We start from the raw sequence: 113,466 nt of genomic DNA, 5'->3' as shown, positions 1-113,466 counted from the left end.
TAGACCCCGTCCTCCTGCTGGTCGAGTAGCCCCGAAGGGGCGTATCGAGACCGACGTCCCCCAGAAGACCGGCACGAGGCGTTCGGCTCTGGGGTGGTGCTCCGCCGTCGCTGCTCCGGCCCGGCGCGGCGGCGCGCGCGGAGGCGGCGGCTACCCTCGGTCGAATGGACGACAGGTACGGGCAGGACGTGCTCGCCGGGGACTGGCGGGCGAAGCACAAGGTCGAAGTGGCGGTCGTCGAGGCCGTGCGCGACCTCGTGGTCGAGGAGGTCGCCTCCGGGTTCGTGGGCGCCGTGCTCGGCGTCGAGATGCGGATGGTGCGGCTCGAGGACCGGTTCGGGAAGGTGCGCGTGTTCCCGATCGGACCCGGGTTCCTGATCGACGGCAAGCCGGTGTCGCTGAAGGCGCCCGGTCTCAAGCGCGACGCGAACCTCGGCCGGGCGCGCTCCGCCTCCGGATCGTTCCACGTCGCCGACGCGAAGGCGCGCGTCGCGCTGCCCAGCCGCATCTACGTCGAGGGGCGGCACGACGCCGAGCTCGTCGAGAAGGTGTGGGGGCACGACCTGCGGATCGAGGGCGTCGTCGTGGAGTACATCGAGGGCGTGGACCACCTCGACGAGCTGGTCCGCGCGTTCCGTCCGGGCCCGGGCCGGCGCATCGGGGTGCTCGTCGACCACCTCGTCCGAGGGTCGAAGGAGTCGCGGATCGCCGACACCGTCGCCGCCGGCCCGCACGGCGAGCACGTCCTGGTCGTCGGCCACCCCTACATCGACATCTGGCAGGCGGTGAAGCCGGACCGCGTCGGGCTCGAGCGCTGGCCCGAGATCCCCCGCTCGATCGAGTGGAAGCACGGCATCTGCGAGGCGCTCGGCTGGCCGCACGAGGAGCAGGCCGACATCGCCCGCGCGTGGCAGCGGATCCTGGCGAAGGTGACGACGTTCCGCGACCTGGAGCCGGCGCTGCTGGGACGGGTGGAGCAGCTGATCGACTTCGTGACGGAACCTGCGTGAGAGCCGCGGTCGCCCTCGCGCTCGACGTCGTCCTCGTCGCGGTGTTCGTCCTGATCGGCCGTCGCAGCCACGAGGAGGGAGCCGAGCTGCTGGGCTTCCTGACCACGTTCTGGCCGTTCCTCGCGGGACTGCTCGCGGGCTGGGCGCTCGCGCGCTCGTGGCGCGCTCCCGACCGGATCGTGCCCACCGGGCTGATCGTCTGGGCGGGCACGGTCGTCGTCGGGCTGCTGCTGCGCATCGTCTCGCAGCAGGGCGTGCAGTGGAGCTTCGTGATCGTCACCGCGCTGGTGCTGGGCGCGTTCCTCCTCGGCCGGCGGGCCCTCACCCGGCTCGTCGCACGGCGGCGGAGCCGCTGACCCTCAGCCCAGCACCTGCACCCCGAAGTGCTGCGCGAACAGCGGCAGTATCAGGCTCAGCTGCAGCTCCGTCAGCGCCGCTCCGCGCAGGCCGTCGAGGCCGCCGAGCACGTGCAGCTCGGCGCCGCGCAGATCGAGGTGCTCGAGGCGGGCGCCGCCGAGCTCGAGGGAGCGGACGTCGCAGTCGACGAGGCGGACCCGGGCTCCGGTGGCGCCGCCCAGGTCGAGTTCGTCGATCGTGCAGCGCTCGAGCAGGACGTCGCGGAGCGCGGCCCCGCGCAGGTTGACGTAGCCGAGCTTGCAGTCGGCGATCCGCACCTGCTCGAGGGTGCTCTCGTAGAGCTCCGCCGAACCCAGCCGGGAGCCGAGGAGCTCGACCGACCGCCAGCGGCTGCGGGCAGCGGAGAAGCCGGGCACGTCGATCCGCTCGACGCGCGACTCGACGACGGAGGCGGCGCGCAGCTGAGCCCCGGAGAGGACGGCGGCGGAGAGCAGGCACTCGCTGATCGAGACGGCGGTGAGGTCGGCCCCGGTGAGGTCGACCCCGTCGAAGTGCAGGCCCTCGGCGTGCTCGCGGGCGCCGAGATCACCGGCGAACCCCTCGGCGAGGGAGTCGAGGCGGAGGGGATCGAGTCGGGGAGCGGGGATCGCGGCGCGCATCCGGGGAGCCTAGCCCGCACCGCCGACGCGGATCCCGCTCCGGCGCCCCTCTCACCCCCGGCGTCGGTGCGGCCTGGGAGGATGGACGGATGAACCCGACGCTGCTCGAACGGATGCCGACGCCCGACGCCGACGGGCGCGTGGACGACGACGCCGTCTACCTGGCGTTCACGGAGTGGGCCGAGGCGCGCGGACTGCCGCTCTACCCGGCGCAGGACGAGTCGATGCTCGAGATCGCGTCCGGAGCGAACCTGATCCTCTCGACGCCGACCGGCACCGGCAAGTCGCTCGTCGCGATCGGCGCGCATGCCGCTGCCCTCGCCGCCGGGAAGCGCAGCTACTACACGGCGCCGATCAAGGCGCTCGTGTCCGAGAAGTTCTTCGCCCTCGTCGACGTGTTCGGGGCGGCGAACGTCGGCATGGTGACGGGCGACTCCTCCGTCAACGCCGACGCCCCGATCATCTGCTGCACGGCCGAGATCCTGGCGAACCTGGCGCTGCGCCACGGGGCCGGGACCGCCGTCGACCAGGTGGTGATGGACGAGTTCCACTTCTACGCGGACCCCTCGCGCGGCTGGGCCTGGCAGGTGCCGCTGCTGACGCTGCCCCACGTGCAGTTCGTCCTGATGTCGGCGACGCTGGGCGACGTGACGGCGCTCGCCGCCGACCTCACCCGCCGCACGGGACGCGAGACGGCCCGCGTGACGGGCGTGGAGCGTCCGGTGCCGCTGCACTACTTCTACGAGATCGCGCCGATCCACGACTCGATCGAGGAGCTGCTCGCGACGAACCAGTCGCCCGTCTACGTCGTGCACTTCTCGCAGGCTGCGGCTCTCGAGCGCGCGCAGGCGCTCACGAGCGCGAACATCGCCAGCCGCGAGCACCGCGACCGCATCGCCGAGGTGATCGGCGGTTTCCGCTTCACCACGGCCTTCGGCAAGACCCTCTCGCGGCTGCTGCGGCTGGGCATCGGCGTGCACCACGCCGGCATGCTGCCGAAGTACCGACGGCTCGTCGAGCAGCTCGCCCAGCAGGGCATGCTGCGGGTCATCTGCGGCACCGACACCCTCGGCGTGGGGATCAACGTGCCCATCCGCACGGTGCTGCTCACGGCGCTGACGAAGTACGACGGCACGAGGATGCGCCAGCTCTCGGCGCGCGAGTTCCACCAGATCGCCGGCCGCGCCGGTCGCGCCGGCTACGACACCGCGGGCACCGTGGTCGTGCAGGCGCCCGAGCACGAGTCCGAGAACCGCAAAGCGCTCGACAAGATGGGCGACGATCCGAAGAAGCGGAGGAAGTGGGTCGCCAAGCGGGCGCCGCAGGGCTTCGTCAGCTGGGGCGAGCCGAGCTTCCGCAAACTCGTCGACGCGGAGCCCGAGACGCTCACCTCGCACATGACCATCACCTCGGCGATGCTCCTCAACGTGATCGCGCGCGGCGGCGACGCCTTCGCGAACGTGCACGCGCTGATCTTCGACAACCACGAGCCGTGGAAGCGGCAGCTGCAGCTCGCCCGGCGGGCGCTGGGCATCTACCGGACGCTGCGCGAGGCGGGCGTGGTCGAGCAGAGCGTCGGCGCCGACGGCGTGGTGCGCATCCGCCTGACCGTCGACCTGCAGCCGAACTTCGCGCTCAACCAGCCGCTCTCGCCGTTCGCGCTCGCGGTGTTCGACGTGCTCGACCCCGAGTCGCCGACCTTCGCGCTCGACGTGATCTCGGTGCTCGAGTCGACGCTCGACGACCCGCGGCAGATCCTCGGCGCCCAGCAGTTCCAGGCGCGCGGCGACGCGGTGGCGGCGATGAAGGCCGACGGGATCGAGTACGAGGAGCGGATGGAGCTGCTCGAGTCGGTCACCCACCCGAAGCCGCTCGAGGAGCTGCTCGAGGCGACGTTCGCGACCTACACGGCCGCGCAGCCCTGGGTCCGCGACTTCGAGCTGTCGCCGAAGTCGGTCGTGCGCGACATGTACGAGCGGGCGATGTCGTTCGGCGAGTACACCGCGTTCTACAAGCTGTCGCGGTCGGAGGGACTCGTCCTGCGCTACCTGTCCGACGCGTTCCGCGCGGCCCGGCAGACGATCCCGGACGAGATCAAGAACGAGGAGCTGCACGACCTGATCGAGTGGCTCGGCGAGCTCGTGCGCCAAGTCGACTCGTCGCTCGTCGACGAGTGGGAGGAGCTGGTCAACCCGGCCCTGCACGACGCCGACCAGGCGATCGTGCCGCCCGCTCCGCGCCGGCTCACGGCGAACCAGCGGGCGTTCCGCGTACTCGTGCGCAACGAGATGTTCCGCCGGGTGTCGCTCGCGGCGCTCGACGACCACGAGGCGCTGGGCGAGCTCGACGCGGCGGCCGGCTTCGACGCGGACGCGTGGGGGGAGGCGCTGGACGACTACTACGACGAGCACGACACGATCGGCACGGGCCCCGACGCCCGCGGGCCGGCGATGCTGCTCGTCGAGCAGACGCCGACGCAGTGGCGGGTGCGGCAGATCCTCGACGACCCGGCCGGCGACCACGACTGGGGCATCTCGGCGACCGTCGATCTCGCCGAGTCGGACGAGGCGGGAGCCGCCGTGGTGCGGGTCACGGGCGTGGGGCGGCTCGACGGCGGGAGCTGAGGCGGAGGGTCGTTCCCGCCGCGCCGTCCGTCAGCGTCGGCGCTGCTCGCGCTTGCGCATCTCGGCGGCGATGTCGTCCTCGGTGATCTCCTTCTTCACCGGGCCCCAGATCGAGGCGGCCTGGCCGATGACGCCGATCCCGATGCCGAGCATCGGCCAGATCGGCCAGAAGTAGCCGTCGCCGCCCGAGGCGAACCAGACGGTCGTGGTGATCGCGGAGACGCTCGCCCAGCCGCCGACGGAGCCGAAGAAGTCGCGCTTGCGCTTGAGCTCGCGGACGGCGATCGCCCGGTCGGCGTCCTCGACCCGCTCGAGCGCCGACGGCTCGGCTCCCGTCGCGGGCTCGACGGCCTTCGCGTCCCGTCGTGCTGCGGGATCCGGGGACCCCCACTGGTCGCTCATCCGGCCCCCTCCGTGTCGCTCGCTCCAGACTACGCACGGGCCGCGGCGCCCGCACCGCCGTCAGGACCGGGCGTGCACGTGGGTGCGCTCCATGATCGCGCTGGTCAGCGCCTCGACCGGCTCACGGGCGGCGGTGCTGCTCTCGAGCAGGCGGAAGTCGATGTCCTCGAGCTCGGGCAGGCCGGCGCGGTCGCCGACGGTGACGAGATCCTCCGGGATCAGGGAGCGCGGGAAGACGGCGACGCCGATGCCGGCGCGGACCGCCGCGAGCACGCCGTTCACCTCGCGGGTGTTGCAGGTGATCCGCCAGGTGCGTCCGGCCGCCTCGAGGGCGTCGATCGCGATCTGCCGCGAGACGCTGGGGCCGCGGTAGGCGATCAGCGGCACCGTCTCATCGCGCTCGACGACCGTCTTCTCGTGCGCGACCCAGACCATCGTGTCGCGGCGCACGAGCCGGCCGTCCGTGGATCCGGGAGCGGTCTTGACGAAGATGAGGTCGAGCTGGCCGGCCTCGAGTCGTCGCCGCAGCGGCGCGCTCTGGTCGACGGTCAGCTCGAGCTTGATCTGCGGATGCAGCTGCCGGAAGTGCCGGAGGATGCGGGGGAGCTGCGTGATCGCGAGGTCGTCGGCCGATCCGAAGCGGAGCCGGCCCTTCATCGCGGTGCCGCTGAAGTAGTCCTCGGCGGCGGCGTGCGCGGCGAGGATCGTCCGGGCGAAGCCGGCCATGGCGACTCCGTTGTCGGTGATCTCGACCTCGCGGGTGTCGCGGACGACGAGGATGCGGTCGGCCGCCTGCTCGAGTCTGCGGACGTGCTGGCTGACGGTCGGCTGGCTGATGCCGAGCTGCGCCGCCGCCCGGGTGAAGCCGCGCGTCTCGGCGACCGCGAGGAAGGTCCGGAGGAGGACGGGGTCGTACACGGAGGCCTCCCGGGGGTCGCGGTCATTGCGAGGGGTGATGCGGGCTCCCTCCCGAATTTACGGGCTCGATGCGCGGAGGGGGAGTCCCTGGGCCTCAGGACGGCTCGGGCTGGCAGTGCGGGCACCACCACGTGCGGCGCCGCTCGGGGTCGTCGGGGACCTCGGCCCGCACGAGCACGACGGTGCCGCAGCGGCGGCACGGACGACCGGCCCGGCCGACCACCCAGTGGCGCTCGCCGGCGCGGGTGTCGCCGGTGGTGGTCTGGAACATGCCGGGGATCGTGACCGAGGCGCGCAGGGCCCTCGCCGAGGTGGCGACGAGTGCGCGGACGTCGAGGGAGCCGACGGGGCGCCAGGGGAACGCCCCGCGGAGGAAGCAGACCTCGTTCGCCCAGAGGTTGCCGAGCCCGGCGAGCATCCGCTGGTCGAGCAGTGCCGCGATCACCGGCCGCTCCGGCGCGCGGAGGAGGCGGGCGACGGCCTCGTCGGCGCTCCAGTCGTCGCGGAGCGGGTCGGGACCGAGGTGCCCGATCGCGGTGGGGAGGTCCCGTTCGTGCAGCAGCTCGACGACCGGGAGCTCGAGGCCCCACAGCGTCGTGCCGTCGTCGAGGCGGAGTCGGACGCGCACGTCGGGGAGGACCCGGCGCGGGACCGCGCGGCCCGGTGCGGTGACGGTCCACGAGCCCTGCATCCGCAGGTGCGTGTGCAGGACCAGCTGCTGGTCGAAGTGCGTCAGCAGGTGCTTGCCGTGCGTCTCGTGGCGGAGGACCTGCAGTCCGGTGAGCGCGGTGCCCGCGGCGTTCCCGGAGCGGAGCTCGCCCTCCACGACGAACCGCCCGTCGGCCGCGGAGCGGAGACGGGCGGCGAGTCGGTGGACGCTGTCTCCCTCGGGCACGGGCCGCACTCTAGAGTGCGCGGCCCGTGCCTTCCTGGGGAGTCGGCCCGCCTCAGCGGGCGGGGTACGCCTCCTCGACGGTGCGCTCGGACCCGTCGGGCGCGGTGACCACGATGGTCGCGACGCCCGCGGCGAGGGCGCGCTCGTGGGTGTTGAAGGTCACGCTGAACTCGCGGCCCGGCTTGAGCTTCTTGGTCGACTTGGTTCCGAAATCGGTCGAGACGACGACCGAGACGGGCTCCGGTCCGTTGTTCACGGCGGTGACCGTGATCGTCGCGAACGGGCCGCGGGCTCCGGTCTCGGCGCTCGTGGCGACGTCGATGGAGGTGACGGGCGCCTCGGGCAGGTCGAGGCCGACGACCACGGGGTCGTGGTCGCTGGAGCGGAACGCGGAGGTGTCGTAGAAGATCGTCGCGTTGTAGTCGTAACGGCTGTACTCCAGCGCCACGGACTCGCCGCTGTTGATGTTCCAGGTGTCGACTCCGGTGACGATCGCATCGGCGGCGGGGGAGGCGAAGACGTGGTCGAGCGAGCCGACCGCGCCGTCGAACGAGTAGGAGTACTCGCCGCCGTCCTTCGCGCCCTGGTCGAGGTAGCCCGCGTCGGTGATGACCTTCACCGGGTCCTCCTGCGAGTAGGCGTTGAAGTCGCCGAGCAGGTAGACGAGCTCGGTCGCCTTCTCGGTCTTCAGCCGGTCGGCGAAGGCGACGAGCGCGGTGGCCTGAGCGACGCGCGAGGCGTTGGAGGCGCCCTGACCGTCTCCCTGGTCGGCGTCGGCGCCGGATCCGGAGCCCTTCGACTTGAAGTGGTTGACGATCGCGACGAACTCGCTCTCGGCGACGCCGATCAGGCGGAACTCCTGGGCGAGCGGCTTGCGTGCGTTCGAGAACGCGGTGGTGTCGTTCAGGATGACCGACTCGCCGACGGGCTCGATCACGGCCTTCTTGTAGATGAAGGCGGTGCGGATGACGTCCTCGTCGGCCAGCGCGGGGAGCGCGGCGGGCGAGGCGACGTACGCCCACACCTCCGAACCGGCGGCGGCGTTGAGGGCGGCGGTCAGCGTGGCGAGGGCCTCGTCGCGCGGCTTGCCGAACTTGGCGGAGTTCTCGATCTCCTCCAGCGACACGACGCCGGCGCCGAGGGCGTTGATCGCGGTGACGATCTTGGCCTGCTGGCGCTCGAGGTCGTCGGCGTTCGCGGCGCCGCGCGCGTCGCAGCCGCTGTTCACCGTGACGGGGTCGCCGTCGCGGTCGGTGTAGAACGTGCAGCCGGCCACCGAGTCGCCGGTGGTCGAGAAGTAGTTGAGCACGTTGAACGACGCGATCGCCACGTCGCCGCCGACGGCCTCGGGAGCCGCGGTGCGGGTGTCGGCGAACTCGGCCGGCTGCACCGTCTCGGCGTTCTCGACGGTCAGCTGCGTGACGGGCTGGAAGGCCCAGCCGTTGTTGCGGTAGTCGAGCACGACCGGCCCGGTGAAGGTCGTCGGGGCTCCGACGCGGATCGGCTCGGTCGGCGTGAGGTAGGGCAGCGGGATCGCCTTGTTGGCGGCCGACCCGAGGAAGTTGATCGAGGCTCCGTCGTCGAGCACGACGGCGCGGGCCGCGTTGTCGGCGACGACCGCGGCGAGCTCGGGCGATCCCGGGCGGGCGACCTCGGTCGGGGTGAGCAGCGGAGAGGTGCCCGCGGCGAGCCCGATCGAGCCGAAGCTGTTGAGGTCGAAGGTGTCGGTCACGGTGAAGGCGCCCTGCGGGGCGATCAGCATGCTCTCGAGCAGTTCGCGCTCCTCGGCCGTGCGGGGCAGCTCGACGGCGGCCGGGACGACCGGGGCGGCGGGGGCCTCGAGGCGGACGACGGTCGCGGCCGAGGTCGGGGTGAGCTCGGTGAGCCCGTTGAACTCGCTCACGGTGCCGGTGATCTCGAGGTGGTCGCCGATCGCGACGGAGCCGACCGAGGCGGAGGAGTAGACGAAGACCGCGTCGGAGGCGGTGCGGCCGGTGATGCTGCCGCCCGTGCCGGGCGTCTGGATCACGTAGCCGTTGTAGCCGCCGGAGGGGTAGCGGGCAGTGACGACTCCCGTCGTGGTGACGGTGCGGCCGACGAGCGGCGACGCGGCTCCGCTGCCCTGGATCTCGGCGATGGTCGCCTTCTCGGCGGGCGCGGGAGGAGTGACGGGCGGCGTCGTGGGGCCGGGGGTGGGCTCCGGCTCGGCGTCGGTGCCGCTCGAGCGGGGCGTCGGCGCTCCGACGGAGAAGTCGGCGCTGTTGACGTCGGTGTCGCCGGCGGTGCCGTCGGCGCGCGAGATCGACTCGGTGTTCGTCGGGACGGCGGCGGCGGTCGTCTCGAAGGTGTTCGAGGTGCCGTAGCCGAGGAGGTCGAGGACCGTGCCGGGCTGCGGGGCGGTGCCGGTCGGCGGGGCGACGAGCGGAGCGGTGCCGTCGACGAGGAAGAGGGTGCCGCCACCCGCCGCGATGTTCAGGCCGTTCGCGACCTGGTCGGGATCGGGCAGCGCCGCGCCGTTCGTGCCGTTGCTCGCGCCCTGCACGAGGAAGTGGCCGCCGGCCGGGACGACGCCCTGGAGTGCGACGCTCGTCGAGGGGTTCGCCGTGCCGGTCGCGGAGCGGTACTGCAGGCTCGTGCCGGCCAGGGCGATGTCGGAGCCGGTGGGGTTGTGGAGCTCGACGTAGCGGTTGCTGTAGACCGCTCCGGTCGAGCCGCCGCGGGTGAAGATCTCGCTGATGACGAGCTCGTCGCCGGCCGGGGCGGCCGAGGCGGACTGGGCGACGAGCGGGGCGGCGACCAGCGCGAGGCCCGCGAGCCCGGCGCCGGCGAGTGCGCGCCTGCGTCGGCGGAAGGGGATGGCGGTGTCGTGCACCGGGGTGTCGGGCATGGGTGTCCTCTCGATCGCCGTCCCGGTGGGGACGGTCTGTCGCGCGTGCGTCGGCGCTGATGGAGCGCGGCCGGTGGTGCTCATGCCCCTGAAAGGGGCACGAGTAGCCACGCTATGCAGTCCAGATGCCCGCTCCGTGAACCGGGTGTTTCATGAGTGTGAACTCAGCCACCGACATCGCGACGCGACGGACACGACGGCGCGCGCCACTACGGTCGAGCCATGAGCGATCCCCACGATCTGCGCCGCCGTCTGGTCCGCGCGCACGGCGACTCCCGGGATCGGACGGACGGGTACGCCTCCGCCGACGTGACCGGCTGGTGGCGCGATCCGGGCCTGCTCGCGGCCCTCGGCCCCGGCCTCTCCGCCCTGTTCGCCGACGAGGAGGTGACGGTCGTCCTCGGTCCGCAGACGCGGGGCACTCCGCTGGCCGCCCTGGTCGCCCTGCACCGCGGCGCCGGGCTCGTCGAGGCGCGGAAGGCGTCGGCGCCCGTCGAGGACGGCGTCGACTGGTGGGAGACGGCGCTCCCGCGCGACTACCGCGACGACCCGATCCACTTCCGGGTGCGCCGCGCCGTCCTGGCTCCGGGGGACCGCGTGCTGCTCGTCGACGACTGGATCGAGACCGGGACGCAGGCCGCCGCCTGCCGGCGCCTGGTCGCCCTCGCCGGGGCGGAGTGGGTGGGCGCGGCCGTCGTGGTCGACGGCCTGGAGGACGACGCGCGGCGCTCCGATCTGCGCGTGCGCTCGCTCCTGCGCGACGCCGAGCTCTGAGCGCTCGCGGCGGACGTCCGGGAACGGCGGCCATGATCGGGGGATGATCTCCTTCGAGCTGGCCCGAGCGCTGCGCACCGCGGGCGTGCGCTGGTCACCGGTCACCGGCGACCGCTTCCGCATCGAGCGGGAGGGGTTCGACGGCGACGTCTTCACCGTCAGCGACATGACGATCGAGGCGCACGAGTACCCCGGCGGCACCGTGCTGGGCTTCAACGGCACCACCGAGTGGGCGCTGGACTCGGTCTCGCTCGAGGACTCGCTCTGGATGCCGCGCGAGGACCAGCTGCGCGAGCTGCTGCGCGGCACGTTCCGCTCGCTGCGCCGCGAGGAGGGCGAGCCCGCGCGCCACGTCGTCGAGATCGTCCTCGGCGGGGTCGCGCGCACCTTCGAGGACGCGGCGCCCGAGAACGCCTACGGCGAGGCGCTCCTGGCGCTGGTGAGCTCGGCCTCGGTCGATCTCGACGACGTCGACGAGCTCGTCTGAGCCGCTGAGGCGCCGGAGGCCCCCGCCGTCCGCGTCAGGACGCGGCCTTCTCCTCGTCGCTCTTCGCGGCCGTCCGCTTCGCCGCGGGCTTCTTCGCGGCGGGCTTCTTCGCCGGAGCCTTCTTCGCCGCCGGCTTCGATCCGGCCGCGCCGGACGCGTCGTCCTCGGCCGCCGTCGACGAGCCCTTCGCGGTGCTCTTCTTCGCGGTGCTCTTCTTCGCGGGCGCCTTCTCCGGAGCGTCGCCCGTCGCCCCGCCCTTCGCCCCGCGGCTGCGCTCGACCGAGCGCTTGAGCGCCTCCATCAGGTCGAGCACCTCGCCGCCGCCCTCCTCCTCCGGCTTCTCGCCGAAGGTCGCGGCGGTGTCGAGCGCGTCGCCCTGCTCGATCTTCGCGTCGATCAGGGTGCGCAGCTCCTCCTGGTACGCGTCGGTGAACTTCGACGCGTCGAAGTCCTCGGAGTAGGAGTCGACGAGGTGCGAGGACATCTCGAGCTCGCGCGCCGCGATCCGGGTCGTGCCCTCGAGGGAGGGGAACTCGACCTCGCGGACCTCGTCGGCCCAGAGCAGCGTCTGCAGCATCAGCAGCTTGCCGCGCACGCGCAGCGCCGCCAGACGGGTCTTCTGCCGCAGGGCGAACTCGACGATCGCCGTGCGGTCGGTCTGCTCGAGCGTGCGCCGCAGCAGCACGTACGCCTTGGGGGAGGAGGAGTCGGGCTCGAGGATGTACGCGCGGTCGAACATGATCGGGTCGACCTGGTCGCTGGGCACGAACTGCACCACGTCGATCTCGCGGTCGCGCTCCTCGGGCAGCGCCTTCAGCTCGTCCTTGGTGAGCACGACCGTGTGCTCGCCGTCGTCGTAGGCCTTGTCGATGTGGTCGAACGAGACGACCTCGCCGCAGACCTCGCACTTGCGCTGGTACCGGATCCGCCCGCCGTCGCGGTCGTGCACCTGGTGCAGCGCGATGTCGTGGTCCTCGGTCGCGCTGTAGATCTTGACCGGCACGTTGACCAGGCCGAAGGTGATCGCGCCCTTCCAGATGGCTCGCATGGGTTCAGTGAACACCGTGCGCACCGGCGGCGGGAAGCCCTCCCGGCACTCGACGTCCTCCCGGCCCGCGGGTGTGGAATGGACGGATGACGAGCGAGGACACGACCGCGAGCGACGAGGACCGGCCGTCGGACCGGCTCCGAGCGGCGCTCCACGCGCCGAACGCGTCGTCGAGGCTGCAGGCGGCGATGAGCGCGGGGACGAGGCCGGCCGACGAGTACGTCCCGGTGCTGGTCGCGCGCTGCGCCGTCGAGCCCGACTTCGGCGTGCGCGAGATGCTCACCTGGGCGCTGGTGCGGCACGACGCCGCGGTCACCGTCGATCCGCTGATCGCCGAGCTGGTCTCGGAGTCGCCGCAGGCCCGCGCGCAGGCCCTGCACACCCTGTCCAAGGTGGGCGATCCCCGGGCGTGGGCCGCGATCACGCCCGCGCTGCTGCACGACGAGCACCTCGAGGTCGCGAAGGCCGCCTGGCGCACCGCCGCCCGCCTCGCACCCCGGGAGGAGCGTCCCGCGCTCGCCCGGCAGCTCGCCGAGCACCTCGGCGACGGCGACCGTCCCGAGCAGCGGAGTCTCACCCGCGCGCTCCTGATGCTCGAGGAGGCCGCGGCGCCCGCCCTCGAGGCCGCCGCGCAGTCGGAGGAGCAGCCGAGGCGGATCCACGCGCTCGCAACCCTCCGCCTCCTCGCCGACCCGGACGAGGACGTCGAGGACGCCTTCGATCGCGCCCGCCGCGCCTGACGGGCCCGCACGCGGAGGAGCCCCGGGCGTCGAGGGAGCCTGCAGCAGCAGGCGGCCTCGACGGCCCGGGGCTCCCCGGTCGCGTCGCGCGTGGACTACACGCCGACGCCCGTCGGCAGTTCGCGGTCGGCGAGGTACTCGCGCACCAGGCGCTCGACCGTCGCGCGGTCGAGGCCGAGACTGCCCAGACCTGCGTCGAGGTACTGCTCGGCGTTCTCGGCGGTGATGCCGATCTCGGCGATGATCTCGCGGTAGGTCATGCCCGAGGCGAGCAGTCGCAGGATCTCGGCCCTCGTCGGCAGAGTGACCGGCGTGGGCTCCGGCGTCGGCGGGGTCGGGTTCTTCTCCCCGTCGATCGCCGAGGTGTCGTCGGCGAACGAGGCGGTCACGAACGCGATCGCCTTCGAGGTGATGCCGAGCGCCTCCTGGTTGATGTTCGCCAGGTCGTCACCGGCCGAGTGGTAGTTCGGGTCGTGCGGGATGCCGGCGGTGCCGCCGAAGAGCGCGACCTCCTCCTCCGTCTTGATGTCGTCGGCTCCGGTGAAGACGCCCGACGAGGGGATCCCGACCGAGATGAAGCCGTCGTAGTCGCTGCGTCCGTCGAACGCGGTGTCGATCCACGGCTGGCCGATGGAGTCGAAGTAGTCCGTGAACGCCTTCTCGGTGGCGATGGAGCCCGCGGGCACCTCGACCGGGGCCTCGTAGGTGGACTCGTTCGCGTCGTAGACCGACACGACGTAGTTGGGCGAGGCGACCATGTCGAAGTTCATGTACGTCGCGATCTTCGCAGCGTCCTCCTCCGTCAGCGAGTCGACGTAGGTGTAGGAGCCGACCAGGCCGACCTCCTCGGCGCCCCACCAGGCGAAGCGGACCGCGTTCGTGGTCTCGCCGGCCTCGGCCAGCTCGACCGCCGTCTCGAGCAGCGTCGCCGATCCGGAGCCGTTGTCGTTGATGCCGGGGCCCTCGGGCACGCCGTCGAGGTGCGCGCCGAGCATGACCACGTTGTCGTGGTCGCCGCCCGCGGTCTCGGCGAGGATGTTGAAGGTGTCGGTGTCGGTGGTCGTCTGCTCGAGGACGAGCGTCGCGCTCGTGGGCAGCGCCGCGAGCAGCGCCTGACCCTCCTCGAGGGTGATGCCGACCGACGGGACGTAGGCCTCGTCGGGGGCGCCGAGCGTGCCGTTCAGCGGCTCGGCGGGGGCGTTGTTGTAGATGATGACCGCGGAGGCGCCCGCCGCTCCCGCGGCCGCGCTCTTCTCCGCGAAGGAGCAGGTGCCGCGGCTGACCAGGGCGACCTTGCCCGTGGCGTCGAGGCCGGCCCAGGCGTCGGCCGTGCAGCCGAGCGGGTCGACGGGAGCGATGAGCTCGCCGGTGACGCCCCCCTCGGGCGTGGACGGCGTGAACGACATCGGGATGCCCTCGACGGCCGGGGTCGTAGCGAGCGAGAACGCGTCGATCGTCTGCGTCGTGGTCGTGAAGTCCTGACGCTCGGTCTCGTAGCCGGCGGCCGCGAGGACGGATTCGACGTACTGTCCGCTGAGCTCGTAGCCGGGCGTGCCGATGGCCCGGTTGCCGCCGTTCGCGTCGGCGATGGCCTGGAACGCCTCCAGGTGCTCCATGATGCCGTCGACCGTGACGGCGTCGGCGAGGTCGGCGGCCTCGACCGCGCTCGCGCTCGGGGCGAAGACGAAGCCGGCGACGAGGGCGCCCGCTCCGATCATCGCGCTGGTGCCGAGGAGTGAGCGCCGGCGTCGTGCGCCTGGTGCTCGGGGTGTGCTGTTCGCCACAGGGGTGTCCCTTCGTCGATGACAGGGGCCGCCGGGTGGGCGGCCGACGCACCCGAATCCTGCGAACGGGGTGCGCTGTGGGCGAGGCTATTCTCAGGTCGACCGAAAAGACACCCTTCCGGGGCTGATTTCACGTCGGCGAAACACGGCGGGCTCGTCCCCGCGGGTGCCGTCTGCAGAGCTCAGACGGTCGCCGGGCTCTCCGCCCACTCCCTCAGCATCGCGACGGTCTCGGCCGGCCGGTCGCGGTGCGGGCTGTGCCCCGCTCCCGCCACGACCGCGTACCGCACCCGCGGATTCGCCCGCAGGACCTCGGCCGCGAGCCGCGGGCCGAAGAACGTGAACACCTGCGGGTCGCCCGCGAGCACCAGCACCGGCGCCGTCAGCGCGGGCACGTCGGCCAGCAGGTCGCACGGGTCGTTGTCGTCGACGACCGCGGCGACGGAGGAGGGGTCGGCCTCGTGCGCCGCCCGCAGCTTCTCGGCGCGGTCGCGCGCGTCCCAGCCGGGCACCGCCTCGGCGAGCTGCTCCTCCGTCGCGGTGAGGGCGTCGAGCTCGTCGGCCCGCACCTCGGCCCGCATCTCCTCGGGCAGGCGCAGGACCGGATCGATCAGCGCGAGCCGCGCAGCCCACTCCGGATCCCGCGCCGCGGCCCGCACGGCCACCGCTCCGCCGAGCGAGTGGCCGACCACCAGCCCCCACGGTCCCGCGCCGTCCGGCCGCAGCGCGAGGACGTCGTCGGCGAAGTCGTCGTGCCGCGAGGAGCCGCCGCGCGGCCCGTCGCCGTGGCCGCGCAGGTCGGGCGCGCTCACCGTCCAGCCCGCGGCTCGGAGCGCCTCGGCCACCCGCCACCAGGTCCCCCCGGCGCCGCCGAGCCCGTGCAGGAGGAGTGCCGTCCGTGTCGTCATGGGGGAAGGCTAAGGGGACGTCAGTCGAAGCGCGGGTCCCTTCCGGTGCGCTCGCCGGTCGCGAGGGAGGCGATTCCTGCCAGATCCTCGGCGTCCAGTTCGAAGCCGAAGACATCGATGTTCGCGCGGATGCGCTCGGGAGTGACGGACTTGGGGATCACGACGACCCCGTTCTGCACGTGCCAGCGCAGCACGATCTGCGCGGGCGAGACTCCGTGGCGCGCGGCGAGCCGGGCCAGCAGGGGCTCCTCCAGCAGGCGACCCCGGGCCAGCGGCGACCACGCCTCGGTCACGATGCCGCGGGCGGAGTCGAACGCGCGCAGCTCCTCCTGCGGCAGGCGCGGGTGCAGCTCGACCTGGTTGACCGCGGGGACGACTCCGGTCTCGGCGCCCAGGCGCTCGAGGTGCTCGATCGCGAAGTTCGACACACCGATCGAGCGCGCCCGGCCCTCCTGCTGCAGCCGCTCGAGGGCGCGGTAGGTGTCGACGTAGCGGTCGCGGGAGGGGATCGGCCAGTGCACGAGGTAGAGGTCGATGTAGTCGGTGCCGAGGAGCTCGAGGCTCCGGTCGAACGCTTCGAGGGTCTCGTCGTAGCCGTGGTCGTCGTTCCACACCTTCGTGGTCACGAAGACCTGCTCGCGCGGGATCCCGCTCGCGCGGATGCCCTCGCCCACGCCGCGCTCGTTGGCGTAGAGGGTCGCGGTGTCGATGTGCCGGTAGCCCGCCTCGAGTGCGGTGCCGACGGCGTGGGCGGCCTCGGCGTCGCCGATCTTGTACACGCCGAGTCCGATCTGCGGGATCGCGCGGCCGTCGTTCAGAGGGATCAGGGGGACGCTCATGCCCTCCATGCTGGCACGCGGTCCGGCGCCGTCCCTGGGCGCGGGAGGAGCTCAGAGCTCCCAGTCGAGCTCCCCGTGCGGCCCGACCCGCACCGCGTCCTCGATCAGCGCGGCGAGCCCGGCGACTCCGAACAGCAGTCGTCGCTCGGCCGCTGCGGCCTCGTCGCCTGCGCCGAAGCGGCGGACCGCGAAGTAGTGGTCGTGCCCGGGCTGCAGCCCCTCGACGCTCTCGGTGTCGGCGAGGGCGAGCAGCCCCCGGTGCGGTCGGCGACCGGGGCCGAGACCCAGCCAGAGCGAGCCCGTCTCGAGCACGACGGCCGTGCTCGGCACCAGCGCGCCCTCGCGCATCGACCGCGCCGTGATCATCCAGCCGAAGCCGAGGTGGTGCAGCTGCACCGTGTGCGGCCCCCGCCACGCGTGCGACGGGTCCTCGGCCCGGTAGTAGACGGGGGAGGGGCGGAACGCGCCCTGCCAGAGCGCCGCGGCCAGCTCGCCGCACCACTCCGGCGCCTCGGGATCGGCCCAGGGCTCGACCGCCTGCGCCTGCTCCACCGCACGTCGATGCGCGCGGACGAGCTCCTCGGCGTCCTCCCGCAGTCCCATCGTCGCCTCACCTCCGGCCGCCGCGTGGGGACCACTTTAGGGGGCGGGCTCCGGAAGGCTCCGAGCGGGCCGACGATCAGGTCGGCAGCTCGACCGGCTCCGTGTCGGGGAGCGGGCTCGAGTCGCGGCCGCGCAGATCCGGGTGGTAGCGGCGGCCGACCGCCGGCACCACGAACCCGACGAACGCGAAGACGGCGGCGACGACGATCGCCGCGGTCGGGCCGTTGCCGTCGATCTGCACGCCGGCGATCGCCGAGCCCAGCGCGGCTCCGATCAGCTGACCGGTGCCGACCCAGCCGTACGCCTCCGCGGTGTCCGAGAACTTCACGCTCGCGGCGGTGATCGTGAAGAGGGCGGCGAGGGCCGGAGCGATGCCGACGCCGGCGAGGAACAGCGTGATCGAGAGCCACCAGAAGTCGGTCGAGAAGGCGGCGAGCCCCATGCCGACGGTGACGATCAGCATGCGGCGGGCGGTGGCCCAGCGGCTGATCGGGATGTGCCCCAGCGTCAGACCGCCCACGAGCGAGCCGGCCGCGAAGACCGCGAGCACCACTCCCGACTCCACCCCGCCCTCGCCGAACACGGCGACGACGCCCGCCTCGACCGCCGCGCACGCGCCGACCAGGAGGAACCCGACCACGGTCGCCAGCAGCACCGGCGGCTTGGTCAGCACCACGCCGATCCGGCGCTTGGAGCGCGGGATGCGCACCCGCCCGACCTCGGGCGACGCGATGAACCAGATGCCGCCGCCGATCAGGAACACCGCCGCGGTGAGGATGCCCGCGACCGTCGAGATCTGGATCGACACGAAGGTCGTCAGCACCGGCCCGAGCACCCAGATGATCTCCTGCGCCGAGGCGTCCAGCGAGAAGAGAGGCGTGAGCATCGAGCTCGGCACCATCTTGGGGTAGATCGTGCGGACGGCGGGCTGCACCGGGGGCATGCTGAGCCCCGCGAGGAATCCGATCGCGACGAACTGCCAGACCTCCAGCGGCAGCACCGCCATGGCGATGATCGCGGCGGCGCAGACGATCAGGGTCAGCGTGAGCACCCGGCGCATGCCGAGGCGGCCCATCAGACGGCTGGTCAGCGGGCCGGCGATCGCCTGCCCGATCGACATCGAGCCGAGCACGAGGCCCGCCGCCGCGTACGAGTCGTGCACGTGCTCGACGTGCAGGAGGAAGGCGAGCGAGAGCATCCCGAAGGGGAAGCGCGCCGTGAGCTGCGCGGCGATGATGCGCCCCACCCCGGGGGTTCTGAGGAGTTCGGTGTAGCTGCCCACCGGACGACACTAGCCGCCCACGGGGGCCATCGGGGACACGGCCCCGAGGCTGCCGATCAGCCCGCGAGGACCTTCCGGATCCGCTGCAGCGACACGCTCTCGGCGGTCCCCAGCGACTGCGCGAAGAAGCTCACGCGCAGCTCCTCGATCATCCAGCGCGCGCGCTGCAGGTTCTCGGGGGAGTGCGGAGGGAGCGGCAGGACGCCGCCCGCCGAGCGGTACAGCTCCAGCGCCGCCTGCACCTCGTTCAGCCAGACGCGGTCGCGGCCGACGTTCTCCGAGATCTTGCCGAACCGCTCGGTGATGGCCGCGAGGTAGCGCGGCAGGTGCCGCAGCCGCTCGAGGCCGGTGGCCGACACGAAACCCGGATGCACGAGGGCCGACAGCTGCTCGCGCGCGTCGGTCAGGGCCGGCAGCAGGGCCATGCTGGTCGAGTTCTTGAGCGCCTTCTCGGCGGCCCGCGCGGTCGTGAGCACCGTGGTGACCGTCTTCACGGTCTCGAACATCGAGTCCATGACGCTCGCCGAGACCCGGTCGCGCACCGCGTCGAACTCGGCACGGAGGAACAGCATGCCGTCGGGCTTCATCCGCCAGAGCACGGAGTCGACGCAGGCGAGCAGGCAGTCCGTGAAGAGGGCCGTCGTGTTCTGGTACGGGCTCTGCGCGAGCACGAGCTTCTCGTTCGAGCTCAGGTGCTGCTGCACGTAGGCCACCGGGCTCGGCGTCGCGAGCAGGAGCAGGCGCCGCACGCCCCGGGGGTGCTCGCGGGCCTGGTCCTCGGGCGTCGCCATCAGGCGGATCGAGACGGAGTCGCCGTCGTCGATGAGCGCCGGGTACGCGCGGATCGTGTTGCCGCCCTGACGGGTGTCGGTGGTGCGCGGCAGCTCGGGCATGTCCCAGGTCTTCAGCCCCCGGCGCTCGAGCGCATCGGGCACGCGCGCCTCGACCACGCGGGCGACCTCGTCGCGCACGCGTCCGCGCAGGCGCTCGGCCAGCGGGGCCAGCTCCTTGCCCGCCGCGATCGTCCGGCCGCGCTCGTCGGCGATCGCGAACGTGACCCGGAGGTGCGCCGGGATCCGCTCGAGATCGAAGTCGGAGGCGTCGATCACCACGCCCGCCTCGCGGCGGATCGCTCCGGCGAGCGTCGCGGCGAACGACTCCGTCGGCGGGTTCGGCACGTCCTGCGGCAGCGAGGCGGTGAGCCGCTTCGCCCAGTCGTTCGCGGGGACCACGTTCCGGCGCAGGTGCTTGGGCAGCGCCTTGATCATCGCGGTGACCAGCTCGGCGCGCAGCCCCGGCACGAGCCAGTCGAAGCCCAGCGGAGTGACGCGCGGCAGGAGCGCGAGCGGCACGTGCACGGTCACGCCGTCCTCCTCCGTGCCCGGCTCGAACCGGTAGGAGAGGCGGAAGCGCTGGTCGCCCTGACGCCACTGGGTGGGGAACGCGGTCTCGTCGATCTCCTCCGCGTCCTCGGGCAGCAGGGTCTGCTGCGTCATGGTCAGCAGGTCGGGCTCGTCGTGCTGCTTCGTCTTCCACCAGGAGTCGAAGGAGCGGACGGAGGTGACGTCGCGCGGGATCCGGCGGTCGTAGAAGTCGAAGACGGCCTCGTCGTCGACGAGCAGGTCGCGGCGGCGGGTGCGCTCCTCGAGGCGCTCGAGCTCGGCGCGCAGGGCGCGGTTCTTGCGGTCGAACGCGTGCCGCGACTCCCACTCGCCCTCGACGAGAGCGTGGCGGAGGAACAGCTCGCGGGCGTAGGAGGGGTCGATCCGCGAGAACTGCACGCGGCGGCGCGCGACGAGCGGCACTCCGTAGAGTGTGACGCGCTCGTAGGCGACGGCCGCGCCCTGCGACTTCTCCCAGTGCGGCTCGCTGAACTGCCGCTTCACGAGGTCGCCGGCGATCGCCTCGGCCCAGGCCGGGTCGATGGCGGCGTTCGAGCGGGCGAACAGGCGGCTCGTCTCGACGAGCTCGGCGCTCATCACCGCGTCCGGCAGCTTCTTGGCCAGCGCGCTGCCGGGGAAGATCGAGAACTTGGCGTTGCGGGCGCCGACGTACTGCACGTTCTGGCGCTCGCGGCTCTTGGCCGCTCGCTGAGCCTGCTGCGAGGTCGTGTCCTTGACGCCGATGTGCGAGAGCAGTCCGGCCAGGACCGAGCGGTGGATGCCGTCCGGATCCACGCGCGGCTCGCCGAGCTCGAGGCGCAGCGGCTTCGCGAGCTGGCGGAGCTGGCGGAACACGTCCTGCCACTCCCGCACCCGCAGGTAGTTGAGGTACTCGGCCTTGCAGAGCCGGCGGAAGGCGCTGGAGGAGAGCTCCTGCTGCTTCTCCTCGACGTAGTTCCAGAGGTTGAGCAGCGTGAGGAAGTCGCTCGTCGGGTCGACGAAGCGGGCGTGCTGCTGGTCGGCCTGCGCGCGGCGCTCGAGCGGGCGCTCGCGGACGTCCTGGATCGTGAGCCCGGCGACGATCGCCATGACCTCGCGGCTGGTGTGGTGCGTCCGCGACTCGATCACCATGCGGGCGAACCGCGGATCGATGGGCAGGCGCGCGAGGTCGCGGCCGATACGGGTGAGCTGCGGGCCCTGCTCCTTCCGCGGGATGCCACTCCGGCTCGCCTTCTGCGGCGTGTCGCGTACTGGCGCATCTCGCGAGGGAGAGCCGGAGGAGGACGCGCCGGGCGTGCGGATCGCGCCGAGCTCGGTGAGGAGGTCGAGGCCGTCCTTGATGCCGCGCGAGTCGGGCGGCGTGAGGAACGGGAACTCGGCGATGTCGCCGAGGCCGAGCGAGATCATCTGCAGGATGACCGCCGCGAGACCCGTGCGCAGGATCTCGGGATCGGTGAACTCCGGGCGGCGGAGGTAGTCCTCCTCGGAGTAGAGGCGGATCGCGATGCCGTCGCTGGTGCGGCCCGAGCGGCCGGAGCGCTGGTTCGCCGACGCCTGCGACACGGCCTCGATCGGGAGGCGCTGCACCTTCGACCGCGCGCTGTAGCGCGAGATGCGGGCCGTTCCTCCGTCGATCACGTAGCGGATGCCCGGCACGGTGAGGCTCGTCTCGGCGACGTTCGTCGCGAGGACGACACGGCGGCGCACGCCCGGAGTGCGCGAGCGCTCGAAGACGCGGTGCTGGTCGGCGGCCGACAGCCGCCCGTAGAGCGGCAGCACCTCGGTACCCGGCAGGGCGAGTCCGCGGATCGCGTCCTCGGCGTCGCGGATCTCGTTCTCGCCCGAGAGGAACACCAGCACATCGCCCGGATCCTCGCGCGCGAGCTCGGCGAGCGCGTCGGCGATGCCGGTCATCAGGTCGCGGCTGCCGGCGGTGGCGTCCGGGGTGTCGGAGTCGTCCTCCTCCTCGGGCTCCTCGGCGACGAGCGGGCGGTAGCGGACCTCGACCGGGAACGTGCGCCCCGAGACCTCGATGATCGGGGCGGGCGTGCCCTCGGCGTCGGCGAAGTGCGCGGCGAAGCTGAGCGGATCGATGGTCGCCGACGTGATGATGAGCTTGAGATCCGGCCGCTGCGGCAGGAGCCGGTGCAGGTAGCCGAGCAGGAAATCGATGTTGAGGCTGCGCTCGTGCGCCTCGTCGATGATGATCGTGTCGTAGCGGCTGAGCAGCCGGTCGTGGTTCATCTCGTTCAGCAGGATGCCGTCGGTCATCAGCTTGATCCGCGTCGACGCGCTCGCCTTGTCGGTGAAGCGCACCTGGTAGCCGACGACGCCGCCGACCTCGTCGTCGAGCTCCTCCGCGATGCGCTCGGCGATCGTGCGCGCCGCGATGCGCCGCGGCTGGGTGTGGGCGATGCTCTCGCGCCCCAGCTCGAGGCAGATCTTGGGGAGCTGCGTCGTCTTGCCGGATCCGGTCGCTCCGGCGACGATGACGACCTGGTGATCGCGGATCGCGGCGGCGATGTCGTCGCGCCGCGCCGAGACGGGGAGCTCGGGCGGATAGCGGATGCTGAGGACGTCTGACATGAGCCCTCCATCCTACGGCGCCGTGGCAGAATGCCCACGTCCCTCCGCGAGATCCGCCGAGGGCTGCAGACCCTCGAGCGGAGAGCACGGCGTGAATCCGCAGTCCCTGCTCGTCGTCGTGAACATCGTCCTGCTGCTCTTCGCGATCCAGGGCGTGCTGGCGAATCCGCGCCTGGGCCGGGTGGGCAAGGTCGGCTGGGTCGCGTTCATCGTGATCGCCCCGTTCCTCGGCAGCATCGCGTACCTGGTGCTCGGCCGCCGGGGCGGACGGACCGGAGGCGGTGCCTCGCCGAGCGGACCGCAGCGGCCCAGCGGCTGGTTCTTCGAGCGCTGACACGGAGCGCTGACACGGAGCGACGCCCGTCCCCGTCCCGCCTCCCGGCACCGGTAGCCTCCTGGGCACCGTCCCGCTCGCGACCCTGGAGCACCGTGCCCCGCACTCCCCGCCCCTGGCTGATGCTCGCGATCGGAGTGGCCGCGCAGGCCGAGACGACCGTGTTCGTGTCCGTCCCGCCGTTCCTGATCCCCCTCCTGCACACGCAGTACGGCTACTCCCTCGCCGAGGCGGGCCTGCTCGCCGCCGCGCCGAACGTCGGGCTCGTGCTCACCCTCGTCGCGTGGGGAGCCCTCGCCGACCGGTACGGCGAGCGGATCGTGCTCGCCACCGGAGTCGCCGCGACGGCCCTCGCAGGGGTCGCTGCGATGCTCACCGGCGATCTCGTGCTCCTCGGCGTCTTCCTCCTGCTGGGCGGCATGGCGTCCGGCAGCGTCAACGCCGCGAGCGGCCGCGTCGTGATCGGGTGGTTCCCGCGCAACCGCCGCGGGCTCGCCATGGGCATCCGGCAGATGAGCCAGCCGCTCGGAGTCGCGGTCGCGTCGCTCACGGTGCCGCCGCTCGCGAGCGCCGCCGGGGTGCCCGCCGCGCTCGCCCTGCCCGTCGTGCTGCTCGTCGTGCTCGCCGTCGCGTGCGCGATCGGCATCGTCGATCCGCCCCGCCCGCCGCGGACCGAGGCCTCGGCTCCGGTGCGGAACCCCTACCGCTCCGGGGCCGCGCTGTGGCGCATCCACGGCGTCTCGGCCCTGCTGGTCGTGCCGCAGTTCACCCTCTCGACCTTCGGACTGGTCTGGCTGATCGCCGACCAGGGCTGGGAGCCGTGGGCGGCCGGCGTGCTGGTCGCCGTCGCGCAGTTCGCCGGCGCGTTCGGGCGCATCGGAGTCGGGGTGCTGAGCGACCGCGTCGGGTCGCGGCTGCGTCCGCTGCGCTGGGTCGCGGTGGCCGGAGTCGTCGCGCTGCTCCTCCTCGCCGCCACGAGCGCGATCGACGGGGCGGTGGCCGTCGCCGCGGTCCTGTTCGTCGCGGCGACGACGATCTCGGTCGCCGACAACGGACTCGCGTTCACCTCGGTCGCCGAGCTCGCCGGGCCGTTCTGGTCGGGCCGCGCGCTCGGGGCGCAGAACACCGGTCAGTTCGCCGCGGCGGCGATCGCGGCGCCGGCGGTGGGAGCGCTGATCGGCCTGGTCGGCTATCCGTTCGCCTTCGCGGTCGTGGCGCTGACGCCCGCGCTGGCGCTGCCGCTCGTGCCGTCGCCGCAGGTGGAGGAGCAGGACCGGAGCTGAGAGGCCCGGACACCGCCCCTTCTGCAACCCCGTGACCGTCCGCGGCGCCGTGTCTAGCCTGGAGTCATGGCCGAACGACTGCGCTCGAGTGTCAGCCCCTATCTCCGCTCGCACGCGGACAACCCCGTCGACTGGTTCCCCTGGGGCGAGGAGGCGTTCGCCGAGGCCGAGCGGCGCGACGTGCCCGTGCTCGTGTCGATCGGCTACGCGACCTGCCACTGGTGCCACGTCATGGCGCGCGAGTCGTTCTCGGATCCGGTGCTCGCCGAGCGGCTGAACGGCGGCTTCGTCGCGGTGAAGGTCGACCGCGAGGAGCACCCGGACGTCGACACCGCCTACCTCACCGCCGCCAGCGCCTTCACGCGCAACCTCGGCTGGCCGCTCACGGTCTTCACCACCCCCGGCGGCGAGCCCTTCTACGCCGGCACCTACTTCCCGCCGCGGGCCGTGGGCGGCGTGCCCGCCTTCTCGGACGTCCTCGACGCGGTCGGCGAGGCGTGGCGGCTGCGGCGCGACGAGGTGCACGCCACCGCCGGCTCGCTCGCGAACGCTCTCCGCGAGGCGACCGCCGCCCTCCCCGCGTCGACGGCGCTTCCCGGTGCGACCGACCTCGATGCGGCCGCCGAGCGCCTCGCCGCCGAGGAGGACCGCGTGCACGGCGGCTTCGGCACGGCGCCGAAGTTCCCGGTGGCGCCCGTGCTCGGCTTCCTCGCCTCCCGGGCGGGCGGCGCCGAGCTCGCCGAGCGCACCCTCCTGACCCTCGCCGCCTCGCCCCTGCGCGACCGCGACGGCGGCTTCTTCCGCTACGCGACCCGGGAGGACTGGAGCGAGCCGCACTACGAGCGGATGCTCTACGACAACGCCCAGCTGCTCGACGTCGCCGCCCTGCTCCTGGGCCGCACCGGCACCTCCAACCGCGCCGCCGTCACCGGGATCGCGGAGGGGATCGCGTCGTTCCTGATCAGCACTCTGCAGCGGCCGGGCGGCGGCTTCGCCAGCGCCCAGGACTCCGAGAGCATCGTCGACGGCCGGCGCTCCGAGGGCGGCTACTACCTCGCCGCGGACCGCTCCGGCCTGGAGCCGCCCGCCCTCGACGAGAAGGTCGTCACGGGCTGGAACGGTCTCGCGATCCAGGCGCTCGCCCGCGCCGGGCGTCTTCTCGGGCGGTCGGAGTGGCTCGACGCCGCCCGACGCGCCGCCGACTTCCTGCTCTCCCGCCACGTCGTCGACGGCGTGCTCGTCGTGCGCGCCTCGCTCGACGAGCGCGTCTCGGCGGCCCGGCCCGCGCTCGAGGACCTCGGGATGCTCGCCGGCGGGCTCGTGCAGCTGGCGCTCGCCGACGGAGCACCGCGCTACGCCCTCGCCGCCCGCTCGCTGATCGACGGCGCGCTCGACGCCGCCGAGGCGTGGCCGCCGTTCGCCCTGCCCGGCGGCGGCGACCCGGCGCTCGTCGCGCGCGGGCTGCTGCTGGCGGCCGATCCGTCCGAGGGTGCGTACCCCTCCGGACTCTCGGCGACGGCGCGCGCCGCACTCGAGCTCTTCCTGCTCACGGGGGAGCGGCGCTACCGCGACGCGGCCGAGGCGGTCGTCGCCGCGGTGGCTCCCGGAGCCCTGCAGCAGCCGATGGGCTTCGGTGCGGTGCTCGCGCTCGCGTCGTCGCTCGCCGAACCCGTGACGCAGCTGGTCGTGGTCGCTCCGGAGGCGGCACCGCTGGCCGATCTCGCGCGGGGCGCCCTGGCGACAGAGGTGGGCGTGCTCGCCCTGGTCACCGACCGCGCCGCCGCCGAGTGGTCGGAGGCGGGCTTCGAGCTCTTCGAGGGCCGGACCTCCCGCAAGGGTCTGCCGACCGCCTACTCCTGCGAGGCGTTCGTCTGCGCACTGCCGACGACCGACCTGCCGGAGCTCGTCAGGCGGCCGTGACCACCAGGGGCGCGTCCGGGTCGGCGGCCCACTCGTTCAGCGACCCGTCGTAGATGGCCACCTCGCTGACGCCGAGCAGCGTGAGGGCGAGCGCGTCGGCGGCCGCCGCGACGCCTCCTCCGCAGTACAGGACCACCCGCTCGGCGTCGAGCACGTCGCCGAAGAGCGTGCGCAACCGGTCGTGCGGCAGGAGGGTGTTCGTCTCGCGATCCACCAGACGGGCGGCCGGCACGCTCCGGGAGCCGGGGATGTGGCCGCGGCGCGGACGCTGCCCGGCCTCGCCCGTGAACTCCTTGGGCGGCACCGCGCAGACGAGAGCGCCCGGAGCCTCTCCGCGGACCACCCGCTCGACCTCGGCCTTGTCGACCCAGAGCGGGCGCTCCTCGCGCACGGTGAGTCCGTCGCGCGGCGTCGGAGCGACGTGCCCCGTCTCGAGCGGGCGCGCCTCCTGCCGCCAGGCCGTCAGGCCGCCGTCGAGCACCGCGACGGAGTCGAGGCCGGCGGTGCGCAGCAGCCACCAGAGCCGCGAGGCCCACTGGCCGACCGCGGAGTCGTAGACCACGACCACGGAGTCGTCGTCGATCCCCAGCGCGCCGACCGCCGCGGCGAACCGCTCGGGGTCGAGCCTCGTGAACGGATGCCGCGCCTCGGCGTCCGAGAGGTGCTCGAGCAGATCCGCGAAGACGGCTCCGGGCACGTGCCCCTCGACGAGGTACTGGTCCTCGCCGGTGAGGTAGCGGTAGCGGCCGTCGAACGCGGGCACGAAGAGCACGCTCGCGTCGATGACGACGAGTCCGTCGCGGCCGAGCTGGTCGGCCAGCCACTGCGTCGAGACGATCGGCCGGGCGAGGTAGGGGGAGCTGCTCACCCGGCCCACGGTAGGCGCCGGCCGTCGCGGCCGCACTCCCGCGCGTAACCCGGGTTCACCTCAGCACTCGATGACGTTGACCGCGAGGCCGCCCTCGCTCGTCTCCTTGTACTTCGAAGACATGTCGATGCCCGTCTGCCGCATCGTCTCGATCACCGTGTCGAGCGAGACCCGGTGCGTCCCGTCCCCGTGCAGGGCGAGTCGCGCGGCGCTGACCGCGGTCGACGCCGCGATGGCGTTGCGCTCGATGCAGGGGATCTGCACCAGACCGCCGACCGGGTCGCAGGTGAGCCCGAGGTGGTGCTCCATCGCGATCTCGGCGGCGTTCTCGACCTGGCGGGGGCTGCCGCCCAGCACGGCGCAGAGGGCGCCGGCCGCCATCGCGCAGGCCGAGCCGACCTCGCCCTGGCAGCCCGCCTCCGCCCCCGAGATCGAGGCGTTGGTCTTGCAGAGCGAGCCGATCGCCGCGGCGGTGAGGAGGAACTCCCGCAGCCCCGCGCGCCCGGCCCCGGGCACGAAGCGCAGGTAGTAGTGGCCGACGGCGGGGATGATGCCCGCCGCTCCGTTGGTCGGTGCCGTGACCACGCGCCCACCCGCCGCGTTCTCCTCGTTGACGGCCAGCGCGAAGGCGTGCAGCCACTCCACGGACGTCGCCCGGGCGCGGTCGAGCGGGTCCTCCTCCAGCGCCTCGAGGCGCTCGCGCATCAGCGACGCGCGGCGCTGCACGGCGAGGCCGCCGGGGAGGACGCCCTCGGTGGCCAGCCCGTGCTCGACGCAGGCGGCCATGGCGTCCCAGATCGCGTCGAGCCGGGCGTCGACGTCGAGGTCCGGATGAAGCGCCGCCTCGTTCGCCGCGGCGATCCCGGCGATGCCCGATCCGGTCCGCTCGCAGATCGCCAGCAGGTCCGAGCCCGAGACGAAGGGGTGCGGATGCGCCGCCAGCGCCGCCAGGTCGGCCCGCTCTCCCGCGCGCCGGATGAAGCCGCCGCCGATCGAGTAGTACGTCTCCTCCCACTCCGGCAGCGCCTCCTCGCCGAGCCAGACGCTGAACGTGAGCGCATTGGGGTGCTCGGGCAGGCGAGTCCGCGGCTCGAACGCGATGTCGTCGCTCGACATCGGCAGCGGCTGCTCGCCCGCCAGGAGGATCGACCCGTCGACGTCGAGGCGGCGCCAGGCCCCGCGCACCTCCTCGGGATCGCAGGTCTCGGGGTCGAGCCCCGCCAGTCCCGCGACCACCGCGTCGGGGGTGCCGTGGCCGATCCCGGTGGAGCCGAGGGACCCGTACAGGGTGCAGCCGATCCGACTCACCCGGGGGAGGAGTCCCGCCGACCGCAGGCGCTCGGCGAGGGCGAGGGCGGCGCGCATCGGGCCGACGGTGTGCGAGCTCGACGGACCGATCCCCACGCTGAACAGGTCGAGAACGGAGACGTAGGCGCTCATGACGGGAGACTACGCCCGGAGCACGCGGACGGGGCGGGCGCCGATCGGCACCCGCCCCGTCACTCGCCGATGGTCGGAACCATCGGGCCCGGCGTCACTCCCAGCCGCAGTGCACGTGGTCGTCGTGGTCCGGGTCCCCAGGGGCGAGGATCTCCGTCGCGCCCATCGCGGCGCACGCGTCCTTGACGGACTGGTAGTCGGCACCGTTCGCCACGAAGACGCCGTCGATGATCGGGATGTCCACCGCCGTCCCGCCGTAGTGCAGCGAGGTCGGGCTGTGGTCCTCTCCGGCGATCGAAGAGACCGAGAAGGAGTGCCCGTACTCGGTGTTCAGGCGGAGGATCCCGTCGAGCATCGCCGGCGAGAGCGTCGTGGAGGCTCCGCCGCCCTCGGCGGACGGGCTGGTCAGTGCCGGGCGGCCGGCCGCCGTGTCGCGGATGTTCGCGAGAGCGGTCGAGGCGGGGTCGTCCGAGGAGTCGTAGAGCTCGATCGCGGGGTTGTCGAGGATCGCCTGCGCGGTCGCCGCCGCGTCAGTGCCCGGCGGGGGAGTAGTGCCTCCGCCGGCGATCAGCGCCTTCCAGGTGGCCGGTCCGACGATGCCGTCGGCGGTCAGTCCGGCGCCGCTCTGGAAGCTCTTCACGGCCGCATCGGTGCCGGAGCCGAACGCCCCGTCGACCGCGATCGAGGCGCCGTTCGCGTTGAGCTGGGTCTGCGCCGCGCTCACGGCGTCACCGGAGTCGCCGCTCCGGACGGTCGTGGCCAGTGCGCCCCACGTCTCCGCGCCGATGACGCCGTCGGCCGCCAGGCCCTTCGCCGACTGGAACGCGGTGGTGGCGCTCGCCGTGCCCGCTCCGAACTCCCCGTCGACGGCGAGCGACTGACCCGAGCCGCGCAGCAGGTACTGCGCGGTGGTCACGTCCTCGCCGCTGGAGCCGGAGGAGAGGACCGGCCAGTCGGCCGCCTGCGCGCTCGTGGCGCCGCCGACGACGACGCCGACGGCGAGGAGCAGGGCGGTGAGGACGGCCACGGCGCGGGCGCGGAGGCTCCGCGGCCGCTCCTGCACGATCGGGGTGGTGGTGGTCTCGGTCGTGATGCTCATGATCCTCATCCCTCGCTCTCGACGGCCTCGCGGGCCAGGGTCTCCCACTGCGCGTAGGCGTCCGGGTAGGCCGAGACCTGCACCGTCTGCGCCGCCTCGGTCACGCTCATCGACTCCCAGCCCGGCACGTCGGTGAGCCCCTTGTTCTCGGTCGGGCTGTTCGCGGCTCCGTAGAAGGCCCGCGAGGCGAACACCGGGTCGACGAGGTCGGCCGCGTCGCCCCAGCCGGTCGACGGCCGCTGCTGGAAGAGGCCGACCGAGTCGCGGTCGCCGCCCTCGAGGTTCCGCAGCCGCGACTCCTGCATGGCCGTCGCGATCGCGATGACCCAGCCGTACTCGGGCACGCCGGCGGTCCTCCCCTCGGCGATGATCGTGCGCACGTTCGCGAGCTGCTCCTCGCTGAGGGACGCGAACGTCTCGCCGGGCTGACCCGGATCGGGGGTCGTGCCCGAGCCCGAGCCGACGAGCGACTGCCAGGTCTGCGGACCGGCGACGCCGTCGACCGAGAGCCCGGCCTCCGACTGGAAGGCCTCCACCGCCGAGGCGGTCGCCGGCCCGAACGAGCCGTCGACGGTGAGCCCGGCACCGGTCTTGTTCAGCTGCACCTGCAGTGCGGTGACGGCCTCGCCGCTGTCACCGGAGGAGAGCGTCGTGATCAGCGCGGACCAGGTCTGCTCGCCCACGATCCCGTCGGACGAGAGGCCGCGCTCGCTCTGGAACACCCGCACCGCCTCGGCCGTCGCGGGGCCGAAGACGCCGTCGGCGTCGACCGGGTGCCCGGCCGCGGTGAGCAGGTGCTGCACCGTCCGCGCGTTGGCGCTGTTCTCGCCCTCGGCCACGACGCTCCACGCGGCGGCCGCGACCTGCGCCGCACTGGTGGCCGCCGCCGGGGCGGCGACGGCGATCGGCCCGAGTGCCAGAGCGCCGCAGGCGACGCCGGCGATCAGGAGGCGCCTGCCGCGGTGCGGAGGCCTCGGCCGCGACGCTGCGCTCGCCGCCGATCCGGTGGTGCTGGGTGTGAAGGTCGTGTTCCTCATCGTCCGTCCAGTTCCTCGAGGCCGCGAGCGGCTCGATCGTTGTCCGATCCCGGAGAGTCCGTTCTCCCGTGCACCTCCTGCCTACTCGCCTCCTCGCCGCCGCGCGGGGGATCGGAGGGGCCGTCCAGAGACCGTCCACGCGATGCGGAGGCGAATCCGTCGCGCGGGGGAGGCGGCGCGCCGACGCGGAGGAGGACCCTCCTCCTGCCCGCGGACAGCGCGACACGCCCGGGTTGCACAGGTCTCGCCCGCGCTGCTACGGTCGCCGAGCGCGCCACCGGAGCGCGCACCCCCGACGCCTGGAAGGAGCAGTCGCATGACCACGAGACTGCTCGTCGCCGACCGGACGGTCGCGTCCCGCGAACATGCGCTGCCCCTCTCGGGCGAGCGCCTCTGCGCGAAGAACCTCCAGCCCGGCGTCCTCCGGCTCTCCTAGGCAGCTGCCCAGGCCCCGGACGACACCGGTTCGGGGCCCCACCGCTCCCGTACTCCTCTGCAGAGGAGGCGGCGCGTGCACGGCTCGCGGCATCCCGCCGTCCCGAACGCGTCTCCCCCTATTCCCGGCGACCGCCGGGCCTTCACGAGAGGAAGGACCATGCAGAAGACCAGCACCATGCAGAAGATCACCGACCGCCTCGTCTCCTGGGCGAGCATCCTCGACGACAACGCACGGGAGCAGGCGCTCACCGCCTCGCGGATGCCGTTCGTGTTCCCGCACCTGGCGCTCATGCCCGACGCGCACCTCGGGCGCGGCGCGACCGTGGGGTCGGTCATCCCGACCCTCGGCGCGATCATCCCCGCGGCCGTCGGAGTCGACATCGGCTGCGGCATGATCGCCGTGCGCACCGGGTTCACGCGCGACGACCTGACCGGCCGCGACCTCGCGGCACTCCGCGAGCAGATCGAGCGCGCCGTGCCGCTCTCGGCGGGCGCCGCGAACCGCAAGGTGGTGGCGACCGCCGAGCCGCGCGTCGCGGAGCTCGCCGCGCTCGCCGAGGCGGCGGGCTTCGACCCGGCGCGCTACTCGAAGCACTGGAGGCTGCAGCTGGGCACGCTCGGCAGCGGCAACCACTTCATCGAGGTCAGCAGCGACGAGACCGGAGCCGTCTGGCTGTTCCTGCACTCCGGCTCCCGCGGTGTAGGCAACCGGATCGCCGGCGAGCACATCCGGATCGCCCGCGACTACTGCGCGCGCCACTGGATCACGCTGCCCGACCCCGACCTCGCCTACCTCGTGGAGGGCACGGCGGAGTTCGACCGATACATCGCCGAGCTCCGCTGGGCGCAGACGTACGCGCTGCTGAACCGCGAGGAGATGATGGACCGGGTCGTCCGGCAGCTCTCCGAGTGGATCGGCGCGCCGGTCGAGGAGGTGGAGCGGATCAACTGCCACCACAACTTCACCGAGCAGGAGCGCCACTTCGGCCGCGACGTCTGGGTGAGCCGGAAGGGCGCGATCCAGGCCGACGCCGGGCGTCCGGGGCTCATCCCCGGCTCGATGGGCACCGCGTCGTACGTGGTGGTCGGTCGGGGGAACGCGATGTCGCTCGACTCGTCCCCGCACGGAGCCGGCCGCGAGTACTCGCGGGCGGCGGCGCGCCGGACCTTCACGCACGACCAGCTGCGCGAGGCCATGACGGGGATCGAGTACCGCGACACGGACGCGTTCCTCGACGAGATCCCGGCGGCCTACAAGCCGATCGACCGGGTGATGGCCGACGCAGCCGACCTCGTCGAGGTGCGGCACACGCTGCGCCAGCTGGTGAACGTCAAGGGCGACTGAGACGCAGAGCGCGACTGAGACGCAGAGCGCAACTGACGCTCGACGGGCCGGCCGGGGACTCCCCAGCCGGCCCGTCGAGTGTCAGCGGATCGTCTTGCGCGCGGTGATCTGGCCGGTGTCGAAGCCGAGCAGGTGCAGTCCGCCGTGGAAGCGGGCGTGCTCGACCTTGATGCAGCGGTCCATGACCACCGTCAGGCCCTTCGACTCGCCGTACTCGGCCGCCTCCTGGTTCCAGATGCCGAGCTGCACCCAGACGGTCGGCGCGCCGATCGCGACCACGTCGTCGATCACGGAGGGGATGTCGCTCGCCTTGCGGAAGACGTCGACGATGTCGGGCACGACGGGCAGGTCGGCGAGGCTCTTGTAGACCGGCTGCCCGAGGATCTCGGTGGCGTTGGGGTTCACGAAGAACAGCTCGTAGTCGCTCGACTGCTGCAGGTAGGTCGAGACGAAGTACGACGAGCGCGCCGGGTTCGGCGAGGCGCCCACGATCGCGACCGTCTTCGCGCGACGGAGGATGTCGAGGCGCTGCTTCGCATCCGGGCCGACCCAGGTGCGCTGCGAGCGCAGCATCTTCGCCAGCGGCGAGTTGGTCGGGACGGAGCAGCTGAGCCCGTTGGACAGCTGGACGACGGTGTCGTCGGTCGTGGTCATGGGATCAGACCTCCACGGTGGGGGAGAGGAGGGTCGCCGAGGCGTCCTCCGGGAGCTCGGTCGGCGCGTCCGGTGTGCCGTGCTTCTCGACGGCCGCGGTGAGCGCCTGGTCGAGGTCGTAGATGATGTCGTCGGCGTCCTCGATGCCCACCGAGAGGCGGACGAGGCCCGGCAGCACGCCCGCGTCGAGCAGCTGCTGCTCGGTGAGCTGCGCGTGCGTCGTCGAGGCGGGGTGGATCACCAGCGTCTTCGCGTCGCCGATGTTGGCGAGGTGGCTGGCGAGGTCGACCGATTCGATGAAGGTCTGTCCGACCGCGCGGCCGCCCTTCACGACGAAGCTGAACACCGAGCCCGGCCCCTTCGGCAGGTACTTCTGCGCGCGCTCGTGGTGCGGGTGCGCGGGCAGGCCGGCCCAGTAGACGGCCTCGATCCGCGGATCGGCGTCGAGCCACTCCGCCACGCGGCGGGCGTTGTCGACGTGCGCCTGGATCCGGTACGGCAGCGTCTCGACGCCCTGGGCGAGCAGGAACGCGGAGTGGGGAGCGAGGACCGGGCCGATGTCGCGCAGCTGCTCGGCGCGCAGGCGGGTGAGGAACCCGTACTCGCCGAAGTTGCCGTCCCACGAGAGGTCGCCGTACGAGGCGACGGAGTCGTGCAGCAGCGGGAACTTCTCGTGCGAGTAGTGGAAGCGGCCCGACTCGACGACGACGCCGCCGAGCGTGGTGCCGTGGCCGCCGAGGAACTTGGTCGCCGAGTGGATGACGATGTCGGCGCCCCACTCGATCGGGCGCACCAGATAAGGAGTCGCCACGGTCGAGTCGATGACGAGCGGGATGCCCGCGGCGTGCGCGACGGCCGCGAGGCCCTCGATGTCGGCGATCTCGCCGGAGGGGTTCGCGATGGTCTCGGCGTAGAGGACCTTGGTCTTCTCGGTGATCGCCGCCGCGTAGTCGGCCGGATCGCTCGACTGCACGAAGGTCGTCTCGACCCCGAAGCGGCGCAGGGTCACGTCGAGCTGCGTGATGGACCCGCCGTAGAGGTTGGCGGAGGAGACGACGTGATCGCCCGAGCCGACGAGGGCCGCGAAGACGATGAACTGCGCCGAGAGGCCCGACGCGGTCGCCACGGCGCCGAGGCCGCCCTCGAGGCTCGCGACGCGCTCCTCGAAGGAGGCGACGGTGGGGTTGGAGAGGCGCGAGTAGACGTTGCCGTACTTCTGCAGGGCGAAGCGCGCCGCGGCGTCGGCGGTGTCGTCGAAGACGAACGCGCTGGTCTGGTAGATCGGCAGCGCGCGCGCACCGGTCACCGGGTCGGGGATGTTGCCCGCGTGGATTGCACGCGTCTTGAAGCCGTACTCGCGATCTGCCATGCGATCGACGTTACCGTCGCCCTCCGACAGCGGGGCGCGAGAGCTGTCGCAGTCCGTAACAGTCCCAGGATCAGACCGTCGCGTGCACCGCCGCCAGCGCCATCGCGGCGATCGCGAACCACGAGCCGAGCGCCACGACGAGCGCCCGCCAGCCGGTCGTCACGAGAGCGCGCAGCCGCACGCCGGTGCCGAGGGCGAACAGCGCTGCCGCGAGCAGCCAGGTCTGGGCGGTGTCGGCACCCGCGAGCAGCCCCTCCGGCAGCGGCACCCAGGTGCGCACGAGAACGGCCGCGAGGAAGCCGACCACGAACAGCGGCACGATCGCGGGACGCGGTCCGACCGCCTCTCCGCCGCGCCGCGTCGCCGCCGCGGCGATCGCGACCATCGGCGCGAGCATGACCACGCGCGTGAGCTTGACGACCACCGCCACCGCGAGGGCCGACGCCCCCGCGACCTGCGCCGTCGCGACGACCTGGCCGACGTCGTGCACCGACGCTCCCACCCAGTGCCCGAACTGGTCCGCCGAGAGGCCCAGCGGATGCTGCAGCGCCGGCAGCACCGCGATCGCGAGCGTTCCGCAGAGCGTCACCAGCGCGACCGGCACGGCCTGCTCCGACTCCTTCGCCCGTGTCGCCCCGGCCATCGCGCCGATGGCGGAGGCGCCGCAGATCGAGAAGCCGGCGGCCAGCAGCAGGGGCTCGCGGCCGGGCAGTCCGAGCGCCCGCCCGAGCGCCCAGGTGAGCGCGAACGTCGCCAGCACGATGCCCACCACCACGAGGATCGCCGCCCAGCCCAGCGCCGCGATGTCCACGAGCGAGAGCTTCAGCCCCAGCAGCACGATCCCGGTGCGCATGAGGGTCCGCGACGAGAACTTCAGACCCGGCGACAGCGCACCGCCCAGCGCCGGACGGGCCGCCGGCACCTGCGCCACCACGATCCCGAGCGCGACCGCGGCCGTCAGCATCGGCACCGCCGGCACGAGAGCGTGCACGACGGCCGCGAGCACCGCGGCGGCCGCGCAGACCGCGACTCCGGGTCCGAGACGCGGGATCAGACCCACGACGGGAGCCACATGTGCGCCTGCCAGAAGGCGAACGAGGTCTGCTGCCCGGTCCAGACGGGGTAGAAGAAGGCGGTGAGCGCGGCGGCGAGCACGACGAACCCGAGCACGAGGACGATCCCGCGGGTCCGCTTGCGGACGGGGTCCTGCGGCGAGCCCATCACGATCCCCGCCGTCATCGCGAGCGCGAGCATCATGTACGGCTGGAACACGACGCAGTAGAACTGGAAGACCGTGCGGTCCAGGTACAGCATCCACGGCAGGTAGCCCGCGACGATGCCCATCAGCACGAAGCCCGCGCGCCACTCCCGGTATCGCGCGAGGCGGTAGAGCAGGTAGAGCAGCGCCGCGACTCCGGCGTACCAGATCAGCGGATTCGCGACCGAGGTGATCGCCTCGGCGCAGCGCGCCGCGGTGCAGCCGTCGACGCCCTCGGCGCCGTCGACGAAGTACATGCTCGTCGGCCGCGTCATCAGCAGCCAGGTCAGCGGGTTCGCCTCGTAGGGGTGCGTCGCGCGCAGGTTGATCGAGTAGTCGTACATCTGCACGTGGTAGTGCCAGAGGCTCTGCGCCCAGTCGGGCACCCACGCCAGCGCACCGGTCCAGGCGTTGCCCGGGGCCTCCGTCGCCCACTGCCGGGCCCAGCCGCCGGAAGTCCGGAGCCAGCCGGTCCAGGTGAGGAGGTACGCGACGAGCGCGATCGGCACGACCAGGAGGAAGGTCACCGGGCCCTGCTTGAGCACGGCTCCGCTGCCCCAGAAGGGGACACCCGCCCGGCGGCGCATCAGCGCGTCGACCACGACGAGGTAGACCCCGTAGGCCGCCAGGAAGTAGATCCCGGTCCACTTCACGCCGGCCGCGAGACCGAAGACGAAGCCCGCGACCAGGAGCCAGGGCCGCCACCAGAGCACCGGTCCCCAGCTGGGCAGGGCCCCGGCGGCGACCTTCTCGGCGAGCCGCAGCTCCGCCCAGCGGCGGTCGAGCAGCACGGCCGTCACGCCGCACAGCGCGACGAACATGAGGATCCCGTCGAGCAGCGAGACGCGCGACATCACGATCGCGTGGCCGTCGAGGGCGAGGAAGAGGCCCGCGAGCGAGGCGATCAGCGTCGAGCGGAAGAGCAGCCGGCCGACGACGATGACGAGCGCGACCGCGAGGATCCCGACGACCGCCGTCGAGATCCGCCAGCCGACGCTGTCGTCGGCGCCGAACGCGCCCATCCCGAGCCCGATGATCCACTTGCCCAGCGGAGGGTGCACGACGAACGACGGCGCTCCCGTGAACGTGTCCACGTCGCCCGCCGCGAAGCCCGGGTCGGGATCCTCCGGCCACGCGCCCTCGAAGCCGAGGTTCCAGAGCGTCCAGGCGTCCTTCACGTAGAAGGTCTCGTCGAACACGAGCGAGCGGGGGTGCCCGAGGTTCCACAGGCGCAGCACGGCGGCGAGCACGACCACGGCGATCGGCAGACCGAGGTCCCACAGCCGTCGCCGGAGCGGGGTGAGCGTCAGGCGTGCGAAGACGTCGTCGAACCAGGAGCCCCGCGGCACGTCGGGCTGCGGCTCGCGCACCCGGGGTGCCGCGGCGACGTCCTCCGCGGGCTCGACGGGAACCGACCGGGTCGCTCCGGCGGAGTCGAGGAGCAGGTCGTCGAAGTCGCGCTGCGGTCGGTCCGTCACCCGGCCATGCTAACGGGGCGTCACGGCACCACGACCGCCCGCCCGCACGCCTCCTCCGAGGGTCGCCCACCGATCGGGGCTGGGAGACTGGCTGCATGATCATCCTCGCGGGCACGCCCATCGGAAACCTCGGCGATGCCTCCCGGCGGCTCGTGGAGGCGCTCTCGACCGCGCAGCACGTCGCCGCCGAGGACACCCGCGTCACCATCCAGCTGCTGCGGGCGCTCGGCATCGAGAACCGGCCGACCCTCTACGCGCTGCACGACCACAACGAGCGCCAGCGGGCGGCCGAGCTGGTCGAGCTCGCCCGCGACCAGGACCTGCTCGTGCTCAGCGACGCCGGCATGCCTACCGTGTCCGATCCGGGCTACCACCTCGTCGAGACGGCGGTGGCCGCCGGAGTCGCGGTCACGGCGCTCCCCGGTCCCTCGGCCGTGCTGATGGCGCTCGCCGTCTCGGGGCTGCCGACCGACCGGTTCAGCTTCGAGGGCTTCCTGCCGCGCAAGCACGGCGAGCGGGTCTCGACCTTCCGCTCCCTCGTCGACGAGCGCCGCACCATGGTGTTCTTCGAGTCGCCGCACCGCATCGGCGACGCCCTCGCCGACCTGGTCGAGGCGATGGGGCCCGAGCGCCGGGTCGTGGTGTGCCGCGAGCTGACGAAGATGTTCGAGGAGGTGCGCCGCGGTACGGCGGCCGAGCTCGCCGAGTGGGCGGCCGGCGGGCTCCGCGGAGAGATCTGCCTGGTGGTGCAGGGCGCTCCGGAGCGGGAGGCGTCGCAGGAGGACGCGCTCGCCGACGTCCTCGCGCGGGTCGCCGCCGGGGCGCGGCTCAAGGAGGCGTCGGCCGAGGTCGCCGAGCGCACCGGACTCTCGCGACGCGAGCTCTACGAGGCGGCGCTGGCGTCGCGCCGCGGTTGAGCTGCAGGCGGCGGCCTATCCGCAGGTGCCTCTGCTGAAGATGAAGTTGTCGGACTCGTCGCTCTCGTGGACGTCCGTGGCCAGGCTGGCCGAGGCCATCGTGACGGGGTCGGTCAGCGCGGCCGACGGATCCGTCGTCGTAGCCAGTTCGAGGCGCAGTGCCGAGCCCGGAGCGACCGGCTCAGTGGTGTACCAGGTGATTCGGCCGCTCGTCGAATCCGTGTCGACCCGTCCCGCACGCATCGTCGTCGGAGCGCCGTCGATCGTCGCCGAGGCGAGCGAGACCTGGGGAAGGGCGCGCGTGTCGAAGTCGTAGTAGATCTGCGCGTCGGGCGGCACCGCGTTAGCTCCGGTGCTCGAGACCACCACCGCCGCCACGTACGGGTAGGTGCAGCTACCCGTGGCCAGGACGGCCCATTCTCCCGTGACGGTACCGTTCCACGGCACGAGCGTGCCCGTCTCCGCCGTCCACGAGAGCGAATCGTTCGAGGGGTCGGAGTCGGCGCCGGCCGGCGAATGCACGGAGAAGGAGTGCGGTGTCAGATCCGAGAACACCGTCGTGAAGTCGTGGATCTCGGCGGCCTCCTCGTGGGTCAGGCCATCGCCGAATCGCGGCGTGAAGACTACGTCCACGCCGGCGGGGATCGGCACCGAGATCACCGCGGTGAAGGTGGAGCGGTCACCATCGACGACCGGACCGGTGATGGAGATCGCGCCGGCCGGGATCCCGGACGAGTCAGCCACGGCGAGGGACGGCGAGCCGAGGATCCTGTCGTCGGACCGCATGACGACCACCGTGCCGGCGGGCGCCGCCTCCGGACCAGCGTTGTGCACGGTCGGTGACAGAAAAGTGTTGTAACCGAGGTACTGCGTGCGGTCGTCGTTGTACCAGGTGCCGTTGTCACCCGAGAAGTTCTGCATCTGCAGATCGAATGCGGCCGTCGCGCTCGCGGCAGCGGCCGGAGTCGCGGTGGCGGTGGCGACGACCGGCAGTGTCCAGGCTGCGACGGCGAGAGTCGTCCGTCGGCGGAGGGTGTGGTTCGACGTCATGGTGCATCCTTCTCACGGGCTCGGGGAATCCGACGAGGCTAGTCACGAGCTGAGGGTATGTCATGTCGTGCGACAAGGAGCCGCCCCTCGTCAAGGCTGGTTCCGGGTCCGCCGTCACACGGGAAGGCTGGCACCGCGCGGTGAATAGGATGGTCGCCATGTCCGACGGCGCCTCCTTCTATCTCACGACCCCGATCTTCTACGTCAACGACGTCCCCCACATCGGGCACGCGTACACGGAGGTCGCGGCGGACGTGCTGACCCGCTGGCACCGTCAGGCCGGCGACGACACCTGGCTGCTCACCGGCACCGACGAGCACGGCCAGAAGATCCTGCGCACCGCGACGGCGAACGGCACGACTCCGCAGGAGTGGGCGGACCGCCTCGTCGAGACCGCGTGGCAGCCGCTCCTGAGCACCATCGACATCGCCAACGACGACTTCATCCGCACCACGGACGAGCGGCACGAGGTCAACGTGCAGAAGTTCCTCCAGAAGCTCTACGACGGCGGCGCGATCTACACCGGCGAGTACGAGGGCTACTACTGCGTCGGCTGCGAGGAGTACAAGCAGCTCTCGGACCTCGACGAGGGCACCGGCGACTACGAGGGCCAGTACGTCTGCAAGATCCACTCCAAGCCGGTCGAGCTGCTCAGCGAGAAGAACTACTTCTTCAGGATGAGCGAGTACACCGAGCGCCTGCTCGCGCTCTACGAGGAGCGCCCCGACTTCGTGCAGCCGGAGTCGGCCCGCAACGAGGTCGTCAGCTTCGTGCGCCAGGGCCTCGCCGACCTCTCGATCTCGCGCTCGAGCTTCGACTGGGGCGTGAAGGTCCCGTGGGACGACTCGCACGTCGTCTACGTCTGGTTCGACGCCCTGCTCAACTACGTCACCGCCGTCGGCTACGGCCAGGATGACGAGGAGTTCGCCCGCCGCTGGCCGGCGACCCACATCGTCGGCAAGGACATCCTCCGCTTCCACGCGGTGATCTGGCCCGCGATGCTGATGGCCGCAGGGCTCGACGTGCCCAAGCAGGTCTTCGGCCACGGCTGGCTGCTGGTCGGCGGCGAGAAGATGTCGAAGTCGAAGCTCACCGGCATCGCGCCCGAGCAGATCACCGACACGTTCGGGTCCGACGCGTTCCGCTACTACTTCATGCGCGCGATCACGTTCGGCCAGGACGGCTCGTTCTCGTGGGAGGACCTCTCGGCGCGCTACCAGGCCGAGCTGGCGAACGGATTCGGCAACCTCGCCTCGCGCGTGATCGCCATGCTCAACCGCTACTACGACGGCGTCGTGCCCGGGCCCGGAGTCGCCACCGAGGCGGAGGAGCGCGTGCAGCGCACCGTCGCCGCCGCGGCCGCCTCGGCCGACGCGGCGATCGACGCCCTCGCCATCCACGACGCGATCACCGCGGTGTGGACCATCGTCGACGAGCTGAACGGCTACATCACCGAGCAGGAGCCGTGGGCGCTCGCCAAGAACGACGCCGACCGCGAACGGCTCGGCACGGTCCTCTACACGGCGACGGAGGGGCTGCGCGCCCTCGCCGTGCTGCTCTCGCCGGTCGTGCCCCGCGCGACCGCGAAGCTGTGGACTGCGCTCGGCGTCGAGGAGTCGCTCGGCTCCCTCGCGGCGCAGCCGATCCGCGAGGCCGGCGACTGGGGCCGCGTGCCCGTCGGCACGACGGTCGACACCCTCGAGGCCCTCTTCCCCCGCATCGAGACCCCGGCGAGCTGACCGCTCGGGCCCTCCCTCTGCTGATCGAGTAGCCCGCGGAGCGGGCGTATCGAGATCCCCGATGTCTGAAGTCGGTGGATCTCGACACGCCCCTGCGGGGCTGCTCGACCAGCAGCGGGCTCGGGATCCCCGCCGCCCCGGACGCGGGCCGTCCGGACCCTCCCGGTAGCCTGGAGCGCATGACCGACAGCCAGCACGTCCGCGCCCGCGAGAACACCTCCGGCCGCGACCTGACGTACCCTCCGCTGCCCGAGGCCCTCGTGGTCCCCGTCTACGACAACCACACGCACCTCGAGATCGCCGACGGCCTCGAGCCGCTCGACTACCGGGAGCAGCTCGACCGCGCCTCCACGGTCGGCGTCCGCGGCGTCGTCCAGGTCGGCACCGATGTGGCGACCAGCCGCTGGTCGGCCGAGATGGCCGCCTCCGAGCCGCGCATGCTCGCCGCCGTCGCGATCCACCCGAACGAGGCCCCCGAGCTCGACGCGCGGGGCGAGCTCGACGACGCCCTCGCGGTGATCGCCGAGCTCGCGACCCAGCCCCGGGTGCGCGCCGTCGGCGAGACGGGTCTCGACTACTTCCGCACCGGCGAGAGCGGCCGCGGGGCTCAGCAGCGCTCGTTCGAGGAGCACATCCGCATCGCGAAGGAGGCGGGCATCGCGCTGCAGATCCACGACCGCGATGCCCATCGCGAGGTGATGGACACGCTCCGCCGGGTCGGCGCCCCCGAGCGCACCGTCTTCCACTGCTTCTCCGGCGACGCCGAGATGGCGCGGATGTGCGCGGAGGAGGGCTGGTACCTCTCGTTCGCCGGCAACGTGACCTTCAAGAACGCGGAGCCGCTCCGCGAGGCGCTCGCCGTCACTCCGCGGCACCTGATCCTCGTCGAGACGGACGCGCCGTTCCTCACTCCGATGCCGCTGCGCGGGCGCCCCAACGCCCCCTACCTCCTCCCGCACACCCTGCGCGCCATGGCCGCGCACCTCGAGACCGACGTGGGGCACCTCGCCGCGACGATCGCGTCGAACACCGAGCAGGTGTACGGCGAGTGGGGCGGCGAGGTCGGGTCGGAGCCGACGGAGCCGGTGGGGCAGCTCGCATGAGCGGCCGTCACGCGGCCGAGGTGGAGGCGGCGTCCGTCCCGCGCCTGCTCGGCCCCGCCGAGATCCGCGATCTCGCGCAGCTGCTCGACGTCACTCCGACCAAGAAGCTCGGCCAGAACTTCGTGCACGACGCCAACACCGTGCGCCGCATCGTCAAGCTCGCCGGAGTGCGGGCGGGCGAGACGGTCGTCGAGATCGGCCCGGGCCTGGGCTCGTTGACGCTGGGCCTGCTCGAGGCGGGCGCGCAGGTCGTCGCCGTCGAGATCGACGGGCGCCTCGCCGAGCAGCTGCCGCGCACGGTGGAGCTGATGGCTCCCGGTGCCGAGCTGCACGTCGTGCACGCCGACGCGATGCGGGTGCTCGAGCTGCCGGGCGAGCCCGTGCGGCTCGTCGCGAACCTCCCGTACAACATCTCCGTGCCGGTGCTGCTGCACTTCCTCGAGCACTTCCCGAGCATCCGCTCGGGCGTCGTGATGGTGCAGTCCGAGGTCGGCCTCCGCCTCGCCGCGGGTCCCGGCTCGAAGGTCTACGGCGGGCCGAGCGTCAAGGCGGCGTGGTTCGGCTCGTTCTCGACCGGCGGCACCGTCTCGCGGCAGATCTTCTGGCCCGTCCCCAACGTCGACAGCGTGCTCGTGTCGTTCCAGCGCGGCGAGGAGCCGGGCGACGAGGCCCTGCGCCGGGCCGTCTTCGCCGTCGTCGACGCGGCGTTCGCCCAGCGGAGGAAGATGCTGCGGCAGTCGCTCGCCACGCTCTTCGGCGACAGTGCCGCGGCGATCACCGCCCTCGAGTCCGCGGGCGTCCCGCAGACCGCCCGGGGCGAGGAGCTGACCGTGGAGTCGTTCGTCGCGCTGGGCCGGACCCTGGATCCGGCACTCGTGCCGACGCGGGGCGGGGTGCTGCCCGACTCGGGCTCGGACGACCCCGACGACGACGGCTCGGACCGGGACGAGGGCCCCTCCGCCACCCTGTAGCTTGGAGGCATGGCTGCTCGCGCGACGTCGACCGTGGTCCACGCGCGGGCTCCCGGCAAGATCAACGTCTTCCTCAAAGTGGGGGCGGTCCGCGACGACGGCTACCACGAGCTCGCCACGGCGTTCCAGTCGCTGTCGCTCTACGAGGACGTGCGCGCCAGCGCGGCTCCGGACTTCTCGGTCGCCTTCTCCGGCTCGATCGACACGTCCGGCCTCGCGGTCGACGGCAGCAACCTCGCCATCAAGGCCGCGAGAGCGCTCGCTCGGGCCACGGGGTACCGCCGGGGCGTGCATCTCGAGATCGAGAAGAACGTCCCGATCGCGGGCGGCATGGGCGGCGGATCGGCCGACGCCGCCGCCACGCTCCTCGCCTGCGACGCGCTCTGGGGCACGGCGTGCACCCGCGAGCAGCTGCTGGGCATCGCCGCGAGCCTGGGCGCGGACGTGCCCTTCGCCTTCACCGGCGGCACGGCGATCGGAGTGGGCCGCGGCGACGAGCTGAGCCCGGCCCTGGCCAAGGGCCGGTTCGAGTGGGTCCTCGTGCTCTCGGAGCAGGGGTTGTCGACCCCCGAGGTCTACAGCGAGCTCGACCGGCACCGCGAGCGCCACCTGCACGACTTCCGCCCGATCTCGGCGTCGCCGTCCGTCGACCCGAACGTGCTGCAGGCGCTGCGGGCGGGCGACGCGGCGATGCTCGCCGACGCGATGCACAACGACCTGCAGGCGCCGGCGCTGCACCTGCAGCCGGGCCTCGCGCGGATCCTCGAGCGCGGCGAGCAGAGCGGCGCGCTCGGCGGCCTCGTGTCCGGCTCCGGCCCCACCGTCGCGTTCCTCGCCGCCGACGCGGATGCGGCGCTCGAGCTCCAGCTGGAGCTGACGACGGCGCGCTACAAGGCGGTCCGCGTGACCGGACCCGTCCACGGGGCGCGACTGCTCTCGATCTGAGGATCGACGCCCCAGCCCGCACTCCGGGCGGTGGCTTAGAGTGCGGCCATGCCCCCCAGAAGAGCCGCACTGCTCGCGATCCTCACGGGGATCGTCGCCGCCGCCGTCGCCCTCGCGAGCGCCGAGCTCGTGGCCGTGTTCACCGGCGCGGGAGGCGGTCCGCTCGTCGCGGTCGGCGGCTTCGTGATCGACATCGTGCCCGCCGGGGTGAAGGATGCGACCATCGCGCTGTTCGGCACCGGCGACAAGCTCGTCCTCCTCCTCTCGCTGGCCTTCGCCGTCGCGCTGCTCGCGATCGCCGCGGGACTGCTGGAGTTCCGCCGTCCGCCGTTCGGGGCGCTGCTGCTGGTCGTCGTCGCGGGCCTGGGGGCTCTGGCATCGGTGACGCGGGAGGGGGCGACCGGCCTGGCCGCAGCTCCGAGCATCGTCGGGATGGTGGCGGGCGTCCTCGTCCTCCGCACCGCCGCGGCACGGCTGCGCGGCTGGGAGCAGGAGCCCGCGCGGGGCGGGACCGACCGCCGCTCGTTCCTCCGCCTCGTGGGCGTCGCGGGTGCCGCGGCGGTCGTCGTGGGCGTCGGGGCGCGGATGGCGACCGCCGCGTCGGCCGCCGTCACCGCGGTGCGCGAGGCCGTGGCGCTGCCGCGCGCCGCCTCGCCCGCTCCGGCCGTCCCTCCGACGGCCGTGCTCGACGACGTCGAGGGGATCAGCTCCTTCGTCACGCCCAACGCCGAGTTCTACCGCATCGACACCGCGCTCTCGGTGCCGTCCGTCGACCCGGCCGAGTGGTCACTCCGGATCCACGGCATGGTCGAGGAGGAGGTCGAGCTGACGTGGGACGAGCTGCTCGCACTGCCGCTCGAGGAGCACCTGGTCACGCTGTCGTGCGTGTCGAACGAGGTCGGCGGCGACCTGATCGGCACGGCCCTCTGGCTCGGCTACCCGATCCGCGAGCTGCTGGCCCGGGCCCGCCCGACGGCGGGCGCCGACATGGTGCTCTCGCGCAGCATCGACGGCTTCACCGCCTCCAGCCCGCTGGACGTGCTGCAGGACGAGGGCCGCGCGAGCATCCTCGCCGTGGGCATGAACGGCGAGCCGCTGCCGCTCGAGCACGGCTTCCCGGTGCGGATGGTCGTGCCCGGCCTCTACGGCTACGTCTCGGCGACGAAGTGGGTCACCGAGCTGGAGGTCACGACCTTCGCCGACGACCTCGCCTACTGGTCGACGCGCGGCTGGAGCGAGCGCGGGCCGATCAAGGTCGAGTCGCGGATCGACGTGCCCAGGCAGGGCCAGGCGGTTTCGGCGGGCACCGTCGCCGTCGCCGGAGTCGCCTGGGCGCCGCACACGGGCATCTCGAAGGTCGAGGTCCAGGTCGACGGAGGGGAGTGGCGCGAGGCCCGCCTCGCCGAGGCGGTCACCGCCGACACCTGGATCCAGTGGGTGCTCGAGTGGGACGCCACGCCCGGCGACCACGTGCTGACCGTCCGCGGCACCGACTCCGAGGGGCTGGTGCAGACCGCCGACGAGGCGCGGCCGGCGCCCGACGGCGCGACAGGCCACCACCGCCGCACGATCGCGGTCGCCTGACCGCGGAGCCCCGCGGAAAAGGGGACGGTCGAACCCGGCAGTGCGGAGCCCCGTAAAATCGATCCCTATGGCACATCTCCTGGGCGCTGAGGCGCTGCGACTCGAGTACCCCACGCGGGTCATCTTCGACGACGTCTCGCTCGGCATCGAGGAGGGCGACCGCATCGGGATCGTCGGCCGCAACGGCGACGGCAAGTCGACCCTCCTGCGCCTGCTCGCGCAGCGCATCGAGCCGGACTCCGGCCGCGTCACCCACCGCCGCGGCGTCACCCTCGGCATGCTCGACCAGGCCGACACGGTGGACGAGGACCTGACGGTCGCGCAGGCGGTCGTCGGCGGTCTCGAGGAGCACGAGTGGGCGGGCGACGCGCGCACTCGCGACGTGATCGCCGGGCTGCTGCGCGACGTGCCGTGGGACGGCGTCGTCGGCTCCCTCTCGGGCGGACAGCGCCGCCGCGTCGCGCTCGCGAAGCTCCTGGTCGGCGACTGGGACGTCGTGTTCCTCGACGAGCCCACCAACCACCTCGACGTCGAGGGTATCGCCTGGCTGGCCGAGCACCTCAAGCGCCGCTGGGCCACCGCCTCCGGCGGACTCGCCGTCGTGACCCACGACCGCTGGTTCCTCGACGAGATCTGCACCGCCACCTGGGAGGTGCACGACCGCCTCGTCGAGCCCTTCGAAGGCGGCTACGCGGCGTACATCCTGCAGCGCGTCGAGCGCGACCGGATGGCGACCACGATGGAGGCCAAGCGGCAGAACCTGATGAAGAAGGAGCTCGCGTGGCTGCGCCGCGGAGCCCCCGCCCGCACCGCGAAGCCCAAGTTCCGCATCGACGCCGCCAACCAGCTGATCGAGGACGAGCCTCCCGTGCGCGACTCCGTCTCGCTGTCGCAGCTCGCCGTCTCGCGGCTGGGCAAGGACGTCGTCGACCTGCTCGACGTCACGGTGCGCTACGGCGAGCGGACGGTGCTGAACCGCATCGAGTGGCGCATCGCCCCGGGGGAGCGCACCGGGATCCTCGGCGTGAACGGCGCCGGCAAGTCGACCCTCCTGGGCCTGGTCGCCGGCAGCGTGCAGCCCACGAGCGGGAAGGTGAAGCGCGGCACGACGGTGCGCGTCGCGATCCTCGACCAGCAGCTGCGGGAGCTGACCGAGGTGCAGGACCAGCCGGTCCGCGAGATCATCGCGCAGCAGCGCACCAGCTACTCCATCGGCGGCAAGGACATGACGCCCGGGCAGCTGCTCGAGCGGCTCGGCTTCTCGAGCGCTCAGCTGTCGACGCCGGTGAAGGACCTCTCGGGAGGCCAGCGCCGGCGCCTGCAGCTCCTGCTGATCCTGCTGAGCGAGCCGAACGTGCTGATCCTCGATGAGCCCACCAACGACCTCGACACCGACATGCTCGCCGCGATCGAGGACCTGCTCGACTCCTGGCCCGGCACGCTGCTGGTCGTCTCGCACGATCGGTACCTGCTCGAGCGGGTCACCGACCAGCAGTACGCGGTGCTGGAGGGCGCGTTCCGGCACCTGCCCGGAGGCGTGGAGCAGTACCTCGAGCTGCGCAAGGCGCTCGAGAAGGCGGGCCCGGCCGCGCTGTCGGCGACCGCCTCCGCTGCGCCCTCCGGACTCGGCGGCGCCGAACGGCGCACCGCCGAGAAGGAGGTGTCGGCGATCGACCGGCGCCTGCACAAGCTGACCCAGCTGACGAAGACCTTGCACGAGAAGATGGCGACGCACGACCAGGACGACTACGACGGCATCCTGGCGCTGAACGCGACGCTCCGCGGCTACGAGGGCGAGACCGCCGAGCTCGAGCTGCGCTGGCTGGAGCTCTCGGAGCAGCTGGAGGGCTAGGGCCCTACCCGAAGTCGAGCGAGAGCTTGCGGAGCAGCTGCGCGAGCCGCTCCTGCTGCGCGTGCGTCAGGGCGCCCAGCAGCTCCTGCTCGGCGTCGACGAGCCGCGTGATGGCGGCGTCGACGCGCGCGAGACCGGACGGCGTCATCTGCACGAGCACTCCGCGTCCGTCGTTGGGGTCGTCGAGGCGCTCGACCAGGTCGCGCTCGACGAGGCGGTCGATGCGGTTGGTCATGGTGCCGCTGGTGACCATGGTCGCCTGCAGCAGCTGCTTGGGGGAGAGGCGGTAGGGGGCGCCCGCGCGGCGCAGCGCCGACAGCACGTCGAACTCCCACGTCTCGAGCTCCGACCGGCCGAACGCCGTGCCGCGGGCGCGCTCGAGCTGCTTGGCCAGCCGCCGCATGCGGGAGAAGACCTGCAGCGGCGTGAAGTCCAGGTCGGGTCGTTCCCTCACCCAGGCGTCGACGATGCCGTCGACCTCGTCGTTCGCGCTCACCCCTCCATTGTGGCGGGTGCGGGCCGGTGAGGTTCCCCGGAGGAGACGCGAAGGGGCGGACTCCGGGTTCTCTGCGGGTCCCGGCCGGATGGCAGGATGGACGACGCGCGCGAGCGCGGTCCGCCATGGTGTAACGGCAGCACGGCAGCCTTTGGAGCTGTCCGGTCCAGGTTCGAATCCTGGTGGCGGAGCGGGGATGACGAGCGCGCACCGACCCGGGTGCGCCCGCCGAAGAGGAGACGCGATCATAGACAGCACTCTCGCGGTCGTGATCCTGGCCGCAGGCCAGGGCACCCGCATGAAGTCCAGGACGCCCAAGGTGCTGCACCGGCTGGCGGGACGGCCGCTGCTCGGCCACGTCCTCGACACCGCCGCCTCGCTCCAGGCGCAGCACGTCGTCACCGTCGTGCGGCACGAGCGCGAGCGGGTCGCGCAGGCGGTGCTCGAGCACACGCCCGCAGCGCTCGTGGTCGATCAGGATGAGGTGCCGGGCACCGGCCGCGCGGTCGAGCTCGGGCTCGGGGCCCTGCCCGCCGACTTCGACGGGACCGTCGTGGTCCTCAGCGCCGACGTGCCCCTCCTGGATGCCCCGACGCTCCGGCGCCTCGTCGACGCTCACCTCGCCGAGGCGAACGCGCTGACCATGCTCTCCTGCGTCCTCGAGGACCCGACGGGCTTCGGGCGCATCGTGCGCGGCTCCGACGGCGGCTTCGCCTCGATCGTCGAGCAGAAGGACGCCGACGACGACCAGCTCGCCATCGCCGAGATCAACGCGGGCGTCTACGCCTTCGACGCCACCGCCCTGCGCGCCGTCATCGGCGGCATCGGCACCGACAACGCGCAGAAGGAGATGTACCTCACCGACGCCGCCGCGGCACTCAAGGCCGCCGGCCGCGCGATCGAGGCCGTCCCGGTGCAGGACCGCTGGCTCGTGGCCGGCATCAACGACCGTGTGCAGCTGGCCGACGCGGCGCTCGAGCTCAACGCGCGCATCGTCCGCCGCTGGCAGCTCGAGGGCGTCACGATCCAGGACCCGGCGACGACCTGGATCGACGTCGACGCGGTCCTCGCGCCCGACGTCGAGATCCTCCCCGGCACGCAGATCAAGGGACCGACCGTCATCGCGACGGGCGCGGTCATCGGCCCGGACACGACGCTCGACTCGTGCGAGATCGGCGAGGACGCGGTCGTCAAGCGCTCCGACGCGACGCTCGCCGTGATCGGCGCGGGCGCGCAGGTCGGCCCCTTCTCGTTCCTCCGCCCGGGCACGGTGCTCGGCGCGAAGGGCAAGATCGGCACCTACGTCGAGACCAAGAACGCGACCATCGGCGCGGGATCGAAGGTCCCGCACCTGTCCTATGTGGGCGACGCGACCATCGGCGAGGAGTCGAACATCGGCGCCGGCTCGATCTTCGCCAACTACGACGGAGTGACCAAGGCGTCCTCCGTGGTCGGCTCCCACGTGCGGGCCGGGTCGCACAACGTCTTCGTCGCCCCCGTTAGAATCGGGGACGGAGCGTACACGGGCGCCGGCACGGTCATCCGCAAGGACATCCCCGCCGGAGCCCTCGGCATCACCGTCGCTCCGCAGCGCAACATGGCCGGTTGGGTGCAGACCCACCGTCCCGGGACCGCGGCGGCGACCGCCGCCGAGGCGGCCGGGGTGCCCGAGCCCGAGGGGTCGGACCGGCCGACCGGAGGAAGCGGAGAACAGTGACGGGCATCACCGCCAGCAACAAGAAGAGCCTGGTCCTGGTCTCGGGGAGGGCGCATCCGGCACTGGCGGAGGCCGTCGCCTCCGAGCTCGGGACCGAGCTGGTCACCACCGAGGGGCGCACCTTCGCGAACGGCGAGCTCTACGTGCGCTACGGCGAGTCCGTGCGCGGCGGTGACGTGTTCGTGCTGCAGTCGCACACCTCGCCGATCAACGAGTGGCTCATGGAGCAGTTGATCATGGTCGACGCGCTCAAGCGCGCCTCGGCCAAGCGGATCACCGTCGTCGCTCCCTTCTACCCCTACGCCCGCCAGGACAAGAAGGGCCGCGGCCGCGAGCCGATCTCGGCCCGCCTGGTCGCCGACCTCTTCAAGGCCGCCGGCGCCGACCGCATCATGTCGGTCGACCTGCACGCCGCGCAGATCCAGGGCTTCTTCGACGGACCCGTCGACCACCTCTTCGCGATGCCGGTGCTGCTCGAGCACTTCCGCGAGAAGCTCGACCCCTCGACCCTCACGGTCGTCTCGCCCGACATGGGCCGCGTGCGCGTCGCCGACATCTGGAGCGACAAGCTCGGGGTGCCGCTGGCGATCATCCACAAGCGCCGCGACCCCAAGGTCGCCAACCAGGTCTCGGTCCACGAGATCGTCGGAGAGGTGAAGGGGCGCGTCTGCCTGCTCGTCGACGACCTCATCGACACCGGGCGCACGATCGCGAAGGCCGCCGAGGCGCTGAAGAACGCCGGAGCGATCGGCGTCGTCGTCGCCGCGACCCACGCGGTCTTCTCGGATCCGGCGCGCGAGCTCCTCAGCTCCGAGTTCATCGACTCGGTCGTGGTCACCGACACCCTGCCGCTCCCGGAGGAGAAGAAGTGGGACCGTCTGACGATCCTGCCGATCGCGCCGCTGCTGGCGCGCGCGATCCACGAGGTGTTCGACGACGGCTCCGTCACCTCGATGTTCGACGGCGACGCGTGATCGACCGGGCCTGAGTTCCGCGCGTGCCCGGGCGAGTGAGCGCTGATCGCGCTCGGGCGCGCCCCGCGGAGCCGACCGGGGCGATCGCGCTCGCCGGGCTCTTCCTCGTCTACTCGCCCGCCGCGCTCGAGGCCGGCTGGTGGCTGCTGCTCGGGATCGGCGTCGCCGCGGTGCTGACCGCGATCAGTGCGCTCGCCGACTCCGGCCGCGAGCAGCACGACGGTCCGACGGCCCAGTGGCTGGCGCTCGCCGGCCGGGCGCTCGGCGCCTCCGCGCTCGCGCTCACCGCCGCGGACTCGGTGCTCGGCGCGTCCGCGCGGCCCGTCGCGGTGCTGATGCTCGTCGCGGTGACGGTCTTCGTCCTGCGGGGCGGAGTCGTGCGCGCCGGTCTCGCGCGCGGACTCGGCGCCCTGGTGCTCCTCCTGCTGGTGGCCGCCGCCGTGATCGTCGCCGTGGCGCCGCCGGTGCTCCCCGAGTCGGACGTGCGTCCGGGCGGAGTGGAGGGCACCGCGTCCGCCGCGGCGCTCGCGCTGCTCCTGTTCGCTCCGCCGACGTCGGGTGCCCTCGTGCGGCTCCGGCCCGCGCTCGTCTCGACGGGCGTCGTCGCCCTCGTGGCCGGCGCGCTCGGGGCGGGACTGCTGCTGCTGGTCGGACCGGCCGTGCTCGCCGGCACCGCCACTCCGCTCCGAGCCGCCGCACTCGGCACCGCTGCCGAGGTGCCCGTCGCGGTCGCCGCCGTGCTCGCGGGGCTGCTCGCCCTCGTCGTGCTGCAGCACCGCGACGCGGGCGCCCTCGTCCGCCTGGCCGACGCCGACGAGATCCCGGCCGTGCTCGCGCAGCCTTCGCGGCGGACCGGGGTCCCGGTCGTCGCTCAGCTCGTCGTCTGCCTCGTCTCGGTGGTCGCGGTCGTCGTGCTCGACGCAGACGCGCTGCTCGCCTTCGCGGTCGCCGCCCAGCTGGTCGCGCTGATCGTCCGCCGCGTGGAGTGGGGAGCGGCGGCGTTGCGCCTGCCGGCGCTCGTCTCGGCGGTCGGCGCGCTGGTCCTGCTGCTCGCCCTGCCCGCGGCGACCGCGGCCGCGGTGGCGGTGCTGCTCGGGCTCCTGCTGATCGTGCGGGCGTTCCGGCGCTGAGCCGGGGCCCTCAGCCTCCGGTCGCCGCCGTCGCGGAGGCGCCGCCGCTCAGGCGCAGGGCGAGCGGATCCGCGCGGACGCGGTCCAGACCCGCTCGGACCGCTCCGAGCGCGACGGCGCGGTCGCCGAGGGTCGAGGGCACGATCCGCGGTGCCGGCGCGTGCACGAGGGCGGCGACCCGCTCCGACACGTCGGCGAGCAGCGGTCCGGCCGAGGCGGCGAGCGCGCCGCCGACGACGAGGAGCGAGACGTCGAGGAGGTTCGCGAGGGTGGCCGCGACGGCCGTCAGCCGGGCGGCCAGGCGGTCGACGACCTCCCGGGCGAGCGGATCGCCCGCCGCGGCGGCGGCCAGCACCTGCTCGGCGCCCGGGTGATCGACGGCGTCCAGGAGCGACGGGGCGCGACCCGGAGCGGCGAGGGACTCCTGCGCCCACGATCGGGCGAGTGCGGCGACGCCCTCGGCGGATCCGACTCCCTCGACGAGGTCCAGGTAGCGCATCTCGCCGGTGAGTCCGCGCGCGCCCCGGAGCAGCGTGCCGCCCAGGACCACACCGCCGCCCAGGCGCTCGCCCGAGAGCAGCGCGACGTAGTCCGAGCAGCCGACGGCGGCGCCGCGCCAGCCCTCGGCGAGGGCGGCGAGATTGGCGTCGTTGTCGACGACGGCCGACCAGCCGCGCGCGGCGAAGCGGTCGCCGAGGCCGGGGTTCATCGCGCTCCAGAAGCCGTTGTCGCCGACGGGGGAGCGGCCGTCGGCGTCGACGGGCGCCGGGACCCCGAAGGTGGCGGCGAGGACCTCGTCGTCCGGGACTCCGGCCCGGCGCAGTGTGCGGTCCAGGATCCGCTCGATGTCCGCGAGGCGGCGCTCGCGCGGCAGCTCCTCGACCGGCTCGTGGTCGACGGGCTCGACGTGGTGCGCGATCGTGTCGCCCAGGAGGTCGGCGACGTCGACTCCGACGCTGTGCTGCCCGGCGTCGACTCCGACGATCACACCGGCCGTCCGCCGCAGCGCGTAGCGGCGCGCAGGGCGGCCCTTCACGTAGTCGCCCGCCGCGCGCTGATTCGCGAGCTCCTCGATCCAGCCGAGCTCGATGAGGTCGTCGCAGACGGCGATGACGGTCGAGCGGGTGAGGCCGGTGCGCTCAATCAGATCGGAGGCGGTCAGCGGCTCCCCGCTCCACGCGCCCTGCAGGATCTCGAGGGCGTTGCGGCGTCGCTGGAACGAGAACGTGTTCTCGGACATCGGTTCCGCCTCCCCTCTTGACCCGGAGCGGATCGGCTGCAACAGTACATCGCGTACTAGATTTTTTACCTAGATTTAGTCGATGAAGCAACTTTTCCACACATACGGGAGACGACGACGTGCCCCTCACCACCCCACCCCTCGGCGGCCTGAGCCGCCGGTCCCTCCTCGCCGCGGCAGGAGCGGGCGCCGCCGCGCTCGGCCTCGCCGCCTGCGCCTCGCCCTCCGGCTCCGGCCGCCCCGTCGAGATCGTGTTCCACCAGTCCAAGCCCGAGGTCATCGGCTACTTCGACGAGGTGATCGAGAAGTTCCACGCGGCGCAGTCCCGCGTCCGCGTCGTGCACGACTTCTCCTCCAACCTCTCGGCCGGCTTCGTGCGGTCCAACCCGCCGGACCTCGGCTGCCTCAACTACAACTTCGAGGTCGCGCGCTTCGTCGAGCGGGGCGCGTTCAGCGACCTGTCCGACCTGCCGGAGGCGCAGCGCATCAATCCCGCGCTGCAGCCGCTGATCGAGCAGACCGCGTCCTACCCCGACCGCACCAGCGTGCTGCCCTACTCGCTGATGATGTCGGCGGTGCTCTACAACCGCGAGATCTTCGCCCAGCAGGGGCTCGAGGTGCCGACCACCTGGACCGAGTTCGTCGCGGTCTGCGAGGCGCTGAAGGCCGCGGGCATCACTCCGCTCTACAGCACCTACAAGGACCCGTGGACGGTCTCGCAGGGGCTGTTCGACTACTCCGTCGGCGGCACCGTCGACCTCGAGTCGTTCTTCTCGCAGCTGAAGGAGCAGGGCCCGGATGTGGGCCCCGGGTCGCCGGTCTCCTTCGAGAAGGACTTCGCCGCTCCGGTCGACCAGATGCTGCAGATCGCCGCGTACTCGAACCCGGATGCGGCCAGCCGGGCGTACGGCGACGGCAACCTCGCGTTCTCGAACGGCGAGGCCGCGATGTACTTCCAGGGGCCGTGGGCGCTGAGCGAGATCGCGAAGACCGCCCCCGACCTCTCGATCGGCGCGTTCCCGCTCCCGATGACGGACGACCCCGCGGAGCGCCGGGTACGGGTCAACGTCGACCTCGCGCTGTGGATCCCCGAGGCGTCCACCAAGAAGGAGGCCGCGCGCGAGTTCCTCGCGTTCCTGATGCAGCCCGAGATCATCGACGCCTACAACGCCGACAACAACGCGTTCGGAGTGACGACCGACGCGCCCGCGGTCACCCAGCCCACGCTCGTCGAGCTCCAGGAGTTCTACGACCGGGCCGCCTTCAGCCTCGGCGCCTCGCAGCTCGTGCCGCAGAACATCCCGCTGCAGAACTACCTGCAGGGCATGGTCCTCGGCTCCGATCCGGCCCGCACGCTGCGCACGATCGACGCCGACTGGGCGCGCATCGCGTTCCGCTCCTGACCCCTCCTCCCCGCCGACCCCTCTCAGAGACGAGACACCATGGCCACCACCCTCCCCGCGCGGACGGAGGAGCGGCGCCCCGCCGCCGCCCGCCCCGTCGCGCGCACCACGCCGAAGCGGCGCCGTGACCTCACGTTCCCGCTGTTCCTCCTCCCGGCGCTGATCCTCTTCACACTCGCGATCACCCTGCCGGCGGTGATGGGCATCTTCTTCAGCTTCACCGACTCCATCGGCTTCGGCGAGTGGAGCTTCATCGGGCTCACCAACTACGTCGCCCTGTTCTCGGACCCGGCGATCCTCGCGTCCTACGGCTTCACCGTCGGGCTCGCGCTGGTCACGGTGCTGCTGGTGAACGTGATCGCGTTCCTGCTGGCCATCGCCCTCACGACGCAGATCCGGGGCAAGGTCGCCCTGCGGGCCGTCTTCGTGCTGCCGATGGTCGTCTCGGGCATCATCATCGCGTTCGTCTTCAACTTCCTCTTCTCGAACTCGCTGCCCGGCTTCGCCGCGTCGATCGGAGCGACTCCGCTGGCGAGCAGCATGCTCGCGAACCCGGATCTGGCGTGGCTCGCGATCGTGATCGTCACCGCCTGGCAGGCGGTCCCCTCCGCCCTGCTGATCTACATCGCCGGGGTGCTCTCGATCCCGGGCGACGTCTACGAGGCGGCCTCGCTGGACGGCGCGTCCAGCTGGGGGCAGCTGCGCTCGATCACGCTGCCGCTGGTCGCGGGCTACGTGGTGATCAACCTCGTCATCGGCTTCAAGAACTTCCTGAATTCCTACGACATCATCGTCGGCCTCACCAACGGCGGACCGGGCACCTCGACCCGCAGCGTCGCGATGACGATCTTCTCGGGCTTCACCAGCGGCGACTACGCCTACCAGATGGCCAACGCCACGATCTTCTTCCTCATCGCGCTCGTGATCGCGCTCGTGCAACTGCGCGTCTCGCGCGGAAAGGCGGCCTTCTGATGACCAGCCAGGTCCCCCTCTCGCCGGCGCTGCCCGGCACCCGCCCCGCGGCGAACGCCGACGCCCGCCGCGGCGGACGCCGGAACCGCTCGAACCTGCTCCTGACCCTCGTGCTCGCGGTCTGCGCACTGACCGTCATCGCTCCGCTCTGGGTCACGGTGACCATGGCGTTCAAGACGACCGCGCAGGCGGTGGACGGCAACGCCTTCTCGATCCCGGCTCCGATCTCGATCGACGGCTTCGTGCAGGCCTGGAACCTCACCGACTTCCCCCGCGGCTTCGCGATCTCGCTGCTCGTCACCGCGATCACCGTCGCCGGGACCATCGTGCTCAGCGCCCTCGCGGCCTACGCCATCTCGCGCAACTGGGAGAAGAAGTTCTACCGCTACTCGTTCTTCTACCTGCTCGCCGCGATGTTCCTGCCGTTCCCCGTGCTCGCCCTCTCGCAGGTCTCGCTCACCGGACTCGTCGGCCTCGACAACCCGATCGGCGTCGCGATCCTGCACGTGATGTTCCAGCTCTCCTTCAGCGTGATGCTGTTCACCGCGTTCCTCCGCTCACTCCCCGAGGAGCTCGAGGAGAGCGCGCGGCTCGACGGAGCGACCACCAACCAGGTCTTCTGGCGACTGGTGTTCCCTCTGCTCGCCCCCATGAGCGCGACCGTCGGCATCTTCGCCTTCCTCGCCTCCTGGAACGACTTCATGATGCCCTCGCTCATCACCTCCGACCCGACGCTGCAGACCCTGCCGGTGCTCCAGAGCATCTTCCAGACCCAGTTCAGCAACGACTACAACGTCGCCTTCGCCTCCTACCTGATGGCCATGGCACCGGCGATCCTCGTCTACCTCTTCACCCAACGCTGGGTCATGTCCGGCGTGACTCAGGGGGCGATCAAGTAAGTCTCGCGGGCCTCGGCGCGGCGATCTGCGGCGTTGTCCGTTCCGCGGGCCTCGGGGCGGCCGTCTGCGGCGTTGTCGATCGGTCGTCGTAGCTCCGCTACGCCTTCCCTCCTCCGCCTTGCAGCCGACCACCCCGAGACCCGCGGCCACCCTCCGAGAGACGCATCGGGCCGAGCTGTGCATGAGCGGCTGCTCAGAGGAGGGGCCGTGCTGCGCACGAGCTGCTTCGGCAGGCGGGCCCACCTCTGCTGATCGAGTAGCGCGCGGAGCGGGCGTATCGAGATCCAAGTCCGCCGGAGGGCGGGCACCACGAACACGACACAAGACCACGAACGGAAGGAACGGCATGACCGAGACCCTGCTCACGAGGAGCGGCACCGCGGAGGACGCGCTGTGGTGGCGCCAGGCGGCGGTGTACCAGATCTACCCGCGGAGCTTCGCGGACGCGGACGGGGACGGGATCGGTGACCTGCGAGGGATCATCGCGCGCATCCCCTACCTCCGCGAGCTCGGGATCGACGCCGTGTGGCTGAGCCCGTTCTACCCGTCGGCGCTGGCCGACGGCGGGTACGACGTGGCCGACTACCGCGACGTGGACCCGCGGATCGGGACGCTCGCCGAGTTCGACGAGACGACGCGGCTGCTGCACGACGCCGGCATCCGCGTGATCGTCGACATCGTGCCGAACCACTCCTCCGATCTGCACCCCTGGTTCCAGGAGGCGCTCGCGGCGCCGAAGGGCTCGCCCGAGCGCGAGCGCTACGTGTTCCGCGACGGCCGCGGCACCGACGGCTCCCTCCCGCCCAGCGACTGGGAGTCGGTGTTCGGCGGCCCCGCGTGGGAGCCGGTCGGCGACGGCCAGTGGTACCTGCACCTCTTCGCGAAGGAGCAGCCCGACTGGAACTGGGCCAACCGCGAGATCCGCGACGACTTCCTCGACACCCTCCGCTTCTGGTCCGACCGCGGAGTCGACGGCTTCCGGATCGACGTGGCCCACTCGCTCGTGAAGGACCTCAGCGAGCCGCTGCCCGCGGCCGCCGAGATCGAGGCCCAACGGATCGACGGATCGCACCCGTTCTGGGACCGCGACGAGGTGCACGAGGTCTACGCCGAGTGGCGCGCCCTGTTCGACTCCTACGACCCGCCGCGCACCGCCGTGGCCGAGGCCTGGGTCGACGCCTCCCGCCGCGCCCGGTACGCGAGCCCCGAGGGCCTGGGCCAGGCGTTCAACTTCGACCTGCTCGAGGCCGACTTCGACGCGGAGGAGTTCCGCCGCCTGATCTCGTTCAACCTCGAGCTCGCCGCCGAGTCGGGCTCCTCGACGACATGGGTGCTGTCGAACCACGACGTCGTCCGCCACCCGACGCGCTACGGACTGCCGGCCCGCGGCGACGCGGCGACCGCACCCGCGAAGCAGTGGCTGCTCAACGGGGGAGTGGAGCCCGAGCTGGACGCCGAGCGGGGCCTGCGCCGAGCGCGCGCCGCGACGCTCCTCCTGCTCGCTCTGCCCGGCTCCGCCTACCTCTACCAGGGTGAGGAGCTGGGCCTGCACGAGGTGCCCGCGATCCCGGATGCGCAGCGCCAGGACCCGACCTTCTTCCGCAGCGGCGGCACCGACGTGGGCCGCGACGGCTGCCGGGTGCCCCTGCCCTGGACGGTCGCCGGCGACTCCTTCGGCTTCGGACCGGGACCCGCGCACCTGCCGCAGCCGGACTGGTTCGCGGATTCCTCCGTCGAGGCCGAGGAGCGCGACGAGGAGTCGACGCTCGCCCTCTACCGCCGCGCGCTGGCCCTGCGGCACGAGCTGCAGTCCGGAGAGCAGCTCGAGTGGCTCGACTCCGAGCCCGACGTGCTGCACTTCGCGCGCCCGAACGGCTGGCGCTCGGCGACGAACCTGTGCGCGACCCCGGTCGCGCTGCCCGCCGGCGAGGTGCTGCTCGCGAGCGGTCCGCTGGGCGACGGAGTGCTGCCTCGCGAGACCACGGTCTGGCTGCGCTGAGCCGCTGGACGCGAGAGCGCCCCCGCACCCGATCCGAGGATCGAGGTGCGGGGGCGCTCCGGCGTGTCAGGCGGTCAGTGCGTCGACGGGTCCTGCTCGACCTCGGAGCGGTCGCCCGACCACAGCGTGTGGAAGGTGCCCTCCTTGTCGCCGCGCTGGTAGGTGTGCGCGCCGAAGAAGTCGCGCTGCCCCTGCACGAGGGCGGCGGGGAGGCGCTTCGAGGCGAGCGAGTCGTAGTAGGACAGCGCGGCTCCGAAGCCGGGGATCGGGACGCCCGAGAGAGCGGCGGTCGAGACGATGCGGCGCCAGGCGGCCTCGCCGTTCGCGACGGCCTCGGCGAAGTACGGGTCCTCGAGGAGGGTCGAGATGCCCGCGTTCTCGGCGTACGCGTCGACGATGCGGTTGAGGAACTGCGCGCGGATGATGCAGCCCGCGCGCCAGATCTTGGCGACGGCGCCCTTGTCGATCTCCCAGCCGTACTTCTCGGCTCCGGCGATGATCGCGTCGAAGCCCTGCGAGTAGGCGACGACCTTCGAGGCGTAGAGGGCGGCGCGGACGTCGTCCTCGAAGCCGTCGTAGAGGGCGACGGGGGTCGGACGCGAGGTGACGCGGTTCTGCACCGCGGCGCGCTGCTCCGGCTTCGACGAGACGGCGCGCGCGAAGACGGCCTCGGCGATGCCGCCGACGGGCACGCCCAGGTCGAGCGCGTTCTGCACGGTCCAGACGCCGGTGCCCTTGGAGCCGGCCTGGTCGAGGACGACGTCGATGAACGGCGAGCCGGTCTCGGCGTCGACCTGGCGCAGCACCTCGGCGGTGATCTCGATCAGGTACGACTCGAGGTCGCCCTTGTTCCACGCGTCGAAGACCTCGGCGATGGCGGCGGGCTCGTGGCCGCCGACGGTGCGGAGGAGGTCGTAGGCCTCGGCGATGAGCTGCATGTCGGCGTACTCGATGCCGTTGTGGATCATCTTGACGAAGTGGCCGGCGCCGTCGGTGCCGATGTGGGTGACGCAGGGCTCGCCCTCGGCGACCGCCGCGATCGAGGAGAGGATCGGGCCGAGGGTCTTGTACGACTCGACCGAGCCGCCGGGCATGATCGAGGGGCCCTTGAGCGCGCCCTCCTCGCCGCCCGAGATGCCGGTGCCGACGAAGTGGATGCCGGTCTCGCGGACCGCCTTCTCGCGGCGGATCGTGTCGGTGAAGAGCGCGTTGCCTCCGTCGACGATGATGTCGCCGGGCTCGAAGACCTTCGTCAGCTGGTCGATGACGGCATCGGTGCCGCGGCCGGCCTGGACCATGATGATCGCCGTGCGGGGAGTGGCGAGCGAGGCGGCGAAGTCCTCGATGGTCTCCGAGGCGACGAAGCCGGCCTCGGGGTGCTCGGTGATCAGCGTCTCGGTGCGCCCGTAGGAGCGGTTGAAGACGGCGACGGTGTTGCCCTCGCGGCTGGCGAGGTTGCGGGCCAGGTTCGAGCCCATCACCGCCAGACCGACGACTCCGATGTTGGCTGTGGCGGTGGGCTTGTCAGACACGGTTCTCCTCGACGTACGCGTTCAGGGACGCGCCCAGGCTACCGAAGCGGCCCGGCGGCGGCCCGGTCCCGAGCGTGCACATCGGTCGCGGCGGCGATTCACGGCCGTGCGGAGGAGCTCACACGGTGTGGTCGGCCGGCACCCGCTCCGAGGGGATCGGGGGCGGCGGAGGAGTGCCGTCGCCGAAGGGACGCCCGCCCAGCTCCTCGCGGTGCGACGGGACCCGCCAGCCCGACAGGTCCGGGCCCTTGGGGACCACTCCGGTCGGATTGATGTCGCGCTGCACCTCGTAGTAGTGCGACTTGATGTGGGTGAAGTCGATGGTGTCGCCGAATCCCGGAGTCGCGAACAGGTCGCGCGCGTAGCCCCAGAGCGCGGGCATCGCCGAGAGCAGGTTCCGGTTCGCCTTGAAGTGGCTGTAGTAGACGGCGTCGAAGCGGGCGAGCGTCGTGAACAGGCGCACATCCGCCTCGGTGATCGTGTCGCCGACGAGGTAGCGCTGCGTGCTGAGGCGCTCCTCGAGCCAGTCGAGACGGGCCCAGAGCGCGTCGTAGGCACGCTCGTACGCCTTCTGCGAGCCGGCGAACCCGCACTTGTAGACGCCGTTGTTGACGTCGTGGAAGATCAGCTCGGCGACCTCGTCGATCTCGTCGCGGAGGTGGTCCGGGTAGAGCTCGGGGGCCCCGTCGCGGTGGAACGCGGTCCACTCGGTCGAGAAGTCGAGCGTCATCCGCGGGTAGTCGTTGGTGACCACCTCGCCGGAGGGGATGTCGACGATCGCGGGCACCGTGATGCCGCGGGGGTAGTCGGGGAAGCGCTTCAGGAACGCGTCCTGCAGGCGCGGGATGCCGAGGACCGGATCGACGCCGCCGGGATCGAGGTCGAACGTCCAGCTGCGCTTGTCGTGGGTCGGTCCGCAGATCCCCATCGACAGGGCGTCCTCGAGGCCGAGCAGGCGCCGGACGATCACGGCGCGGTTCGCCCACGGACAAGCCCGCGAGACCACGAGGCGGTAGCGGCCGGCCTCGACAGGGAAGCCGTCGCTCCCGTCCGCGGTGATCCGCGTGGGGATGTAGTTCGTGTCGCGGTGGAACCCGTTCTTCTCCACGTAGGAGCCGAAGTCGTCGTCAGTCATGGCCCGAACGCTAACGAGTGCGCCTGATCGCCTCCCGGCAGGAGCCCTCGGGTGGCGGGGGAGGGGATCGGCCGGTAGGGTGGGCAGCTGAACTTCGGCGAGGGATGCACCACGCATCCGTGATCGACGCGGTGGAAGCAGGCGAGGCCCCGAGAGGGGCGCCGCGGACTTTTCCTCACGCTGACATGCGTTCGAGTCGAAACCCCGTCCGTGGCCCCGGCCACGACCCCGATCCGGTGGCGTGCGCGCCGCCCAAGGAGAACATCATGGCTGAACTCACCAACAAGGTCGTCGCGGAGCTCCGCACCTCGTTCGGCAAGGGAGCGGCGCGCAAGATCCGCGCCCAGGACAAGATCCCCGCGGTCCTCTACGGCCACGGCACCGAGCCCCAGCACGTCACGCTGCCGGGCCACCAGGTCCTGCTGCTGACCCGCAAGGCGAACGCGATCCTCGAGCTCGACATCGACGGCACCCCCCAGACCACCCTGGTCAAGGACATCCAGCGCGACCCGGTGCGCCAGATCATCGAGCACATCGACCTCGTGGTCATCCAGCTCGGCGAGAAGGTCTCGGTCGACATCCCCGTGCACGTCGAGGGCGAGGCCGCTCCCGGCACGCTCGTGTCGATCGACGCCAACACCCTCTCGCTCGAGGTCGACGCCACCAAGATCCCGCAGAGCATCGTCATCTCGGTCGAGGGCCTCGAGGCCGGCACGCAGATCGCCGCCGGCGACGTCGTGCTGCCCGACGGCGCCACCCTCGTCACCGAGGCGGACGTGCTCGTCGTCAACGTCACCGCCGAGGTCGAGCAGGACCTGGGCGACGAGGACGAGACCCCGGCCTCGGGCGACGTCGTCGCCGAGACCGCCGAGTAGTCTCCCCACCTGCACCACCGGACGGGCCCGCCGCGATCGCGAGCGGGCCCGTTCCGCATCCGGCACGTCCGCATCCGGCACGAGAGAAGGACCACCATGGGCGACACCTGGCTCGTCGTCGGGCTCGGCAACCCGGGCGCGCAGTACGCGCGCAACCGGCACAACGTGGGCCAGATGGTGCTCGACGAGCTCGCGTCGCGGATCGGCGGCTCGTTCCGCCGGCACACGCGCGCGAACGCGACGGTGGCCGAGGGGTTCCTCCGCCCCGGCGGCCCCAAGCTCGTGCTCGGCAAGCCGAACAGCTTCATGAACCTCTCGGGCGGCCCGACCTCGCAGCTGCTCGACTTCTACTCCCTGGCTCCCGAGCGCCTGATCGTCGTGCACGACGAGCTCGACATCCCGTTCGACACCCTGCGCTTGAAGCAGGGCGGCGGTCACGGCGGCCACAACGGCATCCGCGACATCCTCGCCGCGACCGACGGAGCCGACTTCCTCCGCGTGCGCGTGGGCATCGGCCGCCCGCCCGGTCGCCAGCCCGCCGCCGACTTCGTCCTGAAGGACTTCGCCGGCCCCGAGCGCGAGACCCTGCCGATCCTTCTGCAGGACGCCGCCGACGCCGTCGAGCTGATCGCCGACTCCGGCCTCGCCGCCGCCCAGCTGAAGTTCCACACGAGCGCCTAGCCCTTCCCTCCCCTGCTGATCGAGTAGCCCGCACCGCGGGCGTATCGAGATCCCCGTCACCAGCTCCGTGTCGGGGGTCCGCAGTAAACTCGGACGGTGCCCCTCAACGAGATCATCTCGGCGCTTTCGCGCGCCTCCACGTTCGACGACGCACTGGCGTACGCGGTGCGCGACGCCGACTTCTCCGTCACCGACGGCCTCCGGGTCCCGCTGCTCGCGGGGCTGCTCGAGCGCCGGGCGGAGGCGGGCCGCCCGCAGGCCGCGCTCGTCGTGACCGCGACGGGCCGCGACTCCGAGAACATCCGCGCCTCGCTCAGCTGCGTGATGCCCGACGCCGACGTCGTCGAGTTCCCCGCGTGGGAGACGCTGCCGCACGAACGGCTGAGCCCGAGCGCCGAGATCGTCGGCCGCCGCCTCGACGCGCTGCGGCGCATGAAGACCTGGACGGCCGAGAAGCCGCTGGTCGTCGTCGCCTCCGTCCGGGCCGCCCTGCAGCCGGTCGCCGACAACCTCGCCGACATCGCGCCGATCCGCCTGGTGAAGGGCACGCGCGGCTACGACCTCGGCCGCATCTCGGCCGAGCTGGTCGACCTCGCCTACGCGCGCGTCGACATGGTCACGCGGCGCGGCGAGTTCGCCGTCCGCGGCGGCATCCTCGACGTCTTCCCCGCCGTGGCCGAGCACCCGAGCCGCATCGACTTCTTCGGCGACGAGGTCGACTCGATCCGCGCCTTCTCGGTGGCCGACCAGCGCTCGCTGCCCGGCGAGTCCGACTCCGTCGTGCTGCCGCCCAGCCGCGAGCTGCTGCTCGTCCCGGCGGTCCGCCAGCGTGCACGCGAGATGCTGCACGAGTTCCCGAGCCTCTCGGCCATGCTCGCGAAGATCGCCGAGGGCATCCCCGTGGAGGGCATGGAGTCGCTCGCGCCGGCGCTGCTCGAGCGCCTGGTGCCGATCTCGCACTACCTCCCCGAGGGCGCGGCGGTGGCCGTGCTGGCCCCCGAGCGCGTCGCCACCCGCGCCATCAGCCTCGCCGAGACGAACCGCGAGTTCCTCCAGGCCGCCTGGAGCGCCGCGACCGCCGGAGCCGAGGCGCCGATCGACCTCGCCTCGGGCGAGTTCATCCCGCTGGGCGCCCTGCGCGACTCGGTGAAGTTCAGCGCCCCCGGCGCCGCCGCTCCCGACCACCCGTGGTGGACCATGAGCACCTTCCGCCAGGGCCCCGCCGCGGGCGAGGCCGAGGTTCTCCCCGAGGACCTGGGCATCGACGAGATCCTCGCCGTCCGCGTCGAGGGCGAGCCCGTGCCCGGCTTCGGCGCCAACGTCGAGGGAGCGCTCGCGCACGTCCGCTCGCGCCTCGCCGACGGCTGGACCGTCGTTCTGACCGCGCCCGGCACGGGCACCGTCGAGCGCACCGATCAGGTGCTCGCCGAGCACGAGGTCGCGGCACGCATCGTCGCCGATCTGCCCGGCGAGGTCGAGTCCGGTCTCGCCTACGTGCTCCAGGCGTCCGTCGACCACGGCTTCGAGGTCCCGGAGGCGAAGCTCGCGCTGCTCACCGACACCGAGTTCTACGGACGCACCGTCGGCTACGACTCCCGCGCCGTCAAGAAGCTCGCGTCGCGCCGCAAGAACGTCGTCGATCCGCTGCAGCTCACCCCCGGCGACCACGTCGTGCACGCCACGCACGGCATCGGGCGCTTCGTCGAGCTCTCGCAGCGCGAGGTCTCGAGCGGCGGACGCAACGCGGTGAAGACCAAGCGCGAGTACCTCGTGCTCGAGTACGCGCCGAGCAAGCGCGGCTTCCCCGGCGACAAGCTCCTGGTGCCCACCGATCAGCTCGACCTGCTCTCGCGCTACGTCGGCGGAGAGGCGCCGGCGCTGAGCAAGATGGGCGGCAGCGACTGGGCCCAGGCCAAGAGCAAGGCGCGCCGCGCCGTCCGCGACATCGCCGTCGAGCTCGTGAAGCTCTACTCCGCCCGCATGGCGTCGCCCGGCCACGCGTTCCCGCCGGACACCCCGTGGCAGCGCGAGCTCGAAGAGGCGTTCCCCTTCGCCGAGACGCCCGACCAGCTGACCGTGATCGACGAGGTGAAGGCCGACATGGAGCGGCCGATCCCGATGGACCGCCTGCTCTCGGGCGACGTGGGCTTCGGCAAGACCGAGGTCGCCGTGCGCGCCGCGTTCAAGGCGATCCAGGACGGCAAGCAGGTCGCGATGCTCGTGCCGACGACGCTGCTCGTGCGCCAGCACCTCGAGACCTTCCAGGAGCGCTTCGCCGGATTCCCGGTGCACCTGCGCGCCCTGAGCCGCTTCCAGAGCGCGAAGGAGTCGAAGGAGACGATCGACGGACTGGCCGACGGCACCGTCGACATGGTCATCGCGACCCACCGCCTCCTCTCGGACAACATCGTCTTCAAAGACCTCGGCCTCCTCGTGATCGACGAGGAGCAGCGCTTCGGCGTCGAGCACAAGGAGAAGCTGAAGGCGCTGAAGAAGAACGTCGACATCCTCTCGATGAGCGCGACCCCCATCCCGCGCACCCTCGAGATGGCCGTCACGGGCATCCGCGAGATGTCGACGCTGGCGACCCCGCCCGAGGAGCGGCACCCGATCCTCACCTTCGTCGGTCCCTACTCCGAGAAGCAGGTCGGCGCCGCGATCCGCCGCGAGCTGCTCCGCGAGGGCCAGGTGTTCTTCGTGCACAACCGCGTCTCGACGATCAACCGCGTGGCCTCCCAGCTCGCCGAGCTGGTGCCGGAGGCGCGCATCGCGGTGGCGCACGGCAAGCTGAGCGAGGCGCAGCTCGAGCGCATCATCGTCGACTTCTGGGAGCGCAAGTTCGACGTCCTCGTCTCGACGACCATCGTCGAGACCGGCCTCGACATCCCGAACGCGAATACCCTGATCGTCGATCGGGCCGACAAGTACGGGCTCTCGCAGCTCCACCAGCTGCGCGGACGCGTGGGTCGCGGCCGCGAGCGCGCCTACGCCTACCTGCTCTACGACGAGACGAAGCCGCTCAGCGAGACGGCGCACGACCGTCTGCAGACCCTCGCCGCCAACACCGATCTCGGCGGCGGCATGCAGATCGCGCTGAAAGACCTCGAGATCCGCGGAGCGGGCAACCTGCTCGGCGGCGAGCAGTCCGGCCACATCCAGGGCGTCGGCTTCGACCTCTACCTGCGGATGATCGGCGAGGCCGTCGACACCTTCCGCGGCGACGTCGCCGAGGGCCAGACCGAGCTGCGGCTCGAGCTGCCGGTCGACGCGCGGATCCCCGAGGAGTACGTCGACAGCGAGCGGCTGCGCCTCGAGGCGTACCAGAAGCTCTCGGCCGCGTCGTCGCCCACCGCGAAGGAGGGCAGCGTCGAGCTGGTCGTCGAGGAGCTCACCGACCGCTACGGCGAGCTGCCCGAGGCGGTCGAGAACCTGATCCTCGTGTCACGCCTGCGGATGCGCGCCCAGAAGGCCGGGCTCAGCGACGTCGTCGCGATGGGCTCGAACGTCCGGGTCGCCCCGGCGCATCTCGCCGACTCGATCCAGGTCCGGCTGCGCCGGATGTACCCGAGCGCCAAGTACCTGCAGCAGGCGAACGCCGTGGTCGTGCCGATGCCCGTCATCGATGGCGTCCCGCTCAACGACCGCGCGCTCATCGACTGGGTCGCGAACCTGCTCGAGGCGCTCTTCCCCGAGCCGGCCGCGGTCGCGAGCTGACCGACCCCGAACGAAGGATCCACGATGACCGCACCCGCCGACCACTCCGTTCCGCCGCGCGTCCCCGCGCCCGACGAGCCGAGCATCCCCGAGCTCGAGGACGACGAGACGATCGCACCGCGCCCCGAGGAGGAGGTCGCCGACCTCGGCCGAGCCGAGCCCGACCTCGACGACCACTCCTAGCCCGACGACTCTCCGTGAGAGGCCACTTCAGCACGCGACGCGTACCGGAGTGGCCTCTCGCGGCGGTCGTCAGTGCCCGAAGTGCGCCCGGACCTCCGCCTTCCAGCGGTCGCGGTCCTCGGCCGAGATGAACGCGGCGTCGAACGAGTTCAGTGCGAGCTGCTCGAGCTGCTCGTCGTCCATGCCGAGCTCCTCGACCAGCGCGCGGTAGTTCGCGTCGACGTAGCCGCCGAAGTAGGGCGGGTCGTCGCTCGACACCGTCGCGACGAGTCCCTGGCGCAGCATCTCGGGCAGCGGGTGGTCCTTCATCGTGTCCACCGCGCGCAGCGCCACGTTCGACAGCGGGCACACGGTGACCGGCACCTTCTGCACCCGCAGCATCGTCACGACGGCGGGGTCCTCCATCGCGCGGATCCCGTGGTCGATCCGCTCGACCTTCAGGAGCTCGAGGGTCGCGGCCACGGTCTCGGGCCCGCCCTCCTCACCGGCGTGGGCGACGAGGTGCAGCCCTTCGGCCGCGGCCCGCGCGTAGACGTCGACGAACAGCTCCGGTCCGAAGCCGACCTCGTTCGAGTCGAGCCCGACTCCGATGATGTGCTCGCGGTAGGGGAGGATCGCCGTCAGCATCTCGTCGGCCGCCTCGGCGCCCAGATCGCGCAGGAAGCACATGATGAGGTCGGTCGAGATCCCGTGCGTCTCCAGGCTCGCCCCGAGCGCGCGCGTGAGTCCGGCCATGACCGTCTCGAGCGCGACTCCGTTGCCCAGGTGCGTCTGCGGGTCGAAGAAGATCTCGGCGCGCCGCACGTTCGCGAGCTTCGCGCGGTCGAGGTAGCCGGTGGCCAGCTCGAAGAAGTCGCGCTCGGTCTTCAGCACGGTGAGGTTCGAGTAGTGCAGGTCGAGGAACGAGCCGAGGTCCGTGAACGCGTACCGGGCGCGGAGGGCGTCGATGTCCTCCGTCGGCAGCGCGACCCCGTTGCGGCGTGCCATCTCGACGATGTGCTCGGGCTCGATGGTGCCCTCGATGTGGATGTGCAGCTCGGCGCTCGGCGGCGCTCCTCGATCGAGGGGAGTGGTGTCGGGCACGGTGATCCTGTTCCGGGTCGCCGGATGCGCCCCGCGGTGACCCTAGCCGCGTCGTGTTACGCGCCGATGACCGGCGGATGTGGACTCCGCTGGCCGACGGATGCGGCGTGCGCAGTCCGCCGACAGGATGGGGGCATGCCGCTGCTCGCCCGCCGCCGCCGCTCCGCACCCGCGCCTGTGAGCGCTCCGCTCGTCCGACTCCGAGAGGTCGCCGTGCGGACGGCCGAGGCCGAGCTGCTCGCACCGCTCTCGCTGGAGGTCGAGCCGGGCGAGGTCGTCGCCGTCACGGGCCCCAACGGCAGCGGGAAGACGACCCTGCTCCGCGTGATCGCCGGGCTCACCGCTCCCACCGCCGGCACCGCCGAGGTCGCGGGCGCTCCGGTCGACGAGCGCTCCCGCGAGCACCGGCGCCGCGTCGCCGCTCTCGTCGGCACCCCGCCGTTCGAGCGCGACCTCACCCTCGAGGAGCACCTCGCGATGGTCGCGCTGTCGTGGGGTGCGACGCTCGACGCAGCCCGCGAGGGTGCCGTCCAGGGCCTCGACTCCCTCAGACTCCTGGCCCTCGCCCGCCGCTTCCCGCACGAGCTCTCCTCGGGCCAGACCCAGCTCTTCTCCCTCGCGCTCGTGCTCGCCCGACCGAGCGAGGTGCTCCTGCTCGACGAGCCGGAGCAGCGTCTCGACGTCGACCGCGTGCCGCTCGCGGTCGAGGTGCTGCGCGAGGCGGCACGCGATCGCGCGGTGCTCATCGCCACGCACAGCCCACTGGTGACCGACGGCCTCGCCACGCGCGAGCTCCGGCTGGGTCGCCGATGAACCGGATCCGCGCGGTCCGCGCCCTGCACCGCTCCCGGTCCGATCATCGAGACCACGCCTACTCCGGCTACCTCGCCGCCCTCACCGTGCTGGTCGTCGTGCTGCCCGTGCTGCGCGCCCTCGCGCTGCTCGCCGGCGATCCGGCTCCGGCGCTCGCGGGCCTCGAGCTGCCGGTGGTCGTCGGAGTCGTCGCCGGACTGCTCCTGCCCGCCGCGGTCCTCCTGGGCCGGGTCCGCGGCCCGGCGGTCGACGAGCCGCATCCCACCGCCGTGCTCCTCGACACCGACCTGCCCCGGCGCCTCGTCCTCCGCCGCCCCGTCGCGCTGTCGAGCGCGTCCGTCGTGCTCGCCGGCACCGGTGGCGCCGTCCTGATCGCGGTCGCGACGGAGTCGTCCCTGCCGCTCGCCGCCGGTGCGGGAGCCGCGGGCGCGGCGGTCCTCGCGGTCGCGTGGCTCGCCGGCGAGTGCCTCCCGCCGCGCTGGTCCGCCGGACTGGCCGCGGCGACGGCCCTCGCGGTGCTGCTGCCCGTCGGGCCGGGAGTCGTCGTCTCGGCCGCGCTCACCGGGTCGGACCTCTCCGCCGCGATCGCACTCGCCCTGTCCGCCTCCCTCGCGCTGGCGATGGTGCCGCGTCTGCTCGACGCCGTGCGCGGGCCGCTCGTGCTCGCCCAGTCCCGGCAGTGGCGTGCGACGCGCGACCGCGGTGCGATCGGCGAGGTCGCCGACGCGCTCGAGGGCTACCGGGCCCGCCCGCGCCGCCTCCGCGGGCTCTCCGCCGTGCGGATCGCACCGTTCGTCCTCGCCGTGCCGGTCCGCGACGCCGTGGGCGCGCTGCGCACGCCGGGCCGCTCTCTCGCGGGGGCTGCGGCCCTCGCCGCCGCCGGAGTCGCGCTCGCCGCGGCCGCCGTGGCGCCCCCGTCGCAGCTCGCCCTGCCCGCGGTGCTCGCCGGCGTCCTCGCGTACTGCGGAGCAGGTGTCTGGAGCGACGGCTTCCGGCACGCCGCCGCGACCGCCGGACAGCCCGCGCTCCTCGCCCCCGCCCCGCTCGACCTGCTCCTCCTGCACGGGATCCTGCCGCTCGTGCTGGCGGTCGGCCTGGTCGTCCTCGCCGCCGTCCTCGCCTCCGGCCCGTGGGCACCCGCCGCGGCCGTGGCCGTCGTCGCGGTCGCGGCGCGCGCGATGGACGCGACACGAGGCCCGCTGCCCCCGTCCCTGCTCGGCCCGGTCCCGCTCCCGATCGGCGACGGCGCGGGGGCCGTCGTGCTGCTCTGGAACCTGGCCGGCGTGCTCGTGACGGGCGCTGCGGCCGTCGGAGTCGCGGCCGCCCCGGGTCTCGTCGCCGCTGTGCCGCCCGTGGTGCTCGCCTGCCTGCTCACCGCGCGGCGCCGCCTCGCCCGAGCCTGAGGAGCGCCGTCGGCCGCGGATGCGAGGATGGCCGGGTGACCGCGCATCCCCGGCTCGACGAGCTCATCCGCACCGTCCACGTCCTCCGCGCTCCGGGCGGCTGCCCGTGGGACGCCGAGCAGACCCACGAGTCGCTCGTGCGCTACCTGATCGAGGAGTCGCACGAACTCGTCGACGCCATCGAGGCGGGCGACCGGGACGACCTGATCGAGGAGCTGGGCGACGTGCTCTACCAGGTGCTCTTCCACGCCGATCTCGCCGCCGACGGAGCAGAGCCCTTCACGATCGAGGACGTCGCGGCGCACATGAACGCCAAGATGATCGGCCGCCACCCGCACGTCTTCGGCGACGCGACCGCCGAGACCGCCGACGACGTGATCGCGGTCTGGGACGAGCTGAAGCGGACCGAGAAGCCGCACCGCACCAGTGTCCTCGACGGCATCCCGCAGGGCATGCCCGCGCTCGCCCTCGCCGACAAGGTGATCGGCAAGGCGACGACCCTCGGCATCGTCGACGCGGGGGAGGGGCCGCTGCCGATCGAGTCCGAGGACGACTTAGGCCCCCTGCTGCTCGCGATCGTCGCCTCCGCTCGGGCGCAGGGCCTGGACGCCGAGCGGGCCCTCCGCACCGCGACCCGCGACCTGCAGGACGAGATCCGGGCCGTCGAGCGCGAGCGCGCCGCCGACTAGCCGCGGTCACGCGACGCGGCGCCCCTTCGGCAGCCGCGCCGCCGGCGTGGCCGTCCGCCGGATCGCTCCGAGCACCAGTCCGACCGCGAGCACCAGTTGCAGAGCGAGGCCGACGAACCACGACGGCACCGTCTCGGCGAACGTCTCCGCGGGCCCGCGGTACCCCTGCTCCGACGCCCCGGTGCAGTCGATCTCGACCTCCAGTTCCGGCGGGATCTGCGCCTGGCGGACCCCGAGCGCGATGCTCCCGAACAGGTCGGAGGGCTGCCCGTAGGCATCGAGCTGCGGAGGCACCGCGTCGGCGAGGACGACGAACGGATTGAGTGCCAGCAGCCCCCAGTAGTAGTCGTAGCGCGGAGTGACGCTGTCGTATGCCGAGCCGCACGAGGGATCGGGGTTCCCCTCGCCGTCGACGAAGACGGTGCGGGTCTCGGACGTCGTCACCGTCGTCAGGAGGCCGAACGCGATCAGCGATCCGACGCTCAGCGCTGCGACCACGAGGTAGGTAGTGACCACCGACATCAGCGGCCGGTCGAGGATCCCGCTGAGCCCCACTCCGATCGCCGCGACCACTCCGAGCTGCACGGCCAGCACGAGCACCGAGACGAGCGCCGAGACCGCCGAGACGCCGCCCACCAGCACCGCCACGAGCAGGAACGGCAGTGTGCTGACGAGGAACGCGAGGGCGACCAGCCAGGCCGAGGCGAGCTTGCCGAGCACGAGCTGCGGAGTGGTCAGGAGCGTCACCTGCATCGTCGCCAGCGTTCCCGCGTCGCGCTCGCCGTTGATCGCGGCGCCGGACAGCGCGGGCGTGACCAGGCTGCCCAGCAGCAGCACGAAGTAGACGAGGACGGAGTAGATCCAGCCGCCGACCTGGGCGCCGCTGCCCGACAGGACGCCGCTCGCGACGACGAGGAGCCCGGTGACGGCTCCGACCAGCAGGAAGAACAGTCCGAGCAGCACGAAGGACGAGACGCCGCGGACGCGCTGGGCGAGCTCGAGTCGGACGACGAGGCCCGCGCCCCGGAGGAACGGCAGCGCGCGGACGGCCTCGGGAGCGGTCGTCGTGGTCATCGTGTCGACTCCTCGGTGCTCGATCGCCGCAGGTCGGCGAAGGTGTGCTCGAGCTCCCCGACGGCCGGGGCGAAGCGGCTGACCGCGACCCCCGCGCCGACGAGCGCGGCGAGGAGGGCCGCCGCGGCCGCGTCGTCGGCGACGGGCACGAGCACCGCGTCGCGATCCTCCCGGGCGGTGGCGCCCGTCACCCGCGCGACGAGGCCGGCGAGCTCGCGCCCGCCGATCGACACCGCCTCGATGCGCCAGGTGCGGAGCGATCCGGCCGCGTGCGAGACCGCCTCCTGCGTCGCCGTGGTGCCGGAGTCGAGGAACACGGCCGCATCGGCCATCTCGTCGAGCTCGGCGAGCACGTGGCCGGAGACGAGCACCGTCCGTCCCTCGCCCGCGAGCCGCAGGACCAGGTCGCGCAGAGCGATCCGCGCGCCGGGATCCAGGCCGGAGGCGGGCTCGTCGAGCACGAGGACGGCGGGGTCGTGCACGAGCGCCCGCGCGAGGCTCAGGCGCTGCTTCTGCCCGCGAGACAGCACGCGCGTGGGACGGTCGGCGAGCTCGACCAGATCGACCAGGCCGAGCAGCTCGTCGGCGCGCGCCTCGGCGTCGGCGCGGGGCAGTCCGTAGAGCATGCCGGTGGTGCGCAGCGTCGCCCGCGAGGTCAGAGCCGCCCAGGAGCCGAGCACGTCGGGCATCCAGCCGAGCGATGCGCGCACGGCGGCCGGCTCGGCGACCGGGTCGTGCCCGGCCACGAGCAGTCGGCCCGCGTCGGGCCGGAGGAGCGTGGCGAGCAGGAGCATGAGCGTGGTCTTGCCCGCGCCGTTGGGGCCGACCAGCGCGGTCACCTCGCCGGGGCGCGCTTCGAAGGTCGCGTTCCGCACGGCGTGCACGGACCCGAAGGAGCGCGAGACGCCCTCGGCGACGATGCCGCCGATCCCGGATCCGGCGCGGAAACCGCGCGGCACGGACTCGGGCCCGTCGTCGTAGCGGGCGAACCCGTCCTGGTCGAAGTCGTGCTGGTCCGCGTGCATCCGGTCCCCGTCCGTCGCCGCCCGGAGGTCCCCTCGACCGTCCGGGCGCGGCGAGCCTAGCCGACGTCCGTGTCGGACGGCTCGGCGGCGCCGGGCGCGCGTCCGGTGGTCTGGGAGAATCGTCCCCATGGCCTCCTCGATCACCCCGCCCCGCGGCATGCGCGACTTCCTCCCGGCCGACAAGGCGAAGCGCGAGCACGCGCTCTCGGTGATCCGCCGGGTCTACGCGTCGCACGGCTTCGACGAGATCGAGACCCCCGTCGTCGAGGACTTCGAGCGCCTGCACTCGGGACTCGGCGGCGACAACGAGAAGCTCGCCTTCAGCGTGCTGCGCCGCGGTCTCTCGCACGAGGACCTCACGGCCGCCGCCGACTCCGACGACCCGTCGGCGCTCGCCGACCTGGGGCTCCGCTTCGACCTCACGGTTCCGCTCGCCCGCTTCTACGCGACGCACCGCGCCGAGCTCCCCACCGTCTTCCGCTCGGTGCAGATCGCTCCGGTCTGGCGCGCAGAGCGGCCGCAGAAGGGCCGCTACCGCCAGTTCGTGCAGTGCGACATCGACATCATCGGAGAGCCCGGCCAGCTGGCAGAGGTCGAGCTGATCACGGCGACCGCGTCGGCGCTCGACACGCTGGGCCTGCGCGACTGCACCATCCGCATCAACGACCGCCGCCTCCTCCTGGGCATCCTCGAGCACTGCGGATTCGCTCCCGAGCGATTCCCGCAGGCCCTGATCTCGATCGACAAGCTTGACAAGATCGGAGCGGCGGGCGTCGTCGCCGAGCTCGACGCCGACGGTCCCGACGCCGCGGCCGTGCTCGGCGGCTACCTCGCGCGCATCGAGGACGCCGTCGCCGCAGGGGGAGTGCCGATGGAGGAGTCCGCGATCCTCGCCATCCTGCCCGAGGGCGTGGACCCCGAGGCGGTGCTGGCCCTCGAGACCCTGGCCCGCGCGCTGCGCTCCCTCCCGGAGGGCGTCTCCCTCCGCTTCGACCCCACGCTCGTGCGGGGCATGGGCTACTACACCGGCACGATCTTCGAGATCGCGCACCCGTCCTCCGGCTCCTCGGTCGGCGGAGGCGGCCGCTACGACGGCATGATCGGCCGGTTCCTGGGCCAGGACGTCCCCGCCTGCGGCTTCTCGATCGGCTTCGAGCGCATCGTCGAGCTGATCGACGTGCCCGTCGCCGAGCGCCCCGACGCGGTGGTGCTCGTCCACGAGCGCGACGCCGCACCGGAGGCGCTGCTCGCGCTGAAGCAGGCGCTGATCGCCCAGGGCTCCCGGGTCCGGCTGGAGCGCCGCAGCAAGAACCTCACTCCGCTGCTCGACCGCGCGACGGCCGCGGGCTTCACCCGCTTCGCCCTCGTGCCCCGGGAAGCGGCCGGGCTCGACTCCCTGTCGTTCAAGCCCCTGGGCTGAGCGCGCGGGGCCTGAGAGTCGTCTCACCCGATCCGCCGGAGTCGGCGCGTTCTGTGGCGCGATCCTTGGCGGATCCGTGAGAGCCTTAATACCCGCGAAATCTGCGGACACACCCGAGAAATCTCCCGAGGATAGCGTCGAGGCACCCGATCGGCGCGACTTGGCGCGCCTGGACGGGTACCACGCCGCCACCCGCGCACCACAGCAGCAGCATCACCGCGGCCGCGTCCTGCAGCCCGACGATCTCGACCCGAGGAGTCCCCTTTGACCCTGTCGCCCTTCCGCACCCCGGCCTTCGACCGCCGCAGCCTCCTCCGCATGGCGGGGGTCGCCGGCCTCGCGATCGGCGGCGCGTCCGTCCTCGCCTCCTGCGCCTCCGACTCCTCGGCCTCCACCGGCGGGTCCGGCGAGGGTGGGGACCTCGGCACCCTGAAGGTCCAGCTCTCCTGGATCAAGAACGAGGAGTTCTCGGGCGAGTTCTTCGCCGACTCCAAGGGCTACTACACCGACGCCGGCCTCTCGGGAGTGACCCTGACCGCGGGCCCCTCGACCGGCACCGCCGAGCTGCTCTCGGGCTCCGCCGATGTCGCGCTGAGCGACGCCGTCTCGGTCGGCACCGTGATCGCCCAGCAGGAGGCGCCGCTGAAGATCATCGGCGCGACCTTCCAGAAGAACCCCTTCACGGTCCTCTCCATCGCGACCGCGGGCAACATCGCGACCCCGGCCGACATGGCCGGCAAGAAGATCGGCGTCCAGGCGTCGAACACCTCGCTGTTCCAGGCGCTCCTCGCCGCCAACGGGCTCTCGGAGTCGGACCTCACCGTCGTCCCCGTCGAGTACGACCCCTCGGTCCTCATCAACGGCACGGTCGACGGCTTCATCGCCTACCTGACCAACGAGTCGATCACCGTCGCGAACGAGGGCTACGAGGTCGTCAACCTGCCCTTCGCCGACAACGGGCTCCCGTTCGTCGCCGAGACCTTCACGGTCACCGACCAGACGATCGCGGAGAAGCGCGACGCGGTCAAGGCGTTCCTCGTCGCGGAGATCAAGGGCTGGTCCGACGCGGTCAAGGACCCGGAGGCGGGCGCGATGCTCGCCATCGAGGACTACGGCAAGGACCTCGGCCTCGACGAGGCCTCCTCGAAGGAGGGCGCCACGATCCAGGCCGAGCAGCTCGTCGTCTCGGACGACACCGTCGCCAACGGCCTCTTCACGATCTCGGACGAGCTGCAGAGCGAGACCATCGCGTCCCTCGCCGGCGCCGGCATCGACATCTCGGCGGACGACCTCTTCGACATGACCCTCCTCGCCGAGGTCTACGAGGAGAACCCCGAGCTCGTCGACTACACCGCCTGATCCGGCACTGATCCACCTCCACGAAGGGCACCACCCGTGACCGACACGACCGACGCCGGCATCCTGCGCGAGCAGGATGCCGGCGGCACCGGCATCCAGATCCACGGCCTGTCGAAGACGTTCCGGATGGGCGCCCGCAGCGTCACGGCGCTGCAGGACACCGATCTGCACACCGATCAGGGCAGCTTCCTCGCACTGCTGGGCCCCTCGGGGTGCGGCAAGTCGACGATCCTCCGCATCCTCGCGGGGCTGGAGGAGCCGACGTCCGGCTCCATCCGCGTCGACGGCCGCACCCCGAAGGAGCTGCGCCGCGACAACAAGCTCGGCATCGCCTTCCAGGACCACGCGCTCCTCCCGTGGCGCAGCGTCATGTCGAACATCCGCCTCCCGTTCGAGATCGCGGGCAAGTCGGTCGACCAGTCCTACATCGACGAGCTCATCGACCTCGTCGGCCTCCGCGGGTTCGAGAAGGCCAAGCCCGCGCAGCTCTCGGGAGGCATGCGCCAGCGCGTCTCGATCGCGCGTTGCCTCATCCTCAAGCCCGAGGTGCTCCTGCTCGACGAGCCGTTCGGCGCGCTCGACGACATGACGCGGCAGAAGCTCAACCTCGAGCTGCTGCGCATCTGGACCGAGAAGCCCGCCACCACGCTGCTCGTCACGCACGGCATCTCGGAGGCGATCTTCCTGTCCGACCGCGTCGCCGTCATGAGCCCGCGGCCGGGTCGGGTGAAGGAGATCATCGACATCGACCTCCCGCGCCCGCGCACCCCCGAGATGCAGCGCACGCCCGAGTTCCACGCGTACGTCGACCAGGCGTCCGAGCTCCTGTTCGGCGACGGCGGCGCGGCCGCCGACGACCACTAGGAGGGCCGCATGGCCACGGCTTCCCCCGCTCCCGCCGTCGAGCGGCGCTCCTTCTCGCTCCCGCCCTGGGCCGCCGGGCTCCTCGGCGTGCTGGGCATCGTCGCCGTCTGGTGGGTGATCGCGCTCGTCAGCGCGCCGACCGGCTCCTCGACCTACGCCGTGGTGCCCACTCCGGTGCAGGTCGTGCAGGTGGCGATCGACGACGGATTCGGCTTCTACTGGCGCAACTTCTCCGTCACGATCGGCGAGGCGGCGGTCGGCTACTTCTGGGGCAACCTCCTCGCCCTGGTGCTCTCGGCTCTCGTCCTCGTCGTGCCGTGGCTGGAGGGGGTCGTGTCGCAGCTCGCGGTCGTCACCTACTGCGTCCCGATCGTCGCCATCGGCACGCTCGTCCTCCTCATCATGGGCGGCGCCGAGGCTCCCGGTCTGCCCAGCGCGACCGCGGTGTTCCTCGCCGGCCTCTCCGTCTTCTTCACCACCGTGGTCGGCAGCCTCCTGGGGCTGAAAGCCGCCGACAAGGCATCGCTCGACGTGGTCACGGTCTACGGAGGCACGAAGTTCACGCAGCTGCGCAAGGTGCGGATCATCGCGGCGCTCCCCAACATCCTGTCGGCGCTGCAGATCGCGGTCCCCGCGGCCTTCCTCGGCGCGATCCTGGGGGAGTACTTCGGCAAGATCGAGACCGGCGTCGGGCCGATCCTGGTCGCCGCGCAGGTCTCGCTCAACTCGCCCCGCGTCTGGGCGCTCTTCCTGCTCTGCGCGGGCGTCGCGCTCCTGGGCTACGGCATCGTCGGACTGATCGGCCGCCTCGTCGCGCCCTGGTCCTCCGGAAAGCAGGCGTGATCATGACCCTCACCCGAGGCAGGACCGAGCAGTCCACCGAGACGTCGATCCTCGCGGTCGACGAGCTCCGCCGTCAGCTGCGCTCCGCCGCACTCGGAGCGACCCTCAAGAGCCTGCGCAAGAGCGCCCTGATCGCGCTGTCGACGATCGTGATCGTCCTCGCGATCTGGATCGGCGTCATCCTCTTCAGCGGCGTCTCGCCCTACGTCATCAAGGGCCCGTGGGACGTCTGGGACCACCTGGTCGCCGGCGAGAGCGCGGCCGAGCACCGCGCCGAACTGGGAGCGCTCTTCGCGGTCACCCTCTGGGACTCCTTCATCGGCTTCGCCGCGGGACTCGTGGTGGCGATCCTCGTCGCGATCCTCTTCCGGCTGTCCAAGGGCGTCGAGCACGCCCTCATGCCGTTCGCTCTCCTGCTGCGCTCGGTGCCGCTCATCGCGATGGCGCCGCTGATCATCCTGGTCTTCGGCCGGGGCACGATCGCCTCCGTCGCCGTCGTCGGCGGCATCGTGGTGCTGTTCCCCGCGCTGGTCACCATCGCGTTCGGCCTGAACAACGCGTCGCCGCAGATGCTCGACGTGGTCTCGGTCTACGGAGGATCCACCCTCACCGCGATCCGCAAGGTCGCGATCCCCGGCGCCCTCCCGTCGCTGTTCGCCGCGATCCGGGTCTCGGTGCCCGGCGCCATCACGGGCGCCCTGCTGGCCGAGTGGCTGTCGACCGGCAACGGCATCGGCGGCTCGATCTCGGCCTGGTCGGCGCAGGCCCGCTTCGACGACGTCTGGTCGGCGGTCGTGCTCGTCACCGGCGTCTCGCTGGTGCTCTACATGGTCGTGCAGGTCGTCGAGACCTTCGTGCTCTCGCGGATGTCGCTCTCGCTGAACTGAGGCGGGCGCGCGGGGTCAGACGGTGACGAGCGCGTCCACCCGGCTGCCCGCGAGCAGCTCGCGGCCGCCGAGGCCGTCGAGCTCCATCACCACGGCGATGCCCTCGAGGCTCCAGCCGGCCCGCTCGATGAGGCGGCGGCTCGCGTCGAGGGTGCCGCCGGTCGCGAGCACGTCGTCGACGAGCAGGAGGCGCGCGCCCTTCGGCGCCGCGTCCTCGTGCACCTCGAGCGTGGTCGTGCCGTACTCGAGCGTCGCGTCCTCGCGCAGGAGGGCGCGGGGGAGCTTGCCGGGCTTGCGGATGGTGACGACGCCGAGGCCGGCCGAGTAGGCGGCCGCCGCTGCGAGCAGGAAGCCGCGGGCCTCCACTCCGGCGATCGCGTCGATCCGGCCGCGGTAGGGCTCGAGCAGGGCGTCGGCGACCGCCCGCAGCGCCTCGCCGTCGCCGAAGACGGGAGTGAGATCGCGGAACAGGATGCCCGGCTCGGGGAAGTCCGGGACGACCTCCGTGAGGCGCTCGACGAGGGCGGCGGCGGTGCTGGTCACGGGATCCTCCGGGAGGCTCGGGCGGCGCGGTGCGCCGGCGTGGGGCGCCGTCGCCGCCGGCTCGGGTTCAGGGCCCTGGAAGTCTACGCACGCCCGGCGTTCCCCTCCCGTTCGAAGGCGGTCAGTAGACTCCTTCCCGACCGCTCCCACCCTCCGGGAGCGCACCCGTCAAGAGGAGATAGTTGTGGCCCTTATCGAGGCAGTCGTCGCCCGAGAAATTCTGGACTCCCGTGGCAACCCCACGGTCGAGGTCGAGGTCCTGCTCGAGGACGGCGCGTCCTCGCGTGCGGCCGTGCCGTCGGGCGCGTCCACCGGGGCCTTCGAGGCCTACGAGCTGCGCGACGGCGACTCCGAGCGCTACCTCGGCAAGGGCGTGCAGAAGGCCGTCGACGCCGTCATCGACGAGATCGGCCCGGCCATCGAGGGCTTCGACGCCACCGACCAGCGCCTCGTCGACGCCGAGCTGATCGAGCTCGACGGCACCGAGAACAAGTCGCGCCTGGGCGCGAACGCGATCCTGGGCGTCAGCCTCGCCGTCGCGAAGGCCGCCGCGCAGTCGGCCGACCTCGACCTCTTCCGCTACGTCGGCGGCCCGAACGCGCACACCCTGCCCGTGCCGCTGATGAACATCATCAACGGAGGCGCGCACGCCGACACCGGCGTCGACATCCAGGAGTTCATGGCGGTGCCGCTCGGCGCCGAGTCCTTCTCGGAGGGCCTGCGCTGGGGCGTCGAGATCTACCACGCCCTCAAGGCGCAGCTGAAGAAGGCCGGCTTCGCCACGGGCCTGGGCGACGAGGGCGGCTTCGCCCCCGACCTGCCCACCAACCGCGAGGCGCTCGACTTCATCCTCAAGGCCGTCGAGGCGGCCGGCTTCACGCCCGGCAAGGACATCGGACTCGCGCTCGACGTGGCCTCCTCCGAGTTCTACAACGACGGCGCCTACACGTTCGAGGGCAAGAAGCTCACCGCGGAGGAGCTCTCGGCGTACTACGCGGACCTCGTCGCGAACTACCCGCTGGTCTCCATCGAGGACCCGCTGGACGAGGACGACTGGGCCGGCTGGACCCACCTCACCGCCGAGATCGGCGACAAGGTGCAGCTCGTCGGAGACGACCTCTACGTCACGAACCCCGTGCGCCTGGCCCGCGGCATCGCCGAGAAGGCCGGCAACTCGATCCTCGTGAAGGTCAACCAGATCGGCACGCTCACCGAGACGCTCGACGCCGTGGCCCTCGCCCAGCGCAGCGGCATGACCGCGATCCTCTCGCACCGCTCCGGCGAGACCGAGGACACCACCATCGCCGACCTCGCGGTCGCGGTGGACGGCGGCCAGATCAAGACGGGCGCCCCGGCCCGCTCGGACCGAGTCGCGAAGTACAACCAGCTGCTGCGCATCGAGGAGATCCTGGGAGGTGCGGCGACCTACGCGGGTCGCTCCGCCTTCCCGCGCTTCTCGGCGTAGCCTCGGCCGACGGCCCCGGTCGTCCCGCACCTCGGTGCGGGCACCGGGGCCGCTCCCGTTCCCCGCCCGTCCCGCCCACCGCGATCGAGGAGGCACCGCCATGGCCCGCCCGCCCCGCCGACCCTCCGCGCCCGGCTCCGCGCCCCGGCGTCCCGAGCCGGAGACGACCGCGGCCCCGGTGAAGCCCGGCGGGAAGAAGCCTTCCCCGTCCTCCGGTCCGGCGGCCGGCTCCTCCACCGGGGCGAAGCGCAGCGGCTCCTCGAGCCGCACCGGATCCCGCCCCGGCACCCCCCGCGCGGGCGGCTCCCGCCCCGCCCGGCCGAAGCAGCCTCCAGCGCCGCCCTCGTCGGCGTGGGTCGCCGGCGTCCGCGGCTCCGGATTCACGCTCCTGATCATGGGCATCCTGATCCTGGCGGTCGTCGTGCTCGCGCCGAGCATCAAGACCTTCGTCGAGCAGCGCGCCGAGATCGCCGAGCTCCAGCGCACCGTCGACGAGGCGAAGACGCAGTCGCAGAACCTCGACGAGCAGCGCACGCGCTGGTCCGACCCCGCCTTCATCCGTGCGCAGGCCCGCGAGCGGCTCTACTTCGTCATGCCGGGCGAGGTCAGCTACCTGGTGCTCGACGACATCGCCGTCGCCCAGCAGGCGGAGCAGCCGGCGAGCGACTCCGTGCAGCAGACGCCGACCGACTGGGCGGGCGCGCTGCTGTCCTCGATCGCGGTCGCCGGCCTCGGCGAGCCGACGGTCGACGAGCTCGCGCCGGCCGAGGAGCCCGCCCCGGCTCCCGCGGCCACCCCCGCACCCTGACCGCCCCGGCGTAGACTGGACCGTTCCGTCCGGTCCGACGTCCCCTGGAGCCCCCGTGACCACGCCCCCCTTCGACCCGCCCACCGAGCGCGACGTCGCCGTCGTCTCCGCCCAGCTGGGGCGTCCCGCCCGCGACGTGGTCGGCATCAGCGCGCGCTGCGTGTGCGGGAACCCGACGGTCGTCTCGACGAGTCCGCGGCTCGCCGACGGCACGCCGTTCCCGACCTTCTACTACCTCACCCACCCCGCCGCGACGGCCGCGATCTCGCAGCTCGAGGCGACCCAGGTGATGGCCGAGTACAACGAGCTCCTCGCCGAGGACGAGCAGGTGCGCGAGGCGTACGCCGCCGCGCACCGCGCGTTCCTGGCCGACCGCGAGAGCGTCGGCTCCGTGCCCGAGATCGCGGGCATCTCCTCCGGCGGCATGCCCGCCCGGGTCAAGTGCCTGCACGCGCTGGCGGCGCACTCGCTCGCGGCCGGTCCCGGAGTGAACCCGATCGGCGATCTCGCGCTCGCGCGGGCCGACTGGTCGCCCGAGCGCTGCGTCTGCCGCCCGTTCGAGCCCGACGGGGCCTGAGCGCTCGATCCCGCCGCCCGGGAACGCCCCGGTCGGCCTGCACTTCGCTAGACTTCCGATTCGTCGGGGTCAGTGCTGCCACCCGCCGTCGAGAGCGGGCACTTCGCGAGTAGTAGGGTGTTCGCACAGTCCATCCCTCTGGAGAGTTCACCGTGCCCAAAATCCTCATCGTCGGTGGCGGCTACGCCGGTTTCTACACCGCGTGGAAGCTCGAGAAGTACCTGCGCGCCGGCGAGGCCGAGGTGACGATCGTCGACCCGCTGCCCTACATGGCCTACCTGCCCTTCCTCCCGGAGGTGGCCGCCGGCTCGATCGAGCCGCGTCACGCCATCGTGTCGCTCCGCCGTCACCTGAAGAAGACCGCGATCCTCGCCGCGAAGGTCACGAAGATCGACCACGCCGCGAAGACCGCCGTGATCACTCCGACCGTGGGCGAGCCCTACGACTTCGAGTACGACCAGATCGTCATCACCGCCGGATCCGTCTCGCGCACCTTCCCGATCCCGGGCGTCGCCGACAACGCGATCGGCCTCAAGACGATCGAGGAGGCGACCGCGATCCGCGACCGCATCCTCACCAACTTCGACAAGGCGGCCACGCTCCCCGCCGGCCCCGAGCGCTCGCGCCTGCTGACCGTCACGGTCGTCGGCGGCGGCTTCGCCGGCATCGAGGTCTTCGCCGAGCTCCGCTCCTTCGCGAGCGCCCTGCTCAAGCGCTACCCCGAGATCGACTTCGAGGAGACGCAGTTCCACCTCGTCGAGGCGATGGGCCGCATCATGCCCGAGGTCGCCCTCGAGACGAGCCACTGGGTGCTGAAGAACCTCGACCAGCGCGGAGCGACGGTCCACCTCGACACGCAGCTCAAGTCGGCAGAGGGCGGCGTCATCGAGCTCTCGACCGGCCAGACCTTCGAGTCCGACCTGATCATCTGGACCGCCGGCGTCATGGCGAACCCGTCGATCAAGAACTCCGACCTCCCGATCGAGGAGCGCGGGCGCCTGCGCGTGCGCCCCGACCTCCGCGTCGGCCACGACGACGTGCTCGTCGAGGGCGCCTGGGGCGCGGGCGACGCGACCGCGGTGCCCGACCTCACCGGAGGCGGTGTCGGCGGCTACTGCGTGCCGAACGCCCAGCACGCGGTGCGCCAGGGCAAGCTCATGGCCAAGAACATCGTGGCGGTCCTCCGCGGCGAGAAGCCGAAGGACTACTTCCACAAGAACGTCGGAGCGGTCGCCGGTCTCGGCATCGGCGTCGGCGTCTTCCAGTCCGGCAAGATCGCGATCAAGGGCTTCCCGGCCTGGGTCATGCACCGCGGCTACCACGGCCTGGCGATGCCCTCGTGGGAGCGCAAGTTCCGCGTGGTGTGGGGCTGGTGGAACAACCTCTGGCTCGGCCGCGACATCGCCTCGATCGAGGCCCGCGAGTACCCGCGCGGCTCCTTCGAGACCTACGCGTCGCGCCCCAAGCCGGCTCCGGCCGCGGCCGCTCCGGCCGCAGGAACCCCCGGCCCCGCCGGTGCGCCTGTCACGGTCGGCGGAGAGCCCGCGAAGTCCTGACCCCGCTCTCGCGGGGCGCGTGATCGCGCCCCGCGGAAGCCGCCCCCATAGCCCAATCGGCAGAGGCAGACGACTTAAAATCGTCTCAGTCTGGGTTCGAGTCCCAGTGGGGGCACCTCGTGAACGAGCGTCGAGCGCTCAGGCCGCTCGGGCGTGCTCGCTCCGCAGCCGAGCCGGGTCGGCCAGGAACCTGGCGGCGAGCACCTCGGTGATCTCGCCGGGGGTGCAGTCGGCGCAGAGGACCATCAGGTCCTCGGGGAAGGCCTCGTCCGCTCCGGAGCGATCGAGGACGACGGCATCGGTTCCACAGCTGCTGCATTCGATCATGCGGGTACCGTACGTCCGACCTCCGACATCCGGACCGAGTGGCCCGGCGGGTCCCGCGATCCGCAGGAGGAGTACGCCCGCGGCTACCGGTCGGTGCGGACCCCGTCAATCCCCGATCCGGCGCCGGCGGCTCGAATAGAGTCGTGGCCAGGCGGTTCCTCTGCCGGGATCGCGCGTGCGCCGTCCCCGCGGAAGCCGGAACCGTCCGTATCATCGGAGGGCGAGGTCGTACGGCCCCGTCCTCTTCTCGTGCCGCAGGGCACCGTACCGCACCGCCCGGAGACGGGTGGCAGGAGACCTCCATGGGGAAGCTGCTCTACGGCGCCTCGGGCGTCGAGATCGAATTCGACGACCGCACGCTGACGCACGTCCAGATCGTCATCGCGAACAAGCTGCGCCGTCGCGAGAGCTTCTTCTTCTCCTGGCGCGACGACCCGGCCGTGGGCGACGGCCGCTCGAGCATCTGGCTCGATCCCTCCGTGCCCCTCTACTTCAAGTACTTCGGCGGCCGCGTGCCCTCGATCAACCGCACCTGGATCGACCTCCTCACGGCGTCGGCCAACTCCTCCGGCGGACTGCAGCTCGTGCAGGAGCCGGACGCCGCGCCCACGCCGCCCCCGAAGGGCGAGCAGGGCCCGTAAGGGGTCCGCGCGCCCGCCGTCCTGCACCTCCCCGCACCCGTCAGGAAGAGCGACCATGAAGCGCGACGTCTCCGCCCACCTCACCCTCGACGTGGCGCGCCCCGCGTTCCTCGTGCTCTCGCTCGCGGTCGCGGCGGACTACGCGGCCGAGGAGTCGCTCACCGTGACCCTCGGCGGCGAGGCCGTCCGGCCCCGCGAGGTGCTCGACCAGCACGGTACGAGGCTGCACGTCCTCGAACCCGGGGTCGGCGAGCTGGTGATCGACTACTCCGCCCGCATCGAGGGCCGCCTCGCCCCGCTCGAGGGGGAGGAGGTCGACCGCCTGCGCTACCTGCGGCCGAGCCGGTACGCCGAGTCGGACATCCTGTGGGCGACCGCCCGGGCCGAGTTCGCCGGTCTCGCGGGCTCTGATCTGCTCGCCGCGGTGAGCTCCTGGGTGGGCACCCGACTCGCCTACGTCCCCGGCTCGAGCCTGCCCACCGACGGCGCCGAGCGGACGCTGCTCGCGCGGCAGGGGGTCTGCCGCGACTTCGCGCACCTCGTCGTGGCGCTGCTCCGGGCCCTGGACGTGCCGGCGCGCCTGGTCGCGGTGTACGCGCCGGGCCTGCAGCCGATGGACTTCCACGCGGTCGCCGAGGCCTGGGTGGACGGGCAGTGGCGCGTCGTCGACGCGACCACCCTCGCTCCGCGGGGGAGCCTCGTGCGGATCGCCACGGGACGCGATGCCGCCGACACGGCGTTCCTCAGCGTCTACGACGGCGTGGCGACGCTGGGGGAGTTCACCGTGGGCGCGGTCGTGGACGTCCTGCCGGACGACGACGTGCGCGAGCCCGCGTCGATCGGCTGACGCCGCGCACGCGGAGCCGCTCCCGGCGCTACTGCTCCGGATCGACGAACCGGCGCCACGCCCAGACGGACGTGCAGACGACGGTGAAGGCGACGACGGCGAAGACGACCGGTCCGGCGCCGCCCTCGGTCGCCCAGGTCGCGATCGTGGGCGTGAGCAGCAGGAACAGCACCGTCGTCGCGAGCAGCGTCAGTCCGAGCCACAGCGCGGGCGACCAGCGCAGGATGCTCTGCCCCGCCGGACGGCCCACGGGGAACAGGAGCACGACGCTCGAGCCGACCGCGAGCAGCGTCGTCGCGCTGAGGACCTCGGCGGTGAGGGCGCCGACGAAGGAGCCTCCAGCGGGGACGACGGCCGAGAGGCCCCACGCGAGACCCGCCAGACCCAGGAGGGAGACCACGCGCACCACCGCGAGCTTCGCTCGGTCGACCGCGGTCGCTCCGTCGGGCAGCATCAGGCCGATCACGACGCCGAACAGGAAGGCGGGATCGAGTCCGGCGAAGCGGGAGAGCAGCGCCGCGCCGGCCACGAGCAGCAGTGCGCGCGGGGACGCCACGACGCCGATGCCGGGCAGGCCCAGGCGCCGGCCGACGAGCGCGGGCACGCCGGCCGCGACCGCGTTCACCACGGCCGTGGCGAGGATCACGGCGATCAGCAGGCGGAGGTAGGCGGGCTCGCTGTCCACGCGGCCCGAGAGCAGGGCGAGGCCGGCTGCGCAGCCGATCATCCCGACCACCATCGTGCGGGTCGAGGCGGGCGCGCGGTCCGGCTTGTCGTCGTACTCCACTCGGGCGCGGTTGCGGCCCGTCAGCTGGAAGGCCCGCTCCTGCCGCGGTCCGCGACCGGCGACGGCCAGACGGGCGGGGACGACCACGAGCGCCAGCGAGGCGACGGCCAGGGCGAGCGACCGCATCCAATCGGCTGCGGTGCCCAGCGGGGCTCCGGAGGAGAGGGCGGTCGTCATGCCGGTCGCCGCACTCCAGCTGCCCGGCTTCGGCGCGCCGCCGACGCCGGGGTCGGGGGCCGGCGCCGCTTCCGGGGTCGTCGGCTCGGGCAGCGGCGCGACGGTGGCGCCGCCGGTCGACTCGGGGGCGGGAGCGGCGGTCGGGGTGCTCGGCCGCACGGGCGCCGGAGTCCGGGTGGGCCGGGGCAACGCGGTGCTCGGCGCGGGGGACGGTGAGCCCGGGACGGCCGACGGCGCGGCGCCCGGCGTGGTGGCTCCGGGCGTCGCGGCGGGGGCCGGAGCGGTCGCCGAGGGTGTCGGCGTCGAGGCCGCGAACGTCGCGTCGATCCACGGGCTCGGGGAGCCGTAGTTGCCGGCGGTGTCGCCCAGGATCGCCGAGACGCGGTGCGGGCCCGCGGTGACGGTGCCGCCGGTGCAGGTCCAGACGCCTCCGCTCACCGCCGCATCGCAGGTGTTCACCCGGTCCACGTAGACGTAAGCGCGCGTGCCGTCGACGCCGGTGCCCGCGTAGACGGCCCCGGTGATCGGGAGGGATGCGCCGGCACCGGGGGAGGTGATCCGGGGTGCGGGTGGTGCAGCGGTGTCGACCACGAGCCGGACGGCGGCGCTCGGCTCGGAGACCGTGCGCCCGGCGAACGAGGCGCTCTGCGTCGCGGTCACGCGGTAGCTGCCGGGGGTCGGAGTGGGCGCGAGCTGGCAGAACCACGCGCCGGAGCGGTCCGCGGTCGCCAGGCAGGCCGCTCCGCCGTCGCTCGTCACGGCCACGGCGGCGCCCGGGTAGGCGGTGCCGCGGACGGAGCCCGCCGACGTCGCGGAGCCGTCGACCGACTGGATGACCGGGGGGCTGAGGACGGCGACCTGCACGGTCGCGGTGGTCGTGCCTCCGGAGGCGAGGAGCTCGACCGCGTTCAGCACGAGGGGGCCGTCGTCGAGGTCGGCGCGGCAGCTCCAGGTGTCATCGGAGGCGACCGTCGTGATGCAGAAGGGATCGCCGCCGCCGCGCACACCGACCTGGATCTCGTTCCCCGCCGTTCCCGTCCCGGTGACGGTCGTCGGGCCGCCCGAGATCACGGACCGTGCCGCGGGGGAGGTGATCGAGAGCGGGGCTGCGGCGATGGCGCTCGGCGCCAGCACGGCCGCGGCGAACGCGAGGAGGGCGAGGAGGACGGCGGGTCGCCGTGATGCGCGTGCGGCCCGACGGCTCGGCGTCCTCGCGTCCGGACCCCGGCCCGCGAGGGCTCGACGGCGCAGGGTCATCGGGACGCCCGATGAACCCCCCGGTACTGCTGCGTCGACTCTCGGTGGCACTGTGCGTCCATTGCACGGGCGCCCGCGGGCACTGTCAAGCGGGCACGCCCGTCGTCACCGGATGGACACCGAACCGGTCCTGCGCGGGGGAGCGCGCACCCGGTGGGAGAGCGCTTCCGCGAGAATACCTCCATCGACCCTTTCGGAGGAAGCATGAGCGAGGACGCGGCGCGCGGACGCGACAGGCGGCAGGTGCGCGCCGAGGCCGCGCGCTTCGACGACCCGCGCGAGCTGGGACGGCTCCTGCCCTCCGGGCTGCGGATCGGCCTGGCGCAGAGCGCCTTCCAGACCGAGGGATCGCTCGAGACCGGCGGCCGCGGCCGATCCGTGTGGGACGACTTCGCGCTGCGGCGCGGCACCATCGCCGAGGAGGCGACGCCCGAGGTCGCGACCGACTTCCTCCTGCGCTGGCGCGAGGATCTCGCCCTGCTCGTCGATCTCGGCGCGGACGAGCTGAGGCTCTCGCTCTCGTGGCCGCGCGTGCAGCCCGACGGCAGGGGGCCGCTGGACCGCGGCGGGATCGGCTTCTACGACCGCCTGCTCGACGCGCTCGCCGAGGCAGGGATCCGCGTGGTGCTGACCCTGCACCACCGCGACACCCCCTCCGCCCTCGGCGCCGGCTGGATGGACCGCGACACCGCGTTCCGCTTCGGCGACCTGGCGTTCGACGTCGGCGCGAAGCTGGGCGACCGCGTCGACGACTGGGTCACGCTCGACCAGCCGTCCACCGTGATGCTCGAGGGGTACGCGCTCACCCGGCAGGCGCCGGCGGCGGGGCGCCTCCTGAACGCCCTGCCCGCGCTGCACCACCAGCTGCTCGGCCACGGCGTCGCCGTCGAGGCGCTGCGGGCGGCGGAGGTGCGGGGCCGGATCGGTCTCGTCGACGCTCTGGCGCCGGTCGAGCCCGCGAGCGGCTCCGAGGCCGACGTCGCGTGGGCCGGGCTCGCCGACGTCCTCCGCAACCGGCTCGTGGCCGACGCGGTGCTCACCGGCGCGTACCCGCAGGGTCCGGAGGAGCTGCCGCCGTTCCTCGAGCGCCTCGCTCGGGTCGATCCCCGGGACCTCGAGCGGCTGTCGGTTCCGCTCGACTTCTACGCCGTGGCTCCGCTGCCACCGCAGCGCATCGCGGCGGGACGCGATCCGCACGCGCCGACCGGCGTCGGTGCGCCTCCGGTGCTGCCGTTCCACGAGCGGCCCTGGCCGGAGCTGGACCGGACGGGCGACGGCTCGCCCTCGGCCCCGTGGGCGCCGGTGTCGGTCCTCCGGGCGCTGGTCGAGCGGTACGGCGAGGCGCTGCCTCCGCTGGTCGTCACCGCCCTCGGCGCGAGCTACCCCGACGTGCTCGACCAGGACGGCGCGATCGTCGACATCGAGCGGATCCGCTGGCTCGGCTCGCACCTCGGTGCGCTCGCCGAGGCGGTGCACGAGGGCCTCCCGGTCGAGTCGGTGCAGCTCTGGACTCTCGTGGACGCGTTCGAGTGGCAGCATGGCTACACCCGCCCGCACGGGGTCGTCGCCCTGGACGCGCGCGGCGGCGACCGGGTGCCCAAGGCGTCGTTCGACTGGCTGCGACGGGTGCTCGACGCGCGCTCCTGACCGCTCGTCCGGCCGTGCGTGCGAGACTTCCGCGGTGCGCAGCCTCCTCGCCCTCGCCTCGATCCTCCACGCCGAGCCCGCTCCGGCGCTCGCCGCCCTCGCCGACGTGCTCGCCGTCGACGGCGGCTTCGCCCGCACGGCGGACGGGTTCGAGCGGCGCCTGCCGGTAGCGGGCCTCGAGCAGTGGCGGGTCCTCGCCGACGAGGAGGGAGCCCGCGTCGAGTGCGAGTTCGTCGCGCCGGCGGCCTCCTCCGCTCTCGCGGGCGTCCTCGGGCGGCGACGCCTCCGCGAGGCGCCGGAGCGGTTCCGCGCCGTCGTCACGGCGGTCGCGGATCGCGTCGAGCCGCGCTGAGCGTCGCGCATCCGCCCTGGTCGCGACGCCGATCGGGGAATGCCCGAGCACTACTCGGTGTTGTCTAGGGATGACGGGGCGGGGCTCGGAGCCCGGCCCACCGGACCGCTCGGAGGAGCACGACGCAGATGGCAGGAACAGGCATGAACAAGGGACGTGGGACGCGCGGCGGCGACGAGGAGATCGTCTACCGCCGCCACGCGAACGGACGCGGCATGGTCGCACCCGGCTCGCGCGTCTCGGCGTCCGCGTACGTCGAGACGGGCGCCTACGTGGAGCCCGGCGCGACGGTCGGCGAGCGCGCCTGGATCGGCGCCGGGAGCTGGGTCGACCGCGACGCGATGATCGGGCACAGCGCCTTCATCGGCGCGAACGTGCACGTCGGGCCCGAGGCGATCATCGGGCCGGGTGCCCGCATCGGCAGCTACACCCGCATCGGCGGTTCGGCCGTCGTCGCGACGGGTGCACGGGTCGACCGCGACACCGTCGTGCCGGCCGGCGGCCGCTACGGCGCCGAGGAGAGCACCCGCGAGGCGGGCAGGCGCGCCGCCTGAGCCCTCCCACCAGGACGACCCTGTTCCGCCGCCGCCCCGTCTCAGGTGGCCCGGAATAGGGTCGTTCCCATGTTCGAACTCCATCACCTCAGCGCCCAGGAGCAGTGGGACTGGCTGCAGCGCGGCGAGGTCTCGCCGCTCGAGCTGGTCGACCACTACCTCGCCCGGATCGAGCGCTGGAACGGCGAGCTGGGCGCCTTCACGACCGTGACGCCCGACGCGGCCCGGGAGCGCGCCGTGGACCTCGCCCACGGAGCCGTCCCGCGCACGGCCGCCCTCTGGGGCCTGGCGAGCGGGGACAAGGACCTGTGGCGCCGCCGCGGCGTCCGGACCACGTCCGGATCGCGACTGCGCGAGTCCTTCGTGCCCGACGCCTCCGACGAGATCGTCGAGGTGCTCGACGCGGCGGGGGCGATCAGCCTGGGCAAGACCGCGGCTCCCGAGTTCGGCATGCCCTCCTACACCGAGAGCCGGGTCGGACCGCCCACGGTGACGCCGTGGGACACGCGCCTGGGTGCCGGGGGGTCGAGCGGAGGAGCGGCGGCGGCCGTGGCCGCGGGGCTCCTGCCGTTCGCGCCGGCGTCCGACGGCGGCGGCTCGATCCGCATCCCGGCCGCCGCGTGCGGACTGGTGGGGCTCAAGCCCTCGCGCGGGCGCGTGCCGGCGATGTCGGGGGTGGGAGGAGTCGGCGGGCTCGTCGTGGCGGGTCCGATCGCGCGGTCGGTCGCCGATGCCGGCCTCCTGCTCGAGGGGCTGCTGGAGCGCCGCAACGGCCGGATCCCGCATCCCTACTCGGTGGCCGCTCCGGAGGATCGCGAGGGCTCGTTCCTGGGCGCCGCTATCCGAGGGGAGGGGCGCTTCCAGATCGGCGTGCTCACCGCCTCGCCGTGGGACGACGTGCAGGACATCCGTCTGGAGCCCGAGGCGCAGGCCGCCTTCGACGAGGGGATCACCGCCCTCTCGGCGCTGGGCCACGGGCTCGACGACGCCTCGCTGCCGCCGAGCAGCGCCTACCCGGCCGCGTTCAGAACCCTGTGGCAGAGCGGCGCGTCGACCCTGCCGGTCGAGGCGCCCGCGGACTTCGAGCTCCTCGAGCCGCTGACCCGCTGGCTCGTCGTCGAGGGCCGGCGCCTCGGCGCCCGCGAGGTCGTGGAGGCGGCGTCGGTCCTGACGGGCTTCGAGCGCGCGCTGATCGCCGCCTTCTCGAGCTTCGACGCCGTCCTCGCGCCCGCGATGACGATGACCCCTCGGCCTGTCGGCTGGTACGACGCCGAGGACCCGGAGCGGAATTTCGCGCAGCAGGTCCAGTACACGCCGTTCACCTCGTTCGTGAACGTCGCCGGGCTCCCGGCGATCACTCTGCCCCTCTCGACGACGGACAGCGGCCTGCCGATGGGGATCCAGCTGATCGGACGGCCCGGCGGAGAGGCGGTGCTCCTGGCGATCGGCGCGCAGCTGGAACGCCGGGCGCGTTGGCAGCGGCGGCATCCCCCGCAGTGGTGACCTGTCACTCCGGCAGATCCTCAGCCGGAGCACTAGGCGCTTAGGTAAGGCATGCCTATACTTGCCTCGATGTGCATGTTCGAGGGACGAGACGGCTCGGAGCCGGTCGACGTCAAGCAGTACCTGATCGCGGGCGACGAGACCGTCGTGCCGTGGATCCAGAGCATGCTCGACTCCCTCCCCGCGAACGCCCGCGGCCAGGTGTTCGTCGAGGTCGACGACGCACGAGGCCTTCCCCCGCTCTCGGCTCCCGGCCGCGTCACCGTCACCTGGCTCGGCCGCTCGACGCGCTCCGGCGCGCCGGGTACGGGCGCGCTGTGCCGCCCCGGCATGGCGCTCGACCGCGCCGTGCGGGCCTGGGCGGGCGAGATGTCCGTCGTCGACGGCGACTACCCGTGGTCGGACGAGCGTCACGACTTCTGCGCGTGGGTCGGGGGAGCGGGGCCGCTCATCGCCGAGCTCGCCGCCGACGTCGAGGCGCGACTGCGCGTCTCGGCCGAGCACGCCGCCCGCTGAACCGTCCTCGGGGTTAGGTGAGGCTCACCTCACCGTGCGATACTGAGTCGATGCCTCCGACGACCGCCGCCCCCGCCCGCCCGGCCTACCGGCCGTACCTCGCGACCGTCTCCCGGGCGACGAGGATCGCTCCGCACTTCATCCGCGTGACCCTCACGGGCGACGACCTCGACTCCGTCGGCTGCACCGGACCCGACCAGCGGATCAAGCTCGTGGTCCCGACCGCGACCTCGAGCGCCCGCGACTTCCTGGCGTCCGTCGCCGATGCCGACGGCCCGGACGGAGTCGCCGCCGACTGGTACGGCCGCTGGCGCACCCTGCCCGACGAGCAGCGGAACCCCCTGCGCACCTACACGATCCGCGCCGTCCGACCGGCCGCCTCCGAGATCGACGTCGACTTCGTCGCGCACGGCGACTCCGGCCCCGCCTCGGCCTGGGTCGGCACCGCCGCGCCCGGCTCCGAGGTCGTCATCATCGCCCCCGACACCCGCTCCGAGCTGCCCGGCGGCGGCGTCGAGTGGCACCCCGGAGCGGCGACGTCGCTCCTGCTCGCCGGCGACGAGACCGCCGTCCCCGCGATCGGCGCGATCCTCGAGAGCCTCCCGGCCGACGCCTCCGGAGCCGCGTTCCTCGAGGTGCCCACCGCAGAGGACCGCCTGACGCTGCGCCACCCGGCCGGTGTGCAGGTCACCTGGCTCGTCCGCGAGAGCGGAGCCGACTGCGGAGCGGCGCTCGACGCCTCCGTCCGCGCCTGGTCGACCCGCTTCCTCACGGCGCACCACCGCGGCGTCGAGGTGTCGGACGTCGACATCGACAGCGGGATCCTCTGGGAGGTGCCCGAGGAGAGCACCGACCCCGGCCTCTACGCCTGGATCGCGGGCGAGGCCGGAGCGGTCAAGCGCATCCGCCGCTGCCTCGTGACCGAGCTCGGCGTCGACCGCAAGCGCGTGGCGTTCATGGGGTACTGGCGCCTCGGCCGCTCCGAGGCCAACTAGCCGAGCGGGCCGCGGGAACGCCGTCTGCGGCGTTGTCGTCGCACCCCATGGTTCCACCATGCGGAGCTCCTCCGCCTTGCAGCCGACGCCCCCGCGACCCGCTCGGGGCTCTCTGCGGGAACGCCGTCTGCGGCGTTGTCGTCACACCGCGTGGTTCCACCACGCGGAGCTCCTCCGCCTTGCAGCCGACGCCCCCGCGACCCGCTCGGGGGCATCGCGATCAGAGCGTCGGAGGTAGCCCCACCAGGCGGCTCGAGAGGTCCCAGAGGTCGGTGCCGAGCACGCGGTCCCGGGCCTGCTTGGCGACGCCTCCGTGGGGCTTGAGGCCGTCGAAGTAGGTGCCGCTCGCGGCGCCGACGTCGGGCTCCGAGCAGAGCGTGATCAACGGCACGGCGCCCGCCTCGGCGGTGATGCCGTAGGAGCCGGACGTGAGCGTCTGCATCGCCTTCATCACGCGGGAGTCGGCTCCGAAGCCGGTGGCGACGAAGCCGGGGTGGAACGAGTAGGCGTCGACGGCGGTCGGCAGCAGGCGCTCGGCGAGCTCGCGGATGAAGAGGATCGTGGCGAGCTTGGAGGTGCCGTAGGCGCTCCAGCCGCCCAGCCACGGGCCCTTCCTGCGGTCGAGGTCCTCGAGCGAGAGGCGGCCGAACCGGTTGGCGACGCTCGCGGTCGAGACGACGCGGGCGCCGGGCCGGGACGCCCCGGTCTCGATGAGGCGCGGCAGCAGGAGCCGGGTGAGCAGGAACGGCGCCAGATGATTGCTCTGGATCGTCCGCTCGTGGCCGTCGGCCGTCGTGCCGCGCTCCGAGACGAGGCCGCCGGCGTTGTTGGCGAGCACGTCGATCCCGTCGAAGCGCTCGAGGAGCGACGCGGCGAGGGCCCGCACGTCGTCGAGGCGGTCGAAGTCGGCGACGAACGGCACGCCTCCCACGTTCTCGGCGACGGAGCGGGTCCGCTCGGGGTTGCGGCCGACGACCGCGACGGTCGCCCCCGCCTCCGCCAGCTCGCCCGCGGCGACCTTCCCGATCCCGGAGCTCGCTCCGGTGAGCACGACGACGCGCCCCTTCATGTCAGCGACCACGGAGGTATCCGCCCTTCTCGAGACCGGCTTCGATCTCGAATCGATTGCGCAGCGGATCGCGACCCGCCACGAGGTACGCGAACGGGAACCACATCCCGTAGCGCTTCCACTGCTGCACGTGCACGGCCTCGTGCTCGAGGACGCGGTCCGACGCGTTGGCACCCGTCAGATAGCTGATGCCGACGCACGACCCGCCGCGCCCGTAGGCCCAGTCGGGCAGTCCGCGGAAGACGACGAGGCCGTTCCGGCGCTCGATCCGCCCGGTGCTCCAGACGAAGCCCCAGACGAGGCCCACCGCGCAGGCGAAGAGGTAGCCGGGGCGGGTGACCGCGGGGTCGAGGGCGACGACGGCGACCGCCCGGCGCAGGGCGCTCACGCGCTGTCGCGCCCGTAGGTCTCGAGCAGGCGCAGCCACACCTCGCTGATGGTCGGGTAGGAGGGCACGGCGTGCCAGAGGCGCGAGAGCGGCACCTCGCCGACGACGGCGATCGTCGCGGAATGGATCAGCTCGCCGACCTCCTTGCCGACGAAGGTGACGCCGAGCACCACCCGGCGCTCCTCGTCCACGACCATGCGGGCGGTACCGGTGTAGCCGACCGCGGCGAGGGAGGCGCCGGCGACCGAGCCGATCTCGTAGTCGACGACCCGCGTGCGGTAGCCCGCCTCCTCGGCCGCGGCCGCCGTCAGTCCGACCGAGGCGACCTCCGGGTCGGTGAAGACGACCTGGGGAACGGCCTCGTGGTCGGCGGTCGCCACGTGCGCACCCCACGGGGCGTCGAGCACGGCGGCGCCGGTGGCGCGGGCCACGATCACGTCGCCCGCGGCGCGTGCCTGGTACTTGCCCTGGTGGGTGAGGAGCGCCCGGTGGTTCACGTCGCCGACTCCGTAGAGCCACGGCGAGGAGCCGCCGATCGGTGCGCCGTCGGCGCCGAGCACGAGCATCGTGTCGTCGACGGTGAGCGAGGTCCCGGGCTCGAGGCCCACGGTCTCGAGCCCGATGTCGCGCGTGTGCGGGGCGCGGCCCGTCGCCGCCAGGATCTCGTCGGCCTCGATCACGTCGCCGCCCTCGAGGGTGACCGTGACGCCGCCGTCGGAGCGGCGCTCGACCGCGGCGGGCGAGGCGCCGAGCCGGACGTCGACACCGAGCTCGCGGAGGGAGTCGCCGACGAGCGCCCCGGCGAACGGCTCGAACGGAGCGAGCAGTCCGCTGCGCGCGAGCAGGGTGACGGCGGAGCCCATGCCGGCGTAGGCGGTCGCCATCTCCACCGCGACGACCCCGCCTCCGACGATCACGAGGCGCGGCGGAACGGTCTCGGCGCTCGTCGCCTCGCGGCTCGTCCAGGGAGCGGCGTCGCGGAGCCCCGGCACGTCGGGCACGAGGGCGGTCGTGCCGGTCGCCACCGCGACGGCCGCACGCGCGCGGAGGACCCGCTCCGTGCCGTCGGGGGCCGTCACGGTCACCTCGCGCTCACCGCTCAGGCGGCCGTGGCCGCGGACGAGCTCGATGCCCGCTCCCTCGAGCCACTGCACCTGGCCGTGGTCGTCGAAGCCGCTGGTGACGGAGTCGCGGTGCGCGAGGAGCGCGGCGACGTCCACTCCGCCCGAGACCGCCTGGGCCGCCCCGGGGAGGTCGCGTGCGGCGCGCAGCGCCATCGGCGCCCGCAGCAGCGCCTTCGACGGCATGCACGCCCAGTAGGAGCACTCGCCGCCCACGAGCTCGCTCTCGACGACGGCGGCGGTGAGGCCGCCCTGCACGGCCCGGTCGGCGATGTTCTCGCCCACGGGGCCGGCTCCGATGACGATCAGGTCGAACTCGTCGGCCGTGCTGCTGTCGGTGCTCATGGTGTCCAGATCCTTCTCGGGCGGCGGCCCGTGACTGCTGACCCGGGACGGTGCGTCCCGGAGGGGGCCGGCGTGCGCCGGCGGGGCTCAGTGGGCGGGCACGATCTCGGCGCGCCAGCCGTCGTAGCGGCCGCCCTCGCTCTCGACGGTCTCGACCACCTGGCGGAGGAAGGCGGTCGTCGCCTCCTCGTCGACGGCCGCGTGGTGGCTCGCGACCAGCACGTGCCGCAGGCGCAAGCGGGAGATCGCGATCTCGTAGCCGGAGGCGACCAGCGTGCGACCGGCGCGGCGGGCGCGGCTCGCGCGGGTGAAGACGGCGAAGTGGTCGACCTCGCGCAGCTCCCAGACCTGGTCGCCGTAGCGCAGCCGGATCTCGAGCTGTCGGGCGGCGCGCTCGCGCTGCGCCTCGAGGGCGGAGCCGGTGGTCTCGGCGGGGCGGGCGGAGTCGAGGATCTCGTCGCTCATCGGCCGGTGAACTCCGCCGTCGTGCGGGCGAGGAACGCCTGCAGGCCGATCGCGGCGTCCTCGGAGGAGGCGAGCCGGGCGAGCTCCGCGGGCAGCGCGGCGGCGGCCGCCTCGGGGGACGACACCGCGAGGCGGGCGTTCGCGAGGGCCGCCTGCACGGCGAGCGGTGCCTGCGCGGCGATCCGCTCGGCGAGGGCCGCGGCGGCCTCGGCGACCGTGCCGTCGGGCACCACCTGCTGCACGAATCCGATGCGGTGCGCCTCGGCGGCGTCGAACAGGTCGCCCGTGAGGATCCAGCGCATCGCGTCGCCCCAGCCGGTCGCCCGCGGGAAACGCAGCGTGGCTCCGCCGAACGGGAGGATGCCGCGCGCGACCTCGATCTGCCCGAAGCGCGTCGACTCCTCGGCCAGCACGACGTCGCTCGCGAGGGCGAGCTCGATGCCGAGGGTGAGGCAGGTGCCCTGCAGGCCGATCACGACGGGCTTGGAGACCGGACGGGTCCGCAGGCCCCACGGGTCGAGTCCGCCCTCGGGCACGAAGTCGAGTCCGCCGGAGGCGATCCGCGGACCGATGTCGGCAAGGTCGAGGCCGGCGGTGAAGTGGAGGCCGGAGGCCAGGACGACCCCGGCGCGCAGGTCGGGATCGCGGTCGAGTTCTCCGTACGCGGCGGCGAGGGCCGACAGCAGGGCGAGATCGGCCGCGTTGCGCTTCTCAGGCCGGTCGAGGACGATCTCGAGCACGTGACCGCGGCGCGCGGTGCGCACGCGTGGGTTCTCGCTCATCGGTCCTCCGCTCGGTCGCGTCCGTCCATCTTGCCCGGTGCCCCCGACACTCCCCGGCTCCCGGTCGCGGATTCGGGGTGCTCGCTCAGGCCCCGCGGGCAAGGGCGCCGACGAGGCGGAGGATCGTGGGCAGGTCGTCGACGGCAGCGGCGGGGGAGGAGGGGGCGAAGGAGGTGAGTCCGGCGCCCGCGAGCGGGAACCGCGCTCGCAGCGCCTCGAGGCTCGCCACGAGCCGTCCGGCCGGCACGCCGAACGGCACGGGGTCGAACAGCCCCGCGAGATCGGCAGGATCGAGCACGTCGAGGTCGATGTGCACGTACACCGCGACCGCCCCGGTGGCCTCGACGGCGGCGACGAGCGACTCCGGATCGAGCTCGTCGGCCGTCAGGCTGCGGGCACCGCGCTCGAGCAGGCCCTCGAGCTCGCCCGGATCGGTCGACCGCACTCCGGCGAGCACCACGCGGGCGTCGTCGATTCGCTCCTCCGCGCCCGCGCTCAGGAGGCCGACGCCGCGGCCGAGGACGGCCGAGAGGACCATGCCCGAGAAGGCGCCGCTGGGCGAGGTGGCGGGGGTGTTCCCATCCGGATGCGCGTCGAGCCAGACGAGCGCGACCGGGCCGTCGGTCGTGCGGACCGCGTGGCCGACGGCGGCGAACTCGACCCCGCAATCGCCTCCGATCGTGATCACGGGGCCGGGACGGCCGGCCAGTGCCTCGCGGACGCGCTCCGCGGTCGTCGCGACGGAGGCGTACCGGCGGATCCCGGTGTCCTGCGCGTCGCCGGCCTCGGCGGGGACCTCGACGGTGACGGTGGCGGAGGAGGGGAGGTCGCCGCGGATCGCCTCGGCCCCGTCGACGAGGCGCATGGCCCGCGTCGACGCCGAGCCCTGCCACTGCGGGACCACGAGGAAGGACGCCATGCGTCTCAGTCTGGCACGGGGCGGCGCTCGTCCTCAGACCGCGGGCAGCACGCCGAGCGCGGGGTCGGCGCTGGCCGCCGCGGGCGCCCCGGCGGCGGGCGCGTCGGGCCCGTCCAGGTCGACGATCGCCTCGTCGAGAGCGGAGCGCGAGCGCTCGACCGCCCGTCGGGCCTCCTCCAGTGCACCCGCGGGGTCGGCGGCGGCGAGCCGGACCGCGGCGTCGAGCTGCGCGAGCGTCTCCTCCGCGAGGATGCGCGGCGCCGAGGTGATCCGGTCGCCGTGCACGAGCACCAGCAGGCCGACCGCGTCCGCGCCCAGACGGGCGGCCGTGCGGGCGGCCTCGACGAGCAGGAGCTGGCGCTCGGCCTGCGCGTGCGGGTCCCGGTACCCGGCGACGACCGCGTCCAGCGCGGCGTCGGCGTCGAGGAGGAGCGCGAGCACCGCGGCGGGGTCGTGCCCGGTCGACGCCGCGCGCGCCTCGTCGGCGTCGAGCAGCAGCGCCCTGGCGGCGGCTCCGGCGGTCGCGACGTCGGCCGCGGAGGCGACCTGCGCGGTCGTCCGCACGCCGGAGAGGGTGTCGGCCCGGTCGAGGTCGTCCCGCACCGAGCGCTCGAGGCCGCTCAGCTGGGCCTCGGCGCGGGCGAGGAGCGCGGTCATCCCCTCGACGCCGGCGAGAAGGGCCTCGGCGTGCTCCTCCGCGGCGTCGGCGGCGCGGTCCGCGGCCTCGCGCAGCGGGCGCACCTGCCGCTCGGAGGCGAGGCCGGCGAGGACCGAGACGTCGGCACGGGCGCGCTGCAGCCGCTCCGGGAGGGGCGGGGGAGCGGAGGTCACTCCGCGATCGTACGGCCCGCGTGTTACGGACAGTGTCGCCTCCGCTCGACCGTGCTCGCCGGGGTGCGCAGGATGGACGGCATGACCCGCTCGCTCGCCATCGTGGAGGTCGCCCGGACACGGCCCGGACGCGACGAGTACCACGCGTACGTGCAGATCCTGAACGGACGCCTCCTGACCCTCGCCCGCGAGCTGGGCTGGGACGCGCAGCGGTACGCGGCCGAGGACCTCGGCGCCGCCCGGCTGCTCGCCGAGACCGACGGTGCCGACGCGGTCGTGCTGGCAGGCGGCGAGGACATCGCGCCCGAGCGATACGGAGCCGCCCGCGGCTATCCCGGCGAGGGCCCGCACGCCGAGCGCGCCGACGACGCGCAGATCGCCCTCGTGCACCGCGCTCTCGCCCGCCGCACGCCCCTGCTCGGCATCTGCCGCGGCCTGCAGGTCGTCAACGTCGCCCTCGGCGGCACGCTCGTCCCGGACCTCGGCCCCGACGCCGCGCACGTGAACGCCGCCGCCCCCGCGCACGAGCGGATGCACAGCCACCCGGTGGAGCTCGCCGCGTCCTCGACCCTGGCCGGGCTCTTCGGCGCGGAGGTCCTGGCGGTGCAGAGCGCGCACCACCAGGCCGTCGACCGCCTCGCGCCCGGGCTCGAGATCGTCGCGCGCGCGGACGACGGGGTCGTCGAGGCGATCGAGCACCGCAGCGCCCCGATCGTGGCCGTGCAGTGGCACCCGGAGGATCCGAAGGCCCCCGCGGGCCAGCTCGCGGTGCTCCTCGAGGGCCTCGCGCTCGCGACCGCTCAGGGCGCGTTCGCGGCTCCAGCGCTCGCCGCCTGAGCGGCGCGGCGCCTCAGCGGGCCAGCCGCGCCATCCAGGCCTCGATCTCGTCGGCCGAGCGCGGGATGCCGGCCGACAGGTTCTCGACGCCGTGCTCGGTGACCAGCACGTCGTCCTCGATCCGCACCCCGATGCCGCGCAGCTCCTCGGGCACCGTGAGGTCGTCGGGCTGGAAGTACAGGCCGGGCTCGATCGTGAAGACCATGCCGGCCTCGATCACTCCGTCGAGGTACATCTCGCGCCGGGCCTTCGCGCAGTCGTGCACGTCGAGGCCGAGGTGGTGGCTCGTGCCGTGCACCATGTAGCGGCGGTGCTGCTGGTTGTCGGCTTCGAGCGCCTCCTCGGCGCTGACGGGGAGGAGCCCCCACTCCGCGGTGCGGCGGGCGATCACGGCCATGGCGGCGGCGTGCACCTCGCGGAAGCGGATGCCGGGGCGGACGATCGCGAACGCGGCGTCGGCCGCCTCCCGCACCGTCTCGTGCACCCGGCGCTGCGCCTCGGTGTAGACGCCGTCGACCGGGAAGGTGCGGGTGATGTCGGCGGTGTAGTAGCTCTCCTGCTCGACGCCCGCGTCCAGCAGGACGAGCTCGCCGGGACGCACCGGTCCGTCGTTGCGGGTCCAGTGCAGGATGCAGGCGTGCGGACCGGCGGCGGCGATCGTGTCGTAGCCGACCGCGTTGCCGTCGGCGCGGGCGCGGCCGTTGAACACGCCCTCGATCAGGCGCTCGCCGCGCTCGTGGGCGACGATGCGCGGCAGGTCGGCGAGCACGTCCTCGAAGCCCAGGGCGGTGGCGTCGACGGCGGCGCGCAGCTCGGCGATCTCGTAGGAGTCCTTCACCAGGCGCAGCTCGCTGAGGTCGCGCTCGAGGGCGGCGTCGGAGTCGTCCGACGTGCGACCGGCGAGGCGCTCGGCGACCAGCGGGTCGGCCTCGCGCAGCACGGCCACGGACACGTCGTCCTGCGCGTCCAGGACCGCGTCCAGCTCGTCGATGCCGCGGGCCTCGAGCCCGAGGTCGGCCGAGACCTGCGCGAGGGAGGGCCGCGGCCCGATCCAGAACTCGCCGATCTCGGGGTTCGCGTAGAACTCGTCGGAGTCGCGGCCGGCGCGCTCGCGGAAGTACAGCACCGCGCTGTGCCCCGACTCGCCGGGCTCGAGCACCAGGACGGCGCCGGGCTCGGAGTCGGCGCCCCAGCCGGTCAGCCAGGTGAAGGCGGAGTGCGCGCGGAACGGGTAGTCGGTGTCGTTCGCCCGCTGCTTGAGCCGGCCCGCGGGGATCACGACGCGCTCGCCGGTGTGCAGCGCCGAGAGGCGCTCGCGACGGGCGGCGGCGAAGGAGGCCTGCTCGCGCGCGGCGGGCAGCGGCTCGTCCCGCTCGGCCCAGCCGGAGGCGATGAAGTCGCGGAAGCGGTCGGAGGCGGGGGTCGTCGAGCGGTTCGCGGTCGCGCGCGGGGTGGGCGCGGCGGCGGGGTCGGGCGTCGGGGTGGTCTGCTCGTCCGTGTTCGTCATGCCCCCATTCTCCTCCTCGTCCGGGGGAGGGGTCAGGACGTCTCCTTGACCAGACCGCGCACCGAGAGCTGGGCGAGGACCGGTCGGTGGTCGCTCCCCGCGTCGTCCCGGTCGTCGACGACGACGTAGCCCGAGACGTCCCAGCGCCCGGAGAAGAGGACGTGGTCGATGGGAGCGCCCAGCGGCGTCGGGAGCGACGCGGGCCAGGTCCCGAGGGCGGCGCCGCCGGCGAGCGAGCCCGCATCGGTGCAGCCGCCGAGGTCGGCCGTGCCGGGCAGGCCGGCCCAGTGGTCGAGGGTCGAGTTGAGATCGCCGACCACGACCACGTCCTCCTCCGTGCTGCAGAGCGCGGCGAGGCGGGAGAGATCACTGCGCCAGTCGGCCATCAGCGAGGGGATCGGCGGAGCGGCGTGCACGGCGGCGATCACCGGGCGCTCAGGGGTGTCCGGTCGGACGACGAGTGAGGCGAGGGTGCCGGTGGGGGTGCTCTCGGGGTCGACGGAGTAGGCGCCGAGCGACGGCGCGAGCAGCAGCGCCGTGCCGGCCGTGCTCTCGCTCCCCGCCGCGTAGTGCAGGGTCATCGGGCGGCCGGCGGCGCCGAGCGCGGCGGCGATCTCCTGCGCGGGAGCCTCCGACACCTCCACGAGGCTCAGGGCGTCGACCGCGTTCTCGGTCGCGAGTGCGACGACCGTGTCGACGGGCACGGAGTCGAGCGTGTTCCAGGTCAGGATCCGCAGGTCCGCGAGGCGGTGGGCGCGGGGCGGCGAGGAGTCGTCGCCCCGGACGGACTGCAGACCGGCGAGGACCACGGCGAACGCGAGTCCGAGCCCCGCGATCACGAGCGCGAGCCGGCGCACCGGGCGCACCAGCACCGCCACGACGACGAGGACGACGGCCACCGCCACGGCGCCGAGCGCCGTGCCGAGCCGGAACGAGACGAGCTGGGCGAAGGGCGCCTCGCGAGCGAGACCGAAGAACCCCGGCGCGGTCGCCACGAGCAGGACGATCGCCACCGCCGCGGCCACCGCGGTCTTCACCAGTCTCGTCCCCATCCCGGTCAGGGTAGGGCATCCTCCCGGCCTCGGGCGCAGGACGCGCGTCTACGATGGGGGGCATGCATGTCGCGGGAGGCGGGTTCGACCTCCACACCCACTCCCTCGTCTCCGACGGCACGGAACCGCCCGAGGTGCTCGTGCGCGCGGCGGCCGACGCGGGCCTGGCCGGAGTGGCTCTCACCGATCACGACTCCACCGGCGGCTGGGCCGCTGCGATCGACGCGGCCCGCGACTGCGGCATCGAGCTGGTCCCGGGCATGGAGCTCTCGTCGCGCGTCGGCTGGGCGAGCGTGCACGTGCTCGCGTACCTCGTGGATCCGGAGGATCCCGCTCTCGTCGCCGAGACCGCGCGCATCCGCTCGGAGCGGAGGCACCGCGCCGAGGCGATCGTGACCGCGATCTCGGCCGACTACGACCTCACCTGGGACGACGTCCTCGCGCAGACCCGCCCCGGATCCACGATCGGACGCCCGCACATCGCCGACGCCCTCGTCGCCCGCGGCCTCGCCACCGACCGCTCGGCGGCCTTCGCCGGGATCCTCGACTGGCGCGGCGGCTACTACCGACCGCACTACGCCCCCGACCCGGTCGACGCGGTCCGCCTCGTCCGCGCCGCGGGCGGCGTGCCGGTGATCGCGCACCCGGCGACCAGCACCCGCGGCATCGTCGTCGAGTCGATGCTGCCGGACCTCGTCGAGGCCGGGCTGTTCGGCCTCGAGGTCGAGCACCGCGAGAACACGGCGGGCGGCCGGACGCGACTGCGCGAGCTCGCCGAGCGCTACGGCCTGGTCACGACCGGTTCCAGCGATTACCACGGCACGGGCAAGCCGAACCGGCTCGGCGAGAACACGACCCCGCGCGCGACGGTCGACGCGATCCGCGCCTCCGCTCGGGGCTGACGCCGACGCTCACCCTCGGGTGGACGCACGAGCCCCCTCGCGCGATCGCTCGCGGAGGGGGCTCGTGAAGGAGTGCGTCAGACCTGCGCGTCGGGGCGCGGGCTGCGGCGGCGCTGGCGCGTCCGGCGGCGCGGCTCGCTGTTGCCGTCGTGGTGCTCCTTGCTCTCGCTCGAGGGCGCCTGGCCGGTCTGCGGTGCGGCGGCCTCGGACTGCTCGCCTGCGCCGCGGGTGCGGCGACGGGGCTCGCGGCCCTCGCGCGGCTCGCGCTGACGGGTGCTGCGCTCGGGCTGCGCGTCGGCCTTCGCCTCGGCGGGGATCGGAGTCGGCTTCAGCCGGCCCTTCGTGCCCACGGGGATGTCGAGGTCGGTGTAGAGGTGCGGCGACGAGGAGTACGTCTCGACCGGGTCGGGCTGGCCGAACTCGAGCGCACGGTTGATGAGGGCCCACTTGTGCAGGTCCTCCCAGTCGACGAACGTGACGGCGATGCCGGTCTTGCCCGCGCGGCCGGTGCGGCCGACGCGGTGCAGGTAGGTCTGGTCGTCGTCCGGGATCGTGTGGTTGATCACGTGGGTGACGTCGTTCACGTCGATGCCGCGGGCGGCGACGTCGGTGGCGATCAGGATGTCCTTCTTGCCGGCCTTGAACGCCGCCATCGCCCGCTCGCGCTGCTCCTGGTTGAGATCGCCGTGCACGGCGGCGGCGTTGAAGCCGCGGTCGTTCAGCTCCTCGACGATGCGGGCCGCGGCGCGCTTGGTGCGGGTGAAGATGACGGTCTTGCCGCGACCCTCCGACTGCAGGATGCGCGCGATGACCTCGTCCTTGTCGAGCGAGTGCGCCCGGTAGACGATGTGCTTGATGTTGGCCTGCGTGATGCCCTCGTCGGGATCGGTCGCGCGGATGTGGATCGGCTTGTTCATGAAGCGGCGCGCGAGCGCGACGATCGCGCCGGGCATCGTCGCCGAGAACAGCATGGTGTGGCGGGTCTGCGGGGTCTGGGCGAACAGCTTCTCGATGTCCGAGAGGAAGCCGAGGTCGAGCATCTTGTCGGCCTCGTCGAGCACCATCACCTGGACGTTCGCGAGCGACAGCAGGCGCTGACCGGCGAGGTCGAGCAGGCGGCCCGGGGTTCCGACGACGATCTGCGCGCCGGCCTTGAGCTGCTCGATCTGGCCCTCGTACGCCTTGCCGCCGTAGATCGAGACGATCTTGGTGGGGCGGTTGGAGGCGGCGAGCTCGATGTCCTCGGTCACCTGCACGGCGAGCTCGCGCGTCGGGACGACGATGAGCGCCTTGACGCCCGGCTCCGGATCGGTGCCCAGCGCCTGGATGAGGGGGAGGCCGAAGCCGAAGGTCTTGCCGGTGCCGGTCTTGGCCTGGCCGATGATGTCCTGCTTCTGCAGGGCCAGGGGGATCGTCTGCTCCTGGATGGGGAACGGCTCGAGGATGCCCTTGGAGGCGAGTGCGGCGACGATGTCGTCGTCGATGTTGAGATCGGAGAAAGTCACGGGAGTGAAGCGCCTGTCGTGTCGAACGGTCTACGCCCCTGTACGACTCCGGGCGCAGGGTCACCGATCCAGCGCCGGTGACATCCCGGCGAGTCTACCGCCACGCTCTCTCCGCGGCCCCGAAGGCGGCGGCGGGGCGCACCGCCCGCGCTCTAAGCTGGGCGAATGGCAGCCTGGTTCCGACGCCGACGTCCCTCCGGAGAGGCCCCTCGTCTGACCCCGCGGGGCGAGTCCGCCAAGCGCGACCGCGTCGACCTGGCGGATCTGACCCCCGAGGTGCTGCCCTACCTCGGGCAGGTCGCCTACCTGCAGCTCGCGATCTTCGAGGCGCTCGCCCGAGCCGTCGCCGACACCGACGACCTCGCCGACAAGGAGGCGATCTCGGCCGCGGCCGGCACCGCGCTCTCGAAGCACCACGCGGTGGTCGCCGAGCTCCGCCGGCGCGAGGTGGAGCCGGGCGAGGCGATGGCGCCGTTCCGCCCCGCGATCGACACGTTCGAGCGGCTGACCCGCGGAGCGGACCTGCACGAGACGCTCCTCTCGGCCTACATCACGGCCGGGCTGCTCGACGACTTCTTCATCCGCCTGACCGGGGGGCTCCCGAACGACGTGGGCCCGCGGATCGCCCAGACGCTGGGCGCGGACACCGGCATCGACGGGCTGATCACCATCCTGCGCCGCGAGATCGCTGCCGACGAGCGCCTCGGCTCGCGCCTGGCGGTCTGGGGCCGCCGCCTGGTGGGAGACACCCTGCTCGTCGCGCGCTCGGCGCTGATGGGGTCGGGCAACCCCGACTCGGACGAGTCGCGCATCGAGCCGGTGTTCACCGAGCTGATCGCCTCGCACACCCGGCGGATGGACGCGCTCGGGCTGACCGCCTGAGCCGCCGGCGTCACTCCGCCGAGAAGCCGGGCACGTCGGCGAGCGTCGCGATCGTGCGCTGCCGCCCCCACTCGACGTGCGCGTGAGCCACGGAGGAGGCGAGGCCCGCGTCCCCCGCGGCGACCGCCTCCGCCAGACGCACGTGCTCCTCGTGGCGCACGCGCGGCTCCGCCTGGATGTTCGCGATGTTGAGGCGGTTGCTCCGCTCGTCCAGCGGCCCCATGGTCGAGATCAGCAGCCGGTTGCCGGCGATCGCCTCGATCGCGCCGTGGATGCGGCCGCTCTCGGAGTGGAACCGCGCGAGGTCTCCGTCGGCGAGGGCCGTGCTCGCGTCCGTGACGACGGCGACGAGCGCTGTGGCATCGGCACCGCGGGACACCGCTTCGGCGGCCTTCCGCGCCACGAGGGGCTCGAGCGCCGAGCGGATGTCGTAGAGCTCGTCGACGTCGCGTCGCGTGACGATCGTCACGACGGCGGTGCTCCGAGGCCGCACGGTGACGAGGCCGGCCAGCTCGAGCCAGGGGAGGGCCTCGCGGATCGGGACGCGCGAGACGGCCAGCTCGGCGGCGAGATCGCGCTCCCGGATCGGCTCCCCGGCGGGGAGCCTGCCGTCGAGGATCCTGCGGCGCAGCTCCTCGTAGACGGTCTGCGACATCGTCTTCGCCGGGCTCTTCTCGACCATGGCGCCTCCTCGGGTCTACCTGTGCGGGTGGGGCCAGGGTAGCGGGCGTCGCGATCGCCAGCCGTAACAGCGATTTCACGCGGCCGAAACACGCGGGTGGGAGCGCGACCGTAGCGTTGCCGACGTGCTTCGGTATACCGAGCGCCTCCCTGACTCCGTTCGAAAGGATCCGCCCATGAGCACCGTCACGAACCCTCCGCCCTCGACGACGATGGGGGACCGCATCGAGGCCGCCTACTCGCGCATCGGAGTCACGAGCGCGCACGTCGGCATCGTCGCGATGATCCTGTTCGGCGTGTTCTTCGACGCGATCGAGCAGAACACGGTCGGAGTCGCCGGGCCGGTGCTGGCCGCGGACTGGGGCCTGGCCGGGGCGCAGCTCGGTCTGCTCAACACCGCGACGTTCACCGCCGTGGCGCTCGGCCGCGTGCTCGCGGGAGTCGTGATGGACCGGGTCGGCCGGCGGACCCTCCTGGGCGCGAACCTGATGGTCTTCGCGGTCGGCAGCCTGCTCTGCGCCCTCGCGCCGAGCTACGAGATCCTCGTCGCGGCGCGCTTCCTCGTGGGCCTCGGGCTCGGCGGCGAGATCGCGACCGCCGTGATCATGCTCGCGGAGTTCTTCTCGGCCAAGCACCGCGGGACGGCGGTCGGTCTCATCAACGTCGCGGCGGCCGGGCTGGGCAACATGCTCGCCCCGCTGTTCGGAGTCATCGTCTTCACGGTGTTCACGGGCGACGACCGCTGGCGCTGGCTCTTCGGCCTCCTCGTGATCCCCGCCCTCGCCGTCGTGGTCTACCGTCGAGCGCTGCCCGAGACGCCCCGCTACCTCGCGGCCCGCGGACGCGTCGCCGAGGCGAACACGGTCGTCAACCGCCTGGCCCAGGGGCGGCTGCACCGTCCGCTGACGGAGGAGGTCGACTACCTCGGTGCTGCCGAGACCGCACCGACCGCGGTCGTGGCGACTCCGCGCTGGACCGAGCTCTTCGGCCGGCGCCACCGCCGCACGACGATCGCCCTCGGAGTGGCGGTGTGCATGTCGTACGCCGCGCAGATCTCGATGCTCACGCTCATCCCGCTGATCCTCACGTCCCGCGGCTTCGACATCACCAGTGCGCTCTGGTATACCCTCGTCATGCAGTCGGGCTCCCTGGTCGGAGCGCTCGTGGCCGCTCTCGCCGCCCGCCGCCTGCCCCGCAAGCTCACGCTCACGGTCGCCGCGATCCTCGGAGTCGGGGCGGGACTGGGCTTCGGCTTCCTCGGCACGACCGTCGCCCTCGTGCTGATGTTCGGCTTCCTCTTCAACTTCTCGGTGATCGTGCTCAACACCACCATCTGGCTGTTCGCCCCGGAGCAGTACCCGACGCGGATCCGCGGGCTCGGCACCTCCGTCATCCTCGCGCTCGGGTCGCTCTCGGGAGGCCTGTTCCCGCTCCTGGCGGGAGCGGTGCTGGATGCCTCCGGGGTCGGCGGCATGTTCGCCCTGCTCGCGGGCCTCTTCGCGATCTGCGCGATCGCCGTGCAGTTCCCCCGCGAGACGGTCGGCCGCCCGATGGCGGAGGACTGAACCGTGCGCACCCTCGTCGTGCTGAACCCGAACACCTCCGCGACCACCACGCGGCTGCTCGTGGGCATCGCCCGGGATGCGGTGCGGGGCCTGGACGTCCGGATCGCGGGGGAGACGGCGGCGAGGGGACCGCGGATCATCACCGATCCGGTCGCGCTCGCGGCCGCGGCGGGCGAGGTCGTGGCGGCGGCCCGGCGCTCGGTTCTGTCGCACGCACCCGACGCCCTCGTCGTGGCAGCGTTCGGCGATCCTGGTGCGGAGGGGGCGGCCCGCGCGACGGGGCTCCCGGTGATCGGGATCGGCGCCGCTGCGGTGCGCGCTGCGGGGATCGGCGGCCGTCGGTTCGCGATCGCGACGACGACGGCCCGGCTCGAGACGACGCTCCGTTCACTGGTCGTCTCGGCGGGGCGGTCGGAGGACTACGTCGGGTGCTTCCTGACGGAGACGGCGGCGGAGGAGCTCGAGGACCCCGAGCGCCTGCTCACCGAGCTCCGCGGCGCCGTGCTGCGCGCCGAGGCGGCCGGCGCGGAGGCGGTGATCATCGGCGGAGGCCCGCTGAGTGCGGCGGCGCAGGTGCTCGTCGCGGAGTTCACCGGTCGGCTGCCGATCGTCGAGCCGATCCGGGCCGCCGTGGCGGAGGCGCTGCTCGCGACGGAGGTCGCGGCGCCGGTCTGACCCCCTTGGACGACGAACGGCGCGGGAGTCCAGGACTCCCGCGCCGTTCGTTCGTGTCGTGGTCCGCCTAGGGGGCGACGCGCCCAGCCAGCATCGCCTCGAGCGAGGCGTCGTCGCGGCGGGCGCGCGATCGGCCCAGCACGAGGTCGACGACGACCACGGCGACCGCGGTGAGCGCCAGGACGAGGACCCAGATCAGGCCGCCGTCCCAGGGCAGCCCCGCCCAGGTCAGCGCGACCCAGAGCACCGCGGCGACGACTCCGCCGACCGCGGGCACGAGCACCGAGCCGTGCAGGTGGCGGTGCGGCAGCGAGTACCGGGCGGCGAGGCCCAGCAGGACCCCGCCGATGCCGATGAAGAGCAGCTCCACGTCGTGCTCGGGAAGGGCTTAGGCGACGAAGCCGACGCGGCGCGACTCTTCCGAGCCGAGCTCGACGAACGCGATGGTGTCGGTGGGGACGATGTAGATCTTGCCCTTCTCGTCGCGCAGGCGCAGGACCTTCGCACCGGCCTCGAGAGCGGTGGTGACCGTCTTCTCGACCTCGGTCGCGGACATCGAGGACTCGAAGTTGAGCTCTCGCGGGGTGTTGACGATTCCGATACGGATTTCCACCAGCAGTTGCCTTTCGGGAGGAGGGACGTGGCTGTCACGATACGGCACCGTGCCGAGGCCCCGACGCGGGTTTCGCGCTGAGCGGACCGGGGGCGCGAGCTGCCGCGCCGCGGGCGCCGGGCAGTGTCGGCGGTGTTGGCTAGCGTGGTCGCGTGCCCGCTCCTGGAACCCCCTCCGCCCCTGCCGTCTCCGTCGAGGAGCGGCCGGAGACCGGCGCACGGATCGAGCTCGACGCCTCGCAGCGAGCCGTTCTGGCACTGCCGGACGGACGCAGCGCCGCCGTGCTCGGAGCGCCGGGTTCGGGCAAGACGACGACGATCGTCGAACTCGTGGCCGAGCGGGTCCTCGAGCGCGGCTACGCCCCCGAGTCCGTCGCCGTCCTCGCCGCGAGCCGCACCGCCGCCACCTCCCTCCGCGACGTCCTCGCCCTCCGACTCGACGTGCCGACGCGCGGGCCCCTGGCGCGCACCGCGACGTCGCTCGCGTTCGAGGCGGTCACCGCCTCCGCCAAGGAGCTCGGCATCGAGCGGCCGACGCTGCTCACCGGCGGCGAGCAGGACGTCCTCCTGTCGGAGCTGATCGAGGGGCACCTGGCCGAGGGCACCGGGCCGCGCTGGCCGGACGGGTTCGGCCCCGAGGTGCTCCGGCTCCGCACCTTCCGCACGGAGCTGCGCGAGTTCGGGATGCGGGCGACCGAGCACGGGCTCGACACCGCGGCGATCCGGGCGCTCGCGGTCGACGCCGAGCGCGGCGAGTGGGCGGCGGCCGCCGAGTTGATCGACGAGTTCCGCGAGGTCGTCGACTGGATGTCGCCGGACGTCGGCACGAAGCTCGACGCCGCCGAGTTCGCCGCGTTCGCGGCCGAGACCATCCGCGGCGGAGGCGGGGGCGAGCGGATCACCGCGCTGCGACTCGTGGTCGTCGACGACCTGCAGGAGGCGAGCGAGTCGACCGTCGTGCTGCTGCGCGCCCTCGCCGCGCGCGGGGTGACGATCATCGCGTTCGGCGACCCCGACGTGGCGACCAGCGCCTACCGCGGCGCCTCCTCCGACACACTCGGCCGTTTCTCCGCGAGCATCGGTGTCCGCGACGCCGAGACGCTCGTCCTCGAGCGCGTCCACCGGCATCCGGCCTCGCTGCGGGCGCTGGTCTCGCGGGCGACCCAGCGCATCGGAGCGGCGGCGGCCGGCCGCCAGCGCGCGGCCGGCGCCGACGACGACGCTCCGGGCGCCCCGCGCCGATCCTCGTGCTGCAGGCGCCGACGGCAGCGCGCGAGGCCGCGACCCTGGCGCGGCTGCTGCGCGAGCGGCGGCTGCGCGACGGAGTGCCGTGGCACCGCATGGCCGTGGTCGTGCGGTCGGGCGCGGCGGTGCAGCCGCTCGTGAAGGCGCTCGCCGTGGCCGAGGTGCCGGTGCGCTCGGTCCTCGCCGGCCGCGCGCTCCGCGACGACCACGCCGCCCGATCGCTGCTCGTGCTGGTCGGCGTCGCCATCGGCGAGCGGCCCCTCGATGCCGCGCTCGCCGCCGAGCTCCTGCTCGGGCCGTTCGGCGGCGTCGACCGGCTGGGCCTGCGCCGACTCCGGCTCGCCCTGCGTGCCGAGGAGCTCGCGGGCGACGGGATCCGCCCGAGCGACGCCCTGCTCGTCGAGGCGCTCTCGTCCCCCGGCCGCTTCGCGACCATCGACTCCGGCCCCGCGCGGCAGGCCGAGCGCCTGGCGGTGACGATCGACCGGGTCCGGCGGCTGCACGACGACCACGGCTCGATCGAGGAGCTGCTCTGGTCGGCCTGGGAGTCGAGCCGGGTCGCGACGTCCTGGCGCGAACTGGCGCTCGGCACCGGGCTCACGGCCGCCGAGGCGAACCGCAACCTCGACGGCGTGGTCGCCCTCTTCAGCGCGGCCCGCCGCTTCGTCGAGCGCGCCGCGGCGTCCTCGGCGGTCGGCTTCGTCACCGAGATCCTCGAGGCCGAGGTGCCGGAGGACACCCTCGCGCCGCGCTCCGTCGACGACGCGGTGCTGATCGGCACGCCCTCCTCCGTCGTCGGGCTCGAGTTCGACGTGGTGGTCGTCGCGCGGCTCCAGGACGGCGTCTGGCCCAACCTCCGCCAGCGCGGCTCCCTCCTGGACCCCGACGGGCTGGTCCGCGCCGCGCGCGGCGAGGGAGGGCTGCCGCTCGACGGGCGCAAGGCCACCCTCGACGACGAGCTGCGGATGTTCGCGCTCGCCGCCTCCCGCGCGCGCCGCCAGCTCGTGCTCAGCGCGGTGGCCGGCGAGGACGAGACCCCGTCCCTCTTCTTCCGGCTGACGCCGCCCGATGTGCCCCACCTCGACGCCGCCTCGGCGGTGCCCCTCACCCTGCGGGGAGCGGTCGCGGCGCTGCGGCGCACGGCGACCACTCCGAACTCGCCCGACGCCCCGGCGGCGATCCGCGGGCTGCGCGCTCTGGCGCTCGCCGAGGTGCCCGGGGCCGATCCGGTCTCCTGGTACGGAGTCCTCGAGCCCTCGACCAGCGAGCCGCTGTTCGAGCTCGACGACCCGGAGCGACCGGTGTCGGTCTCACCCAGCCGACTCGAGGCGTTCGAGAGCTCGCCGCTCAACTGGTTCGTCGACGCGGTGTCCGGATCGACGGCGAGCACGGCGATGGGCGTCGGGACCCTCGTGCACTGGGTGCTCGAGAACGCGGCCGAGCCCGACACCGAGACCCTGTGGGCGCAGCTCGAGTCGCGCTGGCCCGAGCTCGTCTTCGAGTCGCCCTGGCTCGGCGAGCGGCAGAAGCGGCTGACCCGACGGCTGGTCGAGGGGCTGGCCGAGTACCTCGTCGATTTCCGCGAGGCGGGGGGAGAGGTCCTCGGCCGCGAGCAGCAGTTCGAGATCGGAGTGCCGCCGGCCCGCGTGCGCGGTTCGATCGACCGCGTCGAGCGCTCGGCCGACGGCTCCGTGACCATCGTCGACCTCAAGACCGGCCGCAGCATCCCTCCGCAGGCCGCGGTCGCGGAGCACGCCCAGCTCGGCAGCTACCAGCTCGCGGTCGCGAGCGGGGCCATCGAGGCGGCGGGCTCGGCCGAGCGGGGCGGCGCGAAGCTCCTCTTCGTCTCGGGCGGGGTGCGGGGCAGGCGCTACCGGGAGGTGGTGCAGCCGCGCTTCGGCGAGGAGGAGCTCGAGCGCCTGCGCGAACGGGTGCGGGCCGCGGCGACCGGCATGGCCGCGCCGGCCTTCTCGGGCCTGCTCGACGCCGTGCCGTTCTCGCCGGGGGATGCCCTGCGCTACCGCCAGCACGCCGTGCCGGAGGTCTCGGGGGACGGCACCCTCGCGCTCGACGAGGTCGAGCCCGACGACGGCTCCGATGAGGACCGGACGGAGGTGTCCGCGTGATCGACGCCCTCACCATCGCCGAGAAGCTCGACCTCCGCCCGCCGACGGCCGAGCAGCGCGCCGTGATCGAGGCGCCGCTCGCCCCTGCGCTCGTCGTCGCCGGAGCGGGGAGCGGCAAGACCGAGACCATGGCGAACCGCGTGCTGTGGCTCCTCGCCAACGGTCTCGCCGCCCCCTCCGAGGTGCTCGGACTGACGTTCACCCGCAAGGCGGCCGCCGAGCTCGGCGAGCGGATCGGCCGGCGCATCGACCAGCTCGGCGCGGCGGGGCTCCTCCCGCTCGCGGAGGGTCAGACCGAGCCGGATCCCTTCGACGCCGCGACGGTCTCCACCTACAACGCCTTCGCCAACACGATCTTCCGAGACAACGCCGCGCTGATCGGGCGGGAGGGCGACGCGACGGTGCTGTCCGAGGCCTCGGCCTGGCATCTGGCGCGCGGAGTGGTCGCCGACACGTCCGACCCGCGCATCCTCGACGTCGAGGCGAACATCGACCGCCTCACCGACCTCGTCATCGCCCTCGCGCACGACCTCGCCGACAACCTGGCCGACCCGGCCGCCGTCGCGGGCTTCGCCGAGGACTTCGTGCGGATCGCCGAGCTGCCCCGGGGCTCGAAGGGGAGCGGTGTCTACCGCGAGGTCGAGAAGGCCGTTCAGGCGGTCGGCGCGCTGCCCGTGCTCACCTCCCTCGCCGAGCGCTTCCAGGAGGCGAAGGCCGAGCGCGGCTTCGTCGAGTTCTCGGACCAGGTCGCCCTGGCGCTGCGGACCACCGAGCGGGTGCCGAAGCTCGTCGACGAGCACCGCGCGCGCTACCGGGTCGTGCTGCTGGACGAGTACCAGGACACCTCCGTCCTGCAGACCCGCCTGCTCTCGCGCCTGTTCGCCGGGCAGGGCGTCATGGCGGTCGGCGACCCCCACCAGTCGATCTACGGCTGGCGAGGCGCGAGCGCCGAGGGTCTCGGCCGGTTCGGAGTCGACTTCGGCTCGGCGGCGCGCTTCTCGCTCAGCATGAGCTGGCGCAACGGCCATCGCGTCCTCGCCGCGGCGAACGCGATCGTCCGGCCGCTCGAGGCGACCAGCGGAGTGGCGGTCGACCGACTCGAGGCCGGTCCCGCCGCGAGCGGGCACCCCGTCGAGCTGACCTTCCCCGAGACCATCGAGGACGAGGCCGACGACGTCGCCCGCTGGTTCGCGGGCCGGCTCGCCGAGAACCCCGAGCCGCCGTCGGCCGCCGCCCTCTTCCGCGTCCGCGCCCACATGGACCGCTTCGCGGCGGCCCTGGCGAAGCACGGCGTGCGGTACCACATCCTCGGGATCGGGGGGCTGCTCCGCCAACCCGAGATCGCCGATCTGGTCGCGGCCCTCACCGTGGTGGAGGACCCGGCCGCCGGCAGCGAGCTCGTCCGCCTCCTCGCCGGCGCGCGCTGGCGGATCGGGGTCAGGGATCTCCGCGCCCTGCGAGATCTCGCCTCCTGGCTCGCGTCGCGCGACCACGCGCACCGGCTGCTGCCCGAGGACGTCCGCGAGAGGATGCGCGCCTCCGTCACCGAGGGCGAGGGCGGCTCGATCATCGAGGCGCTCGACTTCATCGCCTCGCGCCGCCCGGGCGAGGACGGCAGGCTCGACCACTCCGCCCTCTCGGCCTTCAGCGAGCAGGGTCTCGCCCGGATGCACGACGCGGGCACGCTCTTCGCCCGGCTCCGGGCCCGGGCCGGACTCGACCTGCTCGACTTCGTCACCCTCGTCGAGCAGGAGCTCGGCCTCGACATCGAGGTGGAGGCGAACGAGTCGCGCAGCGACGGCCGCGCGAACCTCGAGGCCTTCCGCGAGGCCGTCGCCGGCTACCTGCAGACCGACGACCGGGGCGGCGGCACCGGGTCCTCGCTCCGCGGCTTCCTCCGCTGGCTGGTCCTCGCCGACAAGCGCGACGGCCTGGCGCCCCGACCGGAGGATCCGGAGCCGGGAACGGTGCAGCTGCTGACGATCCACGGCTCGAAGGGCCTCGAGTGGGACCTCGTCGCGGTGCCGCGGATGGTCGACGGCGAGCTCCCGGGTACGCCGGTCGAGGGCTTCCGTGGCTGGGTGCGGCTGGGCGCCATGCCCTACGCCTTCCGCGGCGACGCGGCC

At 72.9% G+C, this 113,466-nt stretch carries 100 protein-coding genes and 2 tRNA genes (1 of these 102 running past the window's edge); 58 read left to right on the top strand and 44 right to left on the bottom strand.

Going from position 1 to position 113,466, the window contains the following annotated elements; genetic code table 11:
• The first annotated feature begins 164 nt into the window (after positions 1–164).
• The gene (locus C1I63_RS17430) at positions 165–1,010 is read left to right on the top strand and encodes a DUF3097 domain-containing protein (RefSeq protein ID WP_107575584.1); all 846 of its coding nucleotides are present in this window, start codon (positions 165–167) and stop codon (positions 1,008–1,010) included.
• Positions 1,007–1,366 carry a DUF3054 domain-containing protein gene (locus C1I63_RS17425; protein ID WP_211315640.1) on the top strand — a complete coding sequence of 120 codons (360 nt, stop codon included), beginning with the start codon at positions 1,007–1,009 and terminating at the stop codon, positions 1,364–1,366. Before C1I63_RS17430 ends, C1I63_RS17425 begins: the two co-directional genes overlap by 4 nt.
• A gap of 3 nt (positions 1,367–1,369) precedes the next feature.
• On the opposite strand, the gene C1I63_RS17420 is transcribed toward C1I63_RS17425, so the two are convergent.
• Positions 1,370–2,026, bottom strand: coding sequence for a pentapeptide repeat-containing protein (locus C1I63_RS17420; RefSeq protein WP_107575582.1), 657 nt, complete (start codon positions 2,024–2,026; stop codon positions 1,370–1,372).
• Between the two features lie 89 nt (positions 2,027–2,115).
• Between C1I63_RS17420 and C1I63_RS17415 the strand changes: the two genes are divergently transcribed.
• Positions 2,116–4,650 (top strand): DEAD/DEAH box helicase, encoded by a 2,535-nt coding sequence (locus C1I63_RS17415; protein WP_055793862.1) that lies wholly within the window; start codon positions 2,116–2,118, stop codon positions 4,648–4,650.
• Positions 4,651–4,680: 30 nt separating this feature from the next.
• Here the strand turns inward: C1I63_RS17415 and C1I63_RS17410 are convergent, their stop codons facing one another.
• From C1I63_RS17410 to C1I63_RS17395, 4 genes are all read right to left on the bottom strand, one after another.
• Complete coding sequence (locus tag C1I63_RS17410; protein WP_107575581.1) at positions 4,681–5,052, bottom strand: 2TM domain-containing protein; 372 nt, start codon at positions 5,050–5,052, stop codon at positions 4,681–4,683.
• A 60-nt stretch (positions 5,053–5,112) separates the two neighbouring features.
• On the bottom strand, positions 5,113–5,970 hold the full coding sequence (locus C1I63_RS17405) for a LysR substrate-binding domain-containing protein (protein ID WP_107575580.1): 858 nt from the start codon (positions 5,968–5,970) through the stop codon (positions 5,113–5,115).
• 94 nt (positions 5,971–6,064) lie between these two features.
• Positions 6,065–6,865: a DNA-formamidopyrimidine glycosylase family protein gene (locus C1I63_RS17400; RefSeq protein ID WP_107575579.1), complete on the bottom strand. Its 801-nt coding sequence runs from the start codon at positions 6,863–6,865 to the stop codon at positions 6,065–6,067.
• Between the two features lie 52 nt (positions 6,866–6,917).
• Entirely contained in the window at positions 6,918–9,752 is a 2,835-nt protein-coding gene (locus C1I63_RS17395; RefSeq protein WP_107575578.1) for an ExeM/NucH family extracellular endonuclease, read from the bottom strand.
• A 222-nt stretch (positions 9,753–9,974) separates the two neighbouring features.
• Here C1I63_RS17395 and C1I63_RS17390 point away from each other — a divergent pair, with 222 nt between their 5' ends.
• Both C1I63_RS17390 and C1I63_RS17385 read left to right on the top strand, forming a co-directional pair.
• Entirely contained in the window at positions 9,975–10,526 is a 552-nt protein-coding gene (locus tag C1I63_RS17390) for a phosphoribosyltransferase family protein (RefSeq protein WP_107575577.1), read from the top strand.
• 43 nt (positions 10,527–10,569) lie between these two features.
• Entirely contained in the window at positions 10,570–11,013 is a 444-nt protein-coding gene (locus C1I63_RS17385) for a pilus assembly protein CpaE (protein WP_107575576.1), read from the top strand.
• 34 nt (positions 11,014–11,047) lie between these two features.
• Here C1I63_RS17385 and ku read toward each other — a convergent pair whose 3' ends face one another.
• Positions 11,048–12,061 carry a non-homologous end joining protein Ku gene (gene ku, locus C1I63_RS17380; protein WP_107575941.1) on the bottom strand — a complete coding sequence of 338 codons (1,014 nt, stop codon included), beginning with the start codon at positions 12,059–12,061 and terminating at the stop codon, positions 11,048–11,050.
• An 86-nt stretch (positions 12,062–12,147) separates the two neighbouring features.
• Between ku and C1I63_RS17375 the strand changes: the two genes are divergently transcribed.
• Positions 12,148–12,801: a HEAT repeat domain-containing protein gene (locus tag C1I63_RS17375; protein ID WP_107575575.1), complete on the top strand. Its 654-nt coding sequence runs from the start codon at positions 12,148–12,150 to the stop codon at positions 12,799–12,801.
• Between the two features lie 95 nt (positions 12,802–12,896).
• On the opposite strand, the gene C1I63_RS17370 is transcribed toward C1I63_RS17375, so the two are convergent.
• The 6 genes from C1I63_RS17370 to hrpA all read right to left on the bottom strand — a co-directional run bounded on the left by C1I63_RS17370 (position 12,897) and on the right by hrpA (position 22,185).
• Positions 12,897–14,585 carry a M28 family peptidase gene (locus C1I63_RS17370; protein ID WP_244907145.1) on the bottom strand — a complete coding sequence of 563 codons (1,689 nt, stop codon included), beginning with the start codon at positions 14,583–14,585 and terminating at the stop codon, positions 12,897–12,899.
• 182 nt (positions 14,586–14,767) lie between these two features.
• Positions 14,768–15,493, bottom strand: coding sequence for an alpha/beta fold hydrolase (locus C1I63_RS17365; RefSeq protein ID WP_107575573.1), 726 nt, complete (start codon positions 15,491–15,493; stop codon positions 14,768–14,770).
• 20 nt (positions 15,494–15,513) lie between these two features.
• Positions 15,514–16,332, bottom strand: coding sequence for an aldo/keto reductase (locus C1I63_RS17360; protein ID WP_107575572.1), 819 nt, complete (start codon positions 16,330–16,332; stop codon positions 15,514–15,516).
• 51 nt (positions 16,333–16,383) lie between these two features.
• Positions 16,384–16,935 carry a hypothetical protein gene (locus C1I63_RS17355; protein ID WP_107575571.1) on the bottom strand — a complete coding sequence of 184 codons (552 nt, stop codon included), beginning with the start codon at positions 16,933–16,935 and terminating at the stop codon, positions 16,384–16,386.
• Between the two features lie 76 nt (positions 16,936–17,011).
• Positions 17,012–18,217: an MFS transporter gene (locus C1I63_RS17350; RefSeq protein ID WP_107575570.1), complete on the bottom strand. Its 1,206-nt coding sequence runs from the start codon at positions 18,215–18,217 to the stop codon at positions 17,012–17,014.
• A gap of 56 nt (positions 18,218–18,273) precedes the next feature.
• Positions 18,274–22,185: an ATP-dependent RNA helicase HrpA gene (hrpA, locus tag C1I63_RS17345; RefSeq protein ID WP_107575569.1), complete on the bottom strand. Its 3,912-nt coding sequence runs from the start codon at positions 22,183–22,185 to the stop codon at positions 18,274–18,276.
• A 91-nt stretch (positions 22,186–22,276) separates the two neighbouring features.
• On the opposite strand from hrpA, the gene C1I63_RS17340 reads away from it, so the two are divergent.
• The 3 genes from C1I63_RS17340 to C1I63_RS17330 all read left to right on the top strand — a co-directional run bounded on the left by C1I63_RS17340 (position 22,277) and on the right by C1I63_RS17330 (position 25,722).
• Positions 22,277–22,519 (top strand): PLDc N-terminal domain-containing protein, encoded by a 243-nt coding sequence (locus tag C1I63_RS17340; RefSeq protein WP_055793825.1) that lies wholly within the window; start codon positions 22,277–22,279, stop codon positions 22,517–22,519.
• Positions 22,520–22,641: 122 nt separating this feature from the next.
• A complete protein-coding gene (locus C1I63_RS17335) occupies positions 22,642–23,802 on the top strand; it encodes an MFS transporter (RefSeq protein WP_107575568.1) in 1,161 nt (386 codons plus the stop codon).
• A 66-nt stretch (positions 23,803–23,868) separates the two neighbouring features.
• The gene (locus C1I63_RS17330; protein WP_107575567.1) at positions 23,869–25,722 is read left to right on the top strand and encodes a thioredoxin domain-containing protein; all 1,854 of its coding nucleotides are present in this window, start codon (positions 23,869–23,871) and stop codon (positions 25,720–25,722) included.
• Here the strand turns inward: C1I63_RS17330 and C1I63_RS17325 are convergent.
• From C1I63_RS17325 to C1I63_RS17310, 4 genes are all read right to left on the bottom strand, one after another.
• Positions 25,709–26,590 carry a sulfurtransferase gene (locus C1I63_RS17325; RefSeq protein WP_170116408.1) on the bottom strand — a complete coding sequence of 294 codons (882 nt, stop codon included), beginning with the start codon at positions 26,588–26,590 and terminating at the stop codon, positions 25,709–25,711. The genes C1I63_RS17330 and C1I63_RS17325 overlap by 14 nt on opposite strands.
• Positions 26,591–26,650: 60 nt before the next feature.
• Positions 26,651–28,030: an L-serine ammonia-lyase gene (locus tag C1I63_RS17320; RefSeq protein ID WP_107575565.1), complete on the bottom strand. Its 1,380-nt coding sequence runs from the start codon at positions 28,028–28,030 to the stop codon at positions 26,651–26,653.
• 94 nt (positions 28,031–28,124) lie between these two features.
• Positions 28,125–29,129 (bottom strand): peptidoglycan-binding domain-containing protein, encoded by a 1,005-nt coding sequence (locus C1I63_RS17315; protein ID WP_107575940.1) that lies wholly within the window; start codon positions 29,127–29,129, stop codon positions 28,125–28,127.
• Between the two features lie 5 nt (positions 29,130–29,134).
• Positions 29,135–30,166 (bottom strand): peptidoglycan-binding domain-containing protein, encoded by a 1,032-nt coding sequence (locus C1I63_RS17310; protein WP_107575564.1) that lies wholly within the window; start codon positions 30,164–30,166, stop codon positions 29,135–29,137.
• Between the two features lie 613 nt (positions 30,167–30,779).
• On the opposite strand from C1I63_RS17310, the gene C1I63_RS17305 reads away from it, so the two are divergent.
• On the top strand, positions 30,780–31,949 hold the full coding sequence (locus tag C1I63_RS17305; protein ID WP_107575939.1) for an RtcB family protein: 1,170 nt from the start codon (positions 30,780–30,782) through the stop codon (positions 31,947–31,949).
• Positions 31,950–32,030: 81 nt separating this feature from the next.
• On the opposite strand, the gene C1I63_RS17300 is transcribed toward C1I63_RS17305, so the two are convergent.
• From C1I63_RS17300 to C1I63_RS17285, 4 genes are all read right to left on the bottom strand, one after another.
• Complete coding sequence (locus tag C1I63_RS17300) at positions 32,031–32,603, bottom strand: CoA-binding protein (RefSeq protein WP_077223299.1); 573 nt, start codon at positions 32,601–32,603, stop codon at positions 32,031–32,033.
• Between the two features lie 4 nt (positions 32,604–32,607).
• Positions 32,608–33,972, bottom strand: a complete 1,365-nt coding sequence (locus C1I63_RS17295; protein WP_107575563.1) for an O-acetylhomoserine aminocarboxypropyltransferase/cysteine synthase family protein — start codon at positions 33,970–33,972, stop codon at positions 32,608–32,610.
• Between the two features lie 70 nt (positions 33,973–34,042).
• The gene (locus C1I63_RS17290; RefSeq protein ID WP_107575562.1) at positions 34,043–35,044 is read right to left on the bottom strand and encodes a YeiH family protein; all 1,002 of its coding nucleotides are present in this window, start codon (positions 35,042–35,044) and stop codon (positions 34,043–34,045) included.
• Positions 35,023–36,708, bottom strand: a complete 1,686-nt coding sequence (locus C1I63_RS17285) for a dolichyl-phosphate-mannose--protein mannosyltransferase (RefSeq protein WP_244907142.1) — start codon at positions 36,706–36,708, stop codon at positions 35,023–35,025. The genes C1I63_RS17290 and C1I63_RS17285 overlap by 22 nt, the downstream gene beginning before the upstream one ends.
• A 95-nt stretch (positions 36,709–36,803) precedes the next feature.
• On the opposite strand from C1I63_RS17285, the gene rsmI reads away from it, so the two are divergent.
• Positions 36,804–37,625 carry a 16S rRNA (cytidine(1402)-2'-O)-methyltransferase gene (gene rsmI / locus C1I63_RS17280; RefSeq protein ID WP_107575561.1) on the top strand — a complete coding sequence of 274 codons (822 nt, stop codon included), beginning with the start codon at positions 36,804–36,806 and terminating at the stop codon, positions 37,623–37,625.
• A gap of 15 nt (positions 37,626–37,640) precedes the next feature.
• Here rsmI and C1I63_RS17275 read toward each other — a convergent pair whose 3' ends face one another.
• The gene (locus tag C1I63_RS17275) at positions 37,641–38,675 is read right to left on the bottom strand and encodes a hypothetical protein (protein ID WP_107575560.1); all 1,035 of its coding nucleotides are present in this window, start codon (positions 38,673–38,675) and stop codon (positions 37,641–37,643) included.
• Positions 38,676–38,833: 158 nt separating this feature from the next.
• Here C1I63_RS17275 and metG point away from each other — a divergent pair, with 158 nt between their 5' ends.
• The 6 genes from metG to C1I63_RS17245 all read left to right on the top strand — a co-directional run bounded on the left by metG (position 38,834) and on the right by C1I63_RS17245 (position 46,869).
• Entirely contained in the window at positions 38,834–40,414 is a 1,581-nt protein-coding gene (gene metG, locus C1I63_RS17270; RefSeq protein ID WP_107575559.1) for a methionine--tRNA ligase, read from the top strand.
• A gap of 179 nt (positions 40,415–40,593) precedes the next feature.
• Positions 40,594–41,517, top strand: a complete 924-nt coding sequence (locus C1I63_RS17265; RefSeq protein ID WP_107575937.1) for a TatD family hydrolase — start codon at positions 40,594–40,596, stop codon at positions 41,515–41,517.
• Positions 41,514–42,488, top strand: a complete 975-nt coding sequence (gene rsmA / locus C1I63_RS17260; protein WP_107575558.1) for a 16S rRNA (adenine(1518)-N(6)/adenine(1519)-N(6))-dimethyltransferase RsmA — start codon at positions 41,514–41,516, stop codon at positions 42,486–42,488. Before C1I63_RS17265 ends, rsmA begins: the two co-directional genes overlap by 4 nt.
• Before the next feature lie 9 nt (positions 42,489–42,497).
• Positions 42,498–43,433, top strand: a complete 936-nt coding sequence (locus C1I63_RS17255; protein ID WP_107575557.1) for a 4-(cytidine 5'-diphospho)-2-C-methyl-D-erythritol kinase — start codon at positions 42,498–42,500, stop codon at positions 43,431–43,433.
• Between the two features lie 48 nt (positions 43,434–43,481).
• Positions 43,482–45,017 (top strand): molybdopterin-dependent oxidoreductase, encoded by a 1,536-nt coding sequence (locus C1I63_RS17250; RefSeq protein WP_107575556.1) that lies wholly within the window; start codon positions 43,482–43,484, stop codon positions 45,015–45,017.
• A gap of 67 nt (positions 45,018–45,084) precedes the next feature.
• Complete coding sequence (locus C1I63_RS17245) at positions 45,085–46,869, top strand: ABC-F family ATP-binding cassette domain-containing protein (protein ID WP_107575555.1); 1,785 nt, start codon at positions 45,085–45,087, stop codon at positions 46,867–46,869.
• A gap of 4 nt (positions 46,870–46,873) precedes the next feature.
• Here the strand turns inward: C1I63_RS17245 and C1I63_RS17240 are convergent, their stop codons facing one another.
• Positions 46,874–47,365, bottom strand: coding sequence for a MarR family winged helix-turn-helix transcriptional regulator (locus tag C1I63_RS17240; RefSeq protein ID WP_055793772.1), 492 nt, complete (start codon positions 47,363–47,365; stop codon positions 46,874–46,876).
• 119 nt (positions 47,366–47,484) lie between these two features.
• Here C1I63_RS17240 and C1I63_RS17235 point away from each other — a divergent pair.
• The 4 genes from C1I63_RS17235 to C1I63_RS17220 all read left to right on the top strand — a co-directional run bounded on the left by C1I63_RS17235 (position 47,485) and on the right by C1I63_RS17220 (position 51,186).
• Positions 47,485–47,556, top strand: a tRNA-Gln gene (locus C1I63_RS17235).
• Positions 47,557–47,561: 5 nt separating this feature from the next.
• On the top strand, positions 47,562–49,082 hold the full coding sequence (glmU, locus tag C1I63_RS17230; RefSeq protein ID WP_107575554.1) for a bifunctional UDP-N-acetylglucosamine diphosphorylase/glucosamine-1-phosphate N-acetyltransferase GlmU: 1,521 nt from the start codon (positions 47,562–47,564) through the stop codon (positions 49,080–49,082).
• A complete protein-coding gene (locus C1I63_RS17225) occupies positions 49,079–50,056 on the top strand; it encodes a ribose-phosphate diphosphokinase (protein WP_055793762.1) in 978 nt (325 codons plus the stop codon). Before glmU ends, C1I63_RS17225 begins: the two co-directional genes overlap by 4 nt.
• Positions 50,057–50,091: 35 nt before the next feature.
• On the top strand, positions 50,092–51,186 hold the full coding sequence (locus tag C1I63_RS17220; protein ID WP_107575553.1) for a hypothetical protein: 1,095 nt from the start codon (positions 50,092–50,094) through the stop codon (positions 51,184–51,186).
• 10 nt (positions 51,187–51,196) lie between these two features.
• Here the strand turns inward: C1I63_RS17220 and C1I63_RS17215 are convergent, their stop codons facing one another.
• The gene (locus tag C1I63_RS17215) at positions 51,197–52,426 is read right to left on the bottom strand and encodes an ROK family transcriptional regulator (protein ID WP_107575552.1); all 1,230 of its coding nucleotides are present in this window, start codon (positions 52,424–52,426) and stop codon (positions 51,197–51,199) included.
• Positions 52,427–52,545: 119 nt separating this feature from the next.
• Here C1I63_RS17215 and C1I63_RS17210 point away from each other — a divergent pair, with 119 nt between their 5' ends.
• The 4 genes from C1I63_RS17210 (at position 52,546) to C1I63_RS17195 (ending at position 57,699) form a co-directional block, all read left to right on the top strand.
• Positions 52,546–53,829, top strand: a complete 1,284-nt coding sequence (locus C1I63_RS17210) for an ABC transporter substrate-binding protein (protein ID WP_055793749.1) — start codon at positions 52,546–52,548, stop codon at positions 53,827–53,829.
• Positions 53,830–53,868: 39 nt separating this feature from the next.
• Complete coding sequence (locus C1I63_RS17205; RefSeq protein ID WP_055793747.1) at positions 53,869–54,801, top strand: carbohydrate ABC transporter permease; 933 nt, start codon at positions 53,869–53,871, stop codon at positions 54,799–54,801.
• The gene (locus C1I63_RS17200) at positions 54,801–55,700 is read left to right on the top strand and encodes a carbohydrate ABC transporter permease (protein WP_055793744.1); all 900 of its coding nucleotides are present in this window, start codon (positions 54,801–54,803) and stop codon (positions 55,698–55,700) included. Before C1I63_RS17205 ends, C1I63_RS17200 begins: the two co-directional genes overlap by 1 nt.
• A 346-nt stretch (positions 55,701–56,046) precedes the next feature.
• A complete protein-coding gene (locus tag C1I63_RS17195) occupies positions 56,047–57,699 on the top strand; it encodes a glycoside hydrolase family 13 protein (RefSeq protein WP_107575551.1) in 1,653 nt (550 codons plus the stop codon).
• A gap of 74 nt (positions 57,700–57,773) precedes the next feature.
• Here C1I63_RS17195 and gndA read toward each other — a convergent pair whose 3' ends face one another.
• Complete coding sequence (gndA, locus tag C1I63_RS17190; RefSeq protein ID WP_244907238.1) at positions 57,774–59,177, bottom strand: NADP-dependent phosphogluconate dehydrogenase; 1,404 nt, start codon at positions 59,175–59,177, stop codon at positions 57,774–57,776.
• Positions 59,178–59,349: 172 nt separating this feature from the next.
• Positions 59,350–60,366, bottom strand: a complete 1,017-nt coding sequence (locus C1I63_RS17185; RefSeq protein WP_107575549.1) for a glutathione S-transferase family protein — start codon at positions 60,364–60,366, stop codon at positions 59,350–59,352.
• A 266-nt stretch (positions 60,367–60,632) separates the two neighbouring features.
• On the opposite strand from C1I63_RS17185, the gene C1I63_RS17180 reads away from it, so the two are divergent.
• The 4 genes from C1I63_RS17180 (at position 60,633) to C1I63_RS19855 (ending at position 65,819) form a co-directional block, all read left to right on the top strand.
• Positions 60,633–61,241: a 50S ribosomal protein L25/general stress protein Ctc gene (locus C1I63_RS17180; RefSeq protein WP_107575548.1), complete on the top strand. Its 609-nt coding sequence runs from the start codon at positions 60,633–60,635 to the stop codon at positions 61,239–61,241.
• 96 nt (positions 61,242–61,337) lie between these two features.
• A complete protein-coding gene (pth, locus tag C1I63_RS17175) occupies positions 61,338–61,922 on the top strand; it encodes an aminoacyl-tRNA hydrolase (protein ID WP_055793738.1) in 585 nt (194 codons plus the stop codon).
• A gap of 96 nt (positions 61,923–62,018) precedes the next feature.
• Complete coding sequence (gene mfd, locus C1I63_RS17170) at positions 62,019–65,636, top strand: transcription-repair coupling factor (protein ID WP_055793736.1); 3,618 nt, start codon at positions 62,019–62,021, stop codon at positions 65,634–65,636.
• 24 nt (positions 65,637–65,660) lie between these two features.
• Positions 65,661–65,819, top strand: coding sequence for a hypothetical protein (locus C1I63_RS19855; RefSeq protein WP_157603191.1), 159 nt, complete (start codon positions 65,661–65,663; stop codon positions 65,817–65,819).
• A gap of 69 nt (positions 65,820–65,888) precedes the next feature.
• Here the strand turns inward: C1I63_RS19855 and C1I63_RS17165 are convergent, their stop codons facing one another.
• Complete coding sequence (locus tag C1I63_RS17165; RefSeq protein WP_107575547.1) at positions 65,889–66,902, bottom strand: adenosine deaminase; 1,014 nt, start codon at positions 66,900–66,902, stop codon at positions 65,889–65,891.
• A 135-nt stretch (positions 66,903–67,037) separates the two neighbouring features.
• Between C1I63_RS17165 and C1I63_RS17160 the strand changes: the two genes are divergently transcribed.
• Genes C1I63_RS17160 through C1I63_RS17150 form a run of 3 tightly spaced genes read left to right on the top strand, consistent with a single transcriptional unit; the run spans position 67,038 to position 69,807 of the window.
• Complete coding sequence (locus tag C1I63_RS17160; RefSeq protein WP_170116407.1) at positions 67,038–67,715, top strand: ABC transporter ATP-binding protein; 678 nt, start codon at positions 67,038–67,040, stop codon at positions 67,713–67,715.
• Positions 67,712–69,118: a hypothetical protein gene (locus tag C1I63_RS17155; RefSeq protein WP_107575545.1), complete on the top strand. Its 1,407-nt coding sequence runs from the start codon at positions 67,712–67,714 to the stop codon at positions 69,116–69,118. The genes C1I63_RS17160 and C1I63_RS17155 overlap by 4 nt, the downstream gene beginning before the upstream one ends.
• 35 nt (positions 69,119–69,153) lie before the next feature.
• Complete coding sequence (locus tag C1I63_RS17150) at positions 69,154–69,807, top strand: nucleoside triphosphate pyrophosphohydrolase (RefSeq protein ID WP_173892346.1); 654 nt, start codon at positions 69,154–69,156, stop codon at positions 69,805–69,807.
• Positions 69,808–69,813: 6 nt separating this feature from the next.
• Here the strand turns inward: C1I63_RS17150 and C1I63_RS17145 are convergent, their stop codons facing one another.
• Complete coding sequence (locus tag C1I63_RS17145) at positions 69,814–70,881, bottom strand: ABC transporter permease (protein WP_243591689.1); 1,068 nt, start codon at positions 70,879–70,881, stop codon at positions 69,814–69,816.
• Positions 70,878–71,906, bottom strand: a complete 1,029-nt coding sequence (locus tag C1I63_RS17140; protein ID WP_107575544.1) for an ABC transporter ATP-binding protein — start codon at positions 71,904–71,906, stop codon at positions 70,878–70,880. Before C1I63_RS17140 ends, C1I63_RS17145 begins: the two co-directional genes overlap by 4 nt.
• Positions 71,907–72,033: 127 nt before the next feature.
• On the opposite strand from C1I63_RS17140, the gene hisS reads away from it, so the two are divergent.
• From hisS to C1I63_RS17115, 5 genes are all read left to right on the top strand, one after another.
• Complete coding sequence (gene hisS / locus C1I63_RS17135) at positions 72,034–73,326, top strand: histidine--tRNA ligase (protein ID WP_107575543.1); 1,293 nt, start codon at positions 72,034–72,036, stop codon at positions 73,324–73,326.
• A 264-nt stretch (positions 73,327–73,590) separates the two neighbouring features.
• On the top strand, positions 73,591–74,685 hold the full coding sequence (locus tag C1I63_RS17130) for an ABC transporter substrate-binding protein (protein ID WP_235577269.1): 1,095 nt from the start codon (positions 73,591–73,593) through the stop codon (positions 74,683–74,685).
• A 126-nt stretch (positions 74,686–74,811) separates the two neighbouring features.
• A complete protein-coding gene (locus tag C1I63_RS17125; protein WP_082481620.1) occupies positions 74,812–75,549 on the top strand; it encodes an ABC transporter ATP-binding protein in 738 nt (245 codons plus the stop codon).
• 9 nt (positions 75,550–75,558) lie between these two features.
• Entirely contained in the window at positions 75,559–76,392 is an 834-nt protein-coding gene (locus C1I63_RS17120; RefSeq protein ID WP_055793724.1) for an ABC transporter permease, read from the top strand.
• A gap of 2 nt (positions 76,393–76,394) precedes the next feature.
• Positions 76,395–77,279, top strand: coding sequence for an ABC transporter permease (locus C1I63_RS17115; protein WP_107575935.1), 885 nt, complete (start codon positions 76,395–76,397; stop codon positions 77,277–77,279).
• A 15-nt stretch (positions 77,280–77,294) separates the two neighbouring features.
• On the opposite strand, the gene C1I63_RS17110 is transcribed toward C1I63_RS17115, so the two are convergent.
• Positions 77,295–77,822 carry an adenine phosphoribosyltransferase gene (locus C1I63_RS17110; RefSeq protein ID WP_055793721.1) on the bottom strand — a complete coding sequence of 176 codons (528 nt, stop codon included), beginning with the start codon at positions 77,820–77,822 and terminating at the stop codon, positions 77,295–77,297.
• Between the two features lie 184 nt (positions 77,823–78,006).
• On the opposite strand from C1I63_RS17110, the gene eno reads away from it, so the two are divergent.
• The 5 genes from eno to C1I63_RS17085 all read left to right on the top strand — a co-directional run bounded on the left by eno (position 78,007) and on the right by C1I63_RS17085 (position 82,343).
• Positions 78,007–79,287 carry a phosphopyruvate hydratase gene (gene eno / locus C1I63_RS17105; RefSeq protein WP_055793720.1) on the top strand — a complete coding sequence of 427 codons (1,281 nt, stop codon included), beginning with the start codon at positions 78,007–78,009 and terminating at the stop codon, positions 79,285–79,287.
• A 100-nt stretch (positions 79,288–79,387) separates the two neighbouring features.
• On the top strand, positions 79,388–80,095 hold the full coding sequence (locus tag C1I63_RS20165; protein ID WP_243591685.1) for an FtsB family cell division protein: 708 nt from the start codon (positions 79,388–79,390) through the stop codon (positions 80,093–80,095).
• A gap of 55 nt (positions 80,096–80,150) precedes the next feature.
• The gene (locus tag C1I63_RS17095; protein WP_055793716.1) at positions 80,151–80,672 is read left to right on the top strand and encodes a DUF501 domain-containing protein; all 522 of its coding nucleotides are present in this window, start codon (positions 80,151–80,153) and stop codon (positions 80,670–80,672) included.
• Between the two features lie 152 nt (positions 80,673–80,824).
• Positions 80,825–82,228, top strand: a complete 1,404-nt coding sequence (locus tag C1I63_RS17090; protein ID WP_107575542.1) for an NAD(P)/FAD-dependent oxidoreductase — start codon at positions 80,825–80,827, stop codon at positions 82,226–82,228.
• Between the two features lie 41 nt (positions 82,229–82,269).
• Positions 82,270–82,343: transfer RNA gene (locus C1I63_RS17085), tRNA-Leu, on the top strand.
• Positions 82,344–82,366: 23 nt separating this feature from the next.
• Here the strand turns inward: C1I63_RS17085 and C1I63_RS17080 are convergent.
• On the bottom strand, positions 82,367–82,555 hold the full coding sequence (locus C1I63_RS17080) for a hypothetical protein (RefSeq protein ID WP_055793714.1): 189 nt from the start codon (positions 82,553–82,555) through the stop codon (positions 82,367–82,369).
• A gap of 302 nt (positions 82,556–82,857) precedes the next feature.
• On the opposite strand from C1I63_RS17080, the gene C1I63_RS17075 reads away from it, so the two are divergent.
• Positions 82,858–83,196, top strand: a complete 339-nt coding sequence (locus tag C1I63_RS17075; protein WP_055793712.1) for a DUF7882 family protein — start codon at positions 82,858–82,860, stop codon at positions 83,194–83,196.
• A 55-nt stretch (positions 83,197–83,251) separates the two neighbouring features.
• Positions 83,252–84,043, top strand: a complete 792-nt coding sequence (locus tag C1I63_RS17070) for a transglutaminase-like domain-containing protein (RefSeq protein WP_055793711.1) — start codon at positions 83,252–83,254, stop codon at positions 84,041–84,043.
• Between the two features lie 28 nt (positions 84,044–84,071).
• Here the strand turns inward: C1I63_RS17070 and C1I63_RS17065 are convergent, their stop codons facing one another.
• Positions 84,072–86,264 carry a hypothetical protein gene (locus C1I63_RS17065; protein ID WP_107575541.1) on the bottom strand — a complete coding sequence of 731 codons (2,193 nt, stop codon included), beginning with the start codon at positions 86,262–86,264 and terminating at the stop codon, positions 84,072–84,074.
• A 204-nt stretch (positions 86,265–86,468) separates the two neighbouring features.
• Between C1I63_RS17065 and C1I63_RS17060 the strand changes: the two genes are divergently transcribed.
• From C1I63_RS17060 to C1I63_RS17035, 6 genes are all read left to right on the top strand, one after another.
• Positions 86,469–87,911: a glycoside hydrolase family 1 protein gene (locus tag C1I63_RS17060; RefSeq protein ID WP_107575540.1), complete on the top strand. Its 1,443-nt coding sequence runs from the start codon at positions 86,469–86,471 to the stop codon at positions 87,909–87,911.
• Between the two features lie 34 nt (positions 87,912–87,945).
• Positions 87,946–88,263 carry a hypothetical protein gene (locus C1I63_RS17055; RefSeq protein ID WP_107575539.1) on the top strand — a complete coding sequence of 106 codons (318 nt, stop codon included), beginning with the start codon at positions 87,946–87,948 and terminating at the stop codon, positions 88,261–88,263.
• A 143-nt stretch (positions 88,264–88,406) separates the two neighbouring features.
• On the top strand, positions 88,407–88,817 hold the full coding sequence (locus tag C1I63_RS17050; RefSeq protein ID WP_055793703.1) for a hypothetical protein: 411 nt from the start codon (positions 88,407–88,409) through the stop codon (positions 88,815–88,817).
• 69 nt (positions 88,818–88,886) lie between these two features.
• Positions 88,887–90,320 carry an amidase gene (locus C1I63_RS17045; protein WP_107575537.1) on the top strand — a complete coding sequence of 478 codons (1,434 nt, stop codon included), beginning with the start codon at positions 88,887–88,889 and terminating at the stop codon, positions 90,318–90,320.
• A gap of 75 nt (positions 90,321–90,395) precedes the next feature.
• Positions 90,396–90,836, top strand: a complete 441-nt coding sequence (locus tag C1I63_RS17040; RefSeq protein ID WP_170116406.1) for an SIP domain-containing protein — start codon at positions 90,396–90,398, stop codon at positions 90,834–90,836.
• A 50-nt stretch (positions 90,837–90,886) separates the two neighbouring features.
• The gene (locus C1I63_RS17035; RefSeq protein WP_107575535.1) at positions 90,887–91,831 is read left to right on the top strand and encodes a siderophore-interacting protein; all 945 of its coding nucleotides are present in this window, start codon (positions 90,887–90,889) and stop codon (positions 91,829–91,831) included.
• Positions 91,832–92,051: 220 nt separating this feature from the next.
• Here C1I63_RS17035 and C1I63_RS17030 read toward each other — a convergent pair whose 3' ends face one another.
• The 7 genes from C1I63_RS17030 to C1I63_RS17000 form a co-directional block, all read right to left on the bottom strand.
• Positions 92,052–92,912 (bottom strand): SDR family NAD(P)-dependent oxidoreductase, encoded by an 861-nt coding sequence (locus C1I63_RS17030; RefSeq protein WP_211315639.1) that lies wholly within the window; start codon positions 92,910–92,912, stop codon positions 92,052–92,054.
• Positions 92,902–93,288, bottom strand: a complete 387-nt coding sequence (locus C1I63_RS17025; RefSeq protein WP_055793696.1) for a hypothetical protein — start codon at positions 93,286–93,288, stop codon at positions 92,902–92,904. The genes C1I63_RS17030 and C1I63_RS17025 overlap by 11 nt, the downstream gene beginning before the upstream one ends.
• Positions 93,285–94,754, bottom strand: coding sequence for a dihydrolipoyl dehydrogenase family protein (locus C1I63_RS17020; RefSeq protein ID WP_107575534.1), 1,470 nt, complete (start codon positions 94,752–94,754; stop codon positions 93,285–93,287). The genes C1I63_RS17025 and C1I63_RS17020 overlap by 4 nt, the downstream gene beginning before the upstream one ends.
• Before the next feature lie 87 nt (positions 94,755–94,841).
• Positions 94,842–95,219, bottom strand: coding sequence for a ribonuclease E inhibitor RraB (locus C1I63_RS17015; protein ID WP_107575533.1), 378 nt, complete (start codon positions 95,217–95,219; stop codon positions 94,842–94,844).
• A complete protein-coding gene (locus tag C1I63_RS17010) occupies positions 95,216–96,001 on the bottom strand; it encodes a crotonase/enoyl-CoA hydratase family protein (RefSeq protein WP_107575532.1) in 786 nt (261 codons plus the stop codon). The genes C1I63_RS17015 and C1I63_RS17010 overlap by 4 nt, the downstream gene beginning before the upstream one ends.
• 85 nt (positions 96,002–96,086) lie before the next feature.
• Positions 96,087–96,920: an arginase family protein gene (locus tag C1I63_RS17005; protein WP_107575531.1), complete on the bottom strand. Its 834-nt coding sequence runs from the start codon at positions 96,918–96,920 to the stop codon at positions 96,087–96,089.
• Positions 96,921–96,953: 33 nt separating this feature from the next.
• Positions 96,954–97,751: a hypothetical protein gene (locus tag C1I63_RS17000; protein WP_107575530.1), complete on the bottom strand. Its 798-nt coding sequence runs from the start codon at positions 97,749–97,751 to the stop codon at positions 96,954–96,956.
• An 81-nt stretch (positions 97,752–97,832) separates the two neighbouring features.
• Between C1I63_RS17000 and C1I63_RS16995 the strand changes: the two genes are divergently transcribed.
• Entirely contained in the window at positions 97,833–98,588 is a 756-nt protein-coding gene (locus C1I63_RS16995) for a gamma-glutamyl-gamma-aminobutyrate hydrolase family protein (protein WP_107575933.1), read from the top strand.
• Positions 98,589–98,601: 13 nt separating this feature from the next.
• On the opposite strand, the gene C1I63_RS16990 is transcribed toward C1I63_RS16995, so the two are convergent.
• Positions 98,602–100,095, bottom strand: coding sequence for an aminopeptidase P family protein (locus C1I63_RS16990; RefSeq protein WP_107575529.1), 1,494 nt, complete (start codon positions 100,093–100,095; stop codon positions 98,602–98,604).
• Positions 100,096–100,127: 32 nt separating this feature from the next.
• Positions 100,128–101,147 carry an endonuclease/exonuclease/phosphatase family protein gene (locus tag C1I63_RS16985; protein ID WP_107575528.1) on the bottom strand — a complete coding sequence of 340 codons (1,020 nt, stop codon included), beginning with the start codon at positions 101,145–101,147 and terminating at the stop codon, positions 100,128–100,130.
• 62 nt (positions 101,148–101,209) lie between these two features.
• Here C1I63_RS16985 and C1I63_RS16980 point away from each other — a divergent pair, with 62 nt between their 5' ends.
• On the top strand, positions 101,210–102,049 hold the full coding sequence (locus C1I63_RS16980; RefSeq protein ID WP_107575527.1) for a PHP domain-containing protein: 840 nt from the start codon (positions 101,210–101,212) through the stop codon (positions 102,047–102,049).
• A gap of 77 nt (positions 102,050–102,126) precedes the next feature.
• Here the strand turns inward: C1I63_RS16980 and C1I63_RS16975 are convergent, their stop codons facing one another.
• On the bottom strand, positions 102,127–103,554 hold the full coding sequence (locus C1I63_RS16975) for a DEAD/DEAH box helicase (RefSeq protein WP_107575526.1): 1,428 nt from the start codon (positions 103,552–103,554) through the stop codon (positions 102,127–102,129).
• A gap of 165 nt (positions 103,555–103,719) precedes the next feature.
• Here C1I63_RS16975 and C1I63_RS16970 point away from each other — a divergent pair, with 165 nt between their 5' ends.
• The gene (locus C1I63_RS16970) at positions 103,720–104,436 is read left to right on the top strand and encodes a ferritin-like fold-containing protein (RefSeq protein WP_055793671.1); all 717 of its coding nucleotides are present in this window, start codon (positions 103,720–103,722) and stop codon (positions 104,434–104,436) included.
• A gap of 10 nt (positions 104,437–104,446) precedes the next feature.
• On the opposite strand, the gene C1I63_RS16965 is transcribed toward C1I63_RS16970, so the two are convergent.
• The gene (locus C1I63_RS16965; RefSeq protein WP_055793669.1) at positions 104,447–105,118 is read right to left on the bottom strand and encodes a GntR family transcriptional regulator; all 672 of its coding nucleotides are present in this window, start codon (positions 105,116–105,118) and stop codon (positions 104,447–104,449) included.
• A 175-nt stretch (positions 105,119–105,293) separates the two neighbouring features.
• Between C1I63_RS16965 and C1I63_RS16960 the strand changes: the two genes are divergently transcribed.
• Together C1I63_RS16960 and C1I63_RS16955 are read left to right on the top strand one after the other, a co-directional pair.
• On the top strand, positions 105,294–106,682 hold the full coding sequence (locus C1I63_RS16960) for an MFS transporter (protein WP_107575525.1): 1,389 nt from the start codon (positions 105,294–105,296) through the stop codon (positions 106,680–106,682).
• 3 nt (positions 106,683–106,685) lie between these two features.
• Positions 106,686–107,357 (top strand): aspartate/glutamate racemase family protein, encoded by a 672-nt coding sequence (locus tag C1I63_RS16955; RefSeq protein WP_107575524.1) that lies wholly within the window; start codon positions 106,686–106,688, stop codon positions 107,355–107,357.
• A 67-nt stretch (positions 107,358–107,424) separates the two neighbouring features.
• On the opposite strand, the gene C1I63_RS16950 is transcribed toward C1I63_RS16955, so the two are convergent.
• Together C1I63_RS16950 and C1I63_RS16945 are read right to left on the bottom strand one after the other, a co-directional pair.
• A complete protein-coding gene (locus C1I63_RS16950) occupies positions 107,425–107,727 on the bottom strand; it encodes a hypothetical protein (RefSeq protein WP_107575523.1) in 303 nt (100 codons plus the stop codon).
• 18 nt (positions 107,728–107,745) lie between these two features.
• A complete protein-coding gene (locus tag C1I63_RS16945; RefSeq protein ID WP_055793661.1) occupies positions 107,746–107,970 on the bottom strand; it encodes a DUF3107 domain-containing protein in 225 nt (74 codons plus the stop codon).
• Between the two features lie 152 nt (positions 107,971–108,122).
• On the opposite strand from C1I63_RS16945, the gene C1I63_RS20365 reads away from it, so the two are divergent.
• The 3 genes in view from C1I63_RS20365 to C1I63_RS16935 are tightly spaced (each overlapping or abutting the next) and all read left to right on the top strand, a layout consistent with a single transcriptional unit that may run on beyond the window.
• Positions 108,123–109,355: a UvrD-helicase domain-containing protein gene (locus C1I63_RS20365; protein WP_342353114.1), complete on the top strand. Its 1,233-nt coding sequence runs from the start codon at positions 108,123–108,125 to the stop codon at positions 109,353–109,355.
• On the top strand, positions 109,310–111,340 hold the full coding sequence (locus C1I63_RS16940; protein ID WP_483407221.1) for a PD-(D/E)XK nuclease family protein: 2,031 nt from the start codon (positions 109,310–109,312) through the stop codon (positions 111,338–111,340). The genes C1I63_RS20365 and C1I63_RS16940 overlap by 46 nt, the downstream gene beginning before the upstream one ends.
• On the top strand, positions 111,337–113,466 hold the 5' portion of the coding sequence (locus tag C1I63_RS16935; RefSeq protein ID WP_107575522.1) for an ATP-dependent DNA helicase. It continues 1,083 nt past the right edge of the window; the window shows 2,130 of its 3,213 coding nt (coding positions 1–2,130); the start codon lies at positions 111,337–111,339; the stop codon falls past the right edge of the window. The genes C1I63_RS16940 and C1I63_RS16935 overlap by 4 nt, the downstream gene beginning before the upstream one ends.

Source organism: Rathayibacter caricis DSM 15933 (assembly GCF_003044275.1).
Lineage (GTDB): Bacteria > Actinomycetota > Actinomycetes > Actinomycetales > Microbacteriaceae > Rathayibacter > Rathayibacter caricis.
Note: the sequence above shows the minus strand (reverse complement) of the source record. Positions and strands in the feature narration are given on the sequence as shown.

Excerpts from the sequence above, each read along its gene's own strand:
- C1I63_RS17315 (WP_107575940.1), bottom strand. The coding sequence starts at position 29,129 with ATGAGCATCACGACCGAGACCACCACCACCCCGATCGTGCAGGAGCGG.
- C1I63_RS17035 (WP_107575535.1), top strand. The coding sequence starts at position 90,887 with ATGCCTCCGACGACCGCCGCCCCCGCCCGCCCGGCCTACCGGCCGTAC.
- C1I63_RS16960 (WP_107575525.1), top strand. The coding sequence starts at position 105,294 with ATGAGCACCGTCACGAACCCTCCGCCCTCGACGACGATGGGGGACCGC.
- C1I63_RS17195 (WP_107575551.1), top strand. The coding sequence starts at position 56,047 with ATGACCGAGACCCTGCTCACGAGGAGCGGCACCGCGGAGGACGCGCTG.
- C1I63_RS17360 (WP_107575572.1), bottom strand. The coding sequence starts at position 16,332 with ATGAGCGTCCCCCTGATCCCTCTGAACGACGGCCGCGCGATCCCGCAG.
- C1I63_RS16965 (WP_055793669.1), bottom strand. The coding sequence starts at position 105,118 with ATGGTCGAGAAGAGCCCGGCGAAGACGATGTCGCAGACCGTCTACGAG.
- C1I63_RS17250 (WP_107575556.1), top strand. The coding sequence starts at position 43,482 with ATGCCCCCCAGAAGAGCCGCACTGCTCGCGATCCTCACGGGGATCGTC.
- C1I63_RS17410 (WP_107575581.1), bottom strand. The coding sequence starts at position 5,052 with ATGAGCGACCAGTGGGGGTCCCCGGATCCCGCAGCACGACGGGACGCG.
- C1I63_RS17245 (WP_107575555.1), top strand. The coding sequence starts at position 45,085 with ATGGCACATCTCCTGGGCGCTGAGGCGCTGCGACTCGAGTACCCCACG.
- C1I63_RS17015 (WP_107575533.1), bottom strand. The coding sequence starts at position 95,219 with ATGAGCGACGAGATCCTCGACTCCGCCCGCCCCGCCGAGACCACCGGC.
- C1I63_RS17155 (WP_107575545.1), top strand. The coding sequence starts at position 67,712 with ATGAACCGGATCCGCGCGGTCCGCGCCCTGCACCGCTCCCGGTCCGAT.
- C1I63_RS17255 (WP_107575557.1), top strand. The coding sequence starts at position 42,498 with ATGGCTGCTCGCGCGACGTCGACCGTGGTCCACGCGCGGGCTCCCGGC.
- C1I63_RS17415 (WP_055793862.1), top strand. The coding sequence starts at position 2,116 with ATGAACCCGACGCTGCTCGAACGGATGCCGACGCCCGACGCCGACGGG.
- C1I63_RS16990 (WP_107575529.1), bottom strand. The coding sequence starts at position 100,095 with ATGACGAACACGGACGAGCAGACCACCCCGACGCCCGACCCCGCCGCC.
- C1I63_RS17070 (WP_055793711.1), top strand. The coding sequence starts at position 83,252 with ATGAAGCGCGACGTCTCCGCCCACCTCACCCTCGACGTGGCGCGCCCC.
- rsmA (WP_107575558.1), top strand. The coding sequence starts at position 41,514 with ATGAGCGGCCGTCACGCGGCCGAGGTGGAGGCGGCGTCCGTCCCGCGC.
- C1I63_RS17005 (WP_107575531.1), bottom strand. The coding sequence starts at position 96,920 with ATGGCGTCCTTCCTCGTGGTCCCGCAGTGGCAGGGCTCGGCGTCGACG.
- C1I63_RS17390 (WP_107575577.1), top strand. The coding sequence starts at position 9,975 with ATGAGCGATCCCCACGATCTGCGCCGCCGTCTGGTCCGCGCGCACGGC.
- C1I63_RS17305 (WP_107575939.1), top strand. The coding sequence starts at position 30,780 with ATGCAGAAGATCACCGACCGCCTCGTCTCCTGGGCGAGCATCCTCGAC.
- C1I63_RS17075 (WP_055793712.1), top strand. The coding sequence starts at position 82,858 with ATGGGGAAGCTGCTCTACGGCGCCTCGGGCGTCGAGATCGAATTCGAC.
- pth (WP_055793738.1), top strand. The coding sequence starts at position 61,338 with ATGGGCGACACCTGGCTCGTCGTCGGGCTCGGCAACCCGGGCGCGCAG.
- C1I63_RS17050 (WP_055793703.1), top strand. The coding sequence starts at position 88,407 with ATGAACAAGGGACGTGGGACGCGCGGCGGCGACGAGGAGATCGTCTAC.
- C1I63_RS17065 (WP_107575541.1), bottom strand. The coding sequence starts at position 86,264 with ATGACCCTGCGCCGTCGAGCCCTCGCGGGCCGGGGTCCGGACGCGAGG.
- C1I63_RS17275 (WP_107575560.1), bottom strand. The coding sequence starts at position 38,675 with ATGACGTCGAACCACACCCTCCGCCGACGGACGACTCTCGCCGTCGCA.
- metG (WP_107575559.1), top strand. The coding sequence starts at position 38,834 with ATGTCCGACGGCGCCTCCTTCTATCTCACGACCCCGATCTTCTACGTC.
- C1I63_RS16995 (WP_107575933.1), top strand. The coding sequence starts at position 97,833 with ATGACCCGCTCGCTCGCCATCGTGGAGGTCGCCCGGACACGGCCCGGA.
- C1I63_RS17080 (WP_055793714.1), bottom strand. The coding sequence starts at position 82,555 with ATGATCGAATGCAGCAGCTGTGGAACCGATGCCGTCGTCCTCGATCGC.
- C1I63_RS17355 (WP_107575571.1), bottom strand. The coding sequence starts at position 16,935 with ATGGGACTGCGGGAGGACGCCGAGGAGCTCGTCCGCGCGCATCGACGT.
- C1I63_RS17020 (WP_107575534.1), bottom strand. The coding sequence starts at position 94,754 with ATGAGCACCGACAGCAGCACGGCCGACGAGTTCGACCTGATCGTCATC.
- C1I63_RS17330 (WP_107575567.1), top strand. The coding sequence starts at position 23,869 with ATGGCCGAACGACTGCGCTCGAGTGTCAGCCCCTATCTCCGCTCGCAC.
- C1I63_RS17430 (WP_107575584.1), top strand. The coding sequence starts at position 165 with ATGGACGACAGGTACGGGCAGGACGTGCTCGCCGGGGACTGGCGGGCG.
- C1I63_RS17320 (WP_107575565.1), bottom strand. The coding sequence starts at position 28,030 with ATGAGCGCCTACGTCTCCGTTCTCGACCTGTTCAGCGTGGGGATCGGT.
- C1I63_RS17365 (WP_107575573.1), bottom strand. The coding sequence starts at position 15,493 with ATGACGACACGGACGGCACTCCTCCTGCACGGGCTCGGCGGCGCCGGG.
- C1I63_RS17200 (WP_055793744.1), top strand. The coding sequence starts at position 54,801 with ATGACCAGCCAGGTCCCCCTCTCGCCGGCGCTGCCCGGCACCCGCCCC.
- C1I63_RS17375 (WP_107575575.1), top strand. The coding sequence starts at position 12,148 with ATGACGAGCGAGGACACGACCGCGAGCGACGAGGACCGGCCGTCGGAC.
- C1I63_RS20165 (WP_243591685.1), top strand. The coding sequence starts at position 79,388 with ATGGCCCGCCCGCCCCGCCGACCCTCCGCGCCCGGCTCCGCGCCCCGG.
- hisS (WP_107575543.1), top strand. The coding sequence starts at position 72,034 with ATGGCCTCCTCGATCACCCCGCCCCGCGGCATGCGCGACTTCCTCCCG.
- C1I63_RS17385 (WP_107575576.1), top strand. The coding sequence starts at position 10,570 with ATGATCTCCTTCGAGCTGGCCCGAGCGCTGCGCACCGCGGGCGTGCGC.
- C1I63_RS17295 (WP_107575563.1), bottom strand. The coding sequence starts at position 33,972 with ATGGCAGATCGCGAGTACGGCTTCAAGACGCGTGCAATCCACGCGGGC.
- C1I63_RS17140 (WP_107575544.1), bottom strand. The coding sequence starts at position 71,906 with ATGCACGCGGACCAGCACGACTTCGACCAGGACGGGTTCGCCCGCTAC.
- C1I63_RS17215 (WP_107575552.1), bottom strand. The coding sequence starts at position 52,426 with ATGTCCGAGAACACGTTCTCGTTCCAGCGACGCCGCAACGCCCTCGAG.
- C1I63_RS17185 (WP_107575549.1), bottom strand. The coding sequence starts at position 60,366 with ATGACTGACGACGACTTCGGCTCCTACGTGGAGAAGAACGGGTTCCAC.
- C1I63_RS17060 (WP_107575540.1), top strand. The coding sequence starts at position 86,469 with ATGAGCGAGGACGCGGCGCGCGGACGCGACAGGCGGCAGGTGCGCGCC.
- rsmI (WP_107575561.1), top strand. The coding sequence starts at position 36,804 with ATGATCATCCTCGCGGGCACGCCCATCGGAAACCTCGGCGATGCCTCC.
- C1I63_RS17420 (WP_107575582.1), bottom strand. The coding sequence starts at position 2,026 with ATGCGCGCCGCGATCCCCGCTCCCCGACTCGATCCCCTCCGCCTCGAC.
- C1I63_RS17010 (WP_107575532.1), bottom strand. The coding sequence starts at position 96,001 with ATGAGCGAGAACCCACGCGTGCGCACCGCGCGCCGCGGTCACGTGCTC.
- C1I63_RS17145 (WP_243591689.1), bottom strand. The coding sequence starts at position 70,881 with ATGACCACGACGACCGCTCCCGAGGCCGTCCGCGCGCTGCCGTTCCTC.
- C1I63_RS17265 (WP_107575937.1), top strand. The coding sequence starts at position 40,594 with ATGACCGACAGCCAGCACGTCCGCGCCCGCGAGAACACCTCCGGCCGC.
- C1I63_RS17040 (WP_170116406.1), top strand. The coding sequence starts at position 90,396 with ATGTTCGAGGGACGAGACGGCTCGGAGCCGGTCGACGTCAAGCAGTAC.
- C1I63_RS17310 (WP_107575564.1), bottom strand. The coding sequence starts at position 30,166 with ATGAGGAACACGACCTTCACACCCAGCACCACCGGATCGGCGGCGAGC.
- C1I63_RS17205 (WP_055793747.1), top strand. The coding sequence starts at position 53,869 with ATGGCCACCACCCTCCCCGCGCGGACGGAGGAGCGGCGCCCCGCCGCC.
- ku (WP_107575941.1), bottom strand. The coding sequence starts at position 12,061 with ATGCGAGCCATCTGGAAGGGCGCGATCACCTTCGGCCTGGTCAACGTG.
- C1I63_RS17395 (WP_107575578.1), bottom strand. The coding sequence starts at position 9,752 with ATGCCCGACACCCCGGTGCACGACACCGCCATCCCCTTCCGCCGACGC.
- C1I63_RS17180 (WP_107575548.1), top strand. The coding sequence starts at position 60,633 with ATGGCTGAACTCACCAACAAGGTCGTCGCGGAGCTCCGCACCTCGTTC.
- C1I63_RS17045 (WP_107575537.1), top strand. The coding sequence starts at position 88,887 with ATGTTCGAACTCCATCACCTCAGCGCCCAGGAGCAGTGGGACTGGCTG.
- C1I63_RS17300 (WP_077223299.1), bottom strand. The coding sequence starts at position 32,603 with ATGACCACGACCGACGACACCGTCGTCCAGCTGTCCAACGGGCTCAGC.
- C1I63_RS16985 (WP_107575528.1), bottom strand. The coding sequence starts at position 101,147 with ATGGGGACGAGACTGGTGAAGACCGCGGTGGCCGCGGCGGTGGCGATC.
- C1I63_RS17125 (WP_082481620.1), top strand. The coding sequence starts at position 74,812 with ATGGGCGCCCGCAGCGTCACGGCGCTGCAGGACACCGATCTGCACACC.
- C1I63_RS17335 (WP_107575568.1), top strand. The coding sequence starts at position 22,642 with ATGCTCGCGATCGGAGTGGCCGCGCAGGCCGAGACGACCGTGTTCGTG.
- gndA (WP_244907238.1), bottom strand. The coding sequence starts at position 59,177 with ATGGGCTCGAACCTGGCCCGCAACCTCGCCAGCCGCGAGGGCAACACC.
- C1I63_RS19855 (WP_157603191.1), top strand. The coding sequence starts at position 65,661 with ATGACCGCACCCGCCGACCACTCCGTTCCGCCGCGCGTCCCCGCGCCC.
- C1I63_RS16940 (WP_483407221.1), top strand. The coding sequence starts at position 109,310 with ATGGCCGTGGTCGTGCGGTCGGGCGCGGCGGTGCAGCCGCTCGTGAAG.
- hrpA (WP_107575569.1), bottom strand. The coding sequence starts at position 22,185 with ATGTCAGACGTCCTCAGCATCCGCTATCCGCCCGAGCTCCCCGTCTCG.
- C1I63_RS17160 (WP_170116407.1), top strand. The coding sequence starts at position 67,038 with ATGCCGCTGCTCGCCCGCCGCCGCCGCTCCGCACCCGCGCCTGTGAGC.
- C1I63_RS17120 (WP_055793724.1), top strand. The coding sequence starts at position 75,559 with ATGGCCACGGCTTCCCCCGCTCCCGCCGTCGAGCGGCGCTCCTTCTCG.
- glmU (WP_107575554.1), top strand. The coding sequence starts at position 47,562 with ATGACGAGCGCGCACCGACCCGGGTGCGCCCGCCGAAGAGGAGACGCG.
- C1I63_RS17115 (WP_107575935.1), top strand. The coding sequence starts at position 76,395 with ATGACCCTCACCCGAGGCAGGACCGAGCAGTCCACCGAGACGTCGATC.
- C1I63_RS16970 (WP_055793671.1), top strand. The coding sequence starts at position 103,720 with ATGGCAGCCTGGTTCCGACGCCGACGTCCCTCCGGAGAGGCCCCTCGT.
- C1I63_RS16980 (WP_107575527.1), top strand. The coding sequence starts at position 101,210 with ATGCATGTCGCGGGAGGCGGGTTCGACCTCCACACCCACTCCCTCGTC.